Annotated in this window: 101 protein-coding genes, 2 tRNA genes, 1 pseudogene and 1 riboswitch (2 of these 105 cut by a window edge); of the genes and pseudogenes, 49 read left to right on the top strand and 55 right to left on the bottom strand. The window is 72.3% G+C overall.

Features of this window, described 5'->3' with window-relative positions; translation table 11 throughout:
• Positions 1–124, bottom strand: partial view of a non-homologous end joining protein Ku gene (gene ku, locus LG395_RS12475; protein WP_225809384.1) — the start only. It extends 944 nt beyond the left edge of the window; only the first 124 of its 1,068 coding nucleotides appear in the window; it begins with the start codon at positions 122–124; its stop codon lies off the left edge, out of view.
• Between the two features lie 54 nt (positions 125–178).
• On the opposite strand from ku, the gene ligD reads away from it, so the two are divergent.
• Positions 179–1,066 carry a non-homologous end-joining DNA ligase gene (gene ligD, locus LG395_RS12470; RefSeq protein WP_225809383.1) on the top strand — a complete coding sequence of 296 codons (888 nt, stop codon included), beginning with the start codon at positions 179–181 and terminating at the stop codon, positions 1,064–1,066.
• 33 nt (positions 1,067–1,099) lie between these two features.
• On the opposite strand, the gene LG395_RS12465 is transcribed toward ligD, so the two are convergent.
• On the bottom strand, positions 1,100–1,903 hold the full coding sequence (locus LG395_RS12465; RefSeq protein ID WP_171152852.1) for a nuclease-related domain-containing protein: 804 nt from the start codon (positions 1,901–1,903) through the stop codon (positions 1,100–1,102).
• A 100-nt stretch (positions 1,904–2,003) separates the two neighbouring features.
• Here LG395_RS12465 and LG395_RS12460 point away from each other — a divergent pair, with 100 nt between their 5' ends.
• The 5 genes from LG395_RS12460 to LG395_RS12435 all read left to right on the top strand — a co-directional run bounded on the left by LG395_RS12460 (position 2,004) and on the right by LG395_RS12435 (position 7,725).
• A complete protein-coding gene (locus LG395_RS12460) occupies positions 2,004–2,510 on the top strand; it encodes a protein-tyrosine phosphatase family protein (RefSeq protein ID WP_171152854.1) in 507 nt (168 codons plus the stop codon).
• A 240-nt stretch (positions 2,511–2,750) separates the two neighbouring features.
• Complete coding sequence (locus tag LG395_RS12450) at positions 2,751–3,476, top strand: hypothetical protein (RefSeq protein ID WP_225809382.1); 726 nt, start codon at positions 2,751–2,753, stop codon at positions 3,474–3,476.
• Positions 3,476–4,720 (top strand): ATP-binding protein, encoded by a 1,245-nt coding sequence (locus tag LG395_RS12445; RefSeq protein ID WP_225809381.1) that lies wholly within the window; start codon positions 3,476–3,478, stop codon positions 4,718–4,720. The genes LG395_RS12450 and LG395_RS12445 overlap by 1 nt, the downstream gene beginning before the upstream one ends.
• Positions 4,721–4,873: 153 nt before the next feature.
• Positions 4,874–6,235 (top strand): FtsW/RodA/SpoVE family cell cycle protein, encoded by a 1,362-nt coding sequence (locus LG395_RS12440; protein WP_225809380.1) that lies wholly within the window; start codon positions 4,874–4,876, stop codon positions 6,233–6,235.
• A 32-nt stretch (positions 6,236–6,267) separates the two neighbouring features.
• The gene (locus LG395_RS12435; RefSeq protein WP_225809459.1) at positions 6,268–7,725 is read left to right on the top strand and encodes a penicillin-binding transpeptidase domain-containing protein; all 1,458 of its coding nucleotides are present in this window, start codon (positions 6,268–6,270) and stop codon (positions 7,723–7,725) included.
• 124 nt (positions 7,726–7,849) lie between these two features.
• Here LG395_RS12435 and LG395_RS12430 read toward each other — a convergent pair whose 3' ends face one another.
• Entirely contained in the window at positions 7,850–8,722 is an 873-nt protein-coding gene (locus LG395_RS12430; RefSeq protein WP_225809458.1) for a hypothetical protein, read from the bottom strand.
• Positions 8,723–8,781: 59 nt separating this feature from the next.
• Positions 8,782–9,891, bottom strand: coding sequence for a ferritin-like domain-containing protein (locus LG395_RS12425; RefSeq protein ID WP_171152862.1), 1,110 nt, complete (start codon positions 9,889–9,891; stop codon positions 8,782–8,784).
• Positions 9,892–10,014: 123 nt separating this feature from the next.
• Between LG395_RS12425 and LG395_RS12420 the strand changes: the two genes are divergently transcribed.
• From LG395_RS12420 to LG395_RS12405, 4 genes are all read left to right on the top strand, one after another.
• Positions 10,015–10,953: an AurF N-oxygenase family protein gene (locus LG395_RS12420; RefSeq protein WP_171152864.1), complete on the top strand. Its 939-nt coding sequence runs from the start codon at positions 10,015–10,017 to the stop codon at positions 10,951–10,953.
• A gap of 75 nt (positions 10,954–11,028) precedes the next feature.
• Positions 11,029–11,679 (top strand): TetR/AcrR family transcriptional regulator, encoded by a 651-nt coding sequence (locus LG395_RS12415; protein ID WP_059264221.1) that lies wholly within the window; start codon positions 11,029–11,031, stop codon positions 11,677–11,679.
• Positions 11,680–11,689: 10 nt separating this feature from the next.
• Positions 11,690–11,992, top strand: coding sequence for a DUF8847 domain-containing protein (locus LG395_RS12410; RefSeq protein ID WP_225809379.1), 303 nt, complete (start codon positions 11,690–11,692; stop codon positions 11,990–11,992).
• Positions 11,993–12,104: 112 nt separating this feature from the next.
• Positions 12,105–13,178 carry a C40 family peptidase gene (locus tag LG395_RS12405; protein ID WP_225809378.1) on the top strand — a complete coding sequence of 358 codons (1,074 nt, stop codon included), beginning with the start codon at positions 12,105–12,107 and terminating at the stop codon, positions 13,176–13,178.
• Here LG395_RS12405 and LG395_RS12400 read toward each other — a convergent pair.
• Genes LG395_RS12400 through LG395_RS12380 form a run of 5 tightly spaced genes read right to left on the bottom strand, consistent with a single transcriptional unit; the run spans position 13,165 to position 18,781 of the window.
• Complete coding sequence (locus LG395_RS12400) at positions 13,165–14,418, bottom strand: styrene monooxygenase/indole monooxygenase family protein (RefSeq protein WP_225809377.1); 1,254 nt, start codon at positions 14,416–14,418, stop codon at positions 13,165–13,167. The two genes, LG395_RS12405 and LG395_RS12400, sit on opposite strands and share 14 nt — an antisense overlap.
• 41 nt (positions 14,419–14,459) lie before the next feature.
• Entirely contained in the window at positions 14,460–15,116 is a 657-nt protein-coding gene (locus tag LG395_RS12395) for a GTP-binding protein (protein ID WP_171152871.1), read from the bottom strand.
• The gene (locus tag LG395_RS12390; RefSeq protein WP_171152872.1) at positions 15,097–15,522 is read right to left on the bottom strand and encodes a DUF742 domain-containing protein; all 426 of its coding nucleotides are present in this window, start codon (positions 15,520–15,522) and stop codon (positions 15,097–15,099) included. The genes LG395_RS12395 and LG395_RS12390 overlap by 20 nt, the downstream gene beginning before the upstream one ends.
• Positions 15,519–16,022: a roadblock/LC7 domain-containing protein gene (locus LG395_RS12385; protein WP_171152874.1), complete on the bottom strand. Its 504-nt coding sequence runs from the start codon at positions 16,020–16,022 to the stop codon at positions 15,519–15,521. The genes LG395_RS12390 and LG395_RS12385 overlap by 4 nt, the downstream gene beginning before the upstream one ends.
• Complete coding sequence (locus LG395_RS12380) at positions 16,019–18,781, bottom strand: sensor histidine kinase (RefSeq protein ID WP_225809376.1); 2,763 nt, start codon at positions 18,779–18,781, stop codon at positions 16,019–16,021. The genes LG395_RS12385 and LG395_RS12380 overlap by 4 nt, the downstream gene beginning before the upstream one ends.
• Before the next feature lie 384 nt (positions 18,782–19,165).
• Between LG395_RS12380 and LG395_RS12375 the strand changes: the two genes are divergently transcribed.
• Complete coding sequence (locus LG395_RS12375) at positions 19,166–19,954, top strand: protein phosphatase 2C domain-containing protein (RefSeq protein ID WP_225809375.1); 789 nt, start codon at positions 19,166–19,168, stop codon at positions 19,952–19,954.
• Between the two features lie 108 nt (positions 19,955–20,062).
• On the opposite strand, the gene LG395_RS12370 is transcribed toward LG395_RS12375, so the two are convergent.
• Positions 20,063–20,554, bottom strand: coding sequence for a MarR family winged helix-turn-helix transcriptional regulator (locus tag LG395_RS12370; protein ID WP_225809374.1), 492 nt, complete (start codon positions 20,552–20,554; stop codon positions 20,063–20,065).
• 262 nt (positions 20,555–20,816) lie between these two features.
• On the opposite strand from LG395_RS12370, the gene LG395_RS12365 reads away from it, so the two are divergent.
• Positions 20,817–21,644 carry a lysozyme gene (locus LG395_RS12365; protein WP_225809373.1) on the top strand — a complete coding sequence of 276 codons (828 nt, stop codon included), beginning with the start codon at positions 20,817–20,819 and terminating at the stop codon, positions 21,642–21,644.
• A 148-nt stretch (positions 21,645–21,792) separates the two neighbouring features.
• Positions 21,793–24,159, top strand: a complete 2,367-nt coding sequence (locus LG395_RS12360; protein WP_225809372.1) for a SpoIIE family protein phosphatase — start codon at positions 21,793–21,795, stop codon at positions 24,157–24,159.
• Positions 24,160–24,232: 73 nt separating this feature from the next.
• Here the strand turns inward: LG395_RS12360 and lon are convergent, their stop codons facing one another.
• Both lon and LG395_RS12350 read right to left on the bottom strand, forming a co-directional pair.
• The gene (lon, locus tag LG395_RS12355) at positions 24,233–26,653 is read right to left on the bottom strand and encodes an endopeptidase La (protein WP_225809371.1); all 2,421 of its coding nucleotides are present in this window, start codon (positions 26,651–26,653) and stop codon (positions 24,233–24,235) included.
• Between the two features lie 157 nt (positions 26,654–26,810).
• Entirely contained in the window at positions 26,811–27,599 is a 789-nt protein-coding gene (locus LG395_RS12350) for a rhomboid-like protein (RefSeq protein ID WP_225809370.1), read from the bottom strand.
• Between the two features lie 194 nt (positions 27,600–27,793).
• Here LG395_RS12350 and LG395_RS12345 point away from each other — a divergent pair, with 194 nt between their 5' ends.
• From LG395_RS12345 to LG395_RS12330, 4 genes are all read left to right on the top strand, one after another.
• Positions 27,794–28,471 (top strand): spermine/spermidine synthase domain-containing protein, encoded by a 678-nt coding sequence (locus LG395_RS12345; RefSeq protein WP_171152887.1) that lies wholly within the window; start codon positions 27,794–27,796, stop codon positions 28,469–28,471.
• A gap of 112 nt (positions 28,472–28,583) precedes the next feature.
• Entirely contained in the window at positions 28,584–29,324 is a 741-nt protein-coding gene (locus LG395_RS12340) for a response regulator transcription factor (protein ID WP_171152889.1), read from the top strand.
• Positions 29,321–30,445 (top strand): HAMP domain-containing sensor histidine kinase, encoded by a 1,125-nt coding sequence (locus LG395_RS12335; RefSeq protein WP_171152890.1) that lies wholly within the window; start codon positions 29,321–29,323, stop codon positions 30,443–30,445. Before LG395_RS12340 ends, LG395_RS12335 begins: the two co-directional genes overlap by 4 nt.
• Before the next feature lie 299 nt (positions 30,446–30,744).
• Positions 30,745–34,563: a multifunctional oxoglutarate decarboxylase/oxoglutarate dehydrogenase thiamine pyrophosphate-binding subunit/dihydrolipoyllysine-residue succinyltransferase subunit gene (locus tag LG395_RS12330; RefSeq protein ID WP_225809369.1), complete on the top strand. Its 3,819-nt coding sequence runs from the start codon at positions 30,745–30,747 to the stop codon at positions 34,561–34,563.
• Positions 34,564–34,718: 155 nt separating this feature from the next.
• Here the strand turns inward: LG395_RS12330 and fxsT are convergent, their stop codons facing one another.
• The 9 genes from fxsT to LG395_RS12285 form a co-directional block, all read right to left on the bottom strand.
• A complete protein-coding gene (gene fxsT / locus LG395_RS12325) occupies positions 34,719–37,721 on the bottom strand; it encodes an FxSxx-COOH system tetratricopeptide repeat protein (protein WP_225809368.1) in 3,003 nt (1,000 codons plus the stop codon).
• Positions 37,722–37,804: 83 nt separating this feature from the next.
• The gene (locus LG395_RS12320) at positions 37,805–39,127 is read right to left on the bottom strand and encodes an aKG-HExxH-type peptide beta-hydroxylase (RefSeq protein ID WP_225809367.1); all 1,323 of its coding nucleotides are present in this window, start codon (positions 39,125–39,127) and stop codon (positions 37,805–37,807) included.
• Positions 39,124–39,300, bottom strand: a complete 177-nt coding sequence (locus tag LG395_RS12315) for a hypothetical protein (RefSeq protein ID WP_225809366.1) — start codon at positions 39,298–39,300, stop codon at positions 39,124–39,126. The genes LG395_RS12320 and LG395_RS12315 overlap by 4 nt, the downstream gene beginning before the upstream one ends.
• 194 nt (positions 39,301–39,494) lie before the next feature.
• Positions 39,495–42,923, bottom strand: coding sequence for a tetratricopeptide repeat protein (locus LG395_RS12310; RefSeq protein ID WP_225809365.1), 3,429 nt, complete (start codon positions 42,921–42,923; stop codon positions 39,495–39,497).
• A 7-nt stretch (positions 42,924–42,930) separates the two neighbouring features.
• Entirely contained in the window at positions 42,931–43,944 is a 1,014-nt protein-coding gene (locus LG395_RS12305; protein WP_171152897.1) for an AAA family ATPase, read from the bottom strand.
• A 186-nt stretch (positions 43,945–44,130) separates the two neighbouring features.
• Entirely contained in the window at positions 44,131–45,681 is a 1,551-nt protein-coding gene (locus LG395_RS41145) for a VMAP-C domain-containing protein (protein ID WP_308071240.1), read from the bottom strand.
• A complete protein-coding gene (locus tag LG395_RS12295) occupies positions 45,642–46,748 on the bottom strand; it encodes a S1 family peptidase (protein WP_225809364.1) in 1,107 nt (368 codons plus the stop codon). The genes LG395_RS41145 and LG395_RS12295 overlap by 40 nt, the downstream gene beginning before the upstream one ends.
• Positions 46,745–47,155, bottom strand: coding sequence for a CU044_2847 family protein (locus LG395_RS12290; RefSeq protein WP_225809363.1), 411 nt, complete (start codon positions 47,153–47,155; stop codon positions 46,745–46,747). The genes LG395_RS12295 and LG395_RS12290 overlap by 4 nt, the downstream gene beginning before the upstream one ends.
• Before the next feature lie 173 nt (positions 47,156–47,328).
• Positions 47,329–47,508: a DUF6104 family protein gene (locus tag LG395_RS12285; protein ID WP_014674941.1), complete on the bottom strand. Its 180-nt coding sequence runs from the start codon at positions 47,506–47,508 to the stop codon at positions 47,329–47,331.
• A 176-nt stretch (positions 47,509–47,684) separates the two neighbouring features.
• Between LG395_RS12285 and LG395_RS12280 the strand changes: the two genes are divergently transcribed.
• Together LG395_RS12280 and LG395_RS12275 are read left to right on the top strand one after the other, a co-directional pair.
• Positions 47,685–48,668 (top strand): DUF4097 family beta strand repeat-containing protein, encoded by a 984-nt coding sequence (locus LG395_RS12280; protein WP_225809362.1) that lies wholly within the window; start codon positions 47,685–47,687, stop codon positions 48,666–48,668.
• Between the two features lies 1 nt (position 48,669).
• On the top strand, positions 48,670–49,695 hold the full coding sequence (locus tag LG395_RS12275) for a PadR family transcriptional regulator (RefSeq protein ID WP_225809361.1): 1,026 nt from the start codon (positions 48,670–48,672) through the stop codon (positions 49,693–49,695).
• Positions 49,696–50,085: 390 nt separating this feature from the next.
• Here the strand turns inward: LG395_RS12275 and LG395_RS12270 are convergent, their stop codons facing one another.
• From LG395_RS12270 to LG395_RS12255, 4 genes are all read right to left on the bottom strand, one after another.
• Complete coding sequence (locus LG395_RS12270) at positions 50,086–50,670, bottom strand: Clp protease N-terminal domain-containing protein (RefSeq protein ID WP_225809360.1); 585 nt, start codon at positions 50,668–50,670, stop codon at positions 50,086–50,088.
• Positions 50,670–50,879 (bottom strand): helix-turn-helix domain-containing protein, encoded by a 210-nt coding sequence (locus LG395_RS12265; protein ID WP_014674937.1) that lies wholly within the window; start codon positions 50,877–50,879, stop codon positions 50,670–50,672. Before LG395_RS12265 ends, LG395_RS12270 begins: the two co-directional genes overlap by 1 nt.
• Before the next feature lie 138 nt (positions 50,880–51,017).
• Positions 51,018–51,983, bottom strand: a complete 966-nt coding sequence (locus LG395_RS12260) for a zinc-binding dehydrogenase (RefSeq protein ID WP_171152904.1) — start codon at positions 51,981–51,983, stop codon at positions 51,018–51,020.
• Between the two features lie 212 nt (positions 51,984–52,195).
• Positions 52,196–53,419, bottom strand: coding sequence for an NAD(P)-dependent malic enzyme (locus LG395_RS12255; protein WP_171152906.1), 1,224 nt, complete (start codon positions 53,417–53,419; stop codon positions 52,196–52,198).
• A 565-nt stretch (positions 53,420–53,984) separates the two neighbouring features.
• On the opposite strand from LG395_RS12255, the gene LG395_RS12250 reads away from it, so the two are divergent.
• From LG395_RS12250 to LG395_RS12240, 3 genes are read left to right on the top strand one after another with little or no spacing between them, the layout of a single operon-like run.
• On the top strand, positions 53,985–54,944 hold the full coding sequence (locus LG395_RS12250) for an ABC transporter substrate-binding protein (RefSeq protein WP_171152908.1): 960 nt from the start codon (positions 53,985–53,987) through the stop codon (positions 54,942–54,944).
• A gap of 36 nt (positions 54,945–54,980) precedes the next feature.
• On the top strand, positions 54,981–55,916 hold the full coding sequence (locus LG395_RS12245) for an amino acid ABC transporter permease (RefSeq protein WP_225809359.1): 936 nt from the start codon (positions 54,981–54,983) through the stop codon (positions 55,914–55,916).
• The gene (locus LG395_RS12240; RefSeq protein WP_308071239.1) at positions 55,913–56,719 is read left to right on the top strand and encodes an amino acid ABC transporter ATP-binding protein; all 807 of its coding nucleotides are present in this window, start codon (positions 55,913–55,915) and stop codon (positions 56,717–56,719) included. The genes LG395_RS12245 and LG395_RS12240 overlap by 4 nt, the downstream gene beginning before the upstream one ends.
• Positions 56,720–56,794: 75 nt before the next feature.
• On the opposite strand, the gene LG395_RS12235 is transcribed toward LG395_RS12240, so the two are convergent.
• A complete protein-coding gene (locus LG395_RS12235; RefSeq protein ID WP_171152911.1) occupies positions 56,795–57,553 on the bottom strand; it encodes a class I SAM-dependent methyltransferase in 759 nt (252 codons plus the stop codon).
• Between the two features lie 100 nt (positions 57,554–57,653).
• On the opposite strand from LG395_RS12235, the gene LG395_RS12230 reads away from it, so the two are divergent.
• Positions 57,654–58,283, top strand: coding sequence for a CGNR zinc finger domain-containing protein (locus LG395_RS12230; RefSeq protein ID WP_171152912.1), 630 nt, complete (start codon positions 57,654–57,656; stop codon positions 58,281–58,283).
• Here the strand turns inward: LG395_RS12230 and sodX are convergent.
• Complete coding sequence (gene sodX / locus LG395_RS12225) at positions 58,187–58,621, bottom strand: nickel-type superoxide dismutase maturation protease (protein WP_171159704.1); 435 nt, start codon at positions 58,619–58,621, stop codon at positions 58,187–58,189. The two genes, LG395_RS12230 and sodX, sit on opposite strands and share 97 nt — an antisense overlap.
• Positions 58,622–58,766: 145 nt before the next feature.
• On the opposite strand from sodX, the gene sodN reads away from it, so the two are divergent.
• The 3 genes from sodN to LG395_RS12210 all read left to right on the top strand — a co-directional run bounded on the left by sodN (position 58,767) and on the right by LG395_RS12210 (position 60,164).
• Positions 58,767–59,162 carry a superoxide dismutase, Ni gene (gene sodN / locus LG395_RS12220; RefSeq protein WP_171152914.1) on the top strand — a complete coding sequence of 132 codons (396 nt, stop codon included), beginning with the start codon at positions 58,767–58,769 and terminating at the stop codon, positions 59,160–59,162.
• 148 nt (positions 59,163–59,310) lie between these two features.
• Positions 59,311–59,712, top strand: a complete 402-nt coding sequence (locus LG395_RS12215) for a helix-turn-helix transcriptional regulator (protein ID WP_171152916.1) — start codon at positions 59,311–59,313, stop codon at positions 59,710–59,712.
• Positions 59,713–59,747: 35 nt separating this feature from the next.
• Positions 59,748–60,164: a VOC family protein gene (locus tag LG395_RS12210; protein ID WP_171152918.1), complete on the top strand. Its 417-nt coding sequence runs from the start codon at positions 59,748–59,750 to the stop codon at positions 60,162–60,164.
• A gap of 502 nt (positions 60,165–60,666) precedes the next feature.
• On the opposite strand, the gene LG395_RS12200 is transcribed toward LG395_RS12210, so the two are convergent.
• From LG395_RS12200 to LG395_RS12185, 4 genes are all read right to left on the bottom strand, one after another.
• Positions 60,667–61,041, bottom strand: coding sequence for a DUF952 domain-containing protein (locus LG395_RS12200; protein WP_171152920.1), 375 nt, complete (start codon positions 61,039–61,041; stop codon positions 60,667–60,669).
• 36 nt (positions 61,042–61,077) lie between these two features.
• Positions 61,078–61,332 (bottom strand): hypothetical protein, encoded by a 255-nt coding sequence (locus tag LG395_RS12195; RefSeq protein WP_225809358.1) that lies wholly within the window; start codon positions 61,330–61,332, stop codon positions 61,078–61,080.
• Between the two features lie 202 nt (positions 61,333–61,534).
• Positions 61,535–62,680 carry a family 2 encapsulin nanocompartment cargo protein polyprenyl transferase gene (locus tag LG395_RS12190; RefSeq protein ID WP_225809357.1) on the bottom strand — a complete coding sequence of 382 codons (1,146 nt, stop codon included), beginning with the start codon at positions 62,678–62,680 and terminating at the stop codon, positions 61,535–61,537.
• Positions 62,681–62,792: 112 nt separating this feature from the next.
• Entirely contained in the window at positions 62,793–64,199 is a 1,407-nt protein-coding gene (locus LG395_RS12185) for a family 2B encapsulin nanocompartment shell protein (protein ID WP_171152925.1), read from the bottom strand.
• A 297-nt stretch (positions 64,200–64,496) separates the two neighbouring features.
• Between LG395_RS12185 and LG395_RS12180 the strand changes: the two genes are divergently transcribed.
• On the top strand, positions 64,497–65,090 hold the full coding sequence (locus LG395_RS12180) for an N-acetylmuramoyl-L-alanine amidase (protein WP_171152926.1): 594 nt from the start codon (positions 64,497–64,499) through the stop codon (positions 65,088–65,090).
• A gap of 217 nt (positions 65,091–65,307) precedes the next feature.
• The gene (locus LG395_RS12175; protein WP_225809356.1) at positions 65,308–66,210 is read left to right on the top strand and encodes a 1-aminocyclopropane-1-carboxylate deaminase/D-cysteine desulfhydrase; all 903 of its coding nucleotides are present in this window, start codon (positions 65,308–65,310) and stop codon (positions 66,208–66,210) included.
• Between the two features lie 15 nt (positions 66,211–66,225).
• Here the strand turns inward: LG395_RS12175 and LG395_RS12170 are convergent, their stop codons facing one another.
• Positions 66,226–67,809: a Na+/H+ antiporter gene (locus LG395_RS12170; RefSeq protein WP_171152929.1), complete on the bottom strand. Its 1,584-nt coding sequence runs from the start codon at positions 67,807–67,809 to the stop codon at positions 66,226–66,228.
• 61 nt (positions 67,810–67,870) lie between these two features.
• Between LG395_RS12170 and LG395_RS12165 the strand changes: the two genes are divergently transcribed.
• The 3 genes from LG395_RS12165 to LG395_RS12155 all read left to right on the top strand — a co-directional run bounded on the left by LG395_RS12165 (position 67,871) and on the right by LG395_RS12155 (position 69,982).
• A complete protein-coding gene (locus LG395_RS12165; RefSeq protein ID WP_171152931.1) occupies positions 67,871–68,131 on the top strand; it encodes a UBP-type zinc finger domain-containing protein in 261 nt (86 codons plus the stop codon).
• 307 nt (positions 68,132–68,438) lie between these two features.
• A complete protein-coding gene (locus LG395_RS12160) occupies positions 68,439–68,855 on the top strand; it encodes an ATP-binding protein (RefSeq protein ID WP_171152933.1) in 417 nt (138 codons plus the stop codon).
• Positions 68,856–68,872: 17 nt separating this feature from the next.
• Positions 68,873–69,982 (top strand): RNA polymerase sigma factor SigF, encoded by a 1,110-nt coding sequence (locus LG395_RS12155; RefSeq protein WP_225809355.1) that lies wholly within the window; start codon positions 68,873–68,875, stop codon positions 69,980–69,982.
• 60 nt (positions 69,983–70,042) lie between these two features.
• Here LG395_RS12155 and LG395_RS12150 read toward each other — a convergent pair whose 3' ends face one another.
• Positions 70,043–70,504 (bottom strand): hypothetical protein, encoded by a 462-nt coding sequence (locus tag LG395_RS12150; protein ID WP_225809354.1) that lies wholly within the window; start codon positions 70,502–70,504, stop codon positions 70,043–70,045.
• A 136-nt stretch (positions 70,505–70,640) separates the two neighbouring features.
• Here LG395_RS12150 and LG395_RS12145 point away from each other — a divergent pair, with 136 nt between their 5' ends.
• Both LG395_RS12145 and LG395_RS12140 read left to right on the top strand, forming a co-directional pair.
• Positions 70,641–71,609, top strand: coding sequence for a diacylglycerol/lipid kinase family protein (locus tag LG395_RS12145; protein WP_171152939.1), 969 nt, complete (start codon positions 70,641–70,643; stop codon positions 71,607–71,609).
• Positions 71,610–71,930: 321 nt separating this feature from the next.
• Positions 71,931–72,188 (top strand): WhiB family transcriptional regulator, encoded by a 258-nt coding sequence (locus LG395_RS12140; RefSeq protein ID WP_003992873.1) that lies wholly within the window; start codon positions 71,931–71,933, stop codon positions 72,186–72,188.
• 177 nt (positions 72,189–72,365) lie between these two features.
• Here LG395_RS12140 and LG395_RS12135 read toward each other — a convergent pair whose 3' ends face one another.
• Together LG395_RS12135 and LG395_RS12130 are read right to left on the bottom strand one after the other, a co-directional pair.
• A complete protein-coding gene (locus tag LG395_RS12135; protein WP_030657195.1) occupies positions 72,366–73,841 on the bottom strand; it encodes a sensor histidine kinase in 1,476 nt (491 codons plus the stop codon).
• Positions 73,842–74,165: 324 nt separating this feature from the next.
• On the bottom strand, positions 74,166–74,795 hold the full coding sequence (locus tag LG395_RS12130) for a TetR/AcrR family transcriptional regulator (RefSeq protein WP_225809353.1): 630 nt from the start codon (positions 74,793–74,795) through the stop codon (positions 74,166–74,168).
• A gap of 93 nt (positions 74,796–74,888) precedes the next feature.
• On the opposite strand from LG395_RS12130, the gene LG395_RS12125 reads away from it, so the two are divergent.
• From LG395_RS12125 to mctP, 5 genes are all read left to right on the top strand, one after another.
• Positions 74,889–75,641: an SDR family oxidoreductase gene (locus tag LG395_RS12125; protein ID WP_225809352.1), complete on the top strand. Its 753-nt coding sequence runs from the start codon at positions 74,889–74,891 to the stop codon at positions 75,639–75,641.
• 118 nt (positions 75,642–75,759) lie between these two features.
• Positions 75,760–76,545, top strand: coding sequence for a glucosamine-6-phosphate deaminase (gene nagB, locus LG395_RS12120; protein ID WP_171152945.1), 786 nt, complete (start codon positions 75,760–75,762; stop codon positions 76,543–76,545).
• 212 nt (positions 76,546–76,757) lie between these two features.
• Positions 76,758–77,519 (top strand): GntR family transcriptional regulator, encoded by a 762-nt coding sequence (locus LG395_RS12115; RefSeq protein ID WP_225809351.1) that lies wholly within the window; start codon positions 76,758–76,760, stop codon positions 77,517–77,519.
• A 137-nt stretch (positions 77,520–77,656) separates the two neighbouring features.
• Positions 77,657–77,920, top strand: coding sequence for a DUF3311 domain-containing protein (locus LG395_RS12110; protein WP_171152947.1), 264 nt, complete (start codon positions 77,657–77,659; stop codon positions 77,918–77,920).
• Positions 77,917–79,545: a monocarboxylate uptake permease MctP gene (gene mctP / locus LG395_RS12105; RefSeq protein WP_171152948.1), complete on the top strand. Its 1,629-nt coding sequence runs from the start codon at positions 77,917–77,919 to the stop codon at positions 79,543–79,545. The genes LG395_RS12110 and mctP overlap by 4 nt, the downstream gene beginning before the upstream one ends.
• Positions 79,546–79,609: 64 nt before the next feature.
• Here mctP and LG395_RS12100 read toward each other — a convergent pair whose 3' ends face one another.
• Positions 79,610–83,227: an NACHT domain-containing protein gene (locus LG395_RS12100; RefSeq protein WP_225809350.1), complete on the bottom strand. Its 3,618-nt coding sequence runs from the start codon at positions 83,225–83,227 to the stop codon at positions 79,610–79,612.
• A 338-nt stretch (positions 83,228–83,565) separates the two neighbouring features.
• A riboswitch (cobalamin riboswitch) is annotated at positions 83,566–83,644 on the top strand.
• Between the two features lie 144 nt (positions 83,645–83,788).
• Between LG395_RS12100 and LG395_RS12095 the strand changes: the two genes are divergently transcribed.
• Positions 83,789–86,146: a ribonucleoside-diphosphate reductase subunit alpha gene (locus LG395_RS12095; RefSeq protein WP_225809349.1), complete on the top strand. Its 2,358-nt coding sequence runs from the start codon at positions 83,789–83,791 to the stop codon at positions 86,144–86,146.
• Positions 86,146–87,159 carry a ribonucleotide-diphosphate reductase subunit beta gene (locus tag LG395_RS12090; RefSeq protein WP_171152954.1) on the top strand — a complete coding sequence of 338 codons (1,014 nt, stop codon included), beginning with the start codon at positions 86,146–86,148 and terminating at the stop codon, positions 87,157–87,159. The genes LG395_RS12095 and LG395_RS12090 overlap by 1 nt, the downstream gene beginning before the upstream one ends.
• A gap of 7 nt (positions 87,160–87,166) precedes the next feature.
• Here LG395_RS12090 and LG395_RS12085 read toward each other — a convergent pair.
• Together LG395_RS12085 and LG395_RS12080 are read right to left on the bottom strand one after the other, a co-directional pair.
• Positions 87,167–87,352, bottom strand: a pseudogene (locus tag LG395_RS12085) (hypothetical protein); the annotation flags it as partial.
• 56 nt (positions 87,353–87,408) lie between these two features.
• Entirely contained in the window at positions 87,409–87,639 is a 231-nt protein-coding gene (locus LG395_RS12080) for a hypothetical protein (protein ID WP_372463222.1), read from the bottom strand.
• Positions 87,640–87,717: 78 nt separating this feature from the next.
• On the opposite strand from LG395_RS12080, the gene LG395_RS12075 reads away from it, so the two are divergent.
• Positions 87,718–88,680 (top strand): GlxA family transcriptional regulator, encoded by a 963-nt coding sequence (locus tag LG395_RS12075; RefSeq protein ID WP_225809348.1) that lies wholly within the window; start codon positions 87,718–87,720, stop codon positions 88,678–88,680.
• A 21-nt stretch (positions 88,681–88,701) separates the two neighbouring features.
• Here the strand turns inward: LG395_RS12075 and LG395_RS12070 are convergent, their stop codons facing one another.
• From LG395_RS12070 to LG395_RS12025, 10 genes are all read right to left on the bottom strand, one after another.
• The gene (locus LG395_RS12070; protein ID WP_171152958.1) at positions 88,702–90,108 is read right to left on the bottom strand and encodes a bifunctional albaflavenone monooxygenase/terpene synthase; all 1,407 of its coding nucleotides are present in this window, start codon (positions 90,106–90,108) and stop codon (positions 88,702–88,704) included.
• Entirely contained in the window at positions 90,105–91,190 is a 1,086-nt protein-coding gene (gene cyc1 / locus LG395_RS12065) for an epi-isozizaene synthase (protein WP_225809347.1), read from the bottom strand. Before cyc1 ends, LG395_RS12070 begins: the two co-directional genes overlap by 4 nt.
• A gap of 291 nt (positions 91,191–91,481) precedes the next feature.
• Positions 91,482–92,132 carry a peptide deformylase gene (gene def / locus LG395_RS12060; RefSeq protein ID WP_171152960.1) on the bottom strand — a complete coding sequence of 217 codons (651 nt, stop codon included), beginning with the start codon at positions 92,130–92,132 and terminating at the stop codon, positions 91,482–91,484.
• Between the two features lie 65 nt (positions 92,133–92,197).
• A complete protein-coding gene (locus LG395_RS12055) occupies positions 92,198–93,178 on the bottom strand; it encodes a tetratricopeptide repeat protein (RefSeq protein ID WP_171152962.1) in 981 nt (326 codons plus the stop codon).
• A 110-nt stretch (positions 93,179–93,288) separates the two neighbouring features.
• Positions 93,289–94,560 carry an HD-GYP domain-containing protein gene (locus LG395_RS12050; RefSeq protein WP_171152963.1) on the bottom strand — a complete coding sequence of 424 codons (1,272 nt, stop codon included), beginning with the start codon at positions 94,558–94,560 and terminating at the stop codon, positions 93,289–93,291.
• Positions 94,557–95,861 (bottom strand): HD-GYP domain-containing protein, encoded by a 1,305-nt coding sequence (locus tag LG395_RS12045; RefSeq protein WP_171152965.1) that lies wholly within the window; start codon positions 95,859–95,861, stop codon positions 94,557–94,559. The genes LG395_RS12050 and LG395_RS12045 overlap by 4 nt, the downstream gene beginning before the upstream one ends.
• Before the next feature lie 111 nt (positions 95,862–95,972).
• Positions 95,973–96,284, bottom strand: a complete 312-nt coding sequence (gene rsrA / locus LG395_RS12040) for a mycothiol system anti-sigma-R factor (RefSeq protein ID WP_171152966.1) — start codon at positions 96,282–96,284, stop codon at positions 95,973–95,975.
• Positions 96,281–96,976: an RNA polymerase sigma factor SigR gene (sigR, locus tag LG395_RS12035; protein ID WP_014674890.1), complete on the bottom strand. Its 696-nt coding sequence runs from the start codon at positions 96,974–96,976 to the stop codon at positions 96,281–96,283. The genes rsrA and sigR overlap by 4 nt, the downstream gene beginning before the upstream one ends.
• A gap of 255 nt (positions 96,977–97,231) precedes the next feature.
• Positions 97,232–97,861 (bottom strand): alpha/beta hydrolase family protein, encoded by a 630-nt coding sequence (locus LG395_RS12030; RefSeq protein ID WP_225809346.1) that lies wholly within the window; start codon positions 97,859–97,861, stop codon positions 97,232–97,234.
• Between the two features lie 55 nt (positions 97,862–97,916).
• Complete coding sequence (locus LG395_RS12025) at positions 97,917–98,771, bottom strand: SOS response-associated peptidase (RefSeq protein WP_225809345.1); 855 nt, start codon at positions 98,769–98,771, stop codon at positions 97,917–97,919.
• 50 nt (positions 98,772–98,821) lie between these two features.
• Here LG395_RS12025 and LG395_RS12020 point away from each other — a divergent pair, with 50 nt between their 5' ends.
• From LG395_RS12020 to LG395_RS12005, 4 genes are all read left to right on the top strand, one after another.
• Positions 98,822–99,544 carry a M50 family metallopeptidase gene (locus tag LG395_RS12020; RefSeq protein ID WP_225809344.1) on the top strand — a complete coding sequence of 241 codons (723 nt, stop codon included), beginning with the start codon at positions 98,822–98,824 and terminating at the stop codon, positions 99,542–99,544.
• A 28-nt stretch (positions 99,545–99,572) separates the two neighbouring features.
• Positions 99,573–100,889 (top strand): 3-phosphoshikimate 1-carboxyvinyltransferase, encoded by a 1,317-nt coding sequence (aroA, locus tag LG395_RS12015; protein ID WP_171152973.1) that lies wholly within the window; start codon positions 99,573–99,575, stop codon positions 100,887–100,889.
• Positions 100,890–100,901: 12 nt separating this feature from the next.
• Entirely contained in the window at positions 100,902–101,912 is a 1,011-nt protein-coding gene (rsgA, locus tag LG395_RS12010; protein ID WP_171152975.1) for a ribosome small subunit-dependent GTPase A, read from the top strand.
• 84 nt (positions 101,913–101,996) lie between these two features.
• Positions 101,997–102,320 carry a DMT family transporter gene (locus LG395_RS12005; protein ID WP_103812495.1) on the top strand — a complete coding sequence of 108 codons (324 nt, stop codon included), beginning with the start codon at positions 101,997–101,999 and terminating at the stop codon, positions 102,318–102,320.
• 49 nt (positions 102,321–102,369) lie between these two features.
• Here the strand turns inward: LG395_RS12005 and LG395_RS12000 are convergent, their stop codons facing one another.
• Positions 102,370–102,975 carry a TetR/AcrR family transcriptional regulator gene (locus LG395_RS12000; RefSeq protein WP_225809343.1) on the bottom strand — a complete coding sequence of 202 codons (606 nt, stop codon included), beginning with the start codon at positions 102,973–102,975 and terminating at the stop codon, positions 102,370–102,372.
• 208 nt (positions 102,976–103,183) lie between these two features.
• Between LG395_RS12000 and hisN the strand changes: the two genes are divergently transcribed.
• Entirely contained in the window at positions 103,184–103,984 is an 801-nt protein-coding gene (hisN, locus tag LG395_RS11995) for a histidinol-phosphatase (protein ID WP_225809342.1), read from the top strand.
• Positions 103,985–104,143: 159 nt separating this feature from the next.
• On the top strand, positions 104,144–104,539 hold the full coding sequence (locus LG395_RS11990) for a CBS domain-containing protein (RefSeq protein WP_171152981.1): 396 nt from the start codon (positions 104,144–104,146) through the stop codon (positions 104,537–104,539).
• Positions 104,540–104,605: 66 nt separating this feature from the next.
• Here LG395_RS11990 and LG395_RS11985 read toward each other — a convergent pair whose 3' ends face one another.
• Positions 104,606–106,060 (bottom strand): catalase, encoded by a 1,455-nt coding sequence (locus tag LG395_RS11985; RefSeq protein WP_171152983.1) that lies wholly within the window; start codon positions 106,058–106,060, stop codon positions 104,606–104,608.
• A 145-nt stretch (positions 106,061–106,205) separates the two neighbouring features.
• Between LG395_RS11985 and LG395_RS11980 the strand changes: the two genes are divergently transcribed.
• A complete protein-coding gene (locus tag LG395_RS11980) occupies positions 106,206–106,622 on the top strand; it encodes a Fur family transcriptional regulator (protein ID WP_171152985.1) in 417 nt (138 codons plus the stop codon).
• A gap of 146 nt (positions 106,623–106,768) precedes the next feature.
• Here LG395_RS11980 and LG395_RS11975 read toward each other — a convergent pair.
• The 4 genes from LG395_RS11975 to LG395_RS11960 form a co-directional block, all read right to left on the bottom strand.
• A tRNA-Met gene (locus LG395_RS11975) sits at positions 106,769–106,842 on the bottom strand.
• 68 nt (positions 106,843–106,910) lie between these two features.
• A complete protein-coding gene (locus LG395_RS11970) occupies positions 106,911–108,722 on the bottom strand; it encodes a tetratricopeptide repeat protein (protein ID WP_225809341.1) in 1,812 nt (603 codons plus the stop codon).
• A gap of 207 nt (positions 108,723–108,929) precedes the next feature.
• Positions 108,930–109,003, bottom strand: a tRNA-Met gene (locus tag LG395_RS11965).
• 41 nt (positions 109,004–109,044) lie between these two features.
• Entirely contained in the window at positions 109,045–111,936 is a 2,892-nt protein-coding gene (locus LG395_RS11960) for a UPF0182 family membrane protein (RefSeq protein ID WP_225809455.1), read from the bottom strand.
• Positions 111,937–112,100: 164 nt separating this feature from the next.
• Here LG395_RS11960 and LG395_RS11955 point away from each other — a divergent pair, with 164 nt between their 5' ends.
• Positions 112,101–112,643 carry a PPA1309 family protein gene (locus LG395_RS11955; protein ID WP_171152990.1) on the top strand — a complete coding sequence of 181 codons (543 nt, stop codon included), beginning with the start codon at positions 112,101–112,103 and terminating at the stop codon, positions 112,641–112,643.
• A 75-nt stretch (positions 112,644–112,718) separates the two neighbouring features.
• Here the strand turns inward: LG395_RS11955 and LG395_RS11950 are convergent, their stop codons facing one another.
• On the bottom strand, positions 112,719–113,669 hold the 3' portion of the coding sequence (locus LG395_RS11950; RefSeq protein ID WP_171152991.1) for a YlbL family protein. It continues 147 nt past the right edge of the window; only the last 951 of its 1,098 coding nucleotides appear in the window; the start codon falls outside the window, past its right edge; the stop codon is at positions 112,719–112,721.

The raw sequence follows: 113,669 nt of genomic DNA, 5'->3' as shown, positions 1-113,669 counted from the left end.
TGCGGCCGTTGTCCTCGGTGTGGATCTGCCGGAAGGAGATGGCGTGGCTCTCCGTGGCGTTCACCAGCTTGATCGGGATGCTGACGAGCCCGAAGGAGATGGCGCCGTTCCAAATCGATCGCACGTGCCGCACCCTTCCCTTTGCCGATTTTCCCGGTTCGTCTGGGATTGTCATCGTATGACGCCTATCACAGAGGTGGAGGGGCGCCGGGTCGCGCTCAGCAACCTGGAGAAGGTGCTGTATCCGGAGACCGGCTTCACCAAAGGGGAGCTGCTGCACTACTACGCGACCACCGCCACGGCCCTGCTGCCGCATCTGCACGACCGGGCGGTGTCCTTCCTGCGCTTTCCGGACGGCCCCGAGGGGCAGCTCTTCTTCACGAAGAACGTGCCGCCGGGTACGCCCGACTGGGTCACCACGGCCGAGGTCCCGCGGTCGTCGGCGGACAGCCCGGCCCGGATGGTCGTGGTGCAGGACCTGCCGAGCCTGGTCTGGGCGGCGAACCTCGTCACCGAGTTCCACACCCACCAGTGGCTGGTGCAGTCCCCGCTGGAGGCGGACCGGCTGGTCTTCGACCTCGACCCGGGCGCGCCCGCGACGATCGTGCACTGCTGCGAGGTCGCCCTGTGGCTGCGCGAGCGGCTCGCGGCGGACGGGATCGAGGCGTACCCGAAGACGGCGGGGTCGAAGGGGCTGCATCTGCTGGCGGCGGTGCGCGGGAGTTCCTCCGAGCGGACGTCCGATTACGCGAAGGCCCTCGCGGTGGAGGCCGAGCGGGCGATGCCCCGGCTGGTGGTGCACCGGATGACGAAGAGCCTGCGGCCGGGGAAGGTGTTCGTCGACTGGAGCCAGAACGCCGCGCGCAAGACGACGGCCACCCCCTATACCGTGCGTGCCCGCCGTCTCCCCCTGGTGTCCGCGCCGGTGACCTGGGAGGAGGTGGCCGGCTGCCGGAGTCCCGGGCAGCTGGAGATCCACGCGGAGGACATGGCGCCGCGCCTGCGGGACCACGGGGACCTGATGGAGCCCCTGCTGGACCGGCGGTCGGCGGTCAGGCTGCCGTAACGGCAGGTCAGCCGGCCGCACGGCCCGGTTCCGCTACACCCTCCCCCATGTGTTCCGGTCCCGGGCCATGCCGTGCAGTGCCTCCACGTCCGCGGGCTTGAGGACCCCGCCCAGCCGGGACAGGCCCGTCAGCTCCGTGTCCGTCATGATCCGCACGCCGCGCGGCCGCGCCGTCACGGTCACCTCGGACGGGCCGACGAGGGCCAGCAGGGGGCGGACCTCCGCGGTCAGGGCGTAGGAGGCGCGGTCCGCGTCCGCGCGCAGCCGGCGCAGCAGCGGCTGGGGCTCGCGGCGGCCCAGGGTGACCATCGGGTCGGCGACCAGGACCCGGCTCTTGCGGGCGTAGAGGGCGTGGACGGCGTACAGGCCGCCGGGGCCGATCACCAGGTGGTGGATGCGGTCGCCGCCGGGCAGGGGGAGGGAGTGCAGGGTGTGCCAGCCGGCCCCCTCCAGGCCGTCCAGGGTCTCGCCGACGGTCTGCTCGGCGGTCAGGGCGCGGCGGCGCGGGTCGGGGCGCAGCCGGTGGCCGGGGCCGGGGTCGCGGTCGAGGGCGACGAGCAGGGCCTCGCCGGGGCGGTTGGGGGCCAGGTCGTCGTCCGGGCGCAGGGTCAGCCGGGCGAGTTCGGCGGGGGTCGGGACCGGGGGCGGGCCCACGGTCACGGGACCGGTCAGGAAGGGCTTCAGGGCGTGGAGCACCTCGTCCCTGCTGTCCTCGCCGAGCAGGTTGACCCGGCCCGTCTCACGGTCGTACCAGGCGATATTGCTGCCGTCCTCGCGGCAGACGTACAGCCGTTCCCGGCCGTGCCGGAAGGCCGGCACCACGCGCAGTCCGCTCATGCGCCATCACCCCTCGACCATGGGAACAGGCGGGGTGCTCCCGGGGCAAGACCGGTTACCGTGGAGGGCGTCCCGGTGAGGGGGAGTGGGGGAGGCGCCGTTGCGGACCCGCGGAACGCAGCCCGACGTACCGGCTCCGGACAGCCCGTGGAGCGAGGTCGTGCCCGGCCTGTGGATGGGCGGGCACGAGTTCCGGGGCCGGTCCGGGCGCCTGGAGTTCGCCGTCGTCCGGGACGAGTTCGATGTGGTGCAGTCCTTGCTGCGGCTGCCCGGGTACGGGCCTGACCCGGGCGTGGAGCACCATGTGTGGCCGATCCCGGACGGTCCGCTGGACGGGACCCAGCTCGCCGGGGTGATCCGGCTGGCGCGCGCGGCGAACGAGGCGCTGGACGCCGGCCGCCGGGTGCTCGTGCGCTGTTACCACGGGTACAACCGCTCGGGGCTGGTGATCGCGCACGCCCTGGTGCAGCGGGGTGGCTCCGCCGACCAGGCGATCCGGCTGATCCGGGCCCGGCGCTCGGCCTGGGCGCTGCACAACGAGCTGTTCGTGGAGTACCTGCGGGCGGGTCTGCCGACCGTCCGGCTGCTGGAGGAGCTGGCCGAGTAGCCGGGCCGGTGCGCCCTCCGGCGCTCGGCCAGGCCCCCGCTCGGCCAGCGCCCGGCGCTCGGCCTGGGCGCTGCACAACGAGCTGTTCGTGGAGTACCTGCGGGCGGGTCTGCCGACCGTCCGGCTGCTGGAGGAGCTGGCCGAGTAGCCGTGCCGGGCACCGGGCACGATCCGCCTGTCCCGTCGTCGCGCCGCGGACCCCCCAAGCGCCACAAAGCTCACTTCCGTCAGAATGTGACCATGCCAGTCCCCCGTCCCGTGCGCACCGCCCTCTCCGTGGCCGCCGTCGCTCTGTTCGCGGCGACCGCGACGGCCTGCGGGGACACCGGCGGGCTGCGCGGCGCCGGGCCGGCCCCCACCGCCGTCAGCCCCGCCCGGCTCTGGCCCGATCTGCGCCCGGCGTCCAGCCCGGCCTACCCGTACGACGTGGCGACCCGGGCGACGGTGCGCGGCGTCACGGTCCCCGGTGACGACATCCGTCGGGTGGACCCGGTGGACGTCGTGGAGGCGGAGCTGAAGGCGCACCCCGACGACTACGGGTCCAAGGGCGCCTTCCACGGGACCGTGGACCGGATGAAGGAGTGCCGCCCGGGCGGGGAGCGTTCCCGGTGCCCGCTGCTGAAGCCGTACTACCGGGACCTCACCGGGGACGGGCGGGCCGATCTGACGCTCGGCTTCCGGCTGTACCCGACCAACCAGACGGCCGTACGGGTCTACACCGTCGAGCGGCACCATCTGGTGCAGGTGCTGGCGGACAACGACGCGATCATCGGCGTGGAGCTGGCCGGCCGGGCGCTGATCGAACGCTCGCCGGCCGACATCTCCGGCTACGAGTACCGCACCACCTGGCTGTGGGACCCGGGGCAGCGGGCGATGGTGTTCTCCCGGGACGAGTACCTGCACGTCGGTGACGGCCGGCACGCCAGGACGCCGTCCCCGTCGCCCTCTCCCGCGCAGAGCCCGTGATGCGGCTCGCGCTCCCCCGGTGGGCCGGGGCCCTCGCCGTCAAGGCCGCCGCGTTCATCACGGTGATGTGCTGTGCGCTGGCCGCGCTGCTCGGCGTGCTGGTGCACGTGTCGGTGCGGAACCAGACCGTAGGCCAGGCCCGTGACCTGGCGCTGTCCCGGCTCGCGGACGCCACCGAGGCGTACGAGGCCGGGGACACGCTGCTGCCGGGCGCGGGCGTGGACCCGCGGGGGCTGCCCGCGTCGCTGCGGACGCTCGCGGTGGCCGGGGAGCGGGGCACGATGGTGGCCTCGTACCGGGGGCGCCCGACCATGTGGGCGGCGGGGCCGGCGGCCGGGCACCGGGCACTGGCCGTGGAGGTCGACTACTCGCAGCAGTCCCGCACCATCGCCGGTCTCGACCAGTCGATCCTGTGGTCGTCGGGGCTGGCGATCGGAGCGACCGTGCTGGTGGGCGTGTTCGCGGTGACCCGGGTCACCCGGCGGCTGCACGGTACCGCGCGGGTGGCCCGGCGGATCAGCGCGGGCGATCTGGACGCCCGGGTGAACGACCCCCGGACGCGGGACGTGACACGTCCGCAGGACGAGGTCGCGGCGGTGGCCGCCGCCCTGGACTCGATGGCGGCGAGCCTGCAGGGCAAGCTGCTGAGCGAGCAGCGGTTCACCGCGGACGTCGCGCACGAGCTGCGCACTCCGCTGACCGGGCTGCACGCGGCGGCGGAGCTGCTGCCTCCGGGGCGGCCGACGGAGCTGGTCCGGGACCGGGTGGCGGCGCTGCGCACGCTGACCGAGGACCTGCTGGAGATCTCGCGGCTGGACACCGGGCGGGAGCGGCTGGAGGCCGACACGGAGGAGCTGGGCGCGCTGGCCGGGCGGGTGGTGCGGGCGTCCGGCACGCGGACGGAGGTGCGCGTCGTGCGGGACGCGCGGGTGGACACCGACCGGCGGCGGCTGGAGCGGGTTCTGGGGAACCTGGTGGCGAACGCGCACCGGCACGGGGCGCCTCCGGTGGTGCTGACCGTGGACGGACCGGTGGTGACCGTGCGGGACCACGGGGGCGGGTATCCGGAGTACCTCGTCGCGCACGGGCCGCAGCGGTTCCGTACGGAGGGCGGGGCCACGGGGCACGGGCTGGGGCTGACCATCGCGGTGGGGCAGGCGGAGGTCCTGGGCGCCACGCTGACCTTCGCCAACGCGGTGGACGGGGGCGCGGTGGCGACGCTGACGCTGCCTGTGGCCGAGTAGGGCGCGGGGCCGCCGGCGGCTCACGGGCTTCCCGCCGTGCGCGGTCGCTCGTGCCCGCGCGGCGCAGCCGCATGCCGACACGGCCCCGCGCCCCTTCGAGAGCGCGGCCCCGCCCTCCCCGCACAAGGGTCCCCATTTAGGTAGGTTCCGGACATGACGAAGGCCGGAACCACCCTGGCGGCGGCTCCCGCTCCCGCGCGTGCCGTGCGCCTTCCCCGGCGTCGGGGCGTCGAGCTGTCCCTGCTCGTGCTGGCCGTCCTGCTGTCCGTGTACGGCTACTGCGCGGTGGGGCTGGCGCGGGCCGGTACCGTGCCGCCGGGTGCCGTCGGGTACGGCGCCGGGCTCGGCGTGCTCGCGCTGTTCGCGCACGTCGTGGTCCGCGTCCGGGCGCCGTACGCCGATCCGCTGCCGCTGCCCATCGGCGTGCTGCTCAACGGGCTCGGGCTGGTCCTGATCTACCGGCTGGACCTGGAGACACCGGGCGACCGCGCGGCCCCCGCGCAGCTGGTGTGGTCCACGCTGGGGGTGGGCCTGTTCATCGCCGTCGTGCTGGTGCTGCGCGACCACCGGGTGCTCCAGCGGTACGCGTACGTCTGTGTGGTGGCGGCCCTGGTGCTGCTGGCGCTGCCGATCCTGTTCCCGCCGGTCAACGGTGCCCGGATCTGGATCCGGGTCGCCGGGTTCTCCATCCAGCCGGGCGAGTTCGCGAAGGTGCTGCTCGCGGTGTTCTTCGCCGCCTACCTGGCCGCCAACCGCAGCGCGCTCGCGTACACCGGGCGCCGGCTGTGGCGGTTGCAGTTCCCGACCGGGCGGGTGCTCGGGCCGATCGTGACGATCTGGCTGGTGAGCGTGGGCGTGCTGGTGCTGGAGCGCGACCTCGGGACCTCGCTGCTGTTCTTCGGGCTGTTCGTGGTGCTGCTGTACGTGGCGACCGGGCGCACCGGCTGGATCGCGGTCGGGCTGCTGCTGGCGGTGCTCGGCGCGTTCGCCGTGGGACGGCTGGAGCCGCACGTGGGCGCGCGGATCGAGGACTGGCTGCACCCGTTCGCCACCATCGAGGCCGGGCAGGGCCCCAACCAGCTCTCCCAGTCGCTGTTCGCCTTCGCCGCCGGCGGGTTCCTCGGCACCGGACTCGGGCTCGGCCACTCCATCCTGATCGGCTTCGCCGCCAAGTCGGACTTCGTCCTGGCGACCGCCGGCGAGGAGCTGGGCCTGGCGGGGCTGGCGGGCATCGTGCTGCTGTACGCCCTGCTGGTGGAGCGGGGTTACCGGGCGGGCCTGGCGCTGCGCGAGCCGTTCGGCCGGCTGCTCGCGGTCGGGCTCGCCTCGATCGTGGCGCTGCAGGTGTTCGTGATCGCCGGCGGGGTCACCGGGCTGATCCCGCTGACCGGGATGGCGATGCCGTTCCTCGCCCAGGGCGGCTCCTCCGTGGTCACCAACTGGGCGATCGTGGCGCTGCTGGTCCGGGTGAGCGACTCGGCGCGCAGCCAGTACGACGGCCGGGAGGCACCGTGACCGAGTACGGCCTGCCCGAGGGCGGGCGCCCGATGGGGAAGTACATCCGGCACGCGTGCGTGTTCTGCGCCCTGCTGCTGGCCGCCCTGCTGGCCAACGCGACCCGGGTGCAGGTGGTGCGGTCGCAGGAGTACAACGGCAATCCGGCGAACCGCCGGGCCGCGATCGCCCGGTACCAGGTGCCGCGCGGGAACATCCTGGTGGACGGGGCGCCGGTCACCGGGTCCGTGGACACCGGCGAGCAGCTGCGCTACGAACGCACCTATGTCAACGGTCCGTTGTACGCGCCGGTCACCGGCTTCTCCTCGCAGAAGTACGGCACCACGTACCTGGAGCACGCCGCGGACGGGGTGCTGTCCGGCACCGATCCGGTGCTCGCGCCGCTGCCGCTGTGGACCGACGTGACGCGTGCGCCGAACCGCGGCGGCGACGTCGTCACGACCCTGAACCGGCGGGCGCAGGAGGCCGCGTACCGGGGGCTCGCCGGGCGGAAGGGCGCGGTGGCCGCGGTCGAGCCGGCCACGGGCCGGGTCCTGGCGCTGGTGAGCAGCCCGTCGTACGACCCCTCGGAGCTGTCCGGCAACAGCGAGGCGGTGACGTCGGCGTGGGCGCGGCTCAACCAGGACCCGGAGAAGCCGATGCTCAACCGGGCGGTGCGGCAGACCTATCCGCCGGGGTCGACGTTCAAGGTGGTCACCGCGGCGGCGGCGCTGGACGCGGGCGTGGTCAGGGATCTGGACGCGCGCACCGACTCCCCCGACCCCTACCGGCTGCCGGGGACCACCACCCGGCTGACGAACGAGGGCGACGGCTGCCGGGACGCGTCGGTGCGGGACGCCTTCGAGTGGTCCTGCAACACGGTCTTCGCCAAGCTGGGCGTGGACGTGGGGGTGCGGGACATGGCGACCACGGCGCAGGCGTTCGGGTTCAACGACACCGGGGTGCGCATCCCGTTCTCCGTGGCGCCCAGCACCTTCGACACGCGGGTGGACAGGGCGCAGCTGGCGCTGTCCTCGATCGGTCAGTACAACACGCGGGCCACGCCGTTGCAGATGGCGATGGTCGCGGCGGCGGTCGCGGACGGCGGCCGGCTGCGTCCGCCGTACCTGGTGGAGCGGACCACCCGGCACGGCGGCGAGACGGTCTCGGGCAGCGCGGCCCGGCCGGGGCGGCAGGTGATGCGGCCGTCCACGGCGGCGCTGATGAAGGAGCTGATGGCCGGCGTGGTGGAGGACGGCACCGGCACCAACGCGGCCATCCCCGGCGCGCTGGTCGGCGGCAAGACCGGCACCGCCCAGCACGGGGTCGGCAACGCGGGGGTGCCCTACGCCTGGTTCGTCTCCTGGGCGCAGTCCGAGGACGCCCTGGAGCCGCAGGTGGCGGTGGCGGTGGTGGTGGAGGACGCCTCGGCGGACCGGGGCGAGATCAGCGGCGGCGGGGACGCGGCGCCGATCGCGCGGGACGTGATGCGGGCGGTGCTGGGGCGGTGATGCCCGGCGGACGGGTCCCGCGTCCGCCGGACGGATCGCGAGGGTCGGCCGACCGGCCCCGCGCCACCGGACGGCCCCCGCGGATCAACCGACCGGACCCGCGCCACCGGACGGCCCCCGCGGATCAACCGACCGGCCCCCGCATCTCCGAGCGGATCGTGAGGGTCTTGTGCGCGAACGCCTCCAGGTCGACGTCCGAGGGGTCCTGGTCCATGGCCGCCGTGGCCACCTCGGCGACCGTGGCCCCGGTGTTGCCGTCGGCCCAGGCGCACACCGGCACGGTGATCTTCGTGCCGAGGTGCTCCTCGGTCATCACCTCGCAGCCGATGGTGACGCCGTCCAGCTCGAACTCCTTCGCCGGTACGGCGACGGTGGCGCCGTCGCCCTCGCCGGCGCCCTTCATCATGTTCCTGCGAGCCTCGTCGGTGTTCTTGAACCGGCCGTACATGCCGGACACCACCAGGGTGCCCTTGGTCTCGTCACCGCCGGGGCTGTAGGTGCCGACGACGCCGTGGGTGTCCTTGGCGTCCCAGGCCCCGTCGGCCTCCTCGCTGATCTTCCTGCCCTCGGACCCGGAGAGGTCGTCGACGAGCCGGTACTTCCCTTCGAGCAGCGTGCGGGGCAGGGTCAGCTTGTGCTCCGCAGCGGGGAAGCCGCTCTCGGCGACCATGCCGAGCGCGAGGAGCAGCACCACGACGGCCGCGACGACCCCGCCGACGATGCCGAGCACCAGACCGGTCCGCCGCTTCTTCGGGGGCGGGGCCATCGGCGGCACACCCCAGCCGGGGTAGGGCTGCTGCGGGTACGGCTGCTGTGCCGGGTACGGCTGCTGCTGCGGGTAGGGCTGCTGGGGGTACGGGGAGCCGTACGGGCCCGGGGCCTGCGGGGGCTGCCCGCCGTACGGGCCAGGCTGGTGCGGGGGCTGCCGGCCGTAGGGGCCAGGCTGGTGCGGGGGCTGCCGGCCGTAGGGGCCGGGATTCTGCGGTGGTGGAGGCATGGACACGCCAGCACGCTACTGCACCCGGGTGACGGGCCGGCACCGCGTGCCGCGCCCGGTCAGTCCTCCGCCGCCCCCGACGCGATCGCCGTCTCCACCTCGGCCACCCGGTCCCGCTCCTCGGCCGCGAAGCGCTCGGCGTCCAGCCGCTCGGCCAGCTCCTCGTCCTGGGCCATCAGCAGGTCCAGGTCGGAGTCGCCCAGCTCCAGCACGCCCATGTCCACGTAGGCCTGTTGCAGCCGTCTGCCCCACAGGCCGATGTCCTTGACGCACGGGACGATGCGGCCGAACAGCAGCTTGCGGAAGAGCTGGAGGAACTCGGAGCGCTCGCTCAGCGCCTCCGCGTCGGCCTTGGGGATGCCGAAGTTCTCCAGGACCTCGACCCCGCGCAGCCGGTCGCGCATCAGGTAGCAGCCCTCGATGACGAACTCCTCGCGCTCGCGCAGTTCGGCGTCGGTGAGCTGCTTGTAGTAGTCGCGCAGCGCCATCCGGCCGAAGGCCACGTGCCGGGCCTCGTCCTGCATGACGTAGGTGAGGATCTGCTTCGGCAGCGGCTTGTCCGTGGTGTCCCGGATCATGCCGAAGGCGGCCAGCGCCAGGCCCTCGATCAGCACCTGCATGCCGAGGTAGGGCATGTCCCAGCGGCTGTCGCGCAGGGTGTCGCCGAGCAGCGATTGGAGGTTGTCGTTGATCGGGTAGACGAGGCCCATCTTCTCGTGCAGGAACCGGCCGTAGATCTCGGCGTGCCGGGCCTCGTCCATGGTCTGGGTCGCGGAGTAGAACTTGGCGTCCAGGTCCGGCACCGACTCCACGATCCGCGCCGCGCAGATCATCGCGCCCTGCTCGCCGTGCAGGAACTGGCTGAACTGCCAGGAGGCGTAGTGCCGCCGCAGCTCGCCCTTGTCCCGCTCCGAGAGCTTGTCCCAGTACGGGGTGCCGTACAGGGACATGGCCTCGTCGGGCGTGCCCAGGGCGTCGCAGGGGTCGACCTGAAGGTCCCAGTCGATCCGCGTCCGCCCGTCCCACTGCTTGTCCTTGCCCTTCTGGTAGAGGGCGAGGAGGCGGTCGCGGCCGTCGTCGTACTCCCAGCTGAACCGGGCCGCGCCGGCGGCGGGCACCTGCCAGGGGGAGTCTCCCGGTTCGTTGGCGTAGAGCTCATGGGTCGGCATACCCCGCAGGCTCACACGCCGACCCCGGGTCAACAAGTCATGCGCAAGGGATTGACGGCCTTGCTGACAGGCAGTCTCATAAGAGGCAGGACGACTACCACCGGGTAACGAGGAGAGGGAGCCATGACGACCCTGACGGAAGCGGACGCGCTGGACGGGCTGCGCGACGCGCTCGGCCTGCTCAAGGACCGGGAACAGGTGGCCGAACGGCTGCTCGTCTCTTCCGCCAAGCACTCCTTCGACCCGGACAAGGAGCTGGACTGGGACGCGCCCTTCGAGGAGGGCAAGTGGTTCTGGCCGCCGGAGCTGGTGTCGCTGTACGGCACGCCGATGTGGAAGCGGATGAGCGAGGAGCAGCGCATCCTGCTCTCCCAGCACGAGGCCGCCGCACTGGCCTCGCTCGGCATCTGGTTCGAGATCATCCTCATGCAGCTGCTCGTCCGGCACATCTACGACAAGGCGGCGACGAGCGCGCACGTGCGGTACGCGCTCACCGAGATCGAGGACGAGTGCCGGCACTCGAAGATGTTCGCGCGGCTCATCGCGCAGGGCGGCACGCCCTGGTACCCGGTGAGCCGTGCCCACCAGAACCTGGGCCGGCTGTTCAAGACGATCTCCACCACCCCCGGTTCCTTCACCGCCACGCTGCTCGGCGAGGAGGTGCTGGACTGGATGCAGCGGCTGACGTTCCCCGACGAGCGGGTGCAGCCGCTGATCCGGGGCGTCACCCGCATCCACGTGGTCGAGGAGGCCCGGCACGTCCGGTACGCCCGTGAGGAGCTGCGGCGCCAGATGGTGACCGCGCCGAAGTGGTCCCAGGAGTTCACCCGGGTCACCTCGGGCGAGTTCGCCCGCGTCTTCTCGGTCGCCTTCGTCAACCCGGAGGTCTACACCAACGTCGGCCTCGACAAGCGGGAGGCGATGGCGCAGGTGAAGGCCAGCGGGCACCGGCGGGAGGTCATGCAGACCGGCGCGAAGCGGCTGACGGACTTCCTGGACGACATCGGGGTGCTGCGGGGCGTGGGGCGGCGCCTGTGGAGGTCGTCGGGCCTCCTGGCGTAGGGAACCGCACGGGCGGCCCCTGGGCACCGGCGGCTGGAAGCCGGCCGGGGCCGCGCGGCGATTAGGCTGCGGGACATGACCCCGTCGGCCACCCCCGCATACCGCCGGCTCAGCGTCGAGGAGCGGCGGAGCCAGCTCCTCGACGCGGCCCTGGGCCTCTTCGCGCACCGCGCGCCCGAGGACGTCTCCCTGGACGACGTGGCGGAGGCGGCCGGGGTGTCCCGGCCGCTGGTGTACCGGTACTTCCCCGGCGGCAAGCAGCAGCTCTACGAGGCCGCGCTGCGCTCCGCCGCCGAGGAGCTGCGGCAGTGCTTCGACGAGCCCCGCGAGGGCCCCTTGCTGCCCCGGCTGTCCCGGGCGCTGGACCGCTACCTGGCCTTCGTGGACGAGCACGACACCGGCTTCAGCGCCCTGCTGCAAGGCGGCAGTGTCGTGGAGACCTCCCGCACCACCGCCATCGTGGACGGGGTGCGCCGGTCCGCCGCCGAGCACATCCACCAGCACCTCGGCGTCACCGACCCGGGCCCCCGGCTGCGCATGACCGTCCGGATGTGGATCACGGCCGTGGAGGCGGCCTCCCTGATCTGGCTGGACGAGGACAAGCAGCCCCCGGTGGAGGAGCTGCGCGACTGGCTGGTGGAGCAGTTCCTGGCCGTCCTCACGGTCACCGCGGGCCGCGACCCGCAGACGGCCGCGCTGGTCACCGCGCTGTCGGCGGATGGCTGAGACTGGACCCGTGAAGAGCCAGGACACCCCGTTCGAGGGCGGCCCCATGGACGGGCGCGTGCTGCCCGTCCTGGTCGGCCCCACCGGGCACCCCCCGAAGACGTACCGCATCCCCGTCCCGGACCCCGGGGGCGGCCCGCCCACGGTGCTGGTCTACCGCCGCGTGCCCAAGGGGCACAGCAGGAGGCTGGGGCTGATCCAGGGGTGGAAGTACCGGTACGACCCGGACGACAGGTCGGGCGGGAAGCCGCGCTGGCCCTGGTCCCGGCCGGACGCCACGCCGTACGTCAAGCCGGACGACGCGAACGGGTGAAACCGCTGCGCCGAACCGCGCAGGCTTCGTATCCAGCCGGCACCGACACGTCTGATTATCGGGCTGCGCCGGGAAGCGGAGATTCCGTTTCCCGCGCAGCGGAGGTGATGACGTGTCAGGAAGGATCGTGCGACTGGCCTGTACGACGGCGGTGGCGGCCCAGGCCGTCCTCGCGCCCGTGCCCGCCGCGGCCACGCCGGACCCCCAGCGGTCCGTCGCCGGGCTGCTGACGGATCTTCAGCAGCTGTACCGCAGGACCGAACAGGCCACCGAGACCTACAACGCCACGACCGAGCGGCTGGAGCGCAAGCGCGCCGAGGTGGCCCGGCTCGACGGCGAACTCGCCGACGCCCGGCTCGTGCTGCGGGACAGCCGGACCGAGGCCGGGCGCCTGGCCCGGCAGCAGTACCAGGGCAGCGGCGGCCTCGGCCCGTACGTGCGCGTGCTCCTCGCGCCCGATCCGCAGCACGCGCTGGACGAGGGCCACGTCCTCGGCGAACTGGCACGCGAGCGGGCCCGTACGGTGGCCCGGCTGACCGCCGCGGAACAGCGCAAGGACGCGCTGGCCCGCGCGGCCCGCAAGGCCCTGGACACCCAGCTCGCTCTGGCCGCCCGGCAGAAGCGGCAGCGCGACGACGTCCGGGGGAAGCTCGCCGACGTGGAACGCCTGCTGGCCGGTCTCACCCCGGCCCAGCTCGCGGCCGTGGCCCGGCTGGAACAGCAGGGGGTCGCCGCGGCCCAGCAGCGCCTGACCACCGCGGGCGCCCTGCCCGCCGACCGCGCGGCCACCCCGGCCGGCGACCGTGCCGTCCGCTACGCCATGGACCAGATCGGCAAGCCGTACCAGTGGGGCGCGCAGGGCCCCGAGGCGTACGACTGCTCGGGCCTGACGTCCCAGGCCTGGTCCCACGCGGGCACCCCCATCCCGCGCACCAGCCAGGAGCAGTGGAACCGGCTGGGCAGGGTCCCGCTGAACCGGCTGAGGCCGGGCGACCTGGTGGTCTACTTCCCGGAGGCGACGCACGTGGCGATGTACGTGGGCGGCGGGAAGGTCGTGCAGGCGCCCAGACCGGGCGAGAAGGTCACGGTGTCACCGATCGCCAGCTATCCGGTCCTGGGCGCCGTACGTCCCGGTACGGCGGGCACGGTCGGTGCCCGCGGGGACGGGCCCGTCAGGCCCCGGTGAGCGAGCCCAGGTACGCGGACGTCTTCTCCGGGTCGTAGAAGAAGTTCTCGAAGTCGGCCGGGTTGTTGAACCCGTTGGCGAATCGATCCGCCACGGGCTGCAGCTGCCCGGCCGCGCCGATGAGGTTCAGGACGTGCTCCGGCGGCGGCGCCAGCATCGCGTTCGTCCACTTGGTGACGTGCTGGGCGGTGGCCCAGTACCGGTCGAACGTCTGCCGCATCCACTCCTCGTCGAACGGCTTGTCACCGTGTTCCAGGATGGACGCGAGGTAGGCGGCGGCGCACTTGGACGCCGAGTTGGAGCCCTGGCCGGTGATCGGGTCGTTGGCGACGACCACGTCGGCCACACCCAGCACCAGACCGCCCGAGGGCAGCCGGCCGATCGGGTTGCGGACGGTCGGGGCGTAGCGGCCGGACAAGGTGCCGCCCGCGTCCGTGAGTTCGACCTTCGTGGCCCGCGCGTACTCCCAGGGCGTGAACCTCTCCATGAGTTCCAGGGTCAGGGAGAGGTGCTCCGCCGGGTCCTTGACGCCCTGGAAGACGTCGAGCGGGCCGCCGGGTATGCCCTCCCAGAACAGGATGTCGGCACGGCCGGACGTGGTGAGCGTCGGCATGACGAACAGCTCGCCGACGCCGGGGACCAGGTTGCAGCGGACCGCGTCGAACTCCGGGTGCTCCGGGCGCGGGCCGAGCCCGTGCACGTACGCCACCGCCAGCGCCCGCTGCGGCTCGGTGTACGGGGAGCGCTCCGGGTCGCGGGCGAACATCGAGACCAGCTCGCCCTTGCCGGCCGAGACCAGGACGAGGTCGTAGGTGCGGGAGAAGTAGTCCAGGTCGCCGACCGCCGCGCCGTGGATGACCAGCTGGCCGCCGCGCTGGGCGAACGTCTCCATCCAGCCGGCCATCTTCACGCGCTGGTCCACCGACTGCGCGTACCCCTCGAGCCTGCCCACCCAGTCGATCGCGCGCTGGGTCGGGCCCGGGTCGTGGGAGCCGGGCGCGGCGACCGAGACGCCGAGTCCTTCGATCTTCGGGGCCTGGGACTCCCAGAAGTTCAGCTGGAGGTCGCGCTCGTGCTGGAGGGCCGTGTCGAACATGCACTGCGTCGACATGACCCGGCCGGAGCGGATCTCGTCCGCGGTCCGGTTCGACATCAGGGTGACCTCGTAGCCGTGCGACTGCAGGCCGAGGGCGAGCTGGAGACCGGACTGGCCGGCCCCGACGACGAGTATCTTCCGCATGCGGGTGGTGCCTCCTACGGGATGAGGACGAGGGGTGAGGACTACTCCGGGGTTTCGTCCAGCGCGTGGCCCACCAGGGCCAGGAGGACCTCGATCGCCGAGATCCGCCGCCGCGCATCCATGATCATGACAGGGATGTGCGCCGGTATCGTCAGCGCCTCCCGCACGTCCTCCGGTTCGAACCGCTCGCTGCCGTCGAAGTGGTTGACCGCGACGACGTACGGCAGTCCGCAGCTCTCGAAGTAGTCCAGGGCCGGGAAGCAGTCCTTCAGCCGGCGGGTGTCGGCCATGACGACGGCGCCGATCGCGCCGCGCACCAGGTCGTCCCACATGAACCAGAACCGCTGCTGGCCCGGCGTGCCGAACAGGTAGAGCACCAGGTCGTCGTCGAGCGTGATGCGGCCGAAGTCCATGGCCACGGTGGTGGTGAGCTTGCCCGGCGTGGCGGACAGGTCGTCGGTGCCCTCGCTGGCCTCGGTCATCAGCGCCTCGGTCTGCAGGGGCGTGATCTCCGAGACGGAGGTGACGAGCGTGGTCTTGCCGACGCCGAAGCCGCCCGCCACCACGATCTTCGTCGCGATGGGGGCGCGCGTCCGGTCCGTCTGCCAGGACTTCAGGTCCTCGTCCGGTTCGGTGAACCCGGCGACGAGGGGGGTGCCCCCGAAGGAGGCGGTGGCGTCAGAGACGGCGGAGTCCACTCAGCACCCTTTCCAGCAGAGCGCGGTCCGGGCGGCCGGTGCCGTGACCCGTTCCGGTGCCGTACACACGGATCTTTCCCTGGTCCGCGAGATCGCTCAGGAGCACGCGGACCACGCCGAGCGGCATCTTCAGCAGCGCGGCGATCTCGGCCACCGTGCGCATACGGCGGCACAGTTCGACGATGGCGCGCATCTCCGGCATGACCCGGGTGGCGAGCGAGCCGTTCGTCAGTTCCTTGCGCTCCTCCGGGGCCTCCAGCGCCGCCACGAACGTCTCCACGAGGAGGACGTGGCCGAAGCGGGTACGGCCGCCGGTGAGCGAGTAGGGGCGGACGCGGGCGGGTTTGCGGTCGCCGCCGCGGACCGGGAGCTGCGTCCTGCCCGGTTTCTCGGGGGTGCCGGTCATCGGTCGCCCCCGGTGGACTCGGCTTCCAGGTTCTTGCGCAGTTCGCTGCGCAGCTCCGGCGTCAGGACGTGGCCGGCGCGGCCGACGAAGAGCGCCATGTGGTACGCCACGACGCTCATGTCGCACTCGGCGGAGCCGTGCACGCCGAGCAGCGAGCCGTCGCTGATCGACATCACGAACAGGCTGCCCTCCTCCATCGCGACCATCGTGTGCTTGACCCCGCCGAACTCCATCAGCTTGGCGGCGCCGACGGTGAGGCTGCCGATGCCGGAGACGATGGTGGCGAGGTCGGCGGAGGACCCCCGGGGGCCGGTCCGCTTGGTGTCGCGGGACTGGCGGGCGTCCTCCGTGTGACCCGGGTCGGACGACAGCAGGAGCAGCCCGTCGGAGGAGACCACGGCGACGGACTGGATGCCGGGTACTTCCTCGACGAGGTTGGTCAGCAGCCAGTGCAGGTTGCGGGCTTCACTGCTCAGTCCGTAGGTAGTGGGCGCGGTCAACTGCTTGCCTCCTCGGCTGTGCCCCCCGTGGCTTCTTCGGCGTGTGCGCGGCCGGCCGGCCGCCGGTTGTTGGCCGTCTGCTCGGCGATCTCCGCCTCTACGTCGCGGTAGCCGGCCTGGGCGCCGGTGCGGAAACCGCCGAGCCTGCGGCGCAGGGCTTCGGCGTCGACGCTGGTGCTGCGCTGGCGGGGCGGGGTGGTGGGGGCGGTGATCTTCGGTGTGCGCTTGGGGAGCCCCTTGCTGGTGAGCCGCTCCTCCTCCTCGGCTTCGCCTTCGGAGTCCGCGTGCCCGTCCGCACCGTCGGTGCGGGTCTCGTGCTCGGGTGCGGGGGGCTCCTGTCGGGTGTGCTCGCCGTCGGCGGCCGCCGGCGCGCCGGGGAGCAGCAGCTCCATCGTCGTCTCGGCGTACGTCTCCGCCGGGGCCTTCGGGCGGGTCTCCGTGTCCTGGGCGGGCTGGGCCGCCTGCTCGTGCGCCTCGGCCGGTGCCTCCCGCGGCGTCCGCGCCGGTGCCTCGGCGGAGGCGTCCCGTACGGCCTGCTCCGCCAGGGTGACCAGGGGGTCCTGGTGCTTGGCGCGGGTGGGCAGGACGTTGGAGTTGGCCTCGGCGTCGGCGCCGGGGAGGGAGAAGGTGCCCGTGGCGCCGGGGGCGGCGCTCTGCGGCGGGAGCGCCGCGGGCGCGGCCTCGACCAGCAGGGAGGCCGGGAGGACCACCACCGCCGCGATGCCGCCCTGCTTCTGCTCGCGCAGCTGGACGCGGACGCCGTGCCGGTGGGCGAGGCGGGCGACGACGTACAGGCCGAGGCCGAGGCCCTCCTCGCCCTCCTGGTCGTAGAGGGACTCGGGGTCGAAGTCGCCGAGGCGGCCGTTGAGGGTGTCCAGGCGGTCGGCGGTCATGCCGATGCCCTCGTCCTGGACCGACAGCATGACCTCGCCCGACTCCAGGAGCCAGCCGGAGACCTCGACGGGCAGGTCCGGCGGGGAGAACGAGGTGGCGTTCTCCATGAGTTCGGCCAGCAGGTGGGAGAGGTCGTCGGCGGCGAACCCCGCGACGTGGGCGTGCGGCGGGAGGGCCGCGATGCGGACGCGTTCGTAGCGCTCGATCTCGCTGACCGCCGCCCGGACCACGTCGACCAGCGGCACCGGGCCCGGGTGCTGCTGGACGTGCTCGGTGCCGGCGAGGACCAGGAGGTTCTCGCTGTGCCGGCGCATGACCGTGGCGAAGTGGTCCAGCTTGAACAGGGTGGCGAGGCGGTCGGGGTCCTGCTCGCGGTCCTCCAGGCCCTCGATGACCGCCAGCTGGCGCTCGACCAGTCCCAGGGTGCGCAGGGCCAGGTTGACGAAGGTGGAGCCGATGCTGGTGCGCAGCCGCTCCAGCTGGGCGGTGGACCCGGCGAGCTCGGCGCGCAGTTCCTCGCGGGCGTCGGCCATCTTCTGGCGCTGGCCCACCAGGTGCTTGCGGTCGGTCTCCAGGGTGGCGACCCGCTCGTGCAGCGTCACGGCGTGCGCGTGCAGGGCGTTGACCGAGCGGACCACCTGGGCGAACTCGTCGTTGCGGCCGGTGAAGGCGATCGGCTCCTGGGCCGTCGGGTCCTCGGACGCGGCGAGGCGGGCGGAGCCGCGGCGCAGGACCGACAGCGGGCGGGTCAGGGTGCGGGCCATGGCGGTGGCGATGCCGACCGCGACCAGCATCAGCGCGCCGAGGACCGCGACGCGGATCTCCAGGGCGGTGACGTCGTCGTCGCGGAGCCTGGCCAGGTCCTTGGTGCGGTGGTCGTAGAGCGCGGACTCGGCGCCGCGCATCAGGTCGACACGGGCGGACAGGGCCGCGTCCAGCTTCTTGGTGCTGGTCGTCAGCTCGCTGTCGGCGAGGGTGGGCTGGTCGGTGAGCGAGGCCAGGTACTTGTCGGCCGAGTTGACTTCCGGACCGGTGACCGTGGAGTCGTAGGAGTCCACGGCCGCCTTCGGCGCGGTCTCGCGGAAGGCGGCGAGGGCCGCGTCGGCGCGCAGCCGGGCCTGCTGGGCGGCGGCGGTGAGCGCGTCGCGCTGTTTGCGGTCCGCTTCGGTGCTGGTCGCGGCGGTGGTGGGCAGGCCGGTGGCGGGGTCGATCACCGTCTGGGTGCTGGACGGGATGTTCAGCGCGGCCAGCAGCAGGCCGCGGGCGGCGGCGGACTGCTGGACGGCGGAGTCGAGTTCGGCGAGGGCGTGGGCGCCGGAGCCGGCCCGCGGGGGCGTCTGCTCGGCCAGCTGCTCGGCGAGCCGGTGCAGCGCGGTGATCGTCGCCGAGTACGCCTGGTGGGTCTGCAGGGCGCCGGTCTTGCCGGTGAGGGCGCCGCGGCGGAGCGTGTCGATGCCGTCGAGCGCGGTGCGCAGGCTCGCCGGGGTGTCGGTGTCGGCGCGCAGTTCCTCGACCTGCCGGTCCACGCGGGCGCTGCGGTCCTCGGAGGGCGCCTTGTCCTTGGGGCGGCCGGCCGCGACGTAGGAGGTGACCTCGTCGCGCTCGTCGGCGAGAGAGTGGGCGAGGGTGAGCGCGTCCTGGGTGCGGGCGGCCAGGGTCACCAGGTCCTGGGAGTCGCCGACGTCCCTCGATGCCGTGAGCAGCGCGGGCGCGCCCGCCCCCGCGACGGCGGCGGCCACCACGGCGACGGCGACGATCAGCCGGGTGCGCACATGGGTGGGGCGACCGGAGCCCACGGGGGTCTGGGGGGCGGTCCCCTCGGGGGCCGTCTGCCTGCCTGTGCGCCGAGGCCGCTTCTTCTGCACCGGTGCTCGCATTCCTGAACTCGTCTACCCAGGGGCCCGGGTGGCGCCCCGTCAGCTCGGTGCCAAGTGGTGCGTACACCCGGTTCGTACGGTTCCCGACCCTCCCAGCGCCGGTGGGCAGTGGTCGCGCATCACCTGACCCGCCACCCGAAGGAGTGAACATCGGAGGGGAGTTGGCGGGCAAGTTCCGGTGGCGCGTGCCACGCTCTTGCGCGGCAGGCCGGTTGGACGCGCGCGGCAGGCTTTGGCAGTATTCGCCGCCACGCCTTGCCAGAGTGGATCATTCCCGCCCAAACCAGGCGCCTGACCTGCGGGGTCGTGGGAATCCACCGGTCTGTGCCAGCCTTTGGCGCACTGTGTGAAGGGCTCGTGCAGACTGGCCGGATGCGCACTGATCTGGTCTCGGAACCCGGCGACGCCTCCCGCCCCAACGAGGACTTCGCCGGTGTCGGACTACCCGCCTGCGGACAGGGAGGTTGCGTGGTCGTCCTGGACGGCGTGACTCCGCCCAGCGCCGGGACGGGCTGTCTGCATTCCGTCCCCTGGTTCACGGCGCGACTGGGCGGTGCGCTGACCGAACTGACCGTTTCCTGCCGAGATCTGACGCTGTCGGAGATTCTCGCGCGGGCGATCCGGCGCACCGCGGACGCCCATGCGGACACCTGTGAGCTTTCTCACCCGCGAACCCCTCAGGCAACCGTCGCCCTGGCCCGCTGGTCCGCCACGGCGGTCGAGTACCTGGTGCTGTCCGACGCCGCGCTGCTGGTGCGGGGGCCCGACGGCACGGTCACCCCGCTGCTGGACGACCGTCTCGCCCGGCTGCCCCGCTCCGCGCTCGCCACGGACGCGCTGGTCGACGCCAACCTGCGCAACAAGGAGGGCGGCTTCTTCACCGCCGCCGCCGACCCCGCCGTGGCCGCCCGGGCGGTCACCGGCACCCTGCCCCGGCGGGACGTCCGGGCACTGGCGGCGCTGACGGACGGCGCGACCCGCTGGACGGAGACGTTCCGCGAGGGCGACTGGACGGCCCTGTTCGACCTGCTCGCCAAGGAGGGCGCCCGGTCGCTGGTGGAACGCGTACGGGAACTGGAGACGGCGGACCGGCGGGAACGGGCGTACCTGGGCCGCGCCAAGACACACGACGACGCGACGGCGGTGTACGTGGAACTGTGACGCGAGGGGCGTCATGGGCACGGCTGTACGCCGGGGCGGGACGCTTCGCCGCACCAGGCCGCGCGCCCGGGCCGGGCCCTCGCGGCGCGGCCGGGTGCCGCGGTGACGTTACTTCGCCATCACGCCGTTGAGCTCGTGCAGCAGCCGGGCCAGTTCGGCGACCTCGCGGCGGTCCCAGTGGGCGAGCTGGCGGACGTAGCGGGCGCGGCGGGCCTCGCGGACCGTGCCGACGCGGCGGCTGCCCTCTTCGGTGAGGGTGACGAGCCAGGCGCGGCCGTCGGCCGGGTCGGGCTCGCGCGCGATCAGGCCGAGGTCCTCCAGGGCGCGCAGCTGGCGGGACATGGTGGCCTTGCCGACCCCGATGTAGCCGGCGAGTTCCGTGGCCCGCTGGCCGCCCAGTTCGTCCAGCCGGATGAGCAGGCCGTACGCGGAGGACTCCAGGTCGGGGTGGACCTCCCGGGCCATCTCGCCCTGGTTGGCCCGGGCACGCCGGAGCAGCACGGTCAACTCGCGTTCCAGCGCCAGGAATTCCTGGTCTGCACCACTGGGCGTCATCCGCCCGACGGCGCCGTGCGCGCCGTCGCTTCCGTCCTCGTGCACGTCAGCACCCCTGCTCGGTTTCGCGGTCCTGAAAGTTTCTGTCAAAAGTCGTCATTGCCGCAGCTCTGCCAGTATTTCGCAGGCGTAGACCAACGGCGTCGTCCGGACCCCCTTCCCACGCCGTATCTACGTGCGTAGCTTCTTAGCACGTCGTTTATGGCATGCCCACGCCAGTGGGCCGACGGTCGGTGTCGCGGTCCCCACGTCACGCCCCCGCGTCACCTCCGCGTCACTCCCCCACTCCACTCCCCGGAGGCACGTCATGCCCGTGCTCAGACCCGGCTCCACCCGCTCCGTCTCCCCCCTCGCCGTCCTCCTCACCGCCCTGCTCGCGGCGCTCTCCCTCACGCTGCCGCTCACCTCCGCCCACGCCGCGGGCACGCCCGCCCGCGGCTCCGCCCACATGGGCATGGGCGTCCTCGCCCACGACGGCCAGAACGGCACGCCCAGCACCGGTGACGCCACCCAGACCGAGGGCGTGGACGTCTCCGGCTACCAGGGCAACGTCGCCTGGTCGACCCTGTGGAACAGCGGGGTCCGGTGGGCGTACACGAAGGCCACGGAAGGCACGTACTACACGAACCCGTACTTCGCCCAGCAGTACAACGGCTCCTACGACGTCGGCATGATCCGCGGCTCGTACCACTTCGCCACCCCGGACACCACCAGCGGCGCCACCCAGGCCAACTACTTCGTGGACCACGGCGGCGGCTGGTCCCGGGACGGCAAGACGCTGCCCGGCGCGCTCGACATCGAGTGGAACCCGTACGGCGCGGCCTGCTACGGCAAGACCGCGAGCCAGATGGTGAGCTGGATCGCCGACTTCATCAACACGTACAAGGCACGCACCAGCCGCTACCCGGTCATCTACACCGCCACCAGCTGGTGGACCCAGTGCACCGGCAACTACGGCGGCTTCGCGGTGAACAACCCGCTGTGGATCGCCCGCTACGCCTCCGACCCGGGGACGCTGCCGGCGGGGTGGTCGTACTACACGATGTGGCAGTACACCTCCTCCGGCCCGACGGTCGGCGACCACGACAAGTTCAACGGCGCCCTGGACCGGGTGCAGGCCCTGGCCCTCGGCTGACCGCCCGAGGCCGGCGGCCGACGGCTCCGCGGTGGCCCCCGCCGGACGGCGGGGGCCACCGCGTGCGCCGCGTCCGCGTTGGTGCTCCGCGCCGCCCGGGATCAAGCTGGACAGGAGAGCCTGCCGAGCAAGGGCGAGATGAGCGGCGATGGAACGACAGTCGACGTACACGGCCACGGCCACCATCGATGAGCGGGGCATCCTCACCGGCTGGAGCGAGGGCGCGCGACAGCTGCTCGGCTACGACTCCCCGGCGGTGCTCGGCCGGCCCGCCACCGTGCTGCTCGCCGCCGACGGCACGGCGGTCCGGCGGGCACTGGCCGGCCGGACCCGCTGGAACGGCACGGTTCCGCTGCGCCACCGCGACGGCCGGCTCCTGGAACTGGGCGTGCTCGCCCACCGCCGGACCTCGCGCACCGGCGCCGGCGACTGGCTCGTGGTGAGCGCGGTGACGGCCCGGACGCAGCCGCCGCGCGGCGAACCGCTGGAGGAGTGGACGTTCCTGCAGTCGCCCTTTCCGCTGGCCATCTTCGACGCGGACCTGCGCCTGGTGCGCGCCAACCGCCGGATGGAACACGCCCTCGCGCTGCCCGAGGCGGCGATCCGCGGACTGCGCCTCACCCACATCGTGCCGGGGGCCGTGAGCGAGGAGGCCGACCGGTCGATGCGGCGGGTGCTGGAGCGCGGCAAGGCGCAGGAGACGCGCGGCCGGCTCGGCCCGGAGCTGGGCCGGGCCATCGTCCTCACCCCGCTGAAGGACGCCGGCGGCCGGGTACGGGCCGTCTGCCTGTCCGTGCCGGAGCCGGCCCGGGACGCCGCGGGCGCCTCCGGTACGCCCGTCGGCACGGCGGCGGACCAGGCCCGCGCCGCACGGGAACTCGGCGAGGTCACGGTCCCCCGGCTGGCCGACCTCATGGCGGTGGACCTGCTGGACTCCCCGTGGACCACCGCCGAGGCCGCCGGCCGGCCGCCGGAGCGGGTGGTCCTGCGCCGCGCCGCCCTGCGCGCGGTCCCGGACGGCGGCGGGCCGGGCGGCGGCGTCCGGACCGGCCTCGGTGCCGGTGCCGGTGCCGGTGAGGTGATCGTCTGTCCGGCGGACTCGCCGCCGGCCCGGTGTCTGACGGCCGCCCGCCCGATGCTGTACGACATGGCGGACCCGGCCGTGGCCGAGTGGGCGGCGCTGGACCCGGGCGCCTCGTGGCTGCGCACGTCCGGGACACGCACCCTGCTGGCGGTCCCGCTGCTCGTCCAGGGCAGCACGCTCGGCGTGGCCCTGTTCGGCCGGCACGGCGGGCGGGGCCCCTTCGGACCGGAGGACCTGCGCCTCGCGGAGGAGTTCACCGCCAAGACGGCCGCCGGCATGGAGCAGGCCCGCGGCGGCCCCCGGCCCGGCACCACCGGCGAGGCCCCGCGACCCGGCCTGCTCCCGCACACGGTGCCCGACCAGGCGGCCCTGGAGATCGCCACCCGCTATCTGCCGGCCGCGACCCGGGCCGGCGTGGGCGGCGACTGGTTCGACGTGATCCCGCTGTCCGGGGCGCGGGTGGCGCTGGTCATGGGTGACGTGGTGGGCCACGGCATCCGGGCCTCCGCCACCATGGGCCGGCTGCGCACGGCGGTACGCACCCTGGCCGACGTCGACCTGCCCGCCGACGAGCTGCTCACCCACCTGGACGACCTGGTGCTGCGGCTGGCCGCCGAGGAGGGCAGCGCGGACCCGGGCGCCGACACCGCCGGCGGCATCGGCACCACGTGTCTGTACGCCGTCTACGACCCCGTCTCGCGCCGCTGTTCCGTGGCCCGCGCCGGGCACCCGCCGCCCGCCCTGGTGACCCCGGACGGCACCGTCCGCTTCCTCGACGTGCCCGCGGGGCCGCCGCTCGGGCTCGGCGGGCTGCCCTTCGAGGCGCTGGAGACGGAACTGCCCGAGGGCAGCCTGCTCGCGCTCTACACCGACGGACTGCTTCAGGCCCGCGACCACGACATCGACGAGGCCCTGGACAAGATGTCCGTCGCGCTGGGCCGCCCCGCGCGGTCGCCGGAGTCGGTGTGCGACCGGGTCCTCACCGACCTGCTCAGCCACCGCCCCGACGACGACATCGTCCTGCTGGTGGCCCGCACCCGGGCCCTGCACGAGGACCTGGTCGCCTCCTGGCAGCTGTCCGACGAGCCCGCCGTCGTCTCCCTGGCCCGCCGGTACGCCACCGACCAGCTGTCCGCGTGGGACCTGGACGAGGCCGCGTTCACCACGGAGCTGGTGGTCAGCGAGCTGGTCACCAACGCCATCCGCTACGGCAGCCCGCCCATCCGGCTGCGGCTGATCCGCCAGGGCAGGACGCTGATCAGCGAGGTGTACGACGCCAGCGACACCACCCCGCACATGCGCCGGGCCCGGATCTTCGACGAGGGCGGCCGGGGCCTGCTGATGGTCGCCCAGCTCGCCGAGCGCTGGGGCACCCGGCACGAACGGATCGGCAAGACCGTCTGGGCGGAGCAGTCGCTGACCGCGCTCTGACCCGGACGCGCACGGGGCGAAGGCCCGGGCCTCCCTCACGGGACCCGGGCCTTCCCTCATCCGGTGGCGTCCGTCACGCCGCCACCGGAACCTCCGGCGCCGCGTCGCTCGTGGCGGGCGCGAGCGCCAGCTCCAGCACCTGGCGGACGTCGGTCACGGCGTGGACGTCGAGCTTGTCCAGCACCTCGGCCGGGACGTCGTCCAGGTCGGGCTCGTTGCGCTTGGGGATGATGACGGTGGTCACCCCGGCGCGCTGGGCGGCGAGCAGCTTCTGCTTCACACCGCCGATGGGCAGCACCCGGCCGGTCAGCGAGACCTCGCCGGTCATGGCGACGTCCGTGCGGACCAGGCGCCCGGAGAGCAGCGAGGCGAGGGCCGTCGTCATCGTGATGCCCGCGCTCGGGCCGTCCTTCGGCACCGCGCCCGCCGGGAAGTGGATGTGCACGCCCCGGTCCTTCAGGTCGGCCACCGGCAGCTCCAGCTCGGCGCCGTGGCTGCGCAGGAAGCTCAGCGCGATCTGCGCCGACTCCTTCATCACGTCGCCCAGCTGGCCCGTCAGGGTCAGCCCTGCCCCGCCCGTCTCCGGGTCGGCCAGGGACGCCTCCACGAAGAGCACGTCGCCGCCGGCGCCGGTGACCGCGAGGCCGGTCGCCACACCGGGGACGGCCGTACGGCGCTCGGCCGGGTCCTGGGCGGACTCGGGAACGTGGTGCGGCCGGCCGATCAGCCCGCGCAGATCGCCGTCGGTGACGGTGAACGGCAGCTCGCGCTCGCCCAGTTCGTGCTGGGCCGCGATCTTCCGCAGCAGCCGTGCGATGGACCGCTCCAGGGTCCGCACGCCCGCTTCGCGCGTGTACTCGCCGGCGAGCTTGCGCAGCGCGCTCTCGTCCAGCGTGACCTCGGCCTTGTCCAGGCCGGCCCGCTCCAGCTGGCGCGGGAGCAGGTGGTCCCGGGCGATGACGACCTTCTCGTCCTCGGTGTAGCCGTCCAGCCGGACGATCTCCATGCGGTCGGCGAGCGCCTCCGGGATGGCCTCCAGGACGTTGGCGGTGGCGAGGAAGACCACGTCGGACAGGTCCAGCTCCACCTCCAGGTAGTGGTCCCGGAAGGTGTGGTTCTGCGCCGGGTCGAGCACTTCCAGGAGGGCGGCGGCCGGGTCGCCCCGGAAGTCGGAGCCCACCTTGTCGATCTCGTCCAGCAGGACCACCGGGTTCATGGACCCGGCTTCCTTGATCGCGCGCACGATCCGGCCGGGCAGCGCGCCGACGTACGTGCGGCGGTGTCCGCGGATCTCGGCCTCGTCCCGGACGCCGCCGAGGGCGACGCGGACGAACGTGCGGCCCATGGCGTGCGCGACGGACTCGCCGAGCGAGGTCTTGCCGACACCGGGCGGGCCGACGAGCGCGAGCACGGCACCGCCGCGCCGGCCGCCGATGACGCCCAGGCCCCGGTCGCCGCGGCGCTTGCGCACGGCCAGGTACTCGGTGATGCGTTCCTTCACGTCGTCCAGGCCCGCGTGCTCGGCGTCCAGCACGGCCTTCGCGCCCTGGATGTCGTACGCGTCCTCGGTCCGCTCGTTCCAGGGCATCTCCAGGACGGTGTCCAGCCAGGTGCGGATCCAGGAACCCTCGGGCGACTGGTCGGAGGCGCGCTCCAGCTTGTCGACCTCCTTGAGGGCGGCCTCGCGGACCTTCTCCGGCAGGTCGGCGGCCTCGACGCGGGCGCGGTAGTCGTCGGACTCCTCGCCCTCCTTCTCGCCGTTCAGCTCGCGCAGTTCCTTGCGGACGGCCTCCAGCTGACGGCGCAGCAGGAACTCGCGCTGCTGCTTGTCGACGCCTTCCTGGACGTCCTTGGCGATGGTCTCGGCCACGTCCTGCTCCGCGAGGTGGTCGCGCAGCTGCTGGGTGGCGAGCTTGAGCCGGGCCACCGGGTCGGCGGTCTCCAGCAGTTCGACCTTCTGCTCGGTCGTCAGGAACGGCGAGTATCCGGAGTTGTCGGCCAGCGCCGACACGTCGTCGATGGCCTGGACGCGGTCCACGACCTGCCAGGCGCCGCGCTTCTTCAGCCAGGTGGTGGCGAGCGCCTTGTACTCCTTGACCAGTTCCGCGACCTGGCCCGGCAGCGGCTCGGGAACGGTCTCCTCGACACGGGCGCCCTCGACCCAGAGCGCGGCGCCCGGGCCGGTGGTGCCGGCGCCGATGCGGACGCGGCTGCGGCCGCGGATCAGGGCCCCCGGGTCACCGTCGGCGAGCCTGCCGACCTGTTCGACCGTGCCGAGGACGCCGGTCTTGGCGTACGTGCCGTCGATGCGTGGCACCAGCAGCACCTTGGGCTTTCCGGGTTCGGAGCGCGCGGCGGCCTGGGCGGCCTCCACCGCGGCCCGCACCTCGGCGTCGCTCAGGTCCAGCGGAACCACCATGCCGGGCAGCACGACCTCGTCGTCGAGCGGCAGCACGGGCAGGTTCAGCGTGAACGCCGGTGACTCAGCAGCCATGATCTCCCCTTCGGCAGTCAACTTGAGCTATGCCGACTCAATGTTCTGGCGGGTCCTGTTGTTCCCGGGGGTCTGTTCGCTCTGAGCGATCACCTGAGCGGGCGGTGCTGAACTGCGGAAACGCATCCGGCCGCGGGCCGTTGGAGTGGCGCGTCCCTCAGGCCGGCCGGTGCCACCGCCGGACCAGCGGCCAGGCCGCCACACCGATCGTCAGGGCGATGAGGTGGCCCCAGTTCGTCAGCGGATCCGCGTACGCCAGCAGGTCGCTCAGCAGCCCGCCGGCGGCCAGGGTCAGCAACGGCCAGCGCAGCCAGGGACGCAGCAGGCCCGTCAGGGCGCCGGTGCTCGTGGCCACGCCGAAGCTGATGCCGTAGTCGAGGCGGTGCAGCGAGGTGTCGGGCAGGTGGCCCAGCAGGACGGCGAGGCCCACCGGTACCTCGGTGGCGAGGGTCGCCAGGACATGGCCGGCCAGGAAGACGCAGGCGGCCCGCGCTCCCCCTATCCGCCGCTCCAGCGCGGTGAGCACCAGCAGGAACGCGACCGTGTACGGCGTGAGGAGCCCGCCCGCGATCCACAGCGCGCTGGCCAACAGCACGAGCACGGGGGTGCGCACCAGGTGGGCCACGTCGGTGCTGGAGCCCTGGTGGAGCGCGTGCACCAGGCCGGGGTCGGCGTGGGCCGCGATCAGGGAGGTGACGGCCAGGAGGGCCGCGTAGCCGAGGGTGAACGGGGCGCCGGCGGGGGTCGGCAGCAGGTGCCACGGGCGGGGCGGGGGCCGGTGGGTCCGCGGGGCGGGCAGCGCCGGGGCGGTGGCGCGCTGGCGGGGCATGCCGTCCAGCAGGCCCGCGAGGACCGGGGCCGGGATTGCGGCCGTGCCGTCCGGAAGGGGCGTGCCCGGCGCGGGCGGGTACGCGTCCGGCGTGGGGCCCGTCGTGCTCCGTTCCACGGTGAGACGCTCCTTCCGTCGCGCCCCACCCTTGGTGCCCGGCACGGCGCTGTCCATGACCGACGCCACACCGCGGCGGATTCACGGCAACCTCTCACCCGCCGGGCGCTCGCGGCCCCGGCTCGGACCACCCGTCCGTGGGTGTCCCGCGCAATTGCCGTGAACGCCGGGCCCCGTTCGAGCAGGATGGGGTCATGACTGCCGTGTACGACACTCCCGTGGTCCTGGACCGGCGCGACGGCCCGTACGGCGAGGTGGTGCTGCGCAGACACGGTGCGCTGCTGCAGATCATCGCCAACGGCTGCTTCCTGATGGACACCTCGGACGGCCGCTCGGAGCGGCTGCTGGTCGACGCGGCCCGTGCCGCGCTGGACGCCCGGCCGGCGCCCGAGGTGCTGATCGGCGGGCTGGGCGTGGGGTTCTCGCTCGCCCATGCCGCCGCCGACCCGCGGTGGGGGCGCATCACCGTGGTGGAGCGGGAACCCGCCGTCATCGGCTGGCACCGGGACGGACCGCTGGCCGAGGTGTCCGCCGGCGCGCTCGCCGATCCGCGCACCGCGATCGTGGAAGCGGATCTCGTGCGGTTCGTCAATGAGACATCGGACACGTTCGACGCGCTGTGCCTCGACATCGACAACGGGCCCGGATGGACCGTCACCGAGGACAACGACACCCTCTACTCGCCGGCCGGACTCGCCGCCTGCGCACGGGTGTTGAGGCCCGGCGGGGTGCTCGCGGTGTGGTCGGCCGAGCCTTCTCCGGAATTTGAAGGAAGCTTGCGGAATGCCGGGTTCCAGCAGGTGCGTACCGAAGAGGTGCCGGTTGCCCGGGGCGTTCCGGACGCCGTCCACCTCGCCGTCCGACCTGGATAGCGACAGCACGGCCGGTCACCGTAATGTGCTGCCCTGACGCCGATCATTCAAGCGTCAAACGCAGACATGGGATCACCCCACTGATTCCGGAAAGCAACAACAGGGGCGGGCGATGGAGCAGACACACACCTCCCAGAGCGGCGCGGCGACGACCACCCCGGGCGCACAGCGCCGGGTGCTGGTCGTCGAGGACGACCCGACGATCGTCGACGCCATCGCGGCCCGGCTCCGCGCCGAGGGATTTCTCGTGCAAACGGCGGGCGACGGTCCGGCAGCGGTCGACACCGCGGAGGCATGGCAGCCCGATCTGCTGATCCTCGACATCATGCTGCCGGGCTTCGACGGGCTCGAGGTGTGCCGGCGGGTGCAGGCGCAGCGGCCGGTGCCGGTGCTGATGCTGACCGCGCGGGACGACGAGACGGACATGCTGGTCGGGCTCGGCGTGGGCGCCGACGACTACATGACCAAGCCGTTCTCGATGCGGGAGCTGGCCGCACGCGTGCACGTGCTGCTGCGCCGGGTGGAGCGGGCCGCGCTGGCCGCCACCACCCCGCGCTCCGGCATCCTGCGCCTCGGCGAGCTGGAGATCGACCACGCGCAGCGCCGGGTGCGGGTGAAGTCCGAGGACGTCCACCTGACGCCCACCGAGTTCGACCTGCTGGTGTGCCTGGCGAACACCCCGCGCGCGGTGCTCTCCCGGGAGCAGCTGCTGGCCGAGGTGTGGGACTGGGCGGACGCCTCCGGCACCCGTACGGTCGACAGCCACATCAAGGCGCTGCGGCGGAAGATCGGCGCGGAGCGCATCCGCACGGTGCACGGCGTGGGCTACGCGCTGGAGACGCCGACCCCATGAGCGGCGGCGGGCGCCAGACCGCACGGAGCAGCCCCGGGGCCCTCGGCGAGGAGCCCTGGGGCGGCGTGCGCCCGTTCTCGATCAAGACCAAGCTGGGCGTGCTGGTCGTCATCTCGGTGCTGATCACCACGGGTCTGTCGATCGTGGCGGTGCACACCAAGACGGAGCTGCGGTTCATCACGGTCTTCTCGATGATCGCCACCTTGCTGATCACGCAGTTCGTGGCGCACTCGCTCACCATGCCGCTGGACGAGATGAACGCGGTGGCCCGCTCCATATCCCAGGGCGACTACACCCGCCGGGTGCGCGAGAACCGCCGGGACGAGCTGGGCGACCTGGCCCAGACGATCAACGTCATGGCCGACGAGCTGGAGGCCCAGGACAACCAGCGCAAGGAGCTCGTCGCGAACGTCTCGCACGAGCTGCGCACGCCGATCGCCGGCCTGCGCGCGGTGCTGGAGAACATCGTCGACGGGGTCACGCAGGCCGATCCGGAGACGATGCGGACGGCCCTGAAACAGACCGAGCGGCTCGGCCGGCTGGTGGAGACCCTGCTGGACCTGTCCCGGCTCGACAACGGCGTCGTACCGCTGAAGCTGCGGCGGTTCGAGGTGTGGCCGTACCTGTCCGGGGTGCTGAAGGAGGCCAACATGGTCGCCTCCGCGCGCGCGGGCATGGCCACCGGCTCCGGCAGCCACACGCGCACGGACGTCCATCTGCACCTCGACGTCTCCCCGCCGGAGCTGACCGCGCACGCGGACCCCGAGCGCATCCACCAGGTCGTCGCCAACCTGATCGACAACGCGGTCAAGCACAGCCCGCCGCACGGCCGGGTGACGGTACGGGCGCGGCGCGGGGCGCAGCCGGAGTCGCTGGAGCTGGAGGTCCTGGACGAGGGCCCCGGCATCCCCCGGTCGGAGTGGCACCGGGTGTTCGAGCGGTTCAACCGCGGCGCGGTGACCCGGCCGCACGGTCCGGGCAGCGACGGCGGCACGGGGCTGGGCCTGGCGATCGCCCGGTGGGCGGTGGATCTGCACGGCGGCCGGATCGGTGTGGCCGAATCCGAGCGGGGCTGCCGGATCATCGTCACTCTTCCGGGACTGACTTCCGTTCCAAGTTGACGTAAAGTCCGAGCGGAACCTCAAGATCCACCTCGGCCGCCGCCGGTCGGCGCGGCCGGACACGTGTGATCAGGGCAGGCCCGGGCACCCGTCGAACGAAGACGCGCAGGGTCCGTGCCCGCGCACCCTCCCGCATGCGGAACCACGCTTGTTTCCCGCCATTTCAAGCCCTGAAACAAGATTCTTGATGTGACTTACGCGACGATGACCTTGCTCGACCTGACCTTCCCGGCCAGGGAGGCGTAGCCTTTATTCCCGCTGTCCATCACCTTGTGAAGCGGAAGAGGGCGGTTGCCGCCGTGTCGCCACAGTCCCCCAGTAACTCGAGCATCTCCACCGACGACCAAGCCGGGAAGAACCCCGCAGCAGCGTTCGGTGCGAACGAGTGGCTCGTCGACGAGATCTATCAGCAGTACCTCCAGGACCCGAATTCGGTAGACCGTGCCTGGTGGGACTTCTTCGCCGATTACAAGCCGGGTGCTCCTGCCACCCCGGCTCCGGCGGGTACTGCGGCCACGGGGGCCGCAGAGACCCCCACCACGGCCCCGCAGGCCCGGCCCGCGGCCCCGGCCCCCCAGGCCGCCGCCCCGGCCGCCCCCGCGGCTGAGAAGCCCGCCGCCGCTCCCGCCCCGGCCGCGGCCCCGGCCCCGGCCCCGGCCCCCGCGGCGAAGACCCCCGCCCCGGCCAAGCCGGCGCAGCCCGCACAGGCGCCCGCTCAGCCCAAGGCGAAGCCCGCCGAGGCCCCCGAGGGCCCGGAGCTGGTCACGCTGCGCGGTCCGGCCGCCGCCGTCGCCAAGAACATGAACGCCTCCCTGGAGCTGCCGACCGCCACCTCGGTCCGCGCCGTCCCGGTGAAGCTGCTGTTCGACAACCGCATCGTCATCAACAACCACCTCAAGCGCGCCCGGGGCGGGAAGATCTCCTTCACGCACCTGATCGGCTTCGCGATGGTGCAGGCCATCAAGGCCATGCCGTCGATGAACTGGTCGTTCGGCGAGAAGGACGGCAAGCCGACCCTCGTCAAGCCGCCGCACGTCAACCTCGGCCTGGCCATCGACCTGGTGAAGCCGAACGGTGACCGCCAGCTCGTCGTGGCCGCCATCAAGAAGGCCGAGACGCTGAACTTCTTCGAGTTCTGGCAGGCCTACGAGGACATCGTCCGCCGCGCCCGCGACGGCAAGCTGACGATGGACGACTTCACCGGTGTCACGGTCTCCCTGACCAACCCCGGCGGCCTCGGCACCGTCCACTCCGTGCCGCGCCTCATGCCCGGCCAGTCCGTGATCATGGGCGTCGGCTCCATGGACTACCCGGCGGAGTTCCAGGGCACCAGCCAGGACACCCTGAACAAGCTCGGCATCTCGAAGGTCATGACGCTCACGTCGACCTACGACCACCGGGTCATCCAGGGCGCCGCCTCCGGCGAGTTCCTCCGCCAGGTCGCCAACCTGCTGCTCGGCGAGAACGGCTTCTACGACGACATCTTCGAGGCGCTGCGCATCCCCTACGAGCCGGTCCGCTGGCTCAAGGACATCGACGCCAGCCACGACGACGACGTCACCAAGGCCGCCCGCGTCTTCGAGCTGATCCACTCCTACCGGGTCCGCGGCCACGTCATGGCCGACACCGACCCGCTGGAGTACAAGCAGCGCAAGCACCCCGACCTGGACATCACCGAGCACGGGCTCACCCTGTGGGACCTGGAGCGCGACTTCGCGGTCGGCGGCTTCGCCGGCAAGTCGATGATGAAGCTGCGTGACATCCTCGGCGTGCTGCGCGACTCGTACTGCCGCACCACCGGCATCGAGTTCATGCACATCCAGGACCCCAAGCAGCGCAAGTGGATCCAGGACCGCGTCGAGCGCCCGCACGCCAAGATGGAGCGCGAGGAGCAGCTGCGGATCCTGCGCCGGCTGAACGCCGCCGAGGCCTTCGAGACGTTCCTGCAGACGAAGTACGTCGGCCAGAAGCGCTTCTCGCTGGAGGGCGGCGAGTCCGTCATCCCGCTGCTCGACGCGGTGATCGACTCCGCCGCCGAGTCCCGCCTGGACGAGGTCGTCATCGGCATGGCCCACCGCGGCCGCCTGAACGTCCTCGCCAACATCGTCGGCAAGTCCTACGCGCAGATCTTCCGCGAGTTCGAGGGCAACCTCGACCCGAAGTCGATGCACGGCTCCGGCGACGTCAAGTACCACCTGGGCGCCGAGGGCACCTTCACCGGTCTGGACGGCGAGCAGATCAAGGTCTCGCTGGCCGCCAACCCCTCCCACCTGGAGACGGTCGACCCGGTCATCGAGGGCATCGCCCGCGCCAAGCAGGACATCATCAACAAGGGCGGGACGGACTTCACCGTGCTGCCCGTCGCCCTGCACGGCGACGCGGCCTTCGCGGGCCAGGGCGTGGTGGCCGAGACCCTGAACATGTCGCAGCTGCGCGGTTACCGCACCGGCGGCACGGTCCACATCGTCATCAACAACCAGGTCGGCTTCACCGCGGCCCCCGAGTCCTCGCGTTCCTCCATGTACGCGACGGACGTGGCCCGCATGATCGAGGCCCCGATCTTCCACGTGAACGGCGACGACCCGGAGGCCGTGGTCCGCGTCGCGCGTCTGGCCTTCGAGTTCCGCCAGGCGTTCAACAAGGACGTGGTGATCGACCTCATCTGCTACCGCCGCCGCGGTCACAACGAGTCGGACAACCCGGCCTTCACCCAGCCGCTGATGTACGACCTGATCGACAAGAAGCGCTCGGTGCGCAAGCTGTACACCGAGTCCCTCATCGGTCGCGGCGACATCACCCTGGAAGAGGCCGAGCAGGCCCTGCAGGACTACCAGGGCCAGCTGGAGAAGGTCTTCACGGAGGTCCGCGAGGCCGTCACGACCCAGCAGGCCACCGGTCCCGCCCCGGACCCGCAGGCGGACTTCCCGGTGGCGGTGAACACCGCGATCTCCTCGGAGGTCGTCAAGCGCATCGCCGAGTCCCAGGTCAACATCCCGGACTCCTTCCACGTCCACCCGCGTCTGCTGCCCCAGCTGCAGCGCCGCGCGGCGATGGTCGAGGACGGCACCATCGACTGGGGCATGGGCGAGACCCTCGCGGTCGGCTCCCTGCTGCTGGAGGGCACCCCGGTCCGGCTGTCCGGCCAGGACTCCCAGCGCGGCACCTTCGGCCAGCGCCACGCGGTCCTCATCGACCGCGAGACGGGCGAGGAGTACACCCCGCTGCAGTACCTCGCCGAGGACCAGGCGCGCTACAACGTCTACAACTCCCTGCTGTCCGAGTACGCGGTCATGGGCTTCGAGTACGGCTACTCGCTCGCCCGCCCCGACGCGCTCGTGATGTGGGAGGCGCAGTTCGGCGACTTCGTCAACGGCGCCCAGACGGTGGTCGACGAGTACATCTCGGCGGCGGAGCAGAAGTGGGGCCAGACGTCCGGCGTCACCCTGCTCCTGCCCCACGGCTACGAGGGCCAGGGCCCGGACCACTCCTCGGCCCGTGTCGAGCGGTTCCTCCAGCTCTGCGCGCAGAACAACATGACGGTCGCCATGCCGACCCTGCCGTCGAACTACTTCCACCTCCTGCGGTGGCAGGTGCACAACCCGCACCACAAGCCGCTGGTGGTCTTCACCCCGAAGTCGATGCTGCGCCTGAAGGCCGCCGCGTCGAAGACGGAGGAGTTCACCTCGGGTCAGTTCCGTCCCGTCATCGGGGACACGGCGGCGGACCCGGCCGCGGTCCGCAAGGTCGTGTTCGTGGCCGGCAAGCTGTACTACGACCTCGAGGCCGAGCGGCAGAAGCGGGGCGTGACGGACACCGCGATCATCCGCATCGAGCGGCTGTACCCGCTGCCGGGCGCGGAGATCCAGGCGGAGGTCAACAAGTACCCGAACGCCGAGAAGTACCTGTGGGCGCAGGAGGAGCCGGCGAACCAGGGTGCGTGGCCGTTCATCGCGCTCAACCTGATCGACCACCTGGACCTGGCGGTCGGCGCGGACGTCCCGCACGGCGAGCGCCTGCGGCGCATCTCGCGTCCGCACTCCTCGTCCCCGGCGGTCGGCTCCGCGAAGCGGCACCAGGCGGAGCAGGAGCAGCTGGTGCGTGAGGTCTTCGAGGCGTAGTGCCTCCGGCGGTCAGCCGAAACTGAGAGCCCGGTGCCGAGTTCCGACTCGGTACCGGGCTCTTCGGCTGCCCGGCGGGGCGGTTGCGGATGGTGCGCGGCTGCGGACCGTCCTCGGTTGCTCGCGCGGTTCCCCGCGCCCCTCGCGCGGCGCTTTCAGCCCAGGTACGCCTCGAAGTCCCAGTAGGGGCGGACCCGTTGGCGGGCCGAGATGGTGTGGGGGTGCTGGGCGCCCAGGGTGCGGGTGAGGGACAGCAGGGCGTCCTCCTCCAGCTTTCCGGCCTCCTCGTGCTCGTGTGCCGCGCGCAGGTCCGCGGCCAGGGCCACCTGGCAGGACAGGGTGAGCGGGTGGTCGTGGTCCAGCGTGTGGCGCGCCCGGCGCAGGGTGTCGCGGCTCAGTTCCACGGCGTCCTCGATGCGGCCGTTGAGGTTGCGCGCGCCAGTCGCGTTCAGGGCGCAGCCCAGCACCCAGGGGTGGTCGGGGCCGAGCGTGGCGCCGAGGCCGGCGAGGGCGGACTCGAACATGGACAGGGCCTCGCCCCGCTCGCCGGAGGCCTGCATGACCAGCCCGGTGTTGGACAGCATGCCGGTGGCCACGGGGTGCGCGGGGCCGAGCAGCGACCGGTAGCCGGCCTCCGCCTCGTCGATGAGGTCGCGGGCCTGGCTGAGGTCGCCGTGCTCCCGCAGGAAGTTGCCGTAGTTGGTGAGGAACGCCAGCGTGCGGTAGTGCCCGCGGCCGTGCAGCTGGATCAGCTGGTCCAGCAGGCTGGCCATCCCGGGGCCGACGTCCGGGGTGTGCCCGCCCTCGCGGCGCCGGCACATGGCCAGCTGGGAGCGGGCTTCGAGGGTCTGCGGATGCTGCGGGCCGAGCACCTGCACATGGAGCCGTACGACGGGTTCCTGACGGGCCAGCGCCTCGCGGTAGCGGCCGAGCAGGCGGAGGCTGTGGGTGACCGCGTTGCCGGAGTGCAGGGTGTTGATGTGCCGGGCGCGCAGGACGCTCTCGCGCCGGGCCAGGGTCTCCAGGTCGAGGTCCAGTGCCTCGGCGTAGCGGCCCAGCATGCGCAGGGTGACGCCGAGGTTGTGCCGGGCGACCAGGGTGGGCGGCTCGTCCGGGCCGAGGAGCCGCTCGTTGCCCTCGAGGACCTCGCGCTGGAGGTCGTACGCGTCCTGGTAGCGGCCCAGGGAACGCAGGCCGGAGGCGATGGCGCTCTTGCTGACGAGTTCGCCGATCTCGTTGCGCCGGGGCGCGGCCTGGAGCTGTTTCAGCACGCCCCGGTGCAGCTCGTACAACTCGCGGAACCTGCCGCTGTTGCGGAGCATGTTGCCCTCTTGGGTGGCCAGGTCGAGCATCGGCTGGTCGATCGGGTCCATGAACCGTGACCAGTGCCGGCGCACCTGCTGCGCCAGTTCCAGGCCGCCGCTGTACTCGCCGCTGCGGGTGCAGTACCGCAGGCAGTTCAGGACCAGCTCCTGCACGCGCGGCTGCCCGCTCTCCAGGGCGCCGGAGGGTTCCAGGTGGGGCAGCAGTTCGGCGTAGCGCGGCCAGTTGCGGCTGTCGGCCGGGTTGCCGGGATCGGCCTCGGCGAGCAGGGTGCGCACCGCCCGCCGGTGCAGTTCACGGCTGCCGTCGCTGGTCAGCTTGGAGACGATGTCGTGGACGAGCCGGTGCATGTGCACCGACTCCTGGTGCGGGCCCATCTCGGCGGCCAGCGGGCCGCGGGTCTCCCGGGTGAGCACCGAGTAGTTGACGAGGGTGTCCAGGGCCCGGGTCCAGGCGGGCAGGTCGGTGGACATCCAGCGCAGTTCCTCGGGCAGCTCGGCGCGCGGGTAGGCGCGGATGAGGCCGAGCGGGATGCGTCCGGGGGCGAAGGAGGTGCACAGGCCGAGCACCTCGATGGCCTGCGGCTGGGAGCGGCGCAGCCGGTTGAGCAGTATCGCCCAGGAGGTGAGCGAGGACTGCGGGAAGCCCTCGCCGGTGACGGGCTCGTCGACGGTGGACAGCCGCCGTTCGCGCACCATCCGCAGGTACTCGGCGGCCTCCATGCCGGACTCGCCGAGCCAGGACGCGGCCTGCACCAGCGGCAGCGGCACGTCGCCGAACTCGGCGGCCACCTCGTCGGCCTCGCGGGCGGTGATGTGCGGGGCGCGGCGCATCAGGTAGGCGGTGGACTCGGGGCGCAGGAACGCGGGGATCTCCAGGACGTCGGTGTGCTCGTTCCAGCCCCGGTTGCGGGAGGTGATCAGCACGTGCCCGGTGCCCTGCGGGAGCAGCGAGGTCACACCGTCGATGTCGTCCCAGCCGTCGAAGACCACCAGCCAGTTCCCGTACGGTTCCCCGCGCCTGAGCGCGTTGCGGACCGCGCGGATGCGTTCGCCGGGCTCGCTGCCGATGCGCAGGCCGAGTTCGACGGCGAGTTCGCCGAGGCGGTCGCGCTGGATGGTGCGGTCGTCGCTGTTGACCCACCACACCAGGTCGTAGTCGGTGCTGAAGCGGTGGGCGTACTCGGCGGCCAGCTGGGTCTTGCCGATGCCGGACATGCCGACGAGCGTGCAGGCGGCGGCGCCGCGCTCGGCGTCGGCGAGCCGCTGGTGGAGTTCGCCCAGCAGGTCGTCGCGGCCGGTGAAGCGCGGGTTGCGGCGCGGCACCTCGCCCCAGATCTCGCAGCGCTCGTCCGGGTAGCGGAGCCGGCCGGCGAGCGCGCGGGGGCGGGTGAGCGGTTCCAGGCCGAGGCGGCGCAGCAGGCGGTCCTCGGCGGCCTCCTCGCTCAGCGCCCAGAGGCTGGCCGGTTCCAGGACGGCGGTGGCGGGCAGCAGCGGCCGGTTGGTGAGGTTGACGGCCGCGAACCGGTCGGCGTGGGCGGCGACGAAGCCGCGCAGCGCGTCGTTCCACTCGCCCGGCGGGCGGGGGCCCAGTTCGAAGAACCAGTCGTTGAGGACCAGCAGCACCTTTCCGCTGGCCAGCAGCAGATCGCCGAGCGAGTCCTCCAGCGCGACCTCGCGCGGCGGGTCCCAGCGCTGCAGGGTGGCCCGGTGTCCGTGCCGCTCCAGGCACTGCGCGATCCACGCCGCCCACGAGCGGTAGTACCCCGGGAAGACCACGAGCACGTGCTCGGGTGCCGCCGCGCCGTTCGCGCCCGGTCTGCGCTGTTCCGCCATCGCCGCTCCCTGCTTCCACCGCCGCCGCCGGTCTCCTGGGCGGCCGCACGCATAACGTAACGCAAGAGGTCGTCCACGGAGCGTCAGCCCGGCGCGTGGGCGCTCCCCGCGAGGCGCGCGTGATGGCTGCCCATGTGCCGGACGAACTCCCTTCCACAGGGGGTCAGTTCATCGGAATCCGCCAGTACGGACAAGGCCTCGGCGACCTGCTCCCGGCACGCCTCGAACCGCTCGTCGGCGCGCCGCCGCCACACCCAGGCGGGTCCGGTGCGCGCCCTGCCCCACAGGTCCAGCAGCGCGAGGTGCGCGTAGGCGCCCTGGAGGACCCCCGGCACCGGGCGCGGGTCGCGCCGCCAGCCCACCCGGTGCAGGCTGCCGCCGGGCCGCCACAGCGGGACCAGTTCGTCCAGCACCGCCAGTTTGGTGTGGTGCGTCTCGTGCACCAGCAGCTCGGCGAGCTCGCGCCGGTCGGCCGGCAGCTGGGCCAGGACGGCGCCGGGCGCGGTCCGCACGGTGGCGCTCAGCGGCGGTCCGCCGCCCGCCGACGGCGCCAGCGGGACGACGGCCCGCACCAGCGCCAGGGTCTCGGCGGCCCGGGCGGGGTGCGTCGCGGCCAGCAGGGCGTGCGCGTCGCGCCAGCGGGCGGCCCAGGCGGCCGGGTCGGAGTACGGCCGCTCGGCCGCGGGCAGTGCCGCCGGCCCGATGCCGCCCGGGGGCACCCGGTGGGGGTCCACGTCGTCGAGCACGGCGGTGCCGCCGGGCAGGCTGTGCAGCGCCGACCAGGCCAGGGCGCCGTCGGCGGTCCACCGGGTGCCGGGTCCGGCCGGGGCGGGCCCGGGCAGCAGCAGCGTCTGACCCGCGCCGTCGGTGACGCGGAGGGTTCCGGTCCGGCCGCTGAGCCGGGCCCGGCCGCGGGCGCAGCGCAGCAGACCGGCACCGGGCAGCGGCAGGGCGCCGGCGGGCAGCACGCGGGTGGTGGTGAAGCGGCAGCCGGCGCGCAGCGCTGCGGCGACGGCGACCGCGCCCAGCCCGGCGAGCCCGTCGGCGAACGCCGGCCCGTCGGGCGCGGCGAGCGCGGTGGCCAGCCAGGCGCCGGTCGTCGGATAGTCGAGGACGGCGCGGACGGCCGCGGCGTCGGACCGCTCGGCCCGCTCCAGCAGCGCCCAGTCGTCCTCGAAGCGCCGCCGTACCGCCGCGGGCAGGGTGCCGCGCACGCGGTCGAAGCGGACCAGGAGGGACTTCAGCAGCAGCATCCGCCGGGCGTGCAGGGCCGCGCGCAGGGCCGCGGTGACGGCGGGCAGCGGCCGGGTGCGGGCCAGGGCGGCGAGGGTCTCGGGCGGGACCGGCCCCGCGGCGGGGCCGGCCGGGCGTATGTCCGCCTCGGGTCCCACGGCTCCCGGGGTCATGCCACGGTGTCCTCGCCGTGTAAGGGCTGACGTGCGGGACCGGCCGAAAACGCGCGCCCGGGCCGGCCCGGCGTGATCTCGTCGTCCCCGCCGGTGGTGTACCAGACCCGGCGCAGCCCGTCCGGGTCGGCGAGCACCCCGGCGACCGCCGCGAGCACCGCCGGATCGTCCATGGCACGCAGTGTCCGCAGGTCGACGTCGGTGAGGTCGGGCGGGAGCACGGCCTCTTCGGCGTCCTCGCCGAGGCCGGCCCCCCGTGTCCTAAGCTCCCCCACCCTCGGCTCCTCCCTGCCCTACGCCCGCCCCGCACAGCCGAAGTGGCTGCCCACTTCTTCCCGACAGGCCGGAACCAGAAACCCTGGACGGCTCAACTCCGGTCAAGTTCGCGCGCGTCGGCCCACTCCTGGGACCACGGCCACCACGGCGGGGCCGTTTCCCGCCAGTCCGGCCCGGGCAGCGACCGGGCGTCCGCGGGCGGCGGTCGCCGCTCCGCCCGCCGGGTCAGCTCGACGTCGGCCCAGTCGACCTCGCGCAGCGCCCCGACGAGCCGCTGCCACTGGTCCAGGGCGGCCCGGAAGGCGTCACGGGCCGCGCCGGGCCGTCCCATCAGCGCCAGCACCGCCCCGCAGCCGTGCCGGGCGCGTGCGGCCGTCACCGAACCGGGGTCGCCGCCGTGGGCCGCCCGCGCCTCCCGTTCGGCGTTCTCGTACGCCTGCAACGCCTCCATCAGCACCGGCGCGCCCGCGTGGTACCAGCCCTCCAGCCGCACCCGGCCCAGCTGGAGCCAGACCTCGGCCCGTACGGCCGCGTCGGTCGCCGCGCGCACCGCCTGGCCGAGCAGGTGCCGGCTCTCGAACAGGTCGGGCAGGAAGCCGACGTGCCGGAAGCGCTGGGCGAGGGCGCTGCCGACCAGGCCCTGGAGCCGGGCGCGGTGCGCGGACCGGGCGGGCAGCGACTTCAGCGCCTCGCGCAGCACGTACTCGGCGCGGTCCACCACACCGGCCCCGTCACCGGCGGAGGCCCGCCGCAGCAGCGACTCGCCCCAGGCGGTGAGGAGCCTGACGCGCAGCGGGCCGTCGGCGGGGGCGAGCAGCGCGGCCCGCTCGTAGGCGGCGTCGGCCTGCCCGGTCTCCCCGGCCGCGTCGTGGAACGCGGCGAGCGCGGCCAGGCACGGCAGCAACAGGTCCGGATCGTCCCCGGCGGCCTCCAGCGCCTCACCGAGCGCCCGCCGCGTCTCGGCGTCCTCGGCCCCGGCCCCGCGCAGCGCCCGCGCGAGGTCGAGCAGCGCGGGCCCCCGCACGGAGTCGGGCACCCGCTCCCGCGCCAGCAGGGCGCAGGCCTCCCGCAGTACGGGCTCGGCGGCACCCGGGCGCCGCAGGTCGAGCAGGATCCGCCCGCGCAGCGACAGCCGCGCCCGGTGGGCGGTCACCTCCCAGGGCACGCCGTCCCGGCTCTCGCGGGACGGCTCCGGACCGGCGGCGGGTACGGCGGTGTCCGCGCCGTCGTGGTCGTGTCCTGAGCGGCCGTCACCGGTACGGCCGTGTGTGCTCCCGGCGTGGCCGGCCCGCCTGTCACCGGAGCCGCCGTCGCCGCCCCCGGGACGACCGGACGCGTCGCCACCGGACACCCCGTCGGCGAGCCCGAAGGCTCCACCGGACCCGCCGTCACCCGGACTCGCGCCCTCGGTGCCCACGGGGCCGGGGCGCCAGGCGCGGGCGACGGCGGTGATCCGCGGCCAGGGCGGGACCTCGCCGTCCAGGGCGCCGAGGGCTTCCGTCAGGTGGTCCCGTTCGGCCGTCAGCTCCCACAGTTCACGATGGCACGACGCCAGTTCCAGGGCCGCTTCCGCCCGTTCCCGGCTGTCGGCGGGGGCCGCCCCGTACGCGCCGGCGAGTTCGGCCGCCGCCTCCCGCAGCAGCCCGGCGCGCCGCCCCTCCGCCCGCGCACCCGCCGTACCGGCCTCCGCGCGCAGCACGCGGCCGAGGACCAGGCGTGCCCGCGCCACGGGACCGGGGCCGTCGGCGCCGGTGCCCGTCGTGGCGGCGCGGGCCTGTTCCCGTGCCCGGCGCAGCATCTCCGGGTCGGCCAGCTGCCGCCACCGGTCGAGCAGCCGCTCGGCCTCGGTCAGCGGATCGGGGGTGACCAGGTCGGGCAGGTAGAAGCGCAGCACGCGCGCGGGGATGCGGGCGAACAGCTCGGCCTCCACGCTGCCGCCGGTGTCCCGCGCGCCGCCGTCCTGCGCGGGGCGCTCCGCGCCGGCGTCCGGGTCGTGGTCGGCGAGCCGGGCCGCGGCCAGGGCGGAGAAGTTGCGGGTGCCCTTGCCGAAGTGCCGTTCCACGTAGGCCGAGCAGTGCTTGAGGACGAGTCCGGCGGTGTCCTGGTCGAGGGAGGACAGCAGCAGGTCCTGCATGCGCGGCGAGTACGCGAAGCACGGCTGGTCCTCGGTACCGGGCAGTTGCCGCAGCAGTCCGCCGAGCAGCACCTCGGCCAGTTCCATGGGGCCGGTGTCGGGCAGCATGGCCCGCTGGACCAGCCGCATCACGGGGAGGGTCAGGGGCGCGGCGGCGAGGTAGACGGCGAGCCGGAGGGCGCCGGGTGACGCTCCGGCGCGGAAGGACCGCAGCAGCTCCTCGTCGGTGCGCGCCGGGGCCGCGGCGGCGACGGCCCCCGCGGCGGTGGCGGGGCGGACGAAGCCGGCCCAGGCGTGCTCGCGGGTCGGCCCGGTGCCGGCGAGGAGCCGGGCGAAGGCCGCGAACGCCTCCGGGGTGGGCTGGAGCACCGGCACGGGCCGCGCGCCCGGCGGCGGTTCCTCCGCTTCCTCCCACGGCTCGTCCTCGGGCAGGAAGTCCAGGCGCCCGCCGGACTCGCCGGTGCGGACCAGCAGCCCCGGCTCGGCGGGCAGCGCGGTACGGGCCCACAGCCGGGGCGGCAGCGGCTGGACCACGGCCAGCGGGGCGGTGCGCGGCCAGCCGTGCAGCAGGCGCTGCGCGGTGCCGTTGTGCCACAGCGGGCCGACGCAGTCGCTGATGACGAAGGTGAGCCGGTGCCCGCTGGGGTCGTGCAGTTCGTCGGCGGGCCGCAGCCGGGTGCGCCGGCCGGGACCGGCGGTGGTGCCGACGAGGGGGGTGCCGGCGTCGTCGGCGTACAGGTGGTGGACGCGGACGGAGGCGAACGCGCCGGACTGCTGGCAGGCCTGGCGCAGTTCCTCGACCATCTCGTCCCAGACGGCCATGGCGGGCCCGGTGTCCATGAGCAGCTGGACGTCGCAGCGCCGGTGGCGGCCGGGCCGGGTGACCGGGAGCAGGATGCCGCTGGCGGCGGCGCGGTCGGCGGTGGCCGCCTCGTCGATCCGCTCGTCCCGGCCGCGTGCGGAGGCGGTGCGGTAGCGGCCGAGGGCACGCAGTGCCTTCTGCAGGCCGAGCAGTCCGGGCAGGGCGCCGGCGGCGGGGGCGCGGACCGGGAAGGCCGCGGGGTCGGCGCCGGTCCGGGCGTAGGGGGCGGGTGCCGGGGTGTGCAGGGGGACGGCGGGCGCGTCCGCGCGGAGCGCCTGCGGGCCGTCCGGCGGTTCGTCCCGCGGCCGCGGACCGGACGCGTCGCCGGTGCCCGGGGAACCGGCGGGACCGGAACGGTCGGGCGGTCCTCCGGGATCGGGGCCCGGCCTGCCGTCGGGGTCGCCTGGCGCGGACGTGCCCAGCCGCCGGGCCAGCCAGAGCGCGTCGGCCACGTCCTCGGCGGTCGGCTGGAGCCCGCCCTGGCGCAGCTTGCCGATCAGCTCGTCCAGGCGCATCCCCGGCATCCGCCCCTCACCTCGTACGGTCGAGCGGTTGCATCAGCATCTCGGCGATCCGCTCCCGGGTGAGGCCCTGCGCGTGCGGATCGTGCTGGGTGAGGAACAGGGCGTTGAGGAGCTGGTCGGCGGCGAGCACCTCGCCGGGTTCGCGCTCCAGGAAGCGGCGGATGAGGTCGCTGCCGGCGGCGACGCCGTCCGTGCCGAGGTGTGCCTCGACCATGGCGGTGAGCTGCTCCTCGCCGGGCGGGTCCAGTTCGAGCTGGACGCAGCGGCGCAGCAGCGGGGCGGGAAAGTCGCGTTCGCCGTTGGAGGTCATCACGATCACCGGGAACGCGGTGCACGCGACGCGCCCGCCGCGCACGGCCACCCGGTCGCCGTCGTGCGTGAGCACCTCGACGACCGGTTCCCGGTCGGCCAGCCGTTCCAGCTCGGGGACCGAGAACTCGCCTTCCTCCAGCGTGTTCAGCAGGTCGTTGGGCAGGTCGAGGTCGCTCTTGTCGAGCTCGTCGATGAGCAGGACGCGGGGCTGCTCGGCGGGCAGGAGCGCGGTGCCGAGCGGTCCGAGGCGGATGTAGGAGCCGATCCCGGAGGCCGCGGCACCGCGGTCGTCGCCGCCGGCGCGCTCCAGCTGGACGTCCTGGAGACGGGCTATGGCGTCGTACCGGTACAGGCCGTCCTGGAGGGTGGTCCGGCTGACCACGGGCCAGCGCAGCACCTTGCCCAGGCCGAGTTCGTGGGCGATCGCGTAGGCCAGGGTCGACTTGCCGGTCCCCGGGTTGCCGGTGACCAGCAGGGGCCGGCGCAGGTACAGGGCCGCGTTGACCGCGTCGACCTCGGCCGGCCGGGGCGCGTAGTTCTCGACGAGCCGGCGGCGCACGCCGAGCCGGCGGGCGCTGCTGGGATCTTCCGGGCCGCTGTCGGCGCCGTCGCGGGAGGCGGCGAAGTCACGCCAGGGCGGCGGCGCCGGCAACCGCCGCATGCCGTCGTGCGGCTGACCCACTCCGCGGTAGATCCGCCAGTCGTTCACCTTGGGCTCCTCCCGGCTCTGGTGATCATGCAGCGGGCCCGGCCGTCCGACGTACGAGGCTACCGCCCGTCGGCCGCGCCCGCCGAGGTTCGCGGCGTACGGCGCCCCCTCCCCCTCCCCGCGAACAGCCGTACGAATCCGTGGAGTTGACGGGACGTCCACCGGGAGCGGCGGGCCGTCGGCGGGTCAGCCGCCGGGCGCGGCCAGCGGCGGCGGCCGCATGCTCTCCGTCCCGTACGGCGTCCGGTCCGGCGGCGGGTCGACCAGCACGGCTATCTTGCCGCGCAGGCCGTGCGCCCGGGCGGTCTCCGGGTCGGCCAGGCGGATGCGCAGATCGCGGACCGGACCGTGCAGCCCGTCCGCGTGCCCGGCGAGCCCCAGCAGGTCGGCGGCCTGCCGGTGGAAGTCCCCGCACTCGTCGTGGTCGTGCAGGTCGCGGCGCCAGAGCACCACCGCGTGCCCGGACCGCAGCGCGTCCCGCATCGCCGCGTAGCCCTCGCCGCTGCCGACGGGACCGCAGTAGACGGGCACGGACGCGTCGCTCATCGCCGACAGGGCGCCGTAGTAGGGGAACCGGCCCCCGGCCCGGGCACCGGGCGGATGCCCCTCGTCGGCCGGCCGCCCGTGCAGCGTCCCGTGTACGAGGGGGCCGCGCGCGACGCCCTTCCAGCGGCGGCGCCACTCCGGTGAGGGCGGCAGGCCGTTGCGCCGGATGTCCCGGACGACGACGGTCCGCCGCATCCCGAGCGGCAGGGCCCGCTCGTCCACGAAGTCGTCGTCCTCGTCGTCCTCGACGTCCTCGACGTCCCCGACGTCCTCCACCGCCTGGCCGGCCGTGGCGGCGCGCGGGCCGGGGAACAACTGCCAGTCGTCCACGGGGAGGTCGAACAGCTTGCGGGGCAGGAAGACCTCGATCGCGGCGAGATGCTCCCCGTGGTCCCCCTGGTTCAGCGCCTTGGCCAACGGCTCGCGCAACACCAGCGCCAACTCCTCGGCTCGCGCGCCCCGGTCGTCCCCGTCGACCGGCGTGACGTCCTGCCCGCCGTAGATCAGCTGCACGCTCCAGGGGTGCCGGCCGTAGGTGGCCGGGCCGATCTTGACGAGGACGTCGGTACGGGTGTCGGCGGAAGGGGCGCGGAGGGAGGGGATGGTGACGTGCGGCCGGGCCGCCGGTCCGGTGAGCGACGCGGTGCCGGGGCACTGGACCGTGGGCGGCGGGTCAACGGCGGCCAGACCGTCGAGGCTTGACGGCGCGTCGACGGCGAAGGGTGCGCCGAGGGTCGCCGGTGTGTCGGGAGCGGCAGACGGACCGGGGGTGGGTGGCGCGTCGAGGGCGGCAGGCGGACCGGAGGTTGGTGGCGCGTCGAGGGCGGCAGACGGACCGGAGGTTGGTGGCGCGTCGAGGGCGGCAGACGGACCGGGGGTGGGTGGCGCGTCGAGGGCTGACGGCGCGTCGACGGCTCCGACCGGCGTCGGCACGTCCACCTCTGCGCTCTGCGCCGCCACGTCCTGCGCCGGGGTCACGACCGCTCCGTTCGACACGGGCACTCCGCCGGAGGGGCCACAGGGACCACCGGACATGCCGCCTGGCTGGCCGCCGGGCCGGCTGCCGGACATCGCGCCGGTCTCGGCGCCCTCCAGCAACGCGCCGATGGCCTTGCCGACCGCCCAGTGCCGGTGGCCGGCGGCCTGCCCGGCTATCCACTCGGTGAACGCCCGCAGCCGGCCCGTCTCCACCTCCCCCCGTGTTCACCCGCGGTCCGGCGGGCGACCCGGGCGGCGTACAGCAGTACGGCGTCCAGGTCGACCAGCGTTCCACCGCCGCCGGGGTCGAGCATGCGCAGGCCGTACAGCAGCGCGGCGCCCTCGCGCCAGGTGCGGACGTTCCGCAGCATCAGCGACGGCAGCCGTTCGCCCCGCACCTGCTCCTTCACGTCCTCCACGAGGTGGACGACCTCACCCGCCCCGGCGGGCGGCGGCAGGTGCGCGAGATGGCCGTAGAGCCGGGTGCGCAGTTCCGTGGTGACGCCGGAGACGGACGGCGCGTGCCCGGCCAGGGTGGCCTGGACGGCGGTCCAGTGCGGGTAGGGCGAGGGGGCGCCGAGGAGGCTCGCGTGATGGAGGTCGTGGGCGCGCAGCACCTCGCGCACCGCGCGCCCGGACTCGCGCGAGTCCAGCAGTTCGTACAGCGCGGTGACCGGTACGGCGACGCCCTCCTCCCGCCGGCGCCCCTTGATCACGCCGATGACGGAGCCGTGCCGCAGGTCGAGCACCGGCCCGCCGGAGAGTCCGCCGATGGGGAGGATGCCGGTGAGCAGCAGCGCGCGGGCGTCGGACCCGGCGAGTTCGCCGCTGCCCTGCCGGATGCCCAGCTCGCCGGTCTGCACCGACCAGCCGTAGAGCCCGAGCGGGGTGAGCGGGCCGGCCTCCCGGTCGCCGAGCCACAGGCAGCGCACCGCGTCGGCGCCGGTCACCCGGACGAGCGCGAGGTCGGGGAACGGCCACGGGTCGGGGGCAGGCCGTCCGGGCTCGGGACGGGGCGCGACGACGACGGCCGTCCCGGTGCCGCCGCGCGGCTGCCAGGCGCCGTCGGCGGTGCGCTCCTGCCAGGTCACGCTCAGGGCGCTCTCCCCTCGGCACACCGCGGCTCCCCCCTTTCCCACGACGTGGGCGCAGGTCAACAGCCAGCCCGGGGCTATGAAGAACCCCGACCCCCAGTACGAGTCACGGTCCGTTGCATACCCGTCACCCGGTGCGCCGATGCGCGCGAGGGAGGGGCGCACCATCTCGTCGAAGGCGCTCATACGGCCCCGGGGGCCGGGGACTGCGGCGGTACGACCGTGCCGCCCGTCGTCGCGGGGTCCGCGCCGCCCGCCGTCGTGGCCGGTTCGGTCCAGGTCAGGGACACGGTGAGGGAGGACGTGCCACCGCCCTCGGCTATGGCGCTCACGATCTTGCCGGACTGCGCCGTCAGTTCGATACCGAAGCTGACGGAGACCTCGACGGGGGCCGGTGTGTCCAGACCGGCGCGCAGGGAGCGCACGACGCCACCGACCGTGCCGGCCAGCCCCCCGGCCATGTCGATGACCCGGTCGCCGAGCCCGGTGTCCCAGTAGCCGCCCTCGTCCAGCGCCTCCTCGGCGGCGGCGCCGATCCTGGCCCAGACCACGGTTCCGTCGTCCAGGCGCACGCGTTCGATTCCTCCAGCCATGACGCCCCCGTTCGCCGATGGGAGGAGAAGGCTAACTCCCGGGGAGGGAGAGGGGGAGGGGAAGAGGGGAGCCGGCGGGGGATACGGCCGGCGAACGCCCCCCCGTCCCACACGCTCGCCCCTGTCACCCCGCCGGCCTCGCCCAGGCCCTCGTCCCGCTCATCCCCCGCGCGCTACTCGTCCTCCTCGTCGTCGAGCCGGGCGAGCCAGGTGGCCAGACGCTCCACGGGCACCTCGAAGTCCGGGTTCAGGTCCACGAACGTGCGCAACTGCTCCGCCAGCCACTCGAAGGTGACCTCTTCCTCGCCACGCCGCTTCTCCAACTCCTCGATACCGCGGTCGGTGAAGTACATCGGTGCCCATCTCCAGCAGATACATCAGCCTGACAACAACTCCCACCAGCCTATGCCGCCGCCGGGACGTCCCCCGGAAGAGCGCCTTGACTTCCGACGGCCACGATATATCGTGAATATCGGAGAACGCGATATGGCGTGTCCTGACACGTGCCCCGCCCGGCCGAGGAGGCCCCATGCCCGAGTGGTCCGTCACCGAACCCCAGAAGCTGACCTTCGACGCCCCCCTGCACGACCTCCAGGTCCGCATCGTCAACGGCACGGTGAACGTGGTGGGCACGGACGAGGGCCCGGCCCGCCTGGAGGTCTCCGAACTGGAAGGCCCGCCCCTGATCGTCACCCGGAACGGCACCACCCTCACCGTGGCCTACGAGGACCTGCCCTGGAAGGGCTTCCTCAAGTGGCTCGACCGCAAGGGCTGGCGCCGCAGCGCCGTCGTCTCCCTCGCGGTGCCCGCCGACACGCGCGTGGAGGTGGGCGTGGTCGGTGCCGCGGCAGTCGTCTCCGGCATCCGCGGCCCGGCGGTGATCAGGGGAGTGACCGGCGACACGACCCTGGTCGGCGTCTCGGGCCCGGTCCGCGCGGACACCGTCTCGGGGAACCTGGAGGCCCAGGCGGTCACCGGCGACCTGCGGTACAACTCGGTCTCCGGCGACCTGACCGTGGTCGAGGGCTCCGGCTCCTCCGTGCGCGCCGACACCGTCAGCGGCTCCATGATCGTGGACCTGGACCCGGACGGCCCCACGGACATCGGTCTCACCAGCGTCTCGGGCGAGATCGCCATCCGTCTGCCGCACCCGGCCGACGCCGAGGTGGAGGCGAACACCGCGAGCGGCACGATCTCCAACGCGTTCGACGGACTGCGGGTGCGCGGCCAGTGGGGCGCGCACAAGATCACCGGCCGTCTCGGCGCCGGCACCGGCAAACTGCGGGCCACCACGGTCTCCGGCTCGATCGCCCTGCTGCGCCGCCCGCCCCGGGACGACGACGAGGACACGTTCCCGGACGCCGGACCCCACCCGGCCGATCACTCCCCCGGCACCCCGCGAGACAATTCCGTCTCCGGCCAGGACGACACCGGGGGCACCGACGGCACTTTCGGTGCCGGCCCTTCCACCGGCGGCCCGGCCGACGGCACGACCGACAAGAAGGTGCTCTGACATGCCTCCCGTCTTCGCCCACGGCCGCCTCCGCCTGTACCTGCTCAAGCTGCTCGACGAGGCCCCGCGTCACGGCTACGAGGTGATCAGGCTGCTCGAGGAGCGCTTCCAGGGTCTCTACGCCCCCTCGGCGGGCACGGTTTACCCCCGCCTGGCCAAGCTGGAGGCGGAGGGCCTGGTCCGGCACACCACCGAGGGCGGCCGCAAGGTGTACGCCATCACGGACGCGGGCCGCGCCGAACTCGCCGACCGCAGCGGCGAGCTGGCCGACCTGGAGCTGGAGATCCGCGAGTCGGTCGCGGAACTCGCCGCCGAGATGAGGGCCGACGTGCGCGGCGCGGCCGGTGACCTGCGCCGCGAGGTGCGCGCCGCCACCTCCGAGGCCCGCCGTGGCACCAAGGCTTCCGGCGCCGGGTACCCCTTCGGGGAGCCCGGGGAGATGGGCGAGAAGGAGGCCTGGAAGACCGCCAAGGAGGAGATGCGCCGGGTCAAGCAGGAGTGGAAGGAGCAGGCGCGGCGCGCCAAGGACGAGAGCCGCCGGGCCCGCGAGGAGGCCGAGCGGGCCCGCCGTCAGGCCCAGGAGGCACAGGCGCGGGCGCGGGCCCAGGCGCAGGAGGAGATGCAGCGCATCGCCCGCCGGGTCCAGGACCACTTCACGCGCGGCGACTGGCCGACCGGCGTCCGCGAGGGCCTGACGGAACTGGCCAAGGAGCTCGGGGACTTCGGGAAGGACTTCGGCAAGGGCTTCGGCCGGGACCGGACCTTCGGCCGCCCCGGGGAGGAACCGCATCACACCTCCCCCAGGGAGGACTTCCCCGCCGACTACGAGCCCGCCTGGGCCCACGAACAGGACACCACCGGCGACCCGGCCCGCGACCTCGACCGCCTGCTGGACCGCTTCCGCGACGACATCCGCGACGCGGCCCGCGACCACGGCATCACCCCCGCCCAACTCCGCGAGGCCCGCCACCACCTCTCCACGGCGGCGGCCCACATCGCAGCCCTGCTCCACACCCCCAAGCCCTGACGCCCCGGAGTCCGGGGCGAACCCCCGCGGGGCCCACCTCCCGGCCGACCGAGCCGGACGGGCCGACGGGAGAACACCCGCGGCCTGAACCGGAACCCCGGGCGCTCACCTCGAAGCCGGCCGAGCCGGACGGACAGGTGGCGAAGCATCCGGAGTCCGGGGCGAACCCCCGCGGGGCCCACCTCCCGGCCGACCGAGCCGGACGGGCCGACGGGAGAACACCCGCGGCCTGAACCGGAACCCCGGGCGCTGACCTCGAAGCCGGCCGAGCCGGACGGACAGGTGGCAAAGCATCCGGGGTCCGGGGCGAAGCCCCGCGGGAGCCGCCTCCTGGCCGGCCGAGCCGGACGGGCGGTGAGAGAACAACCCCCCGGGGCGCGGCCGACGCGCTCAGCCCGCAGCCGACCGAGCCGCCGGGCACACCCGCGACACCCCTTCGAACGTCACCCCGTGATCGGCCAGCACCTCCCCCGCCACGCCCGGCAGCACGGTGAGCGCCAGCAGCAGGTGTTCGTCCCCGATCCCCCGGTCACGCCGAGCCAGCGCGACCCGCAACGCCCGCTCCAGCACCCCCCTGGCCCCGCGGCCGAAGCCGGGCCGCCGCCCGCCCGACGACCACCCCGCCCGGCCCGTGCCCCGCCCCCGGTCACCGGACATCGCCCCGACGCCGTGCACCTCCTCCACCCGCGCCACGATCTGCGACACATCGATCCCCAGCCCGGCCAGCGCGTCCGCGTCGGCCCGGGTCAGCCCGGCCCGCCGCCGGGCCTCCCGCACATCGCGCCGCACCCGCTCCCGTGCCTCCGGCTCCGCGAGCCCGAGGGCGGACAGCGCGAAGGACGCCCGGCTGCCCTCCCGGTCGAGGAGCGCGAGCAGCAGGTGCTCGGCGTCCACGGACCGCGCCCCGTCGCCCTCCGCGTGCGCGTACGCCCCTTCGACCACCGCCCGGGCGTCCTTGGTGAACCGCTCGAACATCAATGCCTCCCGTACTTCTTGTGCACGGCCTGCCTGCTGACACCCAGCTCCGCGGCGATCTCCTGCCACGACCAGCCCTGATTGCGCGCGCTGCGCACCTGTACCGCCTCCAGCTGCTCCAGCAGCCGGCGCAGCGCGGCCACGGCCCGCAGCCCGACCCGTGGATCACGGTCACCGGCGCGCTCGGCGAGATCGGTTGCCTCACTCATGCTGTCAATCTAAGTTGACATCCGGCAGGCGTCAACCCTAGTTGACAGCCATGCCACGAGAAAGGCGGGCCCGGCACCCCGGACCCGCCTTTCCACTCCTCGGCTCGACGGCCCGACAGCCCGACAGCCCGCGAAAGCTCAGGAGTTGGTCAGCACGATCTTTCCGAACTGCTCCCCGGAAGCCAGCCGTTCGAAGCCCTCCCGGGCCCGGTCCAGCGGCAGCTCCTCGTCGATGACGGGTCGCACCCCCGTCGCGGCGCAGAAGGCGAGCAGGTCCTCCAGCTCGTCCTTGGTGCCCATGGTGGAGCCGACGACCTTCAGTTCGAGGAAGAAGATCCGGGTCAGCTCGGCGTGCGAGGGCCGGTCCCCGCTGGTGGCGCCGGAGATGACGAGCGTCCCGCCGGGCCGCAGGGACTTCACGGAGTGGGACCAGGTGGCGGCGCCCACGGTCTCGATGACGGCGTCCACCCGCTGCGGCAGCCGCGCCCCGGGCTCCACGGCCTCCACCGCGCCCAGCTCCAGGGCCCGCTTCCGCTTGGCCTCGTCCCGGCTGGTGGCGAAGACCCGCAGCCCGGCGGCCTTGCCGAGGACGATCGCGGCCGTGGCGACACCGCCGCCCGCGCCCTGCACGAGGACCGAGTCACCGGGCCGTACCCCGGCGTTGGTGAACAGCATCCGGTACGCCGTCAGCCAGGCGGTCGGCAGACAGGCCGCCTCGGCGAACGACAGTTCCTTCGGCTTGGGCAGGATGTTCCAGGTCGGCACGGCGACCTGTTCGGCGAAGGTGCCCTGGTACCGCTCCGTGAGGATGGAGCGCGGCTCGGCGGGGCCGACGCCGTGGCCGGTCTGGCCGATGACGGAGTGCAGGACGACCTCGTTGCCGTCCGCGTCGACCCCGGCGGCGTCACAGCCGAGGATCATGGGCAGCCGGTCCTCCGGGAGGCCGACGCCCCGCAGGGACCAGAGGTCGTGGTGATTGAGGGAAGCGGCCCGTACCGTGACGGTGCTCCAGCCGGGACGGGCCTCGGGAGCCGGGCGCTCCCCCAACTCGAGGCCGGTGAGCGGCTGGTCGCGGTCGATTCGGGCGGCGTAGACAGCGAACATGCTGCCGACGATAGGGGCGCGGTGCGGCCGGCGGAACCAGGACCCCCTGTGACACATGCCCTCTTGCGCGACCGGCACCCGTGCGGCGCATGCCCACCGGCACCCGGGACGGCACCGTCCGGCCCCCGGACGGGCGGGCGCCGGACCGAAGGAACGGCCCCGTCCACACGGACAGGGCCGTTCAGTACTGCGGAACGCCGCTCAGCGCGACGTCACCGGCGAGCCACACCCTCGGCCCGCGCGGCGGCGGCGACCGCCGCCGTGACGGCGGGAGCGACCCGCTCGTCGAACGGGGACGGGATCACGTAGTCGGCGGCGAGATCGTCACCGACCACCGAGGCCAGCGCCTCGGCGGCGGCGATCTTCATCCCCTCGGTGATCCGCGTGGCCCGCACCTGGAGCGCGCCCGCGAAGATCCCGGGGAAGGCCAGCACGTTGTTGATCTGGTTCGGGAAGTCCGAACGCCCGGTGGCGACGACCGCGGCGTACTTGTGCGCCACGTCCGGGTGGACCTCCGGGTCCGGGTTGGCCATCGCGAACACGAAGGCGCCCTCGGCCATGGAGGCGACGGCGTCCTCGGACACCGTACCGCCGGAGACGCCGATGAAGACGTCGGCGCCCGCGAGCGCGTCCTCCAGCGGGCCGGTGACACCGGCCTTGTTCGTGAAGCCGGCCAGTTCGCGCTTGACCGGGGTCAGGTCCTCCCGGTCGGCCGACACGACGCCCTTGCGGTCGGCCACCGCCACGTCACCGATGCCGGCCTCGACCAGCATCCTGGCGATGGCGACACCGGCCGCGCCGGCGCCGGAGATGACGGCCCGCAGCTGACCGATCTCGCGCCCGCTGAGCCGCGCCGCGTTGCGCAGCGCCGCCAGCGTGACGACGGCCGTACCGTGCTGGTCGTCGTGGAAGACCGGGATGTCCAGGCGCTCCTGGAGCCGGCGCTCGATCTCGAAGCACCGCGGCGCCGAGATGTCCTCCAGGTTCACTCCGCCGAAGGAGGGAGCGAGCCGGACGACGGTCTCGACGATGTCGTCCACGTCGGTGCAGTCGAGCGCGATCGGCACCGCGTCGACACCGCCGAACTGCTTGAACAGGATCGCCTTGCCCTCCATCACGGGGAGGGAAGCCTGGGGACCGATGTCCCCGAGTCCGAGCACGGCCGTACCGTCGGTGACGACGGCGACCACGTTGGACTTCCATGTGTAGTCGTTGACCAGCTCCGGCGTTTCCGCGATCGCGGTGCACACGCGAGCGACGCCGGGCGTGTACGCGAGGGAAAGGTCGTCCTTGTCGCGGACCGGCACGGTGGCCTGCACGGCCATCTTGCCGCCGCGGTGCAGCGCGAACGCCGGATCGAAGGAATCGAGGGGCTCCGCCCCGCCGTCCTGGTCCGTTGTGCCGTCGCTGCGAGGATTGACGATCTCCGCTGCCACTTTGTTTTACCCCTTAGGTATGCATGGTTTGAGGGTCGACCACTCCTGGTGAGGGGTGGGCGGGCACCGCGTACGGCTCGATTGCGGATACGTACGAGCTCATACGCGACGGGCGCGCCGCACACGCGCCCTGAGCCCCGGATGAGGGGTGTAAAGAACCTTCTTACCGGACGGACGGCGCCCGCGACGAGTCCATTAGGTGCAAGGTCACATCGCGGAACCGGAAGACGACACGCGGATGACGCGCGACCGGCGGACCGGAATGGCCCGAAAACGCCCAAGGCCGACCGATGGGGCGGGCGGGGAGTGACCGCACCTTGAGACACGCTGAAGATTTTGCGGCCGGAGTGCCGGATTCCCGCAGATGGTTCGGTGGTGATGGACCAAGGATGTACCGACCTGATGCGGTTCGAGGGTCACCCGTTATCCGATTTTGACATAGCGACGCCCCTGAATGGCGCAGACCGAATGGCAAGATGCCGTAAACCCACGAGGTCGCGACACCCGAAGGTGTGTGTTTCCGTCGACCCATCGGCAACTCTTCCCATCCGCCGGAGGAACCACGATGACCGCAAGCTCCACCCGTCGTACGACCGCAGCGCGCTCCCGTCTGGCCGCGGCCGGTGCGATCGCGGTCGCAGGGGCCCTGCTGATCACCGGCTGCGGTGACCAGACCAAGGACAAGAACGAGAACTCCGGCAGCGCCTCCGCCGGCAGCGCCCCGCTCGCCGACAAGCTCCCCCAGGACATCCGGACCAAGGGCAAGATCAGGGTCGGTTCCGACATCGCGTACGCACCGGTGGAGTACAAGGACTCCGCCGGCAAGGTCGTCGGACTGGACCCCGACCTGGCGGCGGCCCTCGGCAAGCAGCTCGGGGTGACCTTCGACTTCCAGAACGGCACCTTCGACGCCCTGCTCACCGGTCTGCGCTCGGACCGCTACGACATCGCCATGTCGGCCATGACGGACAACAAGAACCGTCAGGAGGGCGTCGACCCGGACACCGGCAAGAAGGTCGGTGAGGGCGTCGACTTCGTCGACTACCTGACCGCCGGTGTCTCCATATACACCCGCAAGGGCGACACCAAGGGCATCACGTCCTGGGACGACCTGTGCGGCAAGAAGCTCGCCGTCCAGCGCGGCACCACCTCGGAGGACCTGGCCAAGCAGCAGGCCAAGAAGTGTCCGGGCGGCAAGAAGCTGGCCATCGAGGCCTTCGACGACAACCAGCAGGCCCAGACCCGGCTGCGTTCCGGCGGCGCGGACGCCGTGTCCGCGGACTTCCCGGTGGCGGCGTACGCGGTGAAGACCTCCGGCGGCGGCAAGGACTTCGAGATCGTCGGCGACCAGGTCGAGGCGGCGCCGTACGGCATCGCGGTCTCCAAGAAGGAGACCCAGCTGCGCGACGCGCTCCGGGCCGCGATGGACGCGATCATCAAGAACGGCGAGTACCAGCAGATCCTCGAGAAGTGGGGCGCCCAGGACGGCGCCGTCAAGGAGTCCGTGATCAACGGCGGCAAGTGACCCGCGGCGGCAAGCGGCCACTGAGAGGCAATTCCCGTGACTGACATCGACAAGACGGCGGGGCCGGTGGACACGCCCCCGGCCGGCGCGGAGGCCATCAAGGCCATCCCGGTCCGGCACTACGGACGTTATGTCTCCGCCGTCATCGCGATCGCGCTCCTCGTCGCGATCGTCTACGCGTTCGGCCAGGGCCGGATCAACTGGCACGCGGTGCCGGACTACTTCTTCGACGACCGCATCCTCACCGGTGTCGGCAAGACCCTCCTGCTGACGGTGCTGTCGATGCTGATCGGCATCGTCGGCGGCATCGTCCTCGCGGTGATGCGGCTGTCGAAGAACCCTGTGACCTCGTCCATCGCCTGGTTCTACATCTGGTTCTTCCGCGGCACCCCGGTCCTGGTCCAGCTGTTCCTCTGGTTCAACCTCGGCCTGGTCTTCGAGTACATCAACCTGATGCCGTTCTACAAGGACTACTGGTCGAACTTCATGACGCCGCTGCTGACGGCGTTGCTCGGCCTGGGCCTGAACGAGGCGGCGTACATGGCGGAGATCTGCCGGGCGGGCCTGCTGGCGGTGGACGAGGGCCAGACCGAGGCGGCCCACGCGCTGGGCATGAGCCACGGCAAGACGCTGCGCCGGGTGGTCATCCCGCAGGCGATGCGCGTGATCGTGCCGCCGACGGGCAACGAAGTGATCAACATGCTGAAGACGACCTCGCTCGTGGCGGCCGTCCAGTATCCCGAGCTGTTCCGCTACGCCCAGGACATCGGCCAGAACTCCGGTGCCCCGGTGGAGATGTACTTCCTCGCCGCGGCCTGGTACCTGATCATGACCTCGGTGCTGAGCGTCGGCCAGTACTACATCGAGCGGTACTACGCCCGCGGCTCCAGCCGCCAGCTGCCGCCGACGCCGTGGCAGAAGGTGAGGACCAACATGCTCTCCCTGGGCCGGCCCAAGGGAGGCATGGCATGACCGACAAGCTGAGCAAGAGTCAGGGCACCCCGGCCGAGGGCACCGTCCCGATGGTCAGGGCGCAGGACGTCCACAAGTCCTTCGGCCACGTCGAGGTGCTCAAGGGCATCGACCTGGAGGTCAAGCCGGGCGAGGTGTTCTGCCTCATCGGCCCCTCCGGTTCCGGCAAGTCGACCTTCCTGCGGTGCATCAACCACCTGGAGAAGATCAACGCCGGACGGCTGTACGTCGACGGTGAGCTGGTCGGCTACCGCCAGCAGGGCGACAAGCTGTACGAGCTGCGCGACCGTGAGGTCGCGATGAAGCGCCGGGACATCGGCATGGTCTTCCAGCGCTTCAACCTGTTCCCGCACATGACGGCCGTGGAGAACGTCATGGAGGCGCCGGTGCAGGTCAAGGGCGCGAACCGGGCGCAGGCCAGGGAACGTGCCATGCAGCTGCTGGAGCGCGTGGGCCTGGCCGACCGGGCCGGACACTACCCCTCCCAGCTCTCCGGCGGCCAGCAGCAGCGCGTGGCGATCGCCCGGGCGCTGGCGATGGACCCGAAGCTGATGCTGTTCGACGAGCCGACCTCGGCCCTGGACCCGGAGCTGGTCGGTGACGTCCTGGACGTCATGCGAGACCTCGCCGAGTCCGGCATGACCATGGTCGTCGTCACCCACGAGATGGGCTTCGCCCGCGAGGTGGGCGACAGCCTGGTGTTCATGGACGACGGTGTGGTGGTGGAATCCGGCCACCCGCGGGACGTCCTGACGAACCCTCAGCACGAGCGGACGCAGTCGTTCCTGTCCAAGGTGCTCTGAGGCCGCCGCTCCGGGCGTGCGCGGGAAGGGGCGGTACGAGTTCTCGTACCGCCCCTTGCGCGTGCCGCGTTCCGGCTACTTGACGGCGAGGAGCAGCGTGTCCGAGGGCGAGCACCACACCGGCCGGGCCTCGGCGAAGCCCCGGGCGAGCAGCGTGCGCGCGTGCCACGCCGCCGACGGCGTGTCGCCGTCCGCGTGTTCGCCGTAGATCTCGAAGCGGCGGGCGGTCGGCTCGGCGAGGACCGGGTCCTGGGCGGCCAGCCGCCACCAGTCGGCCCAGTCCAGGGCGCCGTCCCGCTTGGCCTGATCCATGCGGGCGCGGCGCTGGGCGCGCTCGGCCGCGTTGATCCGGGGCGTGGTGTCGTCGATCATGTGGTCCGCGTTCATGAAGACACCGCCGTCGCGGACCAGCCCCGCGACCCGACCGTAGAGGGCCGCGAGGGGTTCGCTGTGCAGCCAGTGGAGGGCCGTGGCGGTCAGTACGGCGTCGTAGGAGTCGTACGGCAGCGCGGCCGGCCAGTCGGGGTCCTTCAGGTCGGCGGTCACGAGCGTGACCCGGTCGTCGCCGGCGAAGGTGCCGTGGGCGATGGCGAGCAGCGCGGGGTCGAGGTCGACGCCGGTGCTGGTGGCGTCGGGGAAGCGGCGCAGCAGCCGGGCGGTGATGCTGCCGGTGCCGCACGCGAGGTCCAGCACGCGGGGGGCGGTGCCCACGAGCGCCTCGACCATGTCGAGCATGATCCGGAACCGTTCCTCACGGTCCGGCATGTACCACTCCTGCTGCCGGTCCCAGCTCTCCTGCCAGGCCGCCCAGTCGGTCCCGGTACTCGTCGTCATGGAATCCCGACTCCCCTCGGTTCGCGTAATACCCTGGAAGCACGACCGGCTGTTACCCGACCGCAGACCCGACGATAAAGCGCCTCCGTAAGGACTACAAGTGGAACTGGCCTATTACTCGGATTACGCCGTACGTCTCGTCAACAGCGAGGAACCGGCCCGGGGCAGGGACACCCTGACCACGGTCGAGGCCGTCCGCGATCTCTTCGGCGACAACGGCTCCGCGGCCCGCCGCGCCACCGACGCCGACGTCACGCGCTTCCGCTCGGTCCGGGCCCGGCTGCGCGGGGTCTTCGAGGCCGCCGACCAGGGCGACGAGACCCTGGCCGTGGACCTGCTGAACTCCCTGCTGCTGGAGTTCCCGGTCAGCCCGCAGATCTCCGGGCACGACCACCGCGACGAGGACGGCCGCCCGCTGTGGCACATGCACCTGGCCGACCACCCGTCCAACGCCACCGCCGGCTACGCGGCGATCGCGGCGATGGGCCTGGCCTTCCACCTCACCGAGTACGGCGTCGACCGGCTCGGCCTGTGCGAGGCCGCCCCGTGCCGCAACGCCTACCTGGACACCTCGACCAACCGTTCCCGCCGCTACTGCTCCGACCGCTGCGCCACCCGCGCCAACGTCGCGGCCTACCGCGCCCGCAAGCGCCTGGAGGCCGACCGGTCGGGCAGCAGCGGCCTCGCCGCCGAGAGCGCCCAGCGCAGCAGCGCCAGCGGCGAGCGCTGACCGGCCCGCAGCGGGCGGAAGCGGAACCTGGCCGTCCCGAGGATCAGCTCCTCGGGCACGACCCCGTAGTCCGTGCTGTCCCCGCCGGCGTACGGGTTGTCGCCGAGCACCCACCAGCCGCCCTCGCGGCGCTCCACGGCCCGCTTGACGACCAGCAGGTCCTGCTGGAACGGGTGACGCAGGACCACGACGTCCCCGGGCCTGACCACACCTGCGTACCGCACCAGCAACTGGTCCCCGTGGTGCAGCGTGGGCACCATCGACGGGCCGGTCACCTCGGCCAGCCCGAAGGGCGCCCCGGCCCTCCCCCGTTCGGTCTCCTGCGACAGCTCCGGCATCCCCGGCACCTCCCCGGTCCGTTCCTCCACCAGTCTCAGTCTCACCCTGGACTTTTGTCCTAAGCCCTAGGGGGCACCCGAGAAATCGCCTTCCACAGGGAGTAATGTCGCACCTGAGAAGACGATCACGAGGAAGGAATGCTCCATGCTTTCCCGCCTGTTTGCCCCCAAGGTCAAGGTCAGCGCACACTGCGACCTGCCCTGCGGCGTGTACGACCCGGCCCAGGCCCGCATCGAGGCGGAGTCGGTGAAGGCCGTCCAGGAGAAGATGGCCGGTAACGACGACCCCCACTTCCAGACGCGTGCCACCGTCATCAAGGAGCAGCGCGCGGAGCTGGCCAAGCACCACGTCTCCGTGCTCTGGAGCGACTACTTCAAGGCCCCGCACTTCGAGAAGTACCCGGAGCTGCACCAGCTGGTCAACGACACCCTGAAGGCCCTCTCGGCCGCCAAGGCGTCCACCGACCCGGCCACGGGCCAGAAGGCGCTGGACTACATCGCCCAGATCGACAAGATCTTCTGGGAGACCAAGAAGGCCTGAGCTCGTCCCGCGCCTTCTGACCGAGGTTCCCCTAACCTCGGCGATTTCCCGCCCGCACCCGGCCTCCAGGCCGCCTTCACGGCGTCCTGACGGACCGGGTGCGGTCTTTTCCCGGCACTGCGTGACGCGTCCGTGCGAAGCTGATCGGGTGACCGCCCTGGAGGACCTGAGACGGCTGCGGCGCGTGCGCGACCGCATGGACCGCGAGTACGCCGAGCCGCTCGACATGACCGAGCTGGCCCGTGACGCCCTCATGTCCCCCGGCCACTTCCAGCGCAGCTTCCGCAAGGCGTTCGGGGAGACGCCGTACAGCTACCTGATGACCCGGCGGATCGAACGGGCCAAGGCCCTGCTGCGCCGGGGCGACCTCAGCGTGACCGAGGTGTGCCTCGCCGTCGGCTGCACCTCGCTCGGCTCCTTCAGCTCCCGGTTCACCGAGCTGGTCGGCGAGACGCCGAGCGCCTACCGGGCCCGCGACCACGAGGAGACCGCGGCGATCCCGCCCTGTGTGGCCCGCAGGCTGACCCGGCCGCGCCGCCGCCCGTACTGAGGCGCGATCCCGCCGCCCGGTCCTAGGGTGGGTCCATGGACGTGAAACTCGCGCAGTGTTTCCTCGCCGTGGACGACCACGACAAGGCCATCGCCTTCTACCGCGACGTGCTCGGCCTTCAGATCCGCAACGACGTGGGCTTCGAGGGGATGCGCTGGGTGACCCTGGGCTCCCCGCTCCAGCCCGACGTGGAGATCGTCCTGGAGCCGCCGGACGCGAGCCCGGACGCCTCCCCCGCCGACAAGCAGGCGCTCAACGAACTCCTCGCCAAGGGCCTGCTGCGCGGCGTCATCTTCACCACGCCGGACTGCGACGCGCTGTACGAGCGGGTCCGCGAGTCCGGCGCCGACGTCCTCCAGGAGCCGATGGACCAGCCGTACGGGGTGCGCGACTGCGCCTTCCGCGACCCGGCCGGCAACCAGCTCCGCTTCATCGAACGCCCCACGGGCTGAACCCCGCCCGCCGACTCCGCGCCGACTCCGGCCGCTGGACTCCGGCCGCTGCGCTCCCGCCGCGCGTCGCCCGGCTGCTCGTGCCGCGCCCATCCGGTCAGCGCGGGCCGGAACGCGCACTCGGCGTCTTACCGGGACGGCGGGACGCCCAGGCACACCTGGTCCGGACGGCTGCCGGAGACCACCGGCGGCCGTACCGTCTCCCCGTGCCAGGGCACGGCGCAGAACGCCTGCCCCGCCGGAGAGCGCAGTACGGCCCAATCGCCGTGCTCGCCACGGGACGCGGAGAGCCGGGTGCCGGTGACGGCCGCCCGGAAGGCGCACGCGTCGGCGAGGCGCGCGGCCGGCCGGTCGGTCGGCGAAGGCGTACGTCCAGCGGATCGTCATCCGGGGAGTCCGGGCAGGGCCGATGACCGGACGGACGGGCGGGCCGCCGGCCGGCGGTGGTCACCGTGGTCGGGGCGCCGGCGCCGGCTGACCGCCACGCGGGACAGGCGGTGTGTCAGTGGTCGGCCTTCCCCGCCTCCCGCCCCGGCCCCCGGTGCCGGTCCCAGGGCTCCACGTCCACCACCGCCTCGGGCGGTACGGGCCCGTACACGTGCGGGAACTCCTCCCCGCCCGGCTCCGCGGACTCGTACCTCACCGGAGCCCCGACCCGCGCCGGGTCCACGACCAGCACGACCAGCTCGTCCGGGCCGTCGTAGCCGCCGTAGAGGAAGTCGGCGATACGCGGGAGCTGCTCACGGGTGGAGCAGTGGATGAAGCCCTCCTCCTGGAGGCTGCGGCCCCTGGTGGACATCTCGTAGGAGCCGCGCGCACGCGCCGCCTCCCACAGGGAGCGCTCGGTGATGTGCAGGATGTACGGCAGTTTCGGCATGCGCCCACGCTACGGCGCCCCCGCCCCCCTGGGCGCTCAGACGGCGCTGCTCCCGGTGCCCGCCACCGGCGGGCCCTGCGGACCGTTGCCGCCGCCCGGCCGGGCCTCGGCACCGGCGGAACGCTGCTGCCCGGCGGCCCGGGGACCGCTCTCCTCGTACGTCGCGCAGCCGGGGTTGCGGCAGGGCCCAGGGCCCCAGACCGGCACCCAGGCGCCCAGGGTCTTGTGCCGCTTGACGACCGTTTCCACGGGCTGTCCGCAGACGGGACAGGCGTGGCCCTCGCTGTCCATGCCCTCAGGGTAGAGCGGTGGCGCCCCCGGCGCTCCTTGCCGCGGCGGCCCCGAGGCCCGTGCGGGGAGGATCGGCGGCCCCCGCACACCGTCGGGGTGTGCGGGGGCCGCCTGGCCGGAGCCTCCCGATGACCGTACGGGGTCAGGAGCCGCACGGGCCTGGGGGCTCCGGGTTCTGCTCGGCCGCCGGGACGGGCGGCCCTCAGCTGGTGCGCCGGGTCACGAACTCGGCGAGCGCCAGCAGACCGCCCGCCGCCTCCGGGTCGGGAACGGCGCGGGCCAGCTCCTGCATGGCCCGGGCCATCCGGTCGGCCGCCTCGGCCTGCGCCCAGTCCCGGCCGCCGGCCCGCTCCACCGCCAGCGCGGTACGCGCGATCTCGCCGGCCTCCGCCTCCTCCTCGCGGTACGGCGTCCCGTACAGCGCGGCGAGCTCGGCCGCCGCCGGAGTGCCGGAGGTGAGCGCCGCCACCACCGGCAGGGACTTCTTGCGGGCGGCGAGATCCGCGCCGGCCGGCTTGCCGGTGTGCCGCGGGTCTCCCCATATGCCGATGACGTCGTCGATGAGCTGGAAGGCGAGCCCGGCCTGCCGGCCGAAGCCGTCCAGCGCGGCCACCTCCTCCTCGCCCGCGCCCGCGTACAGCGCGCCGAGCGCGCAGGCACAGCCCAGCAGCGCGCCGGTCTTGGCCTCGGCCATCGCGAGCACCTCGTCCAGGGTGACCGCGTCCGGCGCGCACCGCTCCAGGTCGGTGTCGGCGTGCTGGCCCTCGCACAGCTCCACGACACAGGCCGCGAGCCGGGCCGCGGCCGGCACGGAGGCCGGGTGCGGATCCTCGGCGAGCAGCCGCAGGGCCAGCGCCTGGAGGGCGTCCCCGGCGAGGATCGCGTCGGCGTCGCCGAACACGGTCCACGCCGTCGGCCGGTGGCGGCGGGTGGTGTCCCGGTCCATCACGTCGTCGTGCAACAACGTGAAGTTGTGGACCAGTTCGACCGCCGCCGCCGCCCGGACGGCCGCCGCCCGGGCCGCCGGACCGCCCAGCGCGGCGGCGGCCGCCAGCACGAGCGCGGGCCTGATCGCCTTGCCCGCGTTGCCCGCCGCCGGGGCGCCGTCGGCGTGCTGCCAGCCGAAGTGGTAGCTCGCGATCCGGCACATGGAGCCGGGCAGCGACTCCACGGCCGCGCGCAGCTCCGGGTCGACCAGCTTCCGGGCGCGCTCCAGCTGGACCGGCGCCTCGTGTCCTTCGAGCGGACCGGGGGCGCCACCCCCGGCCTTCTCCGGTGGCTCCTCCGGGGTGCCGGGGCGCGACACCCCGGAGGAACGCTGTTCGGTCTCCGTCATGAACTCGGCCATGCCTCCCCCTCACCAGGACCACGGAGTACGTCGTCACCGGCCCGGCCGGACGCGTACCCCGAGGGCCTACCCGCCCCGGGGGGCGGGGACACGGCCGCGACGTGCGGAAACGTCACCTCCATCGGCCGATCTCGACGTTCTCCAGCACGCCGAGCGCGTCGGGCACCAGGACCGCGGCCGAGTAGTACGCCGTCACCAGGTACTTGATGATGGCCTGCTCGTTGATGCCCATGAATCGGACGGACAGGCTCGGCTCGATCTCGTCCGGGATGCCGGACTGCCTGAGGCCGATGACGCCCTGGTCGGCCTCGCCGGTACGCATGGCGATGATCGAGGTCGTACGAGCCTCGCTGATTGGGATCTTGTTGCACGGGTAGATCGGCACCCCGCGCCAGGTCGGGATGCGGTTGCCGGCGATGTCGATCGTCTCCGGGACCAGTCCCCGCTTGTTCAGCTCGCGCCCGATCGCGGCGATGGCGCGCGGATGGGCCAGCAGGAGCTTGGTGCCGCGGCGGCGGCTGAGCAGTTCGTCCAGGTCGTCCGGGCTCGGCACGCCGTCGTGCGGCTGGATCCGCTGGTCGTACTCGCAGTTGCTGAGCAGACCGAACTCCGGGTTGTTGACCAGCTCGTGCTCCTGGCGCTCCTTCAGCGCCTCGACCGTGAGCCGCAGCTGCTGCTCGGTCTGGTTCATCGGCTGGTTGTAGAGGTCGGCCACGCGCGAGTGGATGCGCAGCACGGTCTGGGCGATGCTCAGTTCGTACTCGCGCGGCCGTGGCTCGTAGTCCACGAAGGTGTGCGGGATGTCGGGCTCGCCGGAGTGGCCGGCCGCCAGCTCGACCTCCTTCTCCCCGTACCTGTTGGTCCGCTGCGCGGGGATCGAGCGCAGCCGTTCCAGGTGCGCGCGCAGCGAGTCGGAGCGCTCCGCGACCTGCTGGAAGTCCTGGCGGCTGAGGATCAGCACCGTGGTCGAGGTGTCCGCACGGACGGTGTACTCCCAGATCGCCTCCGGGTCGAGCAGCGCCTGGTCGCCGAAGTAGGCGCCGTCGGCGAGGACACCGAGGACGGCGTCGTCGCCGTAGGGACCCGTGCTGACCTTCTCCACCCGGCCGTGGGCGAGCAGGTAGACCTCGTCCGCCTGGTTGCCGAAGTCGGCGATCACCTCGCCGGGCGCGAAGTCGCGCTGCCGGCAGCGGCGGGCCAGCTCGGTCAGCACCTCCGTGTCCTCGTACGACCGCAGGGCCGGCAACTCGCCCAGCTCGTTCGGGATGACCTCCACCTGGTTGCCGGTCTTCACGAAGGTGATCCGGCCGTCGCCGACGGCGTACGTCAGGCGCCGGTTCACCCGGTACGTGCCGCCCTGGACGTCCACCCAGGGAAGCGTGCGCAGCAGCCAGCGGGAGCTGATCTCCTGCATCTGCGGAACGGACTTGGTGGTGGTGGCCAGGTTCCGCGCGGCCGCCGTCCCGAGGGACTGCTGCGGCCTGCCCTGATCCGTGCGGACCTCTTCGCCTACCGACATAGAGAAATGCCCTCCCATGTATGCCCGGTGCCGAAGTGCGCCGGGCACCGGTCTCGCATCGAGCGTCCCAGCACGGAGCGTGTCCGCGCCATTACCCGAAAGAGCGGGAATGGATCATCGGATTACTGGGCACGATGGGCGATCTCGCCGCGGCTCGCGAGGCATGCCCGCCTGTCCGGATCGGCTCGCACACCATACGAACGAAGTGTCGCGGGACGTCCGGTTTGGGTAGAAGCGGGCAGGACATCCGGTGGCCGCGCCCGGCGGCCGCACGGGCACGGCACGAAGGAGTCGGGCATGGCCCCACCCATGTCGGCGAGCGGTTTCCTTGACGCGCTCAGGGCGGAGGGCGTCACGGTCGTCGAGGTCGGCGACTGGCGGCACCACAACCGCAATCACAAGGGCCCCTGGGGGCCGGTCCACGGCGTGATGATCCACCACACGGTGACCCGGGGCGGCGCGCGCACGGTGGAGCTGTGCCGGGACGGTCACCCGGACCTGCCGGGGCCGCTGTGCCACGGCGTGATCACCAAGGACGGCACGGTCCACCTGGTCGGCTACGGCCGCGCCAACCACGCCGGGCTCGGGGACGACGAGGTGCTGCGCGCGGTGATCGCCGAGAAGGGGCTGCCGCCGGACAACGAGGCGAACACCGACGGCAACCGGCACTTCTACGGCTTCGAGTGCGAGAACCTCGGCGACGGGGAGGATCCGTGGCCGGACGAACAGCTTGAGGCGATCGAGCGGGTCGCCGCCGCGGTGTGCCGGCACCACGGATGGACGGAACGGTCGGTCATCGGCCACCTGGAGTGGCAGCCGGGGAAGGTGGACCCCCGGGGCTTCGGGATGTCCTGGCTGCGGGAGCGGGTGCGGGAGCGGCTGAAGGACTAGGGTCTTCCGCTTGGATCAGGCCCGATCCCGCGAGCCCGGCGTGATCCAGACGAAAGGCTCCAGCGGTGGCCGGACGGTGGGGTCCGCCCCCGGGCCACGGGTCCGCCGTGGCCGGTCGCGCGGTTGCGCGCGCCCCTGGGATCGCTCGGCGCACCCCTGCCCGCGTCGGCGGGCGGCCCCGCCCCCGCCCGGCCCCCGCACCGGCGACAATGAAGCCGTGACCAGCCCCGGCCCGCTCAGCCCCCGCCTCCCCTCGCCCCTGCACGAGGTGCGGGACCCCCGGTTCGAGCGCCACGGACTGCGGCTGCTGCTCAAGCGGGACGACCTCATCCACCCGCTGTTGATCGGCAACAAGTGGCGCAAGCTGGTGCCCAACATCGCGGCGGCCCGCGGTCGGGCCCTGGTCACCTTCGGCGGGGCCTACTCCAACCACCTGCGGGCCACCGCCGCCGCGGGCCGCCTGCTGGGCCTGCCGACCACCGGTGTGGTCCGCGGCCACGAGCTGGCCGGCCGCCCCCTCAACCCGTCCCTGGCCCGGTGCGCGGCCGACGGCATGCGGCTGCACTTCATCGACAGATCGACATATCGCCGCAAGAGCGAACCTGAGGTCCTGGCCGGCATCCTGCGCGCGGCCGGCGCCGAGGACGCGTACGTCGTGCCCGAGGGCGGCAGCAACACCGAGGCGGTACGCGGCTGCCGCGCCCTCGGCACGGAACTGCGCGGCCGGGCCGACGTCGTCGCGGTCGCCTGCGGCACCGGTGGCACCCTCGCCGGCCTCGCCGCCGGACTCGCGGCCGGCCAGCGCGCGCTCGGCGTACCGGTGCTGAAGGGCGGCTTCCTGGAGGCCGACGTACAGGCTCTGCAGGAACGTGCCTTCGGCGCCCGCAGCGGCACCTGGTCCCTGGACGACCGTTTCCACTGCGGCGGGTACGCCCGGACGACACCGGAACTGGAGGCGTTCGCACAGGACTTCGAGCAGCGGCACGGGCTGGCCGTGGAGCGTCTTTATGTCGCCAAGTTGCTGTTCGGACTGGCCGCCCTGGCGGAAGAGGACGCCTTCGCGCGCGGGACGACGATCGCCGCCGTCGTCACGGGACGGCCGTTCCCTGACCCGGCCTGAGCCGAACGGAAGACCCTAACCGGCCTCCCGGTAGGCCGCCGCCTCCTCCAGGTCCAGGCGTCTGAGCAGGGCTCGCAGCATCTCGTCGTCGATGTAGCGCAGGTCGCGGAGTCTGACGAAGACCTCGCGCTCGGCGCCGATCATCTCGCGGGACAGCCGCCGGTAGGTGTCGTCGACGGACTCGCCGGTGATCGGGTTGACCTGCCCGAGCCGTTCCCAGACGGCGTTGCGGCGGCGCTCGAGGACCATGCGGAGCCGGTCGGCGAGCGGCTCGGGCAGGGTGTTGCGCTCGTCGGCGAGGAGTTCGTCGAGCCGGGCCTCGGCGGCCCGGGACGCCTGGGCCTGGGCGTTGGCCTCGGCGAGCGTCTCGGCCTGCCGGTCGCGGCCGGGGAACTTCAGCAGCCGGATCAGCGGCGGCAGCGTCACGCCCTGCACGACGAGGGTGCCGATGACGGTGGTGAAGGTCAGGAAGAGGATCAGGTTGCGCGGACCCGCGGGCATGGTCGGCGGGATGGAGAAGGCGATCGCGAGGGAGACGACGCCGCGCATGCCGGCCCACGAGGTGACCATCGCGCCCCGCCAGGTGGGGTTCTGTTCGCGCTCCGTGACACGCCTCGACAGGAGGCGGGGCAGGAAGGTGGCCGGATAGACCCAGACGAACCGGGCCACCACCACGACCAGGAAGACGGCGACGGCGTACCAGGCGGCGGAGGTGCCCTCGTACTCCCCGAGCCGTTTGAGGACGATCGGCAGCTGCAGACCGATCAGGGCGAACACCGCGGACTCCAGCACGAAGGCCACCATCTTCCACACCGCGCCCTCCTGGAGACGGGTGGCGAAGTCGACCTCCCACGCGCGGTGGCCGAGGTAGAGGGCGACGACCACCACCGCGAGCACCCCGGAGGCGTGCGCCTGCTCGGCGACCGCGTAGGCGACGAACGGGATGAGCAGGGAGAGCGTGTTCTGCAGGAGGGGCTCGGTCAGGTGGGTGCGCAGCCAGTGCAGGGGCGCCATGAGGACGAGACCGATCCCGACACCGCCGACCGCGGCGAGCGCGAACTCGCGGATGCCGCCCGCCCAGGTGGCCCCTTCCCCGACGGCTGCGCCGAGCGCCACCTTGTAGGCGGTGATCGCCGTGGCGTCGTTCAGCAGGGACTCGCCCTGGAGGATGGTGGTGATCCGGGACGGCAGGCCCACCCGGCGTGCGACCGCCGTGGCGGCGACCGCGTCCGGCGGCGCCACCACCGCGCCCAGCACCAGCGCGGCGGGCAGCGGCAGCCCGGGGACGATCAGGTACGCGACCCAGCCGACCACGACGGTCGCGAAGAGCACGTATCCCACCGAGAGCAGCGCCACCGGCCGGAACTGCGCCCGCAGGTCGAGGTAGGAGCTGTCGCTCGCCGACGTGTACAGCAGCGGGGGCAGCAGCAGCGGCAGGACGATGTGCGGATCGAGGGTGTAGGACGGCACGCCGGGGATGTAGGAGACCGCCAGACCGACCGCGACCAGCAGCAGGGGCGCCGGCGCCGGGGTGCGCCGCGCCGCCGCGGCCACCGCGGCACTGCCCGCCACCAGCAACAGCAGCGGCATCACGTCCATGGTCCTCGCCCACCCTCATCTTTCGCGCGGCAACCCGCACAACCGTCGTAATCTGGCAATCATGAAACAGTGCACGCACGCCGACGCGCTGCCGCACCCGGAACCGAAGCCGCTCGACGAGACCTGTCCGGAGTGCCTGCGGGACGGCACGAACCCCGTCCAGCTGCGCCTCTGCCTCACCTGCGGCCACGTCGGCTGCTGCGACTCCTCGCCGGGACGGCACGCGACGGAGCACCACGCGCAGTCCGGTCATCCGGTGATGCGGACGTTCGAGCCCGGCGAGGACTGGCGGTGGTGCTTCGTGGACCACGTACTCGTCTGAGCGTTCTCCCCGAGAGCGTCCCGTCCGACCGTGTTCTCGTGTGACACTGCATGCGGCGGCTGCCGCACGACGGTTCGAGCGTCTGACGTCTGGGTACGTCAACCCGGCGCGCGCTCTTCCCATTTGGGCCCGCGAACCCCCTAGACACGGAGCGTATCCACAGCTTTACTGTGAGTGACGCCAGGGGGTTGGGGTCCCGGGGACAGAAACGTTCGGAGCGCGATAGCGTCACCGCTTGAACCACTCACGCGTTACCCCGGGGGGCGACCCTCGGCCCCGTAAAGCTTGTACCACCATGGAGGTGAGGGTGTCCCAGATCGCAGGCGAGCCCGCGTCGAACCAGGACTTCGTGGAAGTCCGGCTGCCGGCTGCGGGTGCCTACCTGTCGGTGCTGCGGACGGCCACGGCCGGTCTCGCGGCCCGCTTGGACTTCACCCTGGACGAGATCGAGGACCTGCGCATCGCCGTGGACGAGGCCTGCGCGATCCTGCTCCAGCAGGCCGTGCCCGGCTCGGTGCTCAGTTGTGTCTTCCGGCTCGTCGACGACTCACTGGAAGTCACGGTGTCGGCGCCGACCACGGACGGCCACGCACCCTCGCGGGACACCTTCGCCTGGACCGTGCTGTCGGCCCTCGCGGGCAAGGTCTCGTCCGCCGTGGACGAGGACAAGACGGTGTCGATCAGTCTCTACAAACAGCGTGGCGCCGGCCCCGGGCCGGCGTGAGGAACGGGGACGGGCCGGTGCGGGACGAAGAGCGCGGCACACGGGAGCTGCCGACCGGGGACGGGGGTGCCTCCTGGTCGGGCGACGCCGAGACCCCGGGGGCAGGTCCCCGGGACGGTTCCCGGCGCATGGCGGACGGCATCGACGGCATCCCCGAGCAGGCCAGACCGCATCCGGAGGACGACTCCGCGCGGGTCGGCGGTGACGGTGCCACGGGCACGCCACCGAAGGCACGCGGCGGCGCCGGACCCGACGTCCGCGCGGGGGCCAGGGCTCGGGGAAGGGCTACGGGCGGGACGATGAGCGAGCACGAGCGATACGCCGAGGACGACGCGCTGGGCACGGAGGCCGTACAGGCCGTGCAGCACGACGCCCAGGACCGCAGCGGGGCGCGGGCGAAGTTCGTCGAGCTGCGCGCGCTGCCGGCGGGCAGCACGGAGTACGCGGAGCTGCGCAACCAGCTGGTCCGTATGCACCTGCCGCTCGTGGAGCACCTGGCACGCCGGTTCCGCAACCGCGGTGAGCCGCTGGACGACCTCACCCAGGTCGCCACGATCGGTCTCATCAAGTCCGTCGACCGGTTCGACCCCGAGCGTGGCGTGGAGTTCTCCACCTACGCCACACCGACCGTGGTCGGCGAGATCAAGCGGCACTTCCGCGACAAGGGCTGGGCGGTCCGTGTGCCGCGCCGGCTCCAGGAGCTGCGGCTCGCGCTGACCACCGCGACGGCCGAGCTGTCCCAGCTGCACGGCCGTTCCCCGACGGTCCACGAGCTGGCCGAGAAGCTCGCCATCTCCGAGGAGGAGGTCCTGGAGGGTCTGGAGTCCGCGAACGCGTACTCCACGCTGTCCCTGGACGTCCCCGACACCGACGACGAGTCACCGGCGGTCGCCGACACCCTGGGCGCCGAGGACGAGGCGCTGGAGGGCGTGGAGTACCGCGAGTCCCTCAAGCCGCTGCTGGAGGACCTCCCACCGCGCGAGAAGCGGATCCTGCTGCTGCGTTTCTTCGGCAACATGACCCAGTCGCAGATCGCGCAGGAGGTCGGCATCTCCCAGATGCACGTCTCCCGCCTGCTGGCCCGCACGCTGGCGCAGCTCCGCGAGAAGCTCCTCGTGGAGGAGTGAACGGGCCGTGAGCCCCGCTCGGCAGGGCTCCGTGTGCGAAGCGGCCCCGCCTGGTGAGCCCTACTCGCCCCGGCCCGGTCCCTTGATCCCGAGGGCCCGGGTCGTCTCGCCGTTGACGAGGAGCACCAGCGCCACCACGGCGACGAGCCCGAGCACGATGCCGGCCGGAACGGCCATGCCGTCGGCCCGGAGCAGGTTGTAGGCCACGGGCAGGGCCATGAGCTGGGTGATCAGCGCGGGCCCCCGGCTCCAGCCGCGCCGCAGCAGCAGACCGCGCGCGGCGAGCAGCGGCAGCAGCGCGAGGACGACCAGGGTGATCCCCAGGGTCACGGCTTGCTGCCGGTCGTCCGGGGCACCGGTGAGCCCGAGCACCAGCACCCACAGGCCGCCGGCCACCAGCGCCGTGCCCTCCAGCGCGGCCAGCACCGCCGCGTACGTCAGCCGGCGCGGGCGCGGCCCGGCGGCCGGGCCGGCCGTGGTGGCCTCGGCGGTGTGCGGGGCGGGATTCTGCTGACTGCTCACCCCAGCAGGGTAGCCCTCCCCCTCCGGCGCGCCGCCGCGCCCCGCGACCCCGAGTGTCCAGGCTCACGCCCCGGTCTCTTACCGGATCCCTAACTCGGTCTGGGCCGAGTACCCCCCAGTAGGTACGCTGCCATCCATGCGTGCACTTCTCGTGGTCAATCCGGCGGCAACCACCACAAGCGCACGCAGACGTGACGTACTGATCCACGCGCTGGCGAGCGAGATGAAGCTGGAGGCGGTCACCACCGAGTACCGCGGCCACGCTCGCGACCTCGGCCGGCAGGCGGCGGAGAGCGACGACATCGACCTGGTCGTGGCGCTCGGCGGCGACGGCACGGTCAACGAGGTCGTCAACGGCCTCCTGCACGCCGGTCCCGCCCCGGACCGCCTCCCCGGTCTCGCCGTGGTCCCGGGTGGCTCCACGAACGTCTTCGCCCGCGCGCTCGGCCTGCCCAACGACCCCGTCGAGGCCACCGGGGCCCTGCTGGACGCGCTGCGCGACGGCACCGAACGGGTCGTCGGCCTCGGTCTGACCTCGGGCACGCCGGGCACCGAGGACGAGGCGGTGCCGGCCCGCTGGTTCACCTTCAACGCCGGACTCGGTTTCGACGCGGGGGTGGTGGGCCGGGTCGAGCAGCAGCGCGAGCGCGGGAAGAAGTCGACGCACGCGCTGTACGTCCGTCAGGTGGTCCGGCAGTTCCTCGGTGAGCCGAACCGCCGCCACGGCACGATCACGCTCGAACGGCCCGGCGCGGACCCGGTCGGGGATCTGGTCGTCGCCATAGTCTCGAACACGTCCCCGTGGACGTATCTCGGCAATCGCCCGATGTACACGTCACCTAAGGCTTCGTTCGATACGGGCATCGACGTGCTCGGTCTCAGCCGGCTGTCCACAGCCGCGGTTGCCCGGTATGGCACCCAGTTGCTCACTTCGTCCCCCGAGCGGGGACCACAGGGGAAGCACGCCGTCTCCCTGCACGACCTGGACCAGTTCACCTTGCATTCGAAGGTGCCCCTGCCCCTTCAGATGGACGGTGACCATCTCGGGCTGCGTACGAGCGTGACGTTCACAGGCGTACGCCGTGCACTGCGTGTGATTGTGTGAGCGGAACGGGCGAAAGTCCTTTCACTCGAACGTTTAGGCCAGGGTCCACCCCATGGAAGTACGGCTGTGACCTAGTCGACACCGAGGAATCAAAAAAAATCTTCCGGAAGGGGTTGTATCCGCCGCTGAGGTTTGCGAGTCTCTACGTGGCGATCGGGACGGCCCGCAACACCGGCCTCCGCTGATCACCAGAACCCCTCTTCAAACACAGGACCACGCCGGGTGAAGACTCGGCGGTCGGCCCTTCACTTGTTGAGGGATTCGTGAAAGCGTTCACATTCACAAGCAACCTGCACGTAATACCAAGGAGAGGTAGCAGCCATGGACTGGCGTCACAACGCCGTTTGCCGCGAGGAAGACCCCGAGCTCTTCTTCCCCATCGGCAACACCGGTCCTGCGCTGCTGCAGATCGAGGAAGCCAAGGCCGTCTGCCGTCGCTGCCCGGTGATCGAGCAGTGTCTGCAGTGGGCGCTCGAGTCCGGTCAGGACTCCGGCGTCTGGGGTGGTCTCAGCGAGGACGAGCGCCGCGCCATGAAGCGCCGCGCCGCTCGCAACCGGGCTCGTCAGGCCTCCGCCTGACACACCCACCCCTGCTGACAGCCTGAGCTTGGCGGCGCGCACAGCACGTACGCATCTCCCGCCCCCGAGCCGCAGCGCGCAGTTCCCCCGATGCGCTTAGCACTGAGCAGAGCAGCAACGAGCATCAGCCTCGGACCGAAGACGGTCCGGGGCTTTTTGCTGCGCCGGGCCGCCGGCTCACTTCTGGGCCCGCACCGGGATGTCGAGGATCACCCGCGTCCCGCGCTCCGGCGCCGGCACCATGTCGAACGAGCCGCCCAGCTCGCCCTCCACCAGCGTCCGTACGATCTGCAGGCCGAGGTTGCCCGAGCGGTGCGGGTCGAAGCCCTCGGGCAGTCCGACCCCGTCGTCCTGGACGGTGACCAGCAGCCGGGCCTCCTTGGTGGTGCCGCCGCGCACCGCGGAGACCTCGACCGTGCCGGTGTCGCCCTCACGGAAACCGTGCTCCAGGGCGTTCTGGAGGACCTCGGTGAGAACCATGGACAGCGGGGTGGCGACCTCGGCGTCGAGTATGCCGAACCGTCCGCTGCGCCGGCCGGTCACCTTGCCCGGCGAGATCTCGGCGACCATCGCCAGCACCCGGTCGGCGATGTCGTCGAACTCCACCCGCTCGTCCAGGTTCTGAGACAGCGTCTCATGGACGATCGCGATGGAGCCGACCCGGCGGACCGCCTCCTCCAGGGCCTCCCGGCCGCGTTCGGACTCGATACGCCGGGCCTGGAGCCGGAGCAGGGCGGCGACCGTCTGGAGGTTGTTCTTCACCCGGTGGTGGATCTCCCGGATGGTGGCGTCCTTGGTGATCAACTCGCGTTCGCGGCGCCGCAGTTCGGTGACGTCCCGGAGCAGTACGAGCGAACCGATGCGCGTGCCCTTGGGTTTGAGCGGGATGGCCCGGAACTGGATGACCCCGTCGTGGGCCTCGATCTCGAACTCGCGCGGCGCCCAGCCGCTGGCCACCTTGGCCAGTGCCTCGTCCACCGGCCCCCGGGTCGGGGCGAGTTCGGCGGTGGTCTGTCCGAGGTGGTGGCCGACGAGGTCGGCGGCGAGGCCGAGCCGGTGGTAGGCGGACAGGGCGTTCGGGGAGGCGTACTGGACGATGCCGTCCGCGTCGAGCCGGATCAGGCCGTCGCCGACGCGCGGGGACGCGTCCATGTCGACCTGCTGGTCCGGGAACGGGAAGGCGCCGGCCGCGATCATCTGCGCGAGATCGGAGGCGCTCTGGAGGTAGGTCAGCTCCAGGCGGCTCGGGGTGCGCACGGTGAGCAGGTTGGTGTTCCTGGCGATCACGCCGAGGACGCGCCCCTCACGCCGTACGGGGATGGACTCGACCCGTACGGGCACCTCTTCGCGCCACTCCGGGTCGCCCTCGCGCACGATCCGGCCCTCGTCCAGGGCCGCGTCCAGCATGGGCCGCCGGCCGCGCGGCACCAGGTGGCCGACCATGTCGTCCTGGTAGGAGGTGGGGCCGGTGTTGGGGCGCATCTGGGCGACCGAGACGTACCGGGTGCCGTCCCGGGTGGGGACCCACAGCACCAGGTCGGCGAAGGAGAGGTCGGAGAGCAGCTGCCACTCCGAGACCAGCAGGTGGAGCCACTCGAGATCGGAGTCGTCGAGGGCGGTGTGCTGGCGTACGAGTTCGTTCATGGAGGGCACGTCTGCGAGCGTACCCGGGGCCTCGCGGGTGGCCGAAAAACACCCGCGGGCCGCGGCGCCTGGAAGGGACCCTCAACCCTCCCGGCACCGCAGCCCGGAGCATCATCGGCCGTGGGGTGTGCGGTCCCGGTCGGCCGAAGGCCGAGGAGCCGGGGCAGTCAGGGCAGAGAGCGCCGGTTCCTCGATCCGCCTTCCTGTGCGGGGAGGGCGGAAGCGTGCTGTTCTCGATTGTGGACTAGACCACGACGGCGTGTCCATGGTGCGGAGGCGTCCGCGCCGCGAGGGGCACCGGCACGCGATGCCACGCAGCCTAGCCCGCCCGGGTCAGTCGTGGGGCCAGATGGTCATGGCAATTTCCGCGAGTGCTTCCAGTTCCTCCCGGCGTGCGCCGTCGCGGGCCTGCTGCGACATGCCCTGGATCATCGCGCCGGTGTGCCGGGCGAGGGCGGCGGCGTCGGTGCCGGCCGGCAGCAGCCCGGCCGCGACGTCCGCCCTGATCCGCGCCTCGATCGCGGTGATGTTGGCGTTGCGCATGTCCCGCAGCAGCGTCTCCACCTCGGGGCTGGTGCAGTTGGTGGCCGCGTGGACGATCAGGCAGCCGTGCGGGTGGGCGGGGTCGGTGTACTCGGCGGCGGCCTCGCGGAGCATGCGGGCGACGCCCGCCCGGGCCGTGGGCTCCTCGGCGAGGGCGCGGTCGGTGAAGGCGCCGTGCGAGCCGGCGTAGACCCGCACGACCTCGTCGAAGAGGGTCCGCTTGTCACCGAAGGCCGCGTACAGACTGGGCGCGCCGATGCCCATGACCCGGGTCAGGTCGGAGACCGAGGTGGCCTCGTACCCGTGCTCCCAGAAGGCCATCAGCGCCTTCTCCAGTGCGGTGGCCCGGTCGAAGGAGCGCGGCCGGCCCCGCGTCCGGCCCGTGCCGCCCTGTGCCCGCGTGTCCTGACCCGTCGTCATGGGACCATTTTATAGCGCCCCCTAGAGAATTGTCGGCGAGGTGGTGTACGGTTTTTCTGTAGCGATCGCTAGGTAAATCTGGAGGGGGCGGACATGGGCGTGCTCACGGGGAAGACGGCGCTGGTCACGGGCGCGAGCCGCGGTATCGGGCGAGGGATCGCCGAACGGCTGGGGCGCGACGGTGCGCGGGTGGCGGTGCACTACGGGCGCGAGGAGACCGCCGCGAAGCAGACGGTCGCGGCGATCGAGGCGGCCGGCGGGTCGGCGTTCCCGCTCGGGGTGGAGCTGGGGACGCCCGGGGACGCCGAGCGGCTGTGGACGGAGTTCGACCGGCACGCGGACGGACTGGACATCCTCGTGCACAACGCGGGCATCGGCACCGCCCGCCCGTTCACGGAGATCGACGAGGAGGAGTACGACCGGCTCTTCGCGGTGAACGTGAAGGCACCGTTCTTCCTCACCCGGCTCGGGGCGGAGCGGCTGCGGGACGGCGGGCGGGTGGTGGCCATATCGTCCGGCCTGTCCCGGACCGCGGCGATGCCCGACCTGATGGCGTACTCGATGACGAAGGCGGCCCTGGACGTCTTCACCCGGGACCTGTCCAAGGTGCTCGGCCCCCGCGGGATCACGGTGAACTCGGTGGCGCCCGGCATCGTGGACACCGACGTCAACGCCCCGTGGCTGCGCACGAGCGACGAGGCGTGGCGGCGGGCGGCCGGGTACTCGGCACTGGGCCGGGTGGGCACGCCGGCGGACATCGCCGACGTGGTCGCCTTCCTGGTCTCGCAGGACGGCCGCTGGGTGACCGGGCACTGGCTGGACGCGACGGGAGGCTCCCTCACCTGACACCCCCGGCGCCTGTTCACCCCTCCCGTCTTTTCCGCGCTCTCGAACGCCGATACTGTTAGATTGGTCTAAACCACATAGAGACGCACAGAGCCCTCTTCAGAACGGCAGGCCCAGCGTGGAAGTTGTCATCGTTCCGGACGCCGCGGCGGGCGGCGAGCTGATCGCCGAGGCCATGGCACAGCTGCTGCGACGCAAGCCCGGCGCCCTGCTCGGCGTGGCCACCGGCTCCACCCCGCTGCCCGTCTACCAGGCACTGGCCGCCAAGGTGCGCTCCGGCGCCGTGGACGTCTCGCGGGCGCGGATCGCCCAGCTCGACGAGTACGTGGGGCTGCCCGCCGACCACCCCGAGTCCTACCGCTCGGTGCTGCGCCGCGAGGTGCTGGAACCGCTGGGCATAGGCATGGACGCGTTCATGGGACCGGACGGCACGGCCGAGGACGTCCAGGCGGCGTGCGAGGCGTACGACCGCGCGCTCGCCGGGGCCGGCGGCGTGGACCTGCAACTGCTCGGCATCGGGACCGACGGACACATCGGTTTCAACGAGCCGTGCTCCTCGCTCGCCTCGCGGACCCGGATCAAGACGCTGACGGAGCAGACCCGCGTCGACAACGCCCGCTTCTTCGACGGCGACATCGAGCAGGTTCCGCACCACGTCATCACCCAGGGCATCGGGACGATCCTGGAGGCCCGCCACCTGGTGCTGCTGGCGACCGGTGAGGGCAAGGCGGACGCGGTCGCCGCGACCGTCGAGGGCCCCGTCGCGGCCGTCTGCCCGGCCTCCGCGCTCCAGCTCCACCCGCACGCGACGGTGGTCGCCGACGAGGCCGCCGCCTCCAAGCTGAAGCTGGCCGACTACTTCCGGCACACGTACGCCAACAAGCCGGACTGGCAGGGCATCTGACCCGCGGCGCCCGGCGGGAGGGCGGCCCCGGCACCACGGGCCCGCCGGGCTCACCGTCCCGTTGGACTAGACCAACAGCGGGCGCACCGGTATATAGAGGAGATCACGGAGCGTGCGGGTGGAGTGCTGACACGACAACCCGTGCCACGATGTGAGCCGTGGCCGATGGGGATGTCGGTCGCTTTCGGCATTCGGAGCCGGGAAGGCAGAGCATGAGCACCGACGTCAGCAGTGCGGAGAACGAGGCCGGCACCACCCGTACCGCGCGCGTGCCGAAGTACTACCGCTTGAAGAAGCACCTGCTCGACATGACGGAGACGCAGGCACCGGGCACCCCGGTCCCGCCCGAGCGCACGCTGGCCGCCGAGTTCGACACCTCCCGCACCACGGTGCGCCAGGCACTGCAGGAGCTGGTCGTGGAGGGCCGGCTCGAGCGCATCCAGGGCAAGGGCACCTTCGTGGCCAAGCCGAAGGTCTCCCAGGCACTGCAGCTCACCTCCTACACGGAGGACATGCGCGCCCAGGGCCTGGAGCCGACCTCACAGCTGCTGGACATCGGGTACGTCACCGCCGACGACCGGCTCGCCGAGCTGCTCGACATCACGGCCGGCGGGCGCGTGCTGCGCATCGAGCGGCTGCGCATGGCCAACGGCGAGCCGATGGCCATCGAGACCACGCACCTGTCGGCCAAGCGCTTCCCGGCGCTCAGGCGCTCGCTGGTGAAGTACACCTCCCTGTACACCGCGCTCGCCGAGGTCTACGACGTCCACCTCGCCGAGGCCGAGGAGACCATCGAGACCTCCCTGGCCACACCGCGCGAGGCGGGGCTGCTCGGCACCGACGTGGGCCTGCCGATGCTGATGCTCTCCCGGCACTCGCTGGACCACGAGGGCAAGCCGGTGGAGTGGGTGCGGTCGGTGTACCGGGGGGACCGGTACAAGTTCGTGGCGCGGCTCAAGCGGCCGGTGGAGTAGGCGCCGGCAGGCCCGTGCCCGGCATGTTCGCTGAATCGATATACCGATATGCGGACGAGGTCTTCCACTCCCGGGACACCGTCACCTAGATTGCCTGCGCATTACACAGGTGATCAGCGAGGGGACGGAGCCGTGGCATGTCGGAAACGCCTGAAGTGAGACCACCGGTGATAACACCGGTCAGGGTGGTCATCGCCCTGTGTCTCGTCGCGCCCTTCGTGGCGATGCTGTGGGTCGGCTCGTACGCCAAGACGGATCCCGCGTTCATCGGGATCCCCTTCTTCTACTGGTACCAGATGCTCTGGGTGCTGATCTCCACCGCGCTCACCATGCTGGCGTACAAGCTGTGGCAGCGTGACCAGCGTGCCCGCCAGGACACGAACGGGGGTGCGGTGAAGTGAAGGACGGCGTCAACGGCGTCGCGCTCGGCGTCTTCATCTTCTTCTTCCTGGCCGTCACGGTCATGGGCTTCCTGGCCGCGCGCTGGCGCAGGGCCGAGAACGAGCACTCCCTGGACGAGTGGGGCCTGGGCGGCCGGTCCTTCGGCACCTGGGTCACCTGGTTCCTGCTGGGCGGCGACCTGTACACGGCGTACACCTTCGTCGCCGTCCCGGCGGCGATCTACGCGGCGGGCGCGTCCGGCTTCTTCGCGGTGCCGTACACGATCCTGGTGTACCCGCTGATCTTCACGTTCCTGCCCCGTCTGTGGTCGGTCTCGCACCGCCACGGGTACGTCACCACCTCCGACTTCGTGCGCGGCCGGTTCGGCTCGAAGAGCCTGTCGCTGGCGGTGGCGGTGACCGGCATCCTGGCGACGATGCCGTACATCGCGCTCCAGCTCGTCGGCATCCAGGCGGTGCTGGACGTGATGGGCGTCGGCGGCGGCGAGAACACCAACTGGTTCGTCAAGGACCTGCCGCTGCTCATCGCCTTCGGCGTGCTGGCGGCCTACACCTACTCGTCCGGTCTGCGCGCCCCCGCGCTGATCGCGTTCGTCAAGGACGCCCTGATCTACATCGTCATCGCGGTGGCGATCATCTACATCCCGATCAAGCTGGGCGGATTCGACGACGTCTTCGCCAAGGCGGGCCAGGCGTTCAGCCAGGTGAATCCGGCCACGCACAAGCCGCGCGGGGCGCTGGCTCCGGGCGAGGCGAGCCAGTGGACGTACGCCACGCTGGCCCTCGGCTCCGCGCTGGCGCTGTTCATGTACCCGCACTCGATCACCGCGACCCTGTCGTCCAGGAGCCGTGAGGTGATCCGCCGCAACACCACGATCCTGCCGCTGTACTCCCTCATGCTGGGGCTGCTGGCGCTGCTGGGCTTCATGGCGATCGCGGCCGGTGTGAAGGTCACCAACGGCCAGCTGGCGATCCCCCAGCTGTTCGAGGACATGTTCCCGGACTGGTTCGCGGGCGTCGCGTTCGCGGCGATCGGCATCGGCGCACTGGTCCCGGCGGCGATCATGTCCATCGCGGCGGCCAACCTCTTCACCCGCAACATCTACAAGGACTTCATCAAGCCCGACGCGACGGCGGAGCAGGAGACCAAGGTCTCCAAGCTGGTCTCGCTGCTGGTGAAGGTGGGCGCGCTGGTCTTCGTCCTCACGATGGACAAGACGGTCGCCATCAACTTCCAGCTGCTCGGCGGCATCTGGATCCTGCAGACCTTCCCGGCGCTGGTGGGTGGCCTGTTCACCCGCTGGTTCCACCGCTGGGCGCTGCTCGCCGGCTGGGCGGTCGGCATGATCTACGGCACGGCCGCGGCCTACGGCATCGCCTCGCCGACGCAGAAGCACTTCGGCGGCAACGCCAAGGAGATCCCCGGCATCGGGGAGATCGGCTACATCGGCCTCACCGCGTTCGTCCTGAACGTCCTGGTCACCGTCGTCCTCACCTTCGTGCTGAAGGCCGTCAAGGCTCCCGAGGGCGTCGACGAGACCAAGCCGGAGGACTACACGGCGGACGCCGGCGACCCCGGCGTCCAGGTGGAGCTTCCCCCGGCCACCGCGGGCAGCGCGCACTAGGGTCTTTCGTCCGGATCCGGCATGATCCGGACCAGAGGCCCCAGTCCGCGTCCCGGCCGGGCGCTCAGTCACGCGTGCGCCCGGCCATCGCGTCCCAGAAGCCGTCCAGTTCGCGGACCCGCATGCTCACCCAGGGCGGTGTCTTCCGGTGCACGGTCCGGGGCAGCTTCCGGCGTAGCGGGCCGGGCAGCAGGACCTGCTGCTGGCGGCAGAAGGGCTCGCGGATCTCGCCCCGGGGCACCCCGCCCCGGGGCGGGTACGGGCACAGCTGGAACTTGCAGTCGGGCAGACAGGCGCTGCCCGGCGGGGGCGGGGCGGAAGTGCCGGGCCGCAGATCGGGCCGTAGCGGCTCGCGGTCCGTGCCGATGCACGGCGGGAGCGGCGTACCGGGGCGCTCGGCGCGGGCGATGCGCTCCTCGACCTCGCTCGGATACCCGTCCCGCTCGATCAGGTTCAGCATGATCAGCACGTCGGCGACGAGGCGCTGGGCGCGCCCGTCGAGGGTGCTCCAGCCCGCGGAGGGCGGGATCCACAGGTTGTGCTTGCGGTAACCGCGGTTGTTCCCGGTGCGCGAGCCGATGTTGTCGGTGACGGTCTTCTCGTCGATCCAGAGGAAGCGTTCGGGCTGCCCGGTCTCCAGCGCCATGGCCACCAGGTCGCCCGCCTCGGCGACGAACGGGTGCAGCACCCGCCGGGGCGCGTCGCCGTCGCCGGGCCCTGCGGGCGCGGGGTTGACCGTGCCCGCCATCGACAGCCAGCGCTGCACCGTCTGCACCGCGTTGGACCCGCCGATCGCCGGCGACGGCTCGCCGGACCCGTCGACGTCGTCCTCCCGCCACACCGCGCTGTCCGCGTCCTGCTCACGGCGGCCGACGCTGTCCGGGAGCTCCCACAGGCACAGCGCCTGAAGCAGCATCACCTGCGCGTACCAGCAGCGTGACTGCTGCAGCACGGTCTCCGCCTGCCGGATCAGATCGGCCCGGCTGCCCGGGTAGGAGTACGGGTGGCGTTTGCGCCGGTTGGCCGCGAACTTGAAGCCCTGGGCCAGCGCGGCCTCCAGCAGCAGGGGCAGGTCGGGGCTGCCGTGGGTGTCCTTCGGATCGAGGTGGCGCAGCCACTTGGTCAGGCGGTCCCGGGCCTCGTCGCGGTGGGCGTCGTCGACGGAGCCCAGCAGCATGGGGAGCATCCAGGCCCGCATCATGAACTCCCTGCACAGCTCGATACGGGCCTTGCGGTACTGCCTCTTGATCTCCTTCCGTTCCTCCTGGAGCCGGTCGATCTCAGCCGACGACGCGTCCCGCGAGGGAACGCGGTCGGCCAGCGCCTTCCGCATCCGCTCCGTCCAGTCGTTGTACCGGTCCCTCTTGCCGGCTCTCAGCCGGCCGACCGCCTTGTCGTACTCCCGGATGGGGTCGGTGTCCAGGCCGATCTTCTCCCGGATGAAGGCGAACGCGTCGTTGCCGCCGCTGCCGACCTCCTGGGCGACCGCCAGGCGCACGGAGTGCGAGGGCTCGCCCTTGCCGATGTGGAAGAGGCGGTCGTACAGCGGCATGGTGTCGGTCTTCTCCGAGGCCGCGCGCAGTGCCGTACCGAGCTGCTTGAGCAGGGCCAGCTTCGCGTCCTCGACGGTGCGGCGGTCACCCTGGATGTCGGGCCAGCGGTCGTGCACCCGCTCGACGATGTCGCACAGCAGCCGTGACCGGCGTTCCACGCTGTCGACCTCCAGGGCCGCCGCGTACAGGTCGAGGGCCTTGGGATCGTTCGCACGGTGGTTCGCGGCCACGAAGAGGCGTTCGGCCAGCGGGTGGCCGTACAGGGGGGCGCGCCGCACCCATTCGGTCCGGGTCTTCCGCCACTCGGCCCCGAGGCTGCCTCCCCTGGCCGAGAGCCTCGCCACCCGGTGGCGGGAGTACAGCACCGCGGCGATGAGCAGTTCACGGCTGGGTCCCGGCGGTCGCAGCGCCTGCTCGATCAGCTCGCCGGCGTCGCGCTCGTCGAGGTGCCGCAGCAGACGGAAGCCGAAGTAGGCCTGCATGATGCTGTGGGGGAAGCGCACCCTCTTCTCGAAGCTCTCCACCAGCTGGAGCCTGTTCGCGTTGGCCGCCAAGTGGGCGAGCGCGCTCTGGCACTGGAACGTGTCGCCCTGGGCCAGACGCTCCCTCTGTTCCTGGCTCAGATGCTCGCAGAGCGTGTCCCAGATCCGCTCCCGGTGCCACTCCGAGAAGGCGTTCCCGCGCTTGTCGTAGTGGTGGGAACCGGGTCTGCCGTCCCACATGTGCCCCGCCCGGGCCCAAGTCCGCCGCGCCGGACCGGGGTGTACGGCGTCGCCCAGCAACTCGGCGAAACCGACCTCCAGCTTGTCCTGGAGCAGTCCGATGCAGGCGAGCGCCGAGACCACCTCCAGGGTGTCGCCGCGCTCCTGCGGGCTCAGCTCGACGTCCCCGCGCAGCCGGCCCTCCCGCACCGCGAGGTCCCAGGTCTCGAGCAGCCACAGCCGCAGCGTGCTGCGGTCCCAGCTACGGGTGTCCAGCCGGTCCCTGTCCTCGCGCGGACGGTCGCGTTCCAGGCCGCCGTGGTGGTGCAGTTCACGGGCGATCTGCAGGTAGATGGGCGACTCCGTGACCTCCGCGGTCTCCACGATCCAGTCCACGCGGCGCTCGTCCGTCTCCGGGATCCGGGCCTCGACGAAGTACAGCGCCTCCTCCTCGCTGAGCGGCTCCAGCTCCACGATCGCGGCGGGGGTGCTCTCCAGCGGACTGTGCGGCCGCGACGCGATGACGAGCGGCAGCTTCTCCTCGTGGGCGCACTCGATGGCCCTGCGGATGATGTTGTCCCTGTCCTCCTGGAGGCGCTCGTCGAGGACCGCCTCCTCCAGGCCGTCGGCGAGGACGACCACCTTGTCGTCGGCGAGAAGTTGCTGCCAGACCCGGTCGTTCTTGGTGCGTGCGAGGATGCCGCGGGGTGCTTCCTCGGCGAACCGTTCCCTGGCCATGCGCTCGAAGTTCAGATCGGCGCCGGTGGCGTCCCGCAGCCGGATCGGCACGGGCACGGCGTGCTGCCGGGCGAGCAGTTCCGTGAGCCGCACCAGGACGGCCGTCTTGCCCGTGCCCACACCACCGACGAGCACGTAGGGCCTGCGGGTCTCGCGCTGCCGCAGCCGTTGGGCGATGACCCTGGCGATCTCCTCGCGGCCCACGATCTCGGCGATGTCGGGGCCGGCGGTGGGGACCAGTTTGCGGGGCTGCCTGCGCGCCTTCGCGAGGTAGCGCCGCTTGGTCCACCAGTACCAGAAGAACAGGAAGAGGGCGGCGGCGATCGAGGCGGAGAGCACCGGACCGACGAAGCGGAGGAGGGCGTCGAAGCCCGCGTTGTCCTTCCGCCACGTCTCGAACCGCGTCGTGTGGTGCGTGACCAGGATGTACACGCCCTCCACGGCCCACGCCAGGACGGCGAGGGCGGCGAGGGCCCAGACGACCCGGTTCGCGTTGGTGTAGGAGGCCCATCTGCGCCACTTGCGGGGGCGGGTGGTGTCGAGCCGGGCTTCCGACCTGATGGTCAGGTGGTGCCAGTAGCCCAAAAGGTACCGTCTGCCCCGGCGCCACGCCCGTCGCACGTACAGCGTCGCCATCGGCGCGTTGCGTGGCCGTTCCTTGCCCGGTGGGTGACGGACGATGCGCGTCATGGTGCGTTCTCCTTCCGAGACCAGCCTTCGGCACGGAGGACCCCACGAAGCACCTGCTTCCATGTAAACATGGGCATTCCGACCCGCAACTCGGCAGGCCGGGGCGCGGGCGAGGCGCTGGTGCGGGTCTGCGTCGAGTGCGCCCGCCACGGAGGGCCGCGTGCGCGTGGCCCTCTCCACCCAGCGGACCACGCACACCGCCCGGAACCCCCTGCCGGGCCGGGACGACCTCACGCTCCTCGCGTACGAGTTGATCCTCTGAGGCCGGGTCAACACTACATCTGGGGGTGACATGGCAGCCCGGCACTAGATGTATGCTCATCCTCGCTGTCGTCGCAGGGGAATCCGGTGTGAATCCGGAACTGTCCCGCAACGGTGTACCCGTGTGCCCCCGCACGCGCGTCGAGTCCGACACCCTGCCGACGGTGCACCCGGCCGTCCAGGCCCGGGTGGTTCTGACGTCCGGGCCTCGTGGAATGGGCCGGTGGACGCGACGCCGTGCGCGCTCGTGACCGCCCCTGCCTCCCGCCAGGCCCCGTGCCGAGCGAGGGAGAGCCCCACGTGACCATCGCGCCAGCCGACCCGGCTTCAGTGAGCGAGCCGGAGACCGACGGCCCCGGTGCCGCGCTGCTGCGGACCCTGACCGAGCTGACCGCCGACCTGCCCGACGCCGACCCGGGCCGGGTGGCCGCTGCCGCGCTGCGCGGCCGGTCCGCCCGCGCCGACGAGGCGGAGCTGCGGGAGCTGGCCACGGAGGCCGCCGCCGGCCTGATCTCCGAGGACCCCGCGTACTCGAGGCTGGCCGCCCGGCTGCTGACCCTCGCCATCCGGGACGAGGCCGCCTCCCAGGGCGTGACGTCCTTCACCGAGTCGGTCGCGGTCGGCCACCGCGAGGGCCTGATCGCCGACCGCACCGCCGAGTTCGTGCGGCTGCACGCCGAGCGCCTGGACGCGCTGGTCGACCTCGCGGCCGACGACCGCTTCGGCTACTTCGGTCTGCGCACCCTGCACAGCCGCTACCTGCTGCGCCACCCGCTCACCCGCAAGGTCGTGGAGACGCCCCAGCACTTCCTACTGCGCGTGGCGAGCGGCCTGGCGGAGGACGACACGACCCGCTCCGTGGACGAAGTGGCGGCGCTGTACCGGCTGATGAGCCGCCTGGACTACCTGCCGTCCTCCCCCACCCTCTTCAACTCCGGCACCCGACACCCCCAGATGTCGTCCTGCTACCTGCTGGACTCCCCGCTGGACGAGCTGGACTCCATCTACGACCGCTACCACCAGGTCGCCCGCCTCTCCAAGCACGCCGGCGGCATCGGCCTGTCGTACTCCCGTGTGCGCTCGCGCGGTTCGCTGATCCGGGGGACGAACGGGCACTCCAACGGGATCGTGCCGTTCCTGAAGACGCTGGACGCGTCGGTGGCGGCGGTGAACCAGGGCGGGCGGCGCAAGGGCGCGGCAGCGGTCTACCTGGAGACCTGGCACTCCGACATCGAGGAGTTCCTGGAGCTGCGGGACAACACCGGCGAGGACGCCCGCCGCACCCACAACCTCAACCTCGCGCACTGGATCCCGGACGAGTTCATGCGCCGGGTCAACGCCGACGGGCAGTGGTCGCTGTTCTCGCCGGCCGACGTGCCCGAGCTGGTCGACCTGTGGGGCGAGGAGTTCGACACCGCCTACCGCAGGGCCGAGGCGGCGGGTCTGGCGAAGAAGACCATCGCGGCGCGGGAGCTGTACGGCCGGATGATGCGCACCCTCGCCCAGACCGGCAACGGCTGGATGACGTTCAAGGACGCGGCCAACCGCACCGCCAACCAGACCGCCGAACCCGGCCACGTCATCCACTCCTCCAACCTCTGCACCGAGATCCTGGAGGTCACCGACGACGGCGAGACGGCCGTCTGCAACCTGGGGTCCGTCAACCTCGGCGCGTTCGTGGACACCACGACCGGGGACATCGACTGGGAGCGGCTGGACGAGACGGTCCGCACGGCCGTCACCTTCCTGGACCGCGTGGTCGACATCAACTTCTACCCCACCGAACAGGCGGGCCGCTCGAACGCGAGGTGGCGCCCGGTCGGCCTGGGTGCGATGGGGCTGCAGGACGTCTTCTTCAAACTCCGCCTGCCCTTCGACTCCCCCGAGGCCAAGGCCCTCTCCACGCGGATCGCCGAGCGGATCATGCTCGCCGCCTACGAGACCTCCGCCGACCTCGCCGAACGCAACGGCCCCCTGCCCGCCTGGAAGCAGACCCGCGCCGCCCGGGGCGTCCTCCACCCCGACCACTACGACGTCGACCTCACCTGGCCCGGACGCTGGGACGCCCTGCGCGAGCGGATCGCGGAGACGGGCATGCGCAACTCGCTCCTCCTCGCGATCGCGCCGACGGCCACGATCGCGTCGATCGCGGGGGTATACGAGTGCATCGAGCCCCAGGTCTCCAACCTGTTCAAGCGCGAGACCCTCTCGGGTGAGTTCCTCCAGGTCAACTCCTACCTCGTGCAGGACCTGAAGGACCTCGGCGTCTGGGACGCCCGCACCCGCGAAGCCCTGCGCGACTCGGGCGGCTCGATCCAGGACTTCCCCTGGATCCCCGAGGACATCCGCGCCCTGTACCGCACGGCCTGGGAGATCCCCCAACGCGGCCTGATCGACATGGCCGCCGCCCGCACCCCGTTCCTCGACCAGGGCCAGTCCCTGAACCTGTTCCTGGAGACGCCGACGATCGGCAAGCTCTCCTCCATGTACGCCTACGCCTGGAAGTCCGGGCTCAAGACGACGTACTACCTGCGCTCCCGCCCGGCGACCCGCATCGCCCGCGCCGCCCAGGCCGCCGTCCCCGCACAGCAGACCACCACCCCCGAAGCGATCGCCTGCTCCCTGGAAAACCCCGAGTCCTGCGAGGCCTGCCAGTAATGACCACCCGACCCCAGAACCTGCTCGACCCCGGCTTCGAGTTGACTCTCCGCCCCATGCGCTACCCCGACTTCTACGAGCGCTACCGGGACGCCATCAAGAACACCTGGACCGTCGAGGAGGTCGACCTCCACTCCGACGTAGCCGACCTCGCCAAACTGACACCGGAGGAGCAGCACCTCATCGGCCGGCTGGTCGCCTTCTTCGCCACCGGCGACTCGATCGTGGCGAACAACCTGGTGCTGACGCTGTACAAGCACATCAACTCGCCGGAGGCGCGGCTGTACCTGTCGCGCCAGCTCTTCGAGGAGGCCGTCCACGTCCAGTTCTACCTGACCCTCCTGGACACCTACCTCCCCGACCCCGACGACCGCGCCGCCGCCTTCGCCGCCGTGGAGAACATCCCCTCCATCCGCGAGAAAGCGGAGTTCTGCTTCAAGTGGATCAACGAGGTCGAGAAGATCGACCGCCTGGAGTCCACAGCGGACCGCCGGCGCTTCCTGCTCAACCTCATCTGCTTCGCCGCCTGCATCGAGGGACTCTTCTTCTACGGCGCCTTCGCCTACGTCTACTGGTTCCGCAGCCGCGGTCTCCTGCACGGCCTGGCCACCGGCACCAACTGGGTCTTCCGCGACGAGACCATGCACATGAGCTTCGCCTTCGACGTCGTCGACACCGTCCGCAAGGAGGAACCCGGCCTCTTCGACGACCAGCTCCGGCAGCAGGTCACCGACATGCTCCACGAGGCCGTCGAAGCCGAGCTCCAGTTCGCCCGCGACCTGTGCGGCGACGGACTGCCCGGCATGAACACCGACTCCATGCGCCAGTACCTGCAATGCGTCGCCGACCAACGCCTCACCCGTCTCGGCTTCGCCCCCGTCTACGGCTCCGAGAACCCCTTCTCCTTCATGGAACTGCAAGGCGTCCAGGAACTGACGAACTTCTTCGAGCGCCGTCCGTCGGCGTACCAGGTCGCGGTGGAAGGCACCGTCGACCTGGACGAGGACTTCTGACCGGGGGTTACCTCAGCTTCACCGCGTCCCCGGCCGACACGACCCGCGCGGTCGTCGTCGTGCCGGGGAAGTACCAGCGCCAGCCGCCCGCCGAGGTGGCGGTGACCTTGGTGCTGAGCTTTCCGGCGTCGCCCGTGCGCACGGTCTTCACCGTCCGGTAGTGGGCGGCGCCGGCCGCCTTGAACTGCAGCCGTCCAGACGCCGGCCGGCTTTACACAGCGGACGGAGAGGTCTCGGACGCGGTTGCCGTCAGGCGGGGCGGGCCGCGCCGTGGCGCCTTGTGCGGGGCTCGCTCTCCCGCGCCGGCTCGGTGGGCCGGGTCGCCGCCGGCCGCCCGGCCGCCCTGAGCTGGCGGTCGATGCGCCGGTCGCGCACGATGCCGAGCACGGACGGGAGGACCAGGAGGACCAGGATCCCGAGGGTGGCGAGCATTCCGATCAGGCCTTCTATCTGGTTTCCGTTCATGTACACCAGTCTCACGCCGGACACTCCTTACCGGGAGTGGCAGGACTGCCGTAGAGCCTCGAATTACTGCCACTGCCGAGGCACACTGGCAGCATGCTGAAGAACGTGGCCGCCGTGCTGCTGGACGGAGTGCACCCCTTCGAGCTGGGTGTCGTGTGCGAGGTGTTCGGCATCGACCGCAGCGACGACGGACTGCCCGTGTACGACTTCGCCGTGGTGTCGGCGGAGGGACCGGTCCTGAGCACCCACTGCGGGTTCACCGTGTCCACGCCGCACGGCCTGGAGCGGCTCGAAGAGGCCGATCTGATCGCCGTACCGGCCGGGGAGACCTATACGCGGCGCGAGTATCCGGAGGAGCTGCTGGCGGCGCTGCGGCGGGCCGTGGACCGGGGCACCCGGGTGCTCAGCGTCTGCTCCGGGGTGTTCGTGCTGGCGGCGGCGGGGCTGCTGGACGGACGGCGGTGCGCGGCGCACTGGCACAACGCCGAGCAGCTGTCGCGGCGCTACCCACGGCTCACGGTCGAGCCGGACGTGCTGTACGTGGACGAGGATCCCGTGATCACCTCGGCCGGCACCGCCGCCGGGATAGACGCCTGTCTGCACCTCGTGCGCAAGGAGCAGGGACCGGAGGTGGCCAACAAGATCGCCCGTCGGATGGTGGTGCCGCCGCACCGGGACGGCGGGCAGGCGCAGTTCATCGAGCGGCCCCTGCCGAAGGCGCCCTGCGACACGGTCGGTGAGGTGCTCGCCTGGATGGAGGCCCACCTCGACCAGGAGGTGACCGTCGAACAGCTCGCCGCCCGCGCCCACATGGCGCCGCGCACCTTCGCCCGTCGCTTCCAGCAGGAGACCGGGACCACGCCGTACCGGTGGATCCTGCGCCAACGGGTGCTGCTGGCACAGCAGTTGCTGGAGGGTACGGACGAGACGATGGACGCCATCGCCTGGCGCACCGGGTTCGGCACGGCCGCCGCGCTGCGCCACCAGTTCGTCCGGGCGCTGGGGACCACCCCGAACGCCTACCGGCGCGCGTTCCGGGGACCGCAGGCCGCCTGAGCGCGCGCCGGTACAGGCGGTCTACCAGGGCATCGCCCGCAGCAGCAGGTTCTGCGGGCGGAGCGTGATGCCCACGCGGGTGGTGTCGTCGGACCCGCCGACCTGCTCGAAGCGGTACTTGGCGGAGACCGCCGCGGTGATCAGGCTCAGCTGGGTCATGGAGAAGTGGTCGCTGGGGCACTTGCGGTTGCCCACGCTGAACGGGCTCATCGCGTACTTGGGCACCTCCTTGGCCCGCTCGGGCAGCCAGCGGTCGGGGTCGAAGTCGAGGTGGCGGGTGTAGGAGCGGGCGTCGCGCTGGATGGCGTACGGGCTGTAGACGATGTCCGCCCCGGCCGGAATGCGATAGCCGCCGAGCGCGGTGTCGCTCACCGCGCGCCGCGTCAATATCCATACGGCGGGCCGGAGTCGCATGGCCTCGACGACGACATTGTTGGTGTGCGTGAGCGAGCGGACGTGCTCGAATCCGACCGGTCGGCCACCGGTCACGGATTCGACCTCGGTCCGTACCTTCTCGGCGTGTTCCGGATGCGCGGCGAGGACCTGGAGCAGCCACATGATCGTGGACGCGACCGTTTCGCTGCCGGGGGTGAGTATGGCGACGACCTGGTCGTGGATCTCCTGTTCCCCGATGGGGTCGCCATTGTCGTCCTTCGCTTCCAGCAATGCCGTCAGCAAATCGTTCGGCTTTTGACCAGATTCCCTCCGCTCCGCGACGATCTCGTCCACCAGCAGATGCAGATCGGCCAGCGCCCGGTTGAATTCGCGGTTGGCCGGGAACGGCAGCCGGTAGAGCGGGCCGAGCGGGATCACCATCCGGCGGTACATGCCACGGAAGACGGTGGCGAGATCGATGCTGAGCCGTTCCGCGCGCTCGTCCATGTAGTCGCCGCGCAGCAGGCAGCGGGCCGCGATGCGGACGGCGACCCGGAAGGACTCGGAGGTGCAGTCGATGGTGCCCCCGGGTTTCCAGCGGTCGGTCAGGGCGTGCGCCTCCTCCTCCATGACCGGGCCGTAACCGGGTATCGCGTCCAGCCGGAACGCGGGCTGTATGGTGCGCCGCTGCCGGCGGTGCCGGGGGCCGTTCGCGGTGGCCACGCCCTCCTTGCCGAGCAGGCCCTCGAGCGATTCCCACAGCGGGCCGTCGATCTTGAAGTCGGGGTTCAGGGCCAGTGCTCCGGTGAGCGCCGGGGTGGTGACGGCGTACACCGTCTTGGGGCCGAGCTTCAGCCGGACGACGTCTCCGTGGTCACGCAGCCCGGACATGAAGGCGAGCGGGTCGCGGACCAGCTTCAGACCGTGCCCGAGGACCGGTACGGCGCCTCCGGCCAGGGGCGGTTCACGCAGGTCGGACGTCGCGGGGTGCGCGGGCGTCCCCGTGGCCGCGGGCGTCCCGGGGTTCGCGGGCTGTACCGACTCGACGGTCATTTCTCACCTGCCGCTTCGTTCGTGACGTACGGGGGCGTGGAGCGGTCGTCCCAGCTGTCGACCCTGTACCGGCCGGACTCGTGGTGGAACCAGTAGACGGAGCTGAACCAGTTGCGCATATTGCCGACACAGGACTGGACCGCGGTGCTCAGCTCCTTTCCGCGGACCGTTCCGTCGTCGAGCTCGCGGGCGAACCTCAGCGCGCTCCGTTCGGCCAGGAGGAATTCGCTGACACATTCCTCGATGCGCCGCCTGACGTCGTCCACCGCCTCTTCGAGAGTCAGCTTCTTGTGGGTGATGAGGCTGATTCCGAGATTGTGCACCTCGTCGCCCGCTATTTCCTTCGGAAGCGAACAGAGGTCGTTGTACCAGGCGGCGAATTCCTGACTGAGAAGGGCCGCCCGACGGTAGGCCGGGTTTTTCCGAACATGGTCCGGTAGTTCGCATCCGGCACTGGGTTCGAGCAGGTCGGTCCATATCCAGTGCGCGAAGGTGAGCCGGCGCAGCGCGAGGTATTCCTCGACACCGGGTATGTATCCCTCGGTGCGGTTGCGGAATTCACGGTCGTAGGCCTCGACGACCGCGTGGAAGTGGCGGGCGAACCGCTGGTTCCAGGTGGGTGAAAGGAAGCCGTACAGCCGCAGCACGCTGTCCGCGAAGCCCGCCACCAGCGGGTCGGGGTGGTGCAGATGGTGCCTGGGTGCGTCCAGGGCCGCGTGCAGCCGGTGCCGCAGCCGTCGCCAGTCGCCCGCCCGGCCGTGCACGATGTCGCGGTCGTGGCGGTCGTCCCAGACGAAGAACCAGGCGCTGTAGTCGGCTATGGCCTGGAGGACCTCGTCGGGGGCACCGGTGTAGTACCCCGCCATGAGGTCGGTGTAGCACAGGCCATCGGCATATTCCTGGACCTTGGCCGGCGGCATGAGCCGTTTTTCCAGGAGCCAGAGCCGGGTCTTCTCCTGGAGCCGTGGCCAATACGGATGCCGTTGCCGTGGAAAGGCGGACTCGATCACCGGCAGTGCCAGTGAGGGTGGGACCACGACCGCCGTCTGCGTCGCTGTGGTGCTGTGTGGGAAAGCCTGCACGAACAAACCCCTCTCAGCCGCCAGGAGCGCACACCCCTCCCGTTGTGCCGGGCGTGCGCCGTTGCGTGTCCCGCACTTCCATTCAGCACCACAACTGACCGCCGTGGGAACGGATTTGCCTCATTCACCACCCCTAGGCGCCCCGAATCCCCCCTTGTGTGACTGGTTAAGGATCACCGGGGCCCTGGAAGGGACCGGTTGTTCGACGCACGAACGAGCGGGACACGGCAACGCGAAGGCGCCCCGCCCGGGAAGAATCCCGGACGGGGCGCCCCGAGTGCGCGGCGTCGCTCAGTCGTTGGCGACCACGGGGTAGCGTGGCTCGTTCTCCGCCATCTGCCGCAGCGCGTCCTTGCGGTCCCGCTTCGACAGCCGGTCGATGTACAGGTAGCCGTAGAGGTGGTCGGTCTCGTGCTGCAAACAGCGGGCGAAGTAGCCGGTGCCGCGGACCTTGACCGGGTTGCCCAGCTCGTCCTGGCCGGTCACCTCGGCGTAGTCGGGGCGGGCGAGCGACGCGTAGGCCGTGGGCACGGACAGGCAGCCCTCGTTGCTGTCGTCCAGCCGGCGCTTCTCGGCGGGCAGGTCGACGAGCCTCGGGTTGCAGACCACGCCCACGTGCCGGACGCCCTCGTCGTCCTGGCAGTCGTAGACGAAGACCTTCAGGTCGACACCGATCTGGTTGGCGGCCAGGCCCACGCCCTCGGCGGTGCGCTGGCTGGCGAACATGTCGGCGACGAGCTGCTGGAGCTCCTCGCCGAAGTCGGTGACGTCCTTGCACTCCTTGTGCAGCACCGGGTTGCCGACGACCGTGATCGGCCGGGAGGTGCCGCGCTCGCGCCAGGCCCTCTCGCGCTCCTCGCAGTCCTCCGTGTCGACGACATAGCCCTCGCCGTCGACGGGGAGCACGCCCGCGTGCTGCTGATCGGTGTCCTGCTGCGCCATGACCGACGTACGCCTTCCTCAAAGAACAGGGCAGAGATGTTGCTGATACAGGGTACGGCGCCCGCTCAGCAGACCTCTTCCAGATCGCGCCAGTCCCGCGAGTCCGGGCTGTCGGCGACCCATCCGTCGAGAAGCCCCCGCACGAGGGACGCCGGGGCCGCGACACCGCACTCCCGCTCCGGCACCCACAGCTGCCCGTCCGTGCGGTGCCCGAGCGGCCCCGGGTGACCCGGCTCGCTGTGGTCGTGCGGGTCCAGGTGCACCCCGTCGCCCTCGTCGGACGGCATGCGGGACTCGCTGCACATCCGGCACAGCAGCCGTACCGACGACGACCAGTCCTCCGCCGCGAAGCCCGCGTCCGCGGCGAGTTGCTCCAGCGCGTCCCGGTCGGCCTCGGTGGCCGCCTCCAGCAGGACCACCCAGGTGGGGACGGGCGACGGCGCCCACAGCTCGATCTCGTCGAAGACCGGGTAGGAGTGCCCGTCCGAGGTGGTGCGCTCGCCGTGCGGGACGCCGTCGTGCAGCACGACCTCCCCCCAGCGCCGCCCGGACGAGGGCAGCGGGATCGACAGCACCTCGATCCGCGCGGGGTCCAGCCGGCGGCCCCAGACGACCTCGGCCTCGCCTTCCGGGGAGAGCCGTACGGCCGCGCTGCCCAGCTCCATGCCGACGGGCTCGGCGGAGGCCGCGGCTCCGCCGGGCACCTTCAGCCCGTACGCCTGCCAGGCGCGGCGGGCCAGCGGCCAGTCCTGCAGGGCGGTCGCGGCGATGCCGACGTTCCACCAGTCGGGCGCCCCGGTCTCCCGTTCGAGCAGGGCGACCGCGCGCAGTCCGGCCGCGCGCGCCTGCTCCCAGTCGTGCCGGAACTTGTGCAGCAGGGCCAGGTTGAACCAGGACTCCGACAGCCAGGGTTCCAGATCGGCGGCCCGTGTCAGCAGCTCGCCCGCGTCCTCGTACCGGCCGTCGCCGATGAGCGTGAACGCCCGGTCGGTGGCCTGCCGCCAGGAGGCGGAGGGCCGGTGCCGTCCCTTGCCGAAGATCCTCACGATTCCCGCCTGCCAGTTCCATTTCCCGCTGTGGGCTGGCTTGTGCCCCCGGACACCCTCTCCCTCGCATCCAACCACGTGCCGTGGGAAAGGCGCTCATTACCCATGGGTTACCCAGCCGGGCGCGGGTCAGACAGTCCCGTTCGCCGCGGCGGCACCCGCTCCCGCACGCCCGGCGGCCCGGCCAGCACCCGGGCGAGCGACTCCACGACCTCGGGAGCGTAGTCCCCGGCGGTGCCGAGCCGCAGCTCCTCCAGTGCGCGCAGCGGGCCTTCGGGACCGGCGTCACGGGTCCGCTCCTCGTAGGCGTTCACGGCCCGGACGATCCGGGCGGCGAGCGGCTGTTCCCGGTAGGGGTCGGCCTGCCGTTCCACGACGACGGCGACGGCCGCGTCCACGCCGGTCTGCCGGACGACGGCACCGCCGAGCAGGGCGATGCGCCGCTGCTCCGCGGCGGGCAGGCCGGCGGTGGCGCCGGCCGGGACCGGGTCGACCAGGCTGAGCTGGCCGATGTCGTGCATCAGGGCCGCGTACTCCAGGACGGTCAGTTCGGGTCCGCTCAGGCCGAGGTCCCGGCCGACGGCGAGGCTGAGCGCGGCGACGCGGTGGGCGTGGCCGGCGGGGGTGCAGCCGGCGATCTCGGTGGCGCGGGCCAGGGAGGCGATGGTCTGCCGGTAGGTGGCGCGGACGGCGGCGTACCGGCTCAGGGAGAGCTGTACGAGCAGCATGGGCAGGCAGAACACGGGCAGGGCCCACAGGCCGACGACGGCGACCGCGAGGGCCATCACGGCGCCGGTCGCGCAGATCGCGGAGCCGATGCCGAGCAGTCCGCGCAGTTCCTCGCGCAGCAGCGGGCCGAACGGCCAGCGGGTGCGGCAGTGGGCGAGCGCGGCGGCCAGGACCGCACCGCACAGGGAGGTGAGGGCGAGCAGGGTGAGCAGCAGGAGGGCGTAGGCGGGGCCGCCCCACCGGGCGAAGACGCCCTGGCTGTAGAGGGGTTGGAAGCACACGGCGGCGAAGCCGACGGTGAGGATCCGGCGGGTCAGGTGGTCGACGGTGGGGCTGCGGCCGGACCAGATGTGCGGGACGGCGCCGAGCACGGTGGCGAGGAGGACGACGGTGACGACCTGGGCGGCTCCGTGCTGGCCGGGCCGTCCGGCGTCGGCGCCCAGCAGGGCGTACGACAGGGCGCCGGCGGCACCGAGGGGGGCGGCCTGCCGCTGTCCCTGCTCGTCGCTCCAGCGGGTCAGTTCGCCGGCGGCTATGAGCACGCCGAAGGCGAGCGCGACGCCCCGGTCGTGCAGGCCGGTCCAGAGGGTGACGGCGAGGGAGCCGGCCGCGACGAGGGCGGCGGCGCCGTGGATCAGCCGCAGGACGGTCATCGGGGTGCCCCGGTGCTGGGGGTCCGCTCCGCGGGCGCGGTGCCGTACGCGGGTTCGTCGGCGGTGACCGCCGGATGCCAGCCGGAGCGGCGCAGGGCGCGGACCAGCGCGCCGACCATCCGGGGGTCGAAGTGGGCCCCGGCGCAGCGCTCCAGCTCGGCGACGGCGGCCTCGACCGGGCGGGCCCTGCTGTAGCAGCGGGTGGAGGTCATGGCGTCGAAGGCGTCCGCGACGGCGACGATCCGGGCGGACTCGGGGATGCGGTCGCCGGCCAGACCGTACGGGTAGCCGCTGCCGTCGAGCCGTTCGTGGTGGTGGAGGATGGCCGCGCGGGCCTCGCCGAGGAAGGAGATGCCGCGGACCATCTGGTGGCCGTACTCGGGGTGCAGTTCGATGATCCGCCGCTCCTCCGGGGTGAGCGGACCGTCCTTGCGCAGCAGCCGGGTGGGCACGCCCAGCTTGCCGACGTCGTGCAGGATGCCGGCGAAGCGCAGCACCTCGACGCGGTCCTCGTCCATGCCGAGTTCGCGGGCGATCAGCACGGAGGCGTGTCCGACGCGTTCACTGTGGCCGCGGGTGTAGCCGTCCTTGATGTCGACGGCCTGGACGAGGGCGCGGATGGTGGCCTGGTGGGCGGCGCGTTCGCGGTGGTAGAGGGCGAAGACCCACCAGGAGACGCCCATCGGCAGCAGCACGAGCAGCGCGGCGACGGGGCCGTAGGGGCTGCGCCAGAGCACGGCCATCATCAGCCCGGCGAGTCCGTGCACGGCGACGGGGGCCGGCGAGCGCGCCAGCAGCCCGCGCCAGGCCCGCCGCAGCGGCACCAGCCCGGCCGCCGCGCGCAGGCCGCCGTCGAGCGCGGTGAGCACCAGGCAGAACGCGAGGACGGCCGCGCCCGCGGGCAGCAGCGCGGAGGGGAAGTCCGAGCCGAGGACGGCGTCCTCGCCGCCGAGTGCGCGGTGTGTCCGGGCGGCGGCCCACACGGCGAGCGCGGGCTGCGCGGCCCGCCACACGCGCCGCAGCAGGGCGGGCGGGTGCTCGACCGGGGAGAGCAGCGCGGCGGGCACCGGGACGAGCGCGGCGGCCGCCGGGGGCAGCAGGAACGCGCCGGCGAGCAGCACCGGGTAGAAGGTGCCGCCGAAGCGGCGGCGCACGGCGTGCTCGCAGGCCGCGTAGAGCGCGGCGAGCAGGGCCGTCGCCTCCCAGGGGGTGTGCGCCACCGGTAGGGGCAGCAGGCACAGGACGGCCGACAGGGCGACGGCGGCGACGAAGCCGCGTGCCCTTGCCGGTACCGCGTCCATCACGCCCCTCCCCGACCGTGCCTCATCCAGGCTGGGAGCCTAGGGCGGAATCGGGGGATGCGGGGCTTACGACCTGAGCATTAGCACGTTCGGGTGATATGCCCCGGCGTGTCAGGACTCCCGCGGTGCTGCCGGGGCCTTGGTGACATCGTGCTCCGGCACGGTCTGCCCGGAGCGGATCAGGTCGATCCGCCCCATGACCTTGGCCCGCAGGTCGGCGGGCACGTCGTCATGCCCGCAGCACCGCTTCACCAGCTTCTTCACGGCCTGCTCCAGGCCGTACTTCTCCAGGCACGGCGAGCATTCCTCGAAGTGGTGCTGGAACTTGTCGCGGTCGACGTCCGGCATCTCGCTGTCGAGGAACTCGTACAGGTGGTCGAGGACCTCACTGCAGTCCGTCTCGTGCGGCTCTCCGCAGCTCATGAGCCCGAGCCTTTCGCTTCGTTCGACTCTCCGGCGCCGGCCGGGACCAGCCCGCGCTCACGGGCGTAGTCCTCCAGCATGCCGCGCAGCTGACGGCGGCCCCGGTGCAGCCGGGACATCACCGTACCGATGGGTGTCCCCATGATGTCCGCGATCTCCTTGTAGGCAAACCCCTCGACGTCCGCGAGATAGACGGCGATGCGGAACTCCTCGGGGATGGCCTGGAGCGCGGCCTTCACGTCCGAGTCGGGCAGGTGGTCGAGCGCCTGCGACTCGGCGGAGCGCAGACCGGTCGACATGTGCGACTCGGCACGGGCGAGCTGCCAGTCCTCGATCTCCTCCGCGGCGGAGCGCTGGGGCTCGCGCTGCTTCTTGCGGTAGGAGTTGATGAAGGTGTTCGTGAGGATGCGGTACAGCCACGCCTTGAGGTTGGTGCCCTCGCGGAACTGGTGGAAGGACGCGTACGCCTTGGCGTACGTCTCCTGCACCAGGTCCTCGGCGTCGGCCGGGTTGCGCGTCATGCGCAGCGCGGCCGAGTACATCTGGTCGAGGAATTCGAGCGCGTCCCGCTCGAAGCGCGCGCTGCGCTCCGCGGTCGACTCATCGGACGCGTCCGCGCTGACGCCCTGGCCCTCGGGCAGCTCCGCCTGGCCGTTGTCGGTCCCTGCGTCGGTACCGGTGACCGGACCCACCTCCTCAAGATCCCGGATAGGACCGAAACCGGTCCCACTCGATTCGGAGGATAGAACACGACCCGTGCCTGCCGCCGCTCGAGCAGGAGCGGTCTTGGCCGCGTGCAGCACCGACCAGTCCAGGTCAGTGCGGCTGCTGCGGGCCGGGCAGATGGTCGAAACCATGCGGCGGACTTCCTCTCCTGCGACGTCGGTGCCGAAGCCGTCGGCACTTCCGATCGGCTCAACAGCGGCCCACCGCACAACATTCCCGGGTCACCCGAGTGACGCGGTCCACTCCCGTACCGCGCCGGTGACGACCTCCAGCGCCCGCTCCTGGGTGATCTCCGCGCGCTTGGGAACGGCGAACCCGTGATCGCCGTGCGGCACCTCGACGAGCCGGAAGTCACCCTCCGGGAACTCCGCTGGCCTCCCGAAGGGGTCGTTGCAGCCCTGGACGACCAGCGTGGGCACCCCGGCCCCCAGCAGTTCCTCCGCCCGGGACCTGTCCGGCTTGCCCGGCGGGTGCAGCGGGAAGCTCAGCGCGAGCACGGCGTGCGCGCCCAGCTCGGCCGCCGTGCGGCAGGCGACGCGGGCGCCGGCGCTGCGCCCCCCGGCGATCACCGGCAGGCCCGGCCCGGTGAGCGCGGGCCACACGCCCCGCCATCCGGCGTCCAGGGTCTTCGGCGCGGGCGCGATCTTCTTGCCGGCGACCCGCCAGGGCTGCTCGACGAGGGCGACGGTCACGCCGCCGGCGGGCAGCGCGGCCGCGAGCGCCCGGAGGTCGCGCGCCTCGATGCCGCCGCCTGCGCCGTGGCCGACGGCCAGCACCAGCCGGGCCTTCTTCGCCGGGTGCCAGGTGATCCGGGCGTCCCCGGCGTCCGTACCGACGGTCTGTGCGGTCACGCCTGTCACGTCTGTCACATCTGTCACGTCTGTCACGTCTGTCGCCTTGGTCACGTCAGAAGAGTGTGCCCTCTTCGGGAGCCTCCAGCTCCTTCAGCAGCTCCGGGCCGTTGTTGCGGACGTTGCTGACGGCGGTGGAGACCGGGTAGGCCCGCATCAGGCCGGCCGGCGGCGGGGCCAGCAGCCCGCGCAGGTCGTCGGGGTCCGTGCGGGAGGGGTCGAGCCAGGCGTCCCAGCGGTCCGGGGTGAGCATCAGGGGCATCCGGGGGTGGATCTCGGCGAGGGAGCGCGGACCCTCGGCGGGGGCCACGGCCAGCGGGGTCTGCTCCGCCTCGGTGGTGATCACCGAGCAGGTGACCCACCAGGCCCGCGGGTGGTCGTCGGGCAGGGTCCGGTCGCGCCAGAACTCGTACAGGCCGGCCATCGCGAACACCGAGCCGTCGGCGGGCAGCACGAAGTACGGCTGCTTGCGCGGCCGCTTCTTCCTGCCCTCGACCTCCAGGTCGCGCTCCTGGGCGCCGGTGACCCACTCGTAGTAGCCGTCGGCCGGCAGGATGCAGCGGCGGGCGGCGAAGGCGCGCCGGTAGGCGGGCTTCTCGTGGACGGTCTCCGCGCGGGCGTTGATCATCCGGGCGCCGCCCTCCGGGGTCTTCGCCCAGGACGGCACCAGGCCCCACTTCAGCCTGCGCAGCTGGCGAACCGGACGCGGGGAGTCCGCGTCTTTCAGGGGGCGGTCGAGGACGGCGTAGACCTCCTTGGTCGGCGCCACGTTGTAGTCGGGCTCCAGGGTCTCCTCGGGCTCCCTCCCCCGAGGGTCCGGCTCCGCCCGCTCCGAGGGGACCCCCAGCTCGACCCCGAAGATGCCCGCGAGATCCTCGGGCCTACGACTCGCCGCATACCGTCCGCACATACGTGCCACACTGCCAGACTCCGTACCAGTACAGGGAGCCACTGCGACCGATGGACAGCCTCGCCGCCACCGCGCTGCCCGACCTCTGGGACCGGCTCGCCGGCACCCAGCCCGATCCCGGCCTGTGGGTGGTGCTGGCCACGCTGGCCGCCGCCCTCGCCGTGGTCGTCCCGCACCCGGTGTGGCGGATATCCCGCAACGCGATCACCATCGCGCACGAGGGCGGTCACGGTCTGGTCGCCCTGCTCACCGGCCGGCAGCTCACCGGCATCCGGCTGCACTCCGACACCAGCGGCCTCACCGTGAGCCGGGGCAAGCCGTACGGGCTGGGCATGATCCTGACGGCCGCGGCGGGCTACACGGCGCCCTCGCTGCTGGGCCTCGGCGGGGCCGCGCTGCTGGCCGCCGGGCGCATCACCCTCCTGCTGTGGGTGGCCACCGCCCTGCTGGTGGCGATGCTGGTGATGATCCGCAACGCCTATGGCGTGCTGACCGTGGTCCTCGCGGGCGGGGCCTTCCTGCTGGTGTCCTGGCTGGCGGGGCCGCAGGTGCAGGCCGCGTTCGCGTACGCGGTGGTGTGGTTCCTGCTGGCCGGCGGGGTACGGCCGCCGTTCGAGCTCCAGGCCAAGCGGTCCCGGTCGGGGGCGGGAGACTCGGACGCGGACCAGTTGTCGCGGCTGACGCACGTGCCGGCGGGCCTGTGGCTGTTCCTCTTCCACGCCGTGTCGCTGTGCTCGCTGATCGGCGGGGGCCGCTGGCTGCTGGAGGGTTGACGGCGCGGCCTCCTTATAAAGTGGCCCCATGGCCCCGAACACCTCCTCCACCGCCCTCTGGCCCGCCCCGCACGCGAGCGGAGCCGTCGACGCGACGGTCCACGTGCCGGGGTCCAAGTCGGTCACCAACCGCGCTCTGGTCCTCGCGGCCCTGGCCTCCGAGCCCGGCTGGCTGCGCCGCCCGCTGCGGTCCCGCGACACCCTGCTGATGGCCGGTGCGCTGCGGGCCATGGGTGTGGAGATCGAGGAGGGCGTGGGCCCGGACGGCACCGGCGAGGCGTGGCGGGTGCTGCCCACGGGCCTGTCCGGCCCGGCCACGGTCGACGTCGGCAACGCGGGCACGGTGATGCGGTTCCTGCCTCCGGTGGCCGCGCTGGCCGACGGCCCGGTCCGGTTCGACGGGGACCCGCGGTCGTACGAGCGTCCCCTGAACGGCGTGATCGACGCGCTGCGGGTGCTCGGCGCCCGGATCGACGACGACGGCCGGGGCACCCTGCCGCTGACCGTGCACGGCGGCGGGGCCCTGGACGGCGGCCCGGTGTCGATCGACGCCTCCTCGTCCTCGCAGTTCGTGTCGGCGCTGCTGCTGTCGGGCCCCCGTTTCAACCAGGGCGTGGAGGTCCGCCACACCGGCGCCAGCCTGCCCTCGGTGCCGCACATCCGGATGACGGTGGACATGCTGCGCGCGGTCGGCGCCCAGGTGGACACCCCGGAGTCGGGCGGTGAGCCCAACGTGTGGCGGGTGACGCCGGGCGCGCTGCTCGGGCGGGACCTGACGATCGAGCCGGACCTGTCCAACGCGCAGCCGTTCCTGGCGGCGGCCCTGGTCACCGGCGGCAAGGTGGTGATCCCGGACTGGCCGGCGCGGACCACCCAGCCGGGTGACCGGCTGCGGGAGATCTTCACCGAGATGGGCGGTTCCTGCGAACTCACCGAGTACGGCCTTGAGTTCACCGGTTCGGGGGCGATCCACGGCATCGACGTGGACCTCGGCGACGTGGGCGAGCTGACCCCGGGCATCGCGGCGGTGGCCGCGCTCGCCGACTCGCCGTCCACCCTGCGGGGCGTGGCCCATCTGCGGCTGCACGAGACGGACCGGCTGGCCGCGCTCACCAAGGAGATCAACGAGCTGGGCGGTGACGTCACGGAGACGGCCGACGGCCTGCACATCCGCCCGCGCGCGCTGCACGCCGGGACCTTCCACACCTACGAGGACCACCGCATGGCGACCGCCGGCGCGGTCATCGGCCTGGCAGTGCCGGGCGTGCGGATCGAGAACGTGGCGACGACGGCGAAGACCCTGCCGGACTTCCCCGAGCTGTGGACCGGGATGCTCGGGCAGTAGGGACGTAACGCCATGCGCCGCTACGGCAAGCACACCGACGAGGACGACATCCGCAGCCGCCCCAACCGCAAGGGCAACCGGCCGCGGACGAACATCCGGCCCAAGCACGAGGACGCGGCCGAGGGCATGGTCCTCACCGTCGACCGGGGACGGTTGACCTGCCTGGTCGAGGACCGGATCGTGATGGCCATGAAGGCGCGTGAGCTGGGCCGCAAGGCGGCCGTGGTGGGCGACCGGGTGGCCCTGGTCGGCGACCTGTCCGGCGCCAAGGACACGCTCGCGCGGATCGTCCGCATCGAGGAGCGGACGTCGGTGCTGCGCCGCACGGCCGACGACGACGATCCGTACGAGCGCGTGGTCGTCGCCAACGCCGACCAGCTGGCGATCGTGACGGCCCTGGCCGATCCCGAGCCCCGCCCCCGGCTGATCGACCGCTGTCTGGTCGCGGCCTTCGACGGCGGTCTGGAGCCGCTGCTGGTGATGACCAAGTCGGACCTGGCCCCGCCGGACAAGCTGCTGGAGCTGTACGGCACCCTGGACATCCCCTACGTCGTCACCAGCCGCGGGGAACTGGAGAACGGGGACGCGGCGGACCGGGTCCGCGAACACCTCTCGGGCAGGATCACCGCGTTCGTGGGTCACTCGGGTGTCGGCAAGACGACCCTGGTCAACGCGCTGGTCCCGCAGGAGCGCCGGCGTCTGACGGGCCATGTGAACGCGGTGACGGGCCGCGGCCGGCACACCACCACCTCCGCGCTCGCCCTGCCGCTGGCCGGAACGGACGGCTGGGTCGTCGACACCCCCGGGGTCCGCTCCTTCGGGCTCGCGCACATCGATCCGTCGCGCGTGATCCACGCCTTCCCCGACCTCGAACCCGGTACGGCGGGCTGCCCGCGCGCGTGCAGCCACGACGAGCCAGACTGCGCGCTGGACGCGTGGGTGGAGGAGGGGCACGCGGACCCGGCACGGCTGTACTCGCTGCGCCGGCTGCTGGCCACCAGGGAGCGCACGGAAGGCGACTGAGCCTCGCGTTGTTTGCCGGGGTGCGCGGCCGGTAAGTGCATAATCGCACCGAGCCGGAGATCCGGATCAACGGGAGGACCGCACATGGCGTGGCTGCTGGTCATAGTGGCCGGGATACTGGAGACCGGCTTCGCCGTGTGCCTGAAGCTCTCGCACGGGTTCACGCGCCTGTGGCCCACGATCGCCTTCGCGTCGTTCGCCCTGGGCAGCTTCGGTCTGCTCACCCTGTCCCTGCGGAAGCTCGACGTCGGCCCCGCCTACGCCGTGTGGACCGGCATCGGCGCGGCGGGCACCGCGATCTACGGCATGGTCTTCCTCGGCGACCTGGTCTCCACCCTGAAGATCGTGTCGATCAGCCTGGTCATCATCGGCGTGATCGGCCTCCAGCTGTCGGGCTCCGCCCACTAGGTGTGCTAGCTAGGGCCGTCCGTCCGCCAGGGGCCCGGCGGGCGCGGGTTCACGCCAGGTGCCGTGGCAGCACCGCCCGTACCAGCTCCGCCAGCCCGCCCTCCCCCGGCGGCGCCGCCACGCAGGACAGGGCGAGCCGCACCACCAGTTCGCAGGAGCGCAGCAGTTCCGCGGTACCGGCCGGCTCGACGCCGGAACCGGCCAGCACGGCCACCGCGCGATCCCGCACGATCCGCACGAAGTCGCGCGGCGCGGGCAGCGGCCCGTCCGCCCGGCGCTGTGCCGGTACCGCGGTGGCGGAGGGCACGGCGGTGAGCGGCGGACTCGGCAGCCACTCGGTCCAGCAGCCGGTGAGCATGGCACGGACCAGCACGTTGTCCCGGGCGGCGGTGGCCGTCCACTCGGCGGTGGCGGTGAGCCGGTCCCGCGCCCCCGCGGGACCGGCGAGGGCCCGCTCGACGCCGGCGAGGTATCCGTCGGCCTCCCGCCGCACCAGCGCCCGGGCCAGGCCGTCCTTGCTGCCGAACTCGTTGTACAGGGTCTGCCGGGACACCCCGGCCGACGCGGCCACGTCGACCATCCGCACGGCGGACCACGGCCGGCGCGCGAGCGCCGTGTAGGCGGCGTCCAACAGCGACTCCCGGGCAGCAGGCATCCTCGCCTCCCTGGACCACACCGACTCTGCGCCCAGATTTGACGCGCTTGTATGCACTGTCAAGGGTTTGCGACGGGGCGGACGGTGCGTTCGGCCGTCCGCCGGCCGCGGGTGCGCCCTGCCCGGCCGCGCGGGTCCCGCGCCCCTCGGGGGCACTCCCGCCGCCCCCGGTGGCCCCGCGCCGGCCCCGCCGGATACCGTTCTGCACATGCCCGACTACCTCGACGACCTGCGCCTCGCCCACGTCCTCGCGGACGCGGCCGACGCCGCCACCACGGCCCGGTTCAAGGCCCTCGACCTCAAGGTGGAGACGAAGCCGGACATGACCCCGGTGAGCGAGGCGGACAAGGCCGCTGAGGAGCTCATCCGCGGCCGGCTCCAGCACGCCCGACCGCGGGACGCCGTCCTCGGCGAGGAGTACGGCGTCGAGGGCACGGGCCCCCGCCGCTGGGTGATCGACCCGATCGACGGGACGAAGAACTACGTGCGGGGCGTCCCGGTCTGGGCCACCCTGATCTCCCTGATGGAGGAGGACGAGGAGGGTTACCAGCCCGTCGTCGGCGTGGTCTCCGCACCCGCGCTCGGCCGCCGCTGGTGGGCGGCGAAGGGGCACGGCGCCTTCACCGGCCGCGACCTCGCCTCCGCGACCCGGATCCACGTCTCGCGCGTCGGCAGGCTCGCGGACGCCTCCTTCGCGTACTCCTCGCTCACCGGCTGGGAGGAACGCAACCGCCTGGACGGCTTCCTGGAGCTGTCCCGCCGGGTGTGGCGCACGCGCGCGTACGGCGACTTCTGGCCGTACATGATGGTCGCCGAGGGCTCCGTGGACATCTGCGCCGAGCCGGAGCTGTCGCTGTGGGACATGGCCGCCAACGCGATCATCGTGACGGAGGCGGGCGGCGCCTTCACCGGCCTCGACGGCCGCCCCGGTCCGCACAGCGGCGACGCGGCGGCGTCCAACGGCCTCCTCCACGACGAGCTGCTGGAGTACCTCGCCCCGGGCGCGTGAGGAACGGGGACAGCACCGGAGCACTCCCGTCACGCCCTCAACTCGCGCCGAGCGCCCTCTTGTTGACCCTCCCTTTACCTGGCACTCTGGGCCCACCCCCACATGTGAACTTGTGAATCCCTGAACTTTCCCCGGGGGTTCCTAGGAGGTGCTCCGTCCATGCTCGTCCGTGACGCCATGAGCACGGTGATTCTCACCCTCGGCCCCGCCCACACCCTCCGCCAGGCAGCCACCCTGATGTCCGCCCGCCGCGTAGGCGCCGCCGTGGTCCTCGACCCGGACGCCGGCGGCATCGGCATCCTCACCGAACGCGACATCCTGAACTCCGTCGGCCTCGGGCAGAACCCGGACGCGGAGCGCACCCACGCCCACACCACCACCGACGTCGTCTTCGCCGCCCCCACCTGGACCCTGGAGGAGGCGGCCCGGGCCATGGCGCACGGCGGTTTCCGGCACCTCATCGTCCTCGACCGGGGCGAGGTGGCCGGGATCGTCTCCGTCCGCGACATCGTCCGCCGCTGGCTCCCGGCCCGCGAGCCCACACCCGCGCTGTGACACGCGAAGCGGGCCGGACCCCGAGCACCGTGGGGTCCGGCCCGCCCAGCCGCGAGGACGGCCGGCTCAGCCGCGCAGCGCCTGCACCGCCGCCTCCAGCCGCTTGCCGAAGTCGGCGTCGGCGCCCGCGAAGTTGCCGATCGCGCGCTCGACGATGTCCTCGCGCGAGACCTGCGAGATCGCGCCCGCGAGGTTGGCGACGAGCCGCTCCTTCTCCGCCTCCGACATCAGCCGGTAGAGGTTGCCCGCCTGCACGAAGTCGTCGTCCTCGGCGTGCGCGGGCGTCGGGTGGTTGCCGGTGCCGGCCGCGAAGCCGTCGAACGGCTGCCAGAGCGGACGGCCGGTCTGCTGCGGCCCGCCGAAGCTGTTCGGCTCGTAGTTCTTCGCACCGCCGTGCCGGCCGTCGTAGAGGAAGCCGTCACGGGAGTGGGTGCGCGCCTCGGCGGCGTGCGGGCGGTTCACCGGCAGGTGGTCGGCGTTGATGCCGACGCGGTAGCGGTGGGCGTCGCCGTAGGCGAACAGCCGGCCCTGGAGCATCTTGTCGGGCGAGGGGCCGATACCGGGCACGAAGTGCGCCGGGGAGAAGATCGACTGCTCGACCTCGGCGAAGATGTTCTGCGGGTTGCGGTTCAGCTCCAGCTTGCCGATCTCGATGACCGGGTAGTCCGCGTGCGGCCACACCTTGGTCAGGTCGAACGGGTTGAAGCGGTACGTCGCCGCGTCCGCCGCCGGCATGATCTGCACGCCCACGGTCCAGCTCGGGAACTCCCCGCGCTCGATCGCCTCGCGCAGGTCGCGCTGGTGCGAGTCGGGGTCCTTGCCCGCGAGGACGTCCGCCTCCTCGGCGGTCAGGTTCTTGATCCCCTGGTCGGTCTTGAAGTGGTACTTGACCCAGAAGACCTCGCCGGCCGCGTTGTTCCACTGGTAGGTGTGCGAGCCGAAGCCGTCCATGTGCCGGTACGACGCCGGGATGCCGCGGTCGCCGAACAGCCAGGTCACCTGGTGCGTCGACTCGGGCGACAGCGACCAGAAGTCCCACACGTTGTCGGCCTCGGTGCTGCCGGTGTACGGGTCGCGCTTCTGGGTGTGGATGAAGTCCGGGAACTTGATCGCGTCCCGGATGAAGAAGACCGGGGTGTTGTTGCCGACGAGGTCGTAGTTGCCCTCCTCGGTGTAGAACTTCAGCGCGAAGCCGCGCGGGTCGCGGACGGCGTCCGCCGCGCCGAGGTTGCCGGCCACGGTCGAGAAGCGCAGGAAGACCTCGGTCTGCTTGCCGGCCTCGGAGAGGAAGGCGGCGCGGGTGTACGGCGTGACGTCGGCGGTCACGGTGAAGGTGCCGTACGCGCCGGCGCCCCGGGCGTGCACCACGCGCTCCGGGATGCGCTCGCGGTTGAAGTGCGCCAGCTTCTCCAGCAGGAGCTGGTCCTGGACGAGGACCGGCCCGCCGACGCCCGCCGTCTCGCTGTTCTGGTTGTCGGCGACCGGGGCACCGGCCTCCGTGGTGAGCGGTCCCTGCGTCACGTACGCCTCCTGCGTCATCACTGACTAGTCCTGTCCTGTGGCCAAAGCCGGTTCCGATCCTACAATGGACATTGTCTAAGTCAAACGACGATCCAAAATCACACCTATTCCCGACCTGGGGACTCTTCCTGTTAGGCTGGTAGCCATGAGCGACCTTCTGGAACGGCTGCGTGGACGCGGATGGCGGATGACCGCGCAGCGACGCGTGGTGGCCGAGGTCCTGAACGGCGAGCACGTCCATCTGACGGCCGACGAGGTCCACGCACGGGCTGTCGCCAAGCTGCCCGAGATCTCCCGGGCGACCGTCTACAACACGCTCGGTGAGCTGGTCTCGCTCGGCGAGGTACTGGAAGTCACGACGGACAAGCGCGCCAAGCGGTACGACCCGAACGCGCACCGGCCGCACCACCACCTGGTCTGCGCCCGGTGCGGCGCGATCCGCGACGTGCACCCGACCGGCAACCCCCTGGCCGACCTCCCCGACACCGAGCGCTTCGGCTTCACGGTGTCGGACGTCGAGGTGACGTACCGGGGGCTGTGCCCGAACTGCGCGGGCGCGTAAGAAGAGCGCGAGCGCGTACGCACACCGCTTCCCTGGAGCCCCGGCAACCGCCGGGGCTCTTCGCGTAGGGCCGCCGCCGTGACGACACCACGTACACGACGACGAGGGCCGGAACCCATCTCTGGATTCCGGCCCTCGGCCTTCAGTAGCGGGGACAGGATTTGAACCTGCGACCTCTGGGTTATGAGCCCAGCGAGCTACCGAGCTGCTCCACCCCGCGTCGGTGAATACGACACTACGTGAGGGAAGCACCGAGAAGCAAATCAGTGGACGCCGGGGTGTCCGGCGTCACGCCGACAGCTCCTCCCGCAGCGCGTCCCGCAGCCGTCCCGCCCGCTCGGAGACCTCCGCCGGCCCCAGCGCCACCGCCCTGTCGGCCCAGCGCTGCCCCTCCGCCAGCTCACCGCGACGCGCGTAGACGAGGGCCAGCCGCAGGGCCGCCCGCCCGTGCCCGGCATCGGCGGCCCGCGCCCACCACACCGCCGCCTCGGGCTCGCTCCCCTCGCGGGCGAGCAGCAGCCCCAGATTGAAGGCGCCGTTGCGCGACCCGGCCTCGGCCGCCGCCCGGTACCACCGCGCCGCCTCCACCACGTCACCGCGCGCCGCCGCGTGCATGCCGACCCGCACCTGCGCCCGCCGGTGCCCCTGCGAGGCGGCACGCTCGTACCACTCCTCGCACTCGGTCTTCTCCTGCACGGTCTCGCCCAGCTCGTGCGCGGGCTCCGGCGGCCGGCGCGCGTCGAGCAGGGTGGCCAGCCGGTACGCGCCCTCCGCGCTGCCGCCGCCCGCCGCACAGCGCAGGTGCCGTTCGGCCTCCTGCTCGTCGCCCTCGCGCAGCCGGGCGATCCCGACCTGGAGCGCGGCCTCGGCGTGCCCGGCGGCCGCCGCCCGCTCGTACCAGCGCAGCGCCATCGCGTCCTCGCCGCGCCCGGCGTAGAGGATGCCGAGGTTGAACGCGGCGTCGACGCTTCCGGCCTCGGCGGCCTTGGAGAACCAGGGCTCGGCCCCGGTCGGGTCGCCGTTCTGGAGCAGCAGGATGGCCAGCGCGTTCGCGGCCTCGCGGTGCCCGGCGTACGCGGCGCGCCGGTACCACTGCTCGGCCTGTGCGGTGCGGCCCTGCTCGGCGCAGAGCAGCCCGAGGTTGTAGGCGCCGTTGTCGTCGCCGGCGTCCAGCGCGGCCCGGTACCACCGCTCGGCGGTCTGGGTCTCGCCGCGCTCCGCGTGCAGCGCGCCCAGCGCGTTGGCCGCGTTGCCGTCGCCGTCCTGGGCGGCGCGCAGCCACCACACGGCCGCGCTCTCGGTGTCGCCGGCGTCGCGCAGCAGGAAGCCGAGCGCGCAGGCGGCCCGCGGCTCGCCGTCCTTGGCGGAGGTCAGGTACCAGCGCCCGGCCTCCTTCAGCTCGCCGCGCTTCTCCAGGATCGCCCCGAGCTGGAGCGCGGCCCTGCGGTGCCCGCGCGCGGCGGCCTGCCGGTACCACTGCTCGGCCTCCGCGGCACCGCTGTCACCCCCGGCCTCCTCCCCGAGTCCGGCCGCGCGGTCGAGCGCGCGCGCCAGCCGGTAGGCGGCCTCCCGGTGCCCGCGCTCGGCGGCGGCGCGCATCCAGTGCTCGGCGCCGACGTCGCCGCGGTGCTCCAGCAGGTCGGCGAGCGCGTAGGCGCCGAGGACGTGGCCCTGCTCGGCGGACTGGCGCAGCCAGTACTCGGCGGCCGGCTCGTCGCCGCGCTCGCGGTGGTGCCGGCCGAGCGCGTGCGCGGCGGCGGCGGAACCGGCGACGGCGGCGATCCGCCACCAGCCGGCCGCCTCCTCGGGGTAGCCCCGCTGGTGCAGCAGGACGCCCAGGTTGTTCGCGGCGGCCCGGTCACCGGCAGCGGTGGCCGCGCGCAGGTGGGGTTCGGCTCCGTCGAGGTCGCCGCGGCGCAGGAGCATGCTTCCGAGGACGCTCGCCGCCTCGGCGTCGCCGCTCTGCGCGGCCAGCGCGAGGCGCGTCTCCTCGCCGGCTTCCCCCATGTCCGCCAACTCGTCGCGGGCCGGCTCCGCGTCGGAAGGCTGCACAAATCGCCCTGACTCGAACAGAGTTGCCTTGTCCCCCATAACGTCCATCGTCGCACCACCTGCAACCTGGGTACACCCGGTATACCGCAGCCCGTGAGGTCACTTGAGCGTTTTGTCGACATGCCCACAGAGAGACAAGTCAAACACATATCGCCCAACTCCCCACGGCGGCGCGGCCGGTCCCTTCCCTCAGCACATGAGTTCGCACACCACGAAGGCCCGGATCCGTTTCTGGATCCGGGCCTTCGACTTCAGTAGCGGGGACAGGATTTGAACCTGCGACCTCTGGGTTATGAGCCCAGCGAGCTACCGAGCTGCTCCACCCCGCGCCGTTGTGTGTCAACCGTACCACGGCGCGAGGGGGTCTTGATCAACTCCGGCTCTTGTCGCCGTTCTTGCCGCCGCTGCCACCCGTCTTGGACTGGGCGTCCTCCGCCCGCTTCAGCGCGTCCTGGAGGTCCTTCTGCGCCTTGGCGTACGCGTCCCAGTCCGGCCCGTTCTTCAGCGCCTGCTGCCCGGCGTCGAAGGCCTTCTGCGCGTCCTCCAGCGCCTGCTTGACCGTCGGGTTGCCGGTGCCGGGCGGAGTCGTGGTGCCGGTCTGCGGCGGTCTGGTCGAACTCTTCACCCCGAACACCTCGTCGAGGGCCTCGTCCAGGGTGTTCTTGAAGGCGGTCCTGCCCTCGTAGGTGACCAGGACCTTCCTCAGCAACGGGTACTTGAGCGAGCCGCCGCGGACGTAGACCGGCTCCGCGTACAGCAGGCCGCCGTCCAGCGGCACGGTCAGCAGATTGCCGTACTCCACCTTCGAGTGCCCGCGGCTGAGGAGGCTGATGGTCTCCGCGATGTCCGATTCGGAGTTGAACTGGCTCTGGACCTGTTTGGGGCCGTCGACGGTCGTGTTCGTCGGCAGCTTCAGGACTCTGATCCTGCCGTAGTCGCTGGTGCGCGGGTCGGAGTCGACGGCCATGAAGGCGCTGAGGTTGTCCCGTCCGTTGGGCGTGAACGTCGTCGTCAGCGAGAACGCCTGCTCGCTCTGGCCCGGCATCTTCATGCTCAGGTAGTACGGCGGCACCGCGCTGCCGGAGTTGTTCGTCGGGTCGTCCGGGACCTGCCACACCTCGCTGCCGGTCAGGAAGGTCTGCGCGTCCGTCACGTGGTAGCGGGTGAGCAGCTCACGCTGCACCTTGAACAGGTCCTGCGGATAGCGCAGGTGGTCCATCAGCTCCGGGGAGATCGCGCCGCGCGGCTCCACGGTGTCGGGGAACGCCTTCATCCAGGTCTTCAGCACCGGGTCCCGGGTGTCCCACTGGTACAGCTTGACCTCGCCGGTGTACGCGTCGACGGTCGCCTTCACCGAGTTGCGGATGTAGTTGACCTGGTTCTGCTGGGCCACCACCGCGCGCGAGTTGTTCGTCGCGGTCAGCGAGTCGGCCGTCGTGTCGCCGAGGGTCGTACGGGAGGAGTACGGGTAGCCGTTCGACGTCGTGTAGGCGTCGACGATCCACTGGATGCGGTGGTTCACGACCGCCGGGTACGCGTCGCCGTCGATGGTCAGCCAGGGGGCGACCGCCTCCACGCGCTCCTTGGGGGTGCGGTTGTACAGGATCCTGGAGCCCTTGCCGATCGCGCCCGAGTAGAGGATCTGCGGCTCGTTGAACGCCACCGCGTACGCGGCCCGGTTGACCGGGTTGTCGAGGTTGACGCCGCTCCCGCCCTGGTAGCTGGTGGTCATCTCACGCTCGTTGTCGGAGTAGTCGACCTCCTTCTGGGGGCCTCCGACGATCGAGTACGTGGTGGTCTTCTCGCCGTAGTAGATCCGCTGTTCGTACGTCCCGAGGTCGCCCTGGGACGGCAGGTTCTTCTCAGTGAAGACGGGCCGGCCCTCGGAGTCGGCCTCGGTGCCCTTGGCGGCCACCACGCCGAAGCCGTGCGTGTAGCGGAAGTGGTCGTTGATCCAGTTGTTCTTCGGGATGCCGTCCAGGTTCAGTTCGCGCAGGCCGATGACGGTGTCCTGCTCCTTGCCGTCCTTGGGGTAGCGGTCGACGTCGAGGTTGGTCGGGAACCCGTAGTAGGCCTTGATCTGCTGGAGCTGCTGGAACGTCGGCGAGACGACGTTCGGGTCCATGATGCGGATGCTGGCCGTGGCGTCGACCTGGTCGCGCAGCCTCGTCTTGTCCTGGGACGTGGACTTGCCCGGGTACTCGGTGACCTTGGCCTGGTCGATGCCGTACGCCTCGCGGGTCGCCTTCAGGTTCTTCTGGACGTACGGCGCCTCCTTGGCCTGCTCGTTCGGCTGGACCTGGAACTTCTGCACGATGGCCGGGTAGAGGCCGCCGATCAGGATCGCCGAGAGCACCATCAGGCCGAAGCCGATGACGGGCAGCTGCCACGTGCGCCGCCACAGGGTGGCGAAGAACAGCAGCGCGCAGATGACGGCGATGCAGAACAGGATCGTCTTGGCCGGCAGGTAGGCGTTGGCGTCGACGTAGCGCAGGCCGGTCCAGTTGCCGGTCGCCTTGAAGTCGCTGGACTTGACGGCGAGGCCGTACCGGTCGAGCCAGTAGGCGACCGCCTTGAGGGCGACGAAGATGCCGAGCAGCACCGACAGGTGCCCGGTCGCGGCGGCGGTGGCACGCGCGCCCGGGCTGGTGACCCGCAGGCCGCCGTACAGGTAGTGCGTGAGCGCCGCGGCGATCAGGCACAGGATGGCGGCGGCGAAGCCGAAGCCCAGCAGGAACCGGTACCAGGGCAGGTCGAAGGCGTAGAAGGAGACGTCCAGGTGGAACTGCGGGTCCTTCTGGTGGAAGGGCACGCCGTTCACCCACATCAGCCAGGTCCGCCACTGGCTCGACGCGGAGGCGCCCGCGATCAGCCCGACCAGGGCGGTGACGGCGAGCAGCAGCCACTTCTTGTACGGCGCGATGGCCATGCGGTAGCGGTCGAGGCTCTGCTGCTCCATGGACATGGCGCTGAGCGGGGGCCGCAGCCGGTGCGCGAGCCAGATGTTGAGGCCGACCGCGGCCGCCATCAGCAGGCCGAAGACGAAGAAGAGCCCGACCTTGGTCGACAGGGTGGTGGTGAACACGGACGAGTAGTGCACCGACCGGTACCACAGCCAGTCCGTCCAGAAGCCCGCGAACATCGTGAACGCCATGCCGAGGACGGCAAGGACGCCCAGTGTCACGAGCAGGGCTCGGACCCTCCGGGACGGGCGGCCCGCTCTGATCCGTGGCCCCGTCGGGCCTCCGCCGCGGTCCGGCATCTGGAAAGCCAAGGTGCGCACCTCGAAGTTCGCTGTCGATCCGTCAGACCCTCGGGTTCGCGGGCCCGCCGTGGCCCCCCGTGATCGCGGGCCCACACCTATGCAACTTACTCACGGTTTACTCGGTTCCCGATTCCGGCCGGGAACGAGGCAGGATTGTGACCATGTCCAACACTCCCATGGCAGCGAGCCCGCTCACCCGGGCCGTACTCGAGATCGACGAGTACGTCTCCGGCCTCGGCTGGGACCAGCCCGCTCGCCTCTTCGCCCTCGTAGACACCGCACGGCTGCGGGCTCAGGAACCTTCGCTCGCGGCCCAGCTGGGCCTGGAGGACGAGTCCGAGACCGCCGGTCTCACCCCGATCGAGCAGGACGAGCTCCCGTCCGGCAAGCCCCTCGACGAGTTCCTCGGCACCATCGCCTGGCCCGACGCGGTGGCCGGCTGCGCGCTCGCCGTGGAGCGTCTGATGCTGCCGCCGTCCGCCGAGGCCCAGGTCCCCTCCGGTCTGGACGAGGCCGGGCTGGCCCGGTGGGTGGCCGAGCATCCCGAGCGCCAGGAGGTGCGGATGACGGTGGCCGTGCTGCGCGACGGCAGCCGGGAGTCGGCGCTGCGGCTGCGGGAGAAGGACTCCCCGACGGAGGTCCTGACCGGCCCCGACCTGGTGCCGGGCCTGGCGGACGCCCTGGTGGCGACGTTCGCGGACTGACCCGCCCCCTCGGGCGTACGGCGGCGGGGGCGCTCCTGGTGCCCGGGGAGCGCCCCCGGCCGTGTCACGGCCCGTTCAGCCCTTGGTGGTGCACTTCGGCAGTGCGGCGGTGTCGCCGCTGCGGATGTCCTTCAGGGCGCCGAGGGCGTCGCCGATGTTCTTGACCTTGACCAGGGTGAGGCCGCCCGGGGTGTCCTTGGCGGCGGCCGCGCAGTTGTCGGCGGGGGTCAGGAAGTACTGGGCGCCGCGGTCGCGCGCGCCGACGGTCTTCATCTCGACGCCGCCGATCGGGCCGACCGTGCCGTCGTCGTCGATGGTGCCGGTGCCGGCGACGAACTTCCCGCCGGTGAGGCTGCCCGGGGTGAGCTTGTCGTAGATGCCGAGGGCGAACATCAGGCCGGCGCTGGGCCCGCCGACGTCGGCGAGCTTGATGTCGATGGTGAACGGGAAGGTGTGGTCGGTTCCGGCGGAGATGCCGACGACGGCCCGCTCGGCCCCGGTGTCGTGGGAGGTCGTCGTCGTGATGGTGACGTCCTGCGTCCTGGTCGCCGTCCGGTGCGCCTTCTCGGCGGCGGCCTGCTCCTTGGCGGGCACGACGGTGAAGACGACCTTCTGCCCCGGCTTGTGCTTGGTGACGAACTCGGCGACGTCGGACGGCTGCTTGACCGCCGTCCCGTCGACGGCCTTGATCACGTCACCGGCGTGCAGCCTGCCCTCGGCCGGGGAGCCCTTGACGACCGTGGAGACGATCACCCAGGACTTCACCGGGACGCCCAGTTCCTTCAGGGCGGCGACCTTGGCGCTCTCCTGGGACTGGCTGAACTCCTCGGCGTTCTCCTGGGAGGACTGCTCCTCCGTCTTGCCGTCCGGGTACAGCGTGTCGTGCGGGACGATCTTGCTGTCGTGGGCGAGCCAGCCGTAGACGGCCTCGACGAGGTTCATCCGGTAGTCGGCGCCGGTGACCCGGACGGTGGTCATGTTCAGATGGCCGTCCGTCGGATACGTCTTGTGTCCTGAGATCTGCAG

The sequence above is a fragment of the Streptomyces spinosus genome, assembly GCF_020400655.1.
GTDB classification, from domain to species: Bacteria; Actinomycetota; Actinomycetes; order Streptomycetales; family Streptomycetaceae; genus Streptomyces; species Streptomyces argyrophylli.
This window is presented reverse-complemented; position numbering and strand designations above follow the sequence as displayed.

Excerpts from the sequence above, each read along its gene's own strand:
- LG395_RS12400 (WP_225809377.1), bottom strand. The coding sequence starts at position 14,418 with ATGCGGAAGATACTCGTCGTCGGGGCCGGCCAGTCCGGTCTCCAGCTC.
- def (WP_171152960.1), bottom strand. The coding sequence starts at position 92,132 with ATGGCGCAGCAGGACACCGATCAGCAGCACGCGGGCGTGCTCCCCGTC.
- hisN (WP_225809342.1), top strand. The coding sequence starts at position 103,184 with ATGCCCGACTACCTCGACGACCTGCGCCTCGCCCACGTCCTCGCGGAC.
- LG395_RS12390 (WP_171152872.1), bottom strand. The coding sequence starts at position 15,522 with ATGACCGGCACCCCCGAGAAACCGGGCAGGACGCAGCTCCCGGTCCGC.
- LG395_RS12025 (WP_225809345.1), bottom strand. The coding sequence starts at position 98,771 with ATGTGCGGACGGTATGCGGCGAGTCGTAGGCCCGAGGATCTCGCGGGC.
- LG395_RS12465 (WP_171152852.1), bottom strand. The coding sequence starts at position 1,903 with ATGAGCGGACTGCGCGTGGTGCCGGCCTTCCGGCACGGCCGGGAACGG.
- LG395_RS12185 (WP_171152925.1), bottom strand. The coding sequence starts at position 64,199 with ATGTCGGTAGGCGAAGAGGTCCGCACGGATCAGGGCAGGCCGCAGCAG.
- LG395_RS12075 (WP_225809348.1), top strand. The coding sequence starts at position 87,718 with ATGCTGAAGAACGTGGCCGCCGTGCTGCTGGACGGAGTGCACCCCTTC.
- LG395_RS12165 (WP_171152931.1), top strand. The coding sequence starts at position 67,871 with ATGAAACAGTGCACGCACGCCGACGCGCTGCCGCACCCGGAACCGAAG.
- LG395_RS12275 (WP_225809361.1), top strand. The coding sequence starts at position 48,670 with ATGCCTCCCGTCTTCGCCCACGGCCGCCTCCGCCTGTACCTGCTCAAG.
- LG395_RS12270 (WP_225809360.1), bottom strand. The coding sequence starts at position 50,670 with ATGTTCGAGCGGTTCACCAAGGACGCCCGGGCGGTGGTCGAAGGGGCG.
- LG395_RS12435 (WP_225809459.1), top strand. The coding sequence starts at position 6,268 with ATGGGGAAGTACATCCGGCACGCGTGCGTGTTCTGCGCCCTGCTGCTG.
- rsgA (WP_171152975.1), top strand. The coding sequence starts at position 100,902 with ATGCGCCGCTACGGCAAGCACACCGACGAGGACGACATCCGCAGCCGC.
- LG395_RS12235 (WP_171152911.1), bottom strand. The coding sequence starts at position 57,553 with ATGACGACGAGTACCGGGACCGACTGGGCGGCCTGGCAGGAGAGCTGG.
- LG395_RS12310 (WP_225809365.1), bottom strand. The coding sequence starts at position 42,923 with ATGCCGGGGATGCGCCTGGACGAGCTGATCGGCAAGCTGCGCCAGGGC.
- LG395_RS12320 (WP_225809367.1), bottom strand. The coding sequence starts at position 39,127 with ATGACCCCGGGAGCCGTGGGACCCGAGGCGGACATACGCCCGGCCGGC.
- LG395_RS12415 (WP_059264221.1), top strand. The coding sequence starts at position 11,029 with ATGACCCCGTCGGCCACCCCCGCATACCGCCGGCTCAGCGTCGAGGAG.
- LG395_RS12050 (WP_171152963.1), bottom strand. The coding sequence starts at position 94,560 with ATGACCGTCCTGCGGCTGATCCACGGCGCCGCCGCCCTCGTCGCGGCC.
- rsrA (WP_171152966.1), bottom strand. The coding sequence starts at position 96,284 with ATGAGCTGCGGAGAGCCGCACGAGACGGACTGCAGTGAGGTCCTCGAC.
- LG395_RS11960 (WP_225809455.1), bottom strand. The coding sequence starts at position 111,936 with ATGCCGGACCGCGGCGGAGGCCCGACGGGGCCACGGATCAGAGCGGGC.
- LG395_RS12420 (WP_171152864.1), top strand. The coding sequence starts at position 10,015 with ATGACGACCCTGACGGAAGCGGACGCGCTGGACGGGCTGCGCGACGCG.
- LG395_RS12020 (WP_225809344.1), top strand. The coding sequence starts at position 98,822 with ATGGACAGCCTCGCCGCCACCGCGCTGCCCGACCTCTGGGACCGGCTC.
- LG395_RS12045 (WP_171152965.1), bottom strand. The coding sequence starts at position 95,861 with ATGGACGCGGTACCGGCAAGGGCACGCGGCTTCGTCGCCGCCGTCGCC.
- LG395_RS12340 (WP_171152889.1), top strand. The coding sequence starts at position 28,584 with ATGGAGCAGACACACACCTCCCAGAGCGGCGCGGCGACGACCACCCCG.
- LG395_RS12100 (WP_225809350.1), bottom strand. The coding sequence starts at position 83,227 with ATGACGCGCATCGTCCGTCACCCACCGGGCAAGGAACGGCCACGCAAC.
- LG395_RS12250 (WP_171152908.1), top strand. The coding sequence starts at position 53,985 with ATGACCGCAAGCTCCACCCGTCGTACGACCGCAGCGCGCTCCCGTCTG.
- LG395_RS12110 (WP_171152947.1), top strand. The coding sequence starts at position 77,657 with ATGTCGGAAACGCCTGAAGTGAGACCACCGGTGATAACACCGGTCAGG.
- LG395_RS12450 (WP_225809382.1), top strand. The coding sequence starts at position 2,751 with ATGCCAGTCCCCCGTCCCGTGCGCACCGCCCTCTCCGTGGCCGCCGTC.
- LG395_RS12125 (WP_225809352.1), top strand. The coding sequence starts at position 74,889 with ATGGGCGTGCTCACGGGGAAGACGGCGCTGGTCACGGGCGCGAGCCGC.
- LG395_RS12005 (WP_103812495.1), top strand. The coding sequence starts at position 101,997 with ATGGCGTGGCTGCTGGTCATAGTGGCCGGGATACTGGAGACCGGCTTC.
- aroA (WP_171152973.1), top strand. The coding sequence starts at position 99,573 with ATGGCCCCGAACACCTCCTCCACCGCCCTCTGGCCCGCCCCGCACGCG.
- ligD (WP_225809383.1), top strand. The coding sequence starts at position 179 with ATGACGCCTATCACAGAGGTGGAGGGGCGCCGGGTCGCGCTCAGCAAC.
- LG395_RS12345 (WP_171152887.1), top strand. The coding sequence starts at position 27,794 with ATGACTGCCGTGTACGACACTCCCGTGGTCCTGGACCGGCGCGACGGC.
- LG395_RS12290 (WP_225809363.1), bottom strand. The coding sequence starts at position 47,155 with ATGGCTGGAGGAATCGAACGCGTGCGCCTGGACGACGGAACCGTGGTC.
- LG395_RS11990 (WP_171152981.1), top strand. The coding sequence starts at position 104,144 with ATGCTCGTCCGTGACGCCATGAGCACGGTGATTCTCACCCTCGGCCCC.
- LG395_RS12130 (WP_225809353.1), bottom strand. The coding sequence starts at position 74,795 with ATGACGACGGGTCAGGACACGCGGGCACAGGGCGGCACGGGCCGGACG.
- LG395_RS12360 (WP_225809372.1), top strand. The coding sequence starts at position 21,793 with ATGGAACGACAGTCGACGTACACGGCCACGGCCACCATCGATGAGCGG.
- LG395_RS12375 (WP_225809375.1), top strand. The coding sequence starts at position 19,166 with ATGCGCACTGATCTGGTCTCGGAACCCGGCGACGCCTCCCGCCCCAAC.
- LG395_RS12195 (WP_225809358.1), bottom strand. The coding sequence starts at position 61,332 with ATGGACAGCGAGGGCCACGCCTGTCCCGTCTGCGGACAGCCCGTGGAA.
- sodN (WP_171152914.1), top strand. The coding sequence starts at position 58,767 with ATGCTTTCCCGCCTGTTTGCCCCCAAGGTCAAGGTCAGCGCACACTGC.
- LG395_RS12445 (WP_225809381.1), top strand. The coding sequence starts at position 3,476 with ATGCGGCTCGCGCTCCCCCGGTGGGCCGGGGCCCTCGCCGTCAAGGCC.
- LG395_RS12285 (WP_014674941.1), bottom strand. The coding sequence starts at position 47,508 with ATGTACTTCACCGACCGCGGTATCGAGGAGTTGGAGAAGCGGCGTGGC.
- LG395_RS12210 (WP_171152918.1), top strand. The coding sequence starts at position 59,748 with ATGGACGTGAAACTCGCGCAGTGTTTCCTCGCCGTGGACGACCACGAC.
- LG395_RS12260 (WP_171152904.1), bottom strand. The coding sequence starts at position 51,983 with ATGTTCGCTGTCTACGCCGCCCGAATCGACCGCGACCAGCCGCTCACC.
- LG395_RS11970 (WP_225809341.1), bottom strand. The coding sequence starts at position 108,722 with ATGGACGTTATGGGGGACAAGGCAACTCTGTTCGAGTCAGGGCGATTT.
- LG395_RS12430 (WP_225809458.1), bottom strand. The coding sequence starts at position 8,722 with ATGCCTCCACCACCGCAGAATCCCGGCCCCTACGGCCGGCAGCCCCCG.
- LG395_RS12190 (WP_225809357.1), bottom strand. The coding sequence starts at position 62,680 with ATGGCCGAGTTCATGACGGAGACCGAACAGCGTTCCTCCGGGGTGTCG.
- LG395_RS12440 (WP_225809380.1), top strand. The coding sequence starts at position 4,874 with ATGACGAAGGCCGGAACCACCCTGGCGGCGGCTCCCGCTCCCGCGCGT.
- lon (WP_225809371.1), bottom strand. The coding sequence starts at position 26,653 with ATGGCTGCTGAGTCACCGGCGTTCACGCTGAACCTGCCCGTGCTGCCG.
- LG395_RS12335 (WP_171152890.1), top strand. The coding sequence starts at position 29,321 with ATGAGCGGCGGCGGGCGCCAGACCGCACGGAGCAGCCCCGGGGCCCTC.
- LG395_RS12365 (WP_225809373.1), top strand. The coding sequence starts at position 20,817 with ATGCCCGTGCTCAGACCCGGCTCCACCCGCTCCGTCTCCCCCCTCGCC.
- sodX (WP_171159704.1), bottom strand. The coding sequence starts at position 58,621 with ATGCCGGAGCTGTCGCAGGAGACCGAACGGGGGAGGGCCGGGGCGCCC.
- LG395_RS12200 (WP_171152920.1), bottom strand. The coding sequence starts at position 61,041 with ATGCCGAAACTGCCGTACATCCTGCACATCACCGAGCGCTCCCTGTGG.
- LG395_RS11955 (WP_171152990.1), top strand. The coding sequence starts at position 112,101 with ATGTCCAACACTCCCATGGCAGCGAGCCCGCTCACCCGGGCCGTACTC.
- LG395_RS12090 (WP_171152954.1), top strand. The coding sequence starts at position 86,146 with ATGACCACCCGACCCCAGAACCTGCTCGACCCCGGCTTCGAGTTGACT.
- LG395_RS12240 (WP_308071239.1), top strand. The coding sequence starts at position 55,913 with ATGACCGACAAGCTGAGCAAGAGTCAGGGCACCCCGGCCGAGGGCACC.
- LG395_RS12000 (WP_225809343.1), bottom strand. The coding sequence starts at position 102,975 with ATGCCTGCTGCCCGGGAGTCGCTGTTGGACGCCGCCTACACGGCGCTC.
- LG395_RS12280 (WP_225809362.1), top strand. The coding sequence starts at position 47,685 with ATGCCCGAGTGGTCCGTCACCGAACCCCAGAAGCTGACCTTCGACGCC.
- fxsT (WP_225809368.1), bottom strand. The coding sequence starts at position 37,721 with ATGGCGGAACAGCGCAGACCGGGCGCGAACGGCGCGGCGGCACCCGAG.
- LG395_RS12315 (WP_225809366.1), bottom strand. The coding sequence starts at position 39,300 with ATGGACGATCCGGCGGTGCTCGCGGCGGTCGCCGGGGTGCTCGCCGAC.
- LG395_RS12170 (WP_171152929.1), bottom strand. The coding sequence starts at position 67,809 with ATGGACGTGATGCCGCTGCTGTTGCTGGTGGCGGGCAGTGCCGCGGTG.
- LG395_RS12145 (WP_171152939.1), top strand. The coding sequence starts at position 70,641 with ATGCGTGCACTTCTCGTGGTCAATCCGGCGGCAACCACCACAAGCGCA.
- LG395_RS12140 (WP_003992873.1), top strand. The coding sequence starts at position 71,931 with ATGGACTGGCGTCACAACGCCGTTTGCCGCGAGGAAGACCCCGAGCTC.
- LG395_RS12425 (WP_171152862.1), bottom strand. The coding sequence starts at position 9,891 with ATGCCGACCCATGAGCTCTACGCCAACGAACCGGGAGACTCCCCCTGG.
- LG395_RS12180 (WP_171152926.1), top strand. The coding sequence starts at position 64,497 with ATGGCCCCACCCATGTCGGCGAGCGGTTTCCTTGACGCGCTCAGGGCG.
- LG395_RS12115 (WP_225809351.1), top strand. The coding sequence starts at position 76,758 with ATGAGCACCGACGTCAGCAGTGCGGAGAACGAGGCCGGCACCACCCGT.
- LG395_RS12265 (WP_014674937.1), bottom strand. The coding sequence starts at position 50,879 with ATGAGTGAGGCAACCGATCTCGCCGAGCGCGCCGGTGACCGTGATCCA.
- LG395_RS11980 (WP_171152985.1), top strand. The coding sequence starts at position 106,206 with ATGAGCGACCTTCTGGAACGGCTGCGTGGACGCGGATGGCGGATGACC.
- LG395_RS12295 (WP_225809364.1), bottom strand. The coding sequence starts at position 46,748 with ATGAGCGCCTTCGACGAGATGGTGCGCCCCTCCCTCGCGCGCATCGGC.
- LG395_RS12070 (WP_171152958.1), bottom strand. The coding sequence starts at position 90,108 with ATGACCGTCGAGTCGGTACAGCCCGCGAACCCCGGGACGCCCGCGGCC.